102 protein-coding genes and 1 tRNA gene (2 of these 103 running past the window's edge) are annotated in these 114,645 nt (G+C 59.8%); 53 read left to right on the forward strand and 50 right to left on the reverse strand.

What is annotated here, in order from left to right; all coding sequences use genetic code 11:
* Positions 1 to 623: the 3' portion of a glycoside hydrolase family 5 protein gene (locus DX908_RS00810; protein WP_199564542.1), read on the forward strand. Its footprint begins 325 nt before the window's first position; only the last 623 of its 948 coding nucleotides appear in the window; the start codon falls outside the window, past its left edge; it ends in the stop codon at positions 621 to 623.
* A 38-nt stretch (positions 624 to 661) separates the two neighbouring features.
* Here the strand turns inward: DX908_RS00810 and DX908_RS00815 are convergent, their stop codons facing one another.
* Positions 662 to 2,110 (reverse strand): M20/M25/M40 family metallo-hydrolase, encoded by a 1,449-nt coding sequence (locus DX908_RS00815; protein WP_158548391.1) that lies wholly within the window; start codon positions 2,108 to 2,110, stop codon positions 662 to 664.
* 135 nt (positions 2,111 to 2,245) lie between these two features.
* Between DX908_RS00815 and DX908_RS00820 the strand changes: the two genes are divergently transcribed.
* The 6 genes from DX908_RS00820 to DX908_RS00845 all read left to right on the forward strand — a co-directional run bounded on the left by DX908_RS00820 (position 2,246) and on the right by DX908_RS00845 (position 7,238).
* Positions 2,246 to 2,809: a hypothetical protein gene (locus DX908_RS00820; RefSeq protein WP_116390581.1), complete on the forward strand. Its 564-nt coding sequence runs from the start codon at positions 2,246 to 2,248 to the stop codon at positions 2,807 to 2,809.
* Positions 2,810 to 2,946: 137 nt separating this feature from the next.
* Entirely contained in the window at positions 2,947 to 4,368 is a 1,422-nt protein-coding gene (lpdA, locus tag DX908_RS00825) for a dihydrolipoyl dehydrogenase (RefSeq protein ID WP_116392927.1), read from the forward strand.
* 103 nt (positions 4,369 to 4,471) lie between these two features.
* A complete protein-coding gene (locus DX908_RS00830) occupies positions 4,472 to 4,771 on the forward strand; it encodes a hypothetical protein (protein WP_116390582.1) in 300 nt (99 codons plus the stop codon).
* A 110-nt stretch (positions 4,772 to 4,881) separates the two neighbouring features.
* Positions 4,882 to 5,637: a hypothetical protein gene (locus DX908_RS00835; protein ID WP_116390583.1), complete on the forward strand. Its 756-nt coding sequence runs from the start codon at positions 4,882 to 4,884 to the stop codon at positions 5,635 to 5,637.
* Between the two features lie 38 nt (positions 5,638 to 5,675).
* Positions 5,676 to 6,680, forward strand: a complete 1,005-nt coding sequence (gene pdhA / locus DX908_RS00840; protein WP_116390584.1) for a pyruvate dehydrogenase (acetyl-transferring) E1 component subunit alpha — start codon at positions 5,676 to 5,678, stop codon at positions 6,678 to 6,680.
* Positions 6,681 to 6,695: 15 nt separating this feature from the next.
* The gene (locus tag DX908_RS00845) at positions 6,696 to 7,238 is read left to right on the forward strand and encodes an RDD family protein (protein WP_116390585.1); all 543 of its coding nucleotides are present in this window, start codon (positions 6,696 to 6,698) and stop codon (positions 7,236 to 7,238) included.
* Here the strand turns inward: DX908_RS00845 and DX908_RS00850 are convergent.
* From DX908_RS00850 to fumC, 3 genes are all read right to left on the reverse strand, one after another.
* The gene (locus DX908_RS00850) at positions 7,235 to 8,167 is read right to left on the reverse strand and encodes a M23 family metallopeptidase (RefSeq protein ID WP_158548392.1); all 933 of its coding nucleotides are present in this window, start codon (positions 8,165 to 8,167) and stop codon (positions 7,235 to 7,237) included. The two genes, DX908_RS00845 and DX908_RS00850, sit on opposite strands and share 4 nt — an antisense overlap.
* 96 nt (positions 8,168 to 8,263) lie before the next feature.
* Entirely contained in the window at positions 8,264 to 9,388 is a 1,125-nt protein-coding gene (locus tag DX908_RS00855) for a glycoside hydrolase family 5 protein (RefSeq protein WP_199564543.1), read from the reverse strand.
* A 78-nt stretch (positions 9,389 to 9,466) separates the two neighbouring features.
* Positions 9,467 to 10,858, reverse strand: a complete 1,392-nt coding sequence (fumC, locus tag DX908_RS00860; RefSeq protein WP_116390587.1) for a class II fumarate hydratase — start codon at positions 10,856 to 10,858, stop codon at positions 9,467 to 9,469.
* 154 nt (positions 10,859 to 11,012) lie between these two features.
* On the opposite strand from fumC, the gene DX908_RS00865 reads away from it, so the two are divergent.
* Both DX908_RS00865 and DX908_RS00870 read left to right on the forward strand, forming a co-directional pair.
* Positions 11,013 to 11,348: a hypothetical protein gene (locus DX908_RS00865; RefSeq protein ID WP_147303684.1), complete on the forward strand. Its 336-nt coding sequence runs from the start codon at positions 11,013 to 11,015 to the stop codon at positions 11,346 to 11,348.
* A 25-nt stretch (positions 11,349 to 11,373) separates the two neighbouring features.
* Positions 11,374 to 11,769 (forward strand): RusA family crossover junction endodeoxyribonuclease, encoded by a 396-nt coding sequence (locus tag DX908_RS00870; RefSeq protein WP_116390589.1) that lies wholly within the window; start codon positions 11,374 to 11,376, stop codon positions 11,767 to 11,769.
* A gap of 21 nt (positions 11,770 to 11,790) precedes the next feature.
* Here the strand turns inward: DX908_RS00870 and DX908_RS00875 are convergent, their stop codons facing one another.
* From DX908_RS00875 to DX908_RS00885, 3 genes are all read right to left on the reverse strand, one after another.
* The gene (locus tag DX908_RS00875; RefSeq protein WP_116390590.1) at positions 11,791 to 12,345 is read right to left on the reverse strand and encodes a hypothetical protein; all 555 of its coding nucleotides are present in this window, start codon (positions 12,343 to 12,345) and stop codon (positions 11,791 to 11,793) included.
* Between the two features lie 67 nt (positions 12,346 to 12,412).
* Positions 12,413 to 12,772, reverse strand: coding sequence for a hypothetical protein (locus DX908_RS00880; protein ID WP_116390591.1), 360 nt, complete (start codon positions 12,770 to 12,772; stop codon positions 12,413 to 12,415).
* A gap of 46 nt (positions 12,773 to 12,818) precedes the next feature.
* Positions 12,819 to 13,571, reverse strand: coding sequence for a hypothetical protein (locus DX908_RS00885; protein ID WP_116390592.1), 753 nt, complete (start codon positions 13,569 to 13,571; stop codon positions 12,819 to 12,821).
* 165 nt (positions 13,572 to 13,736) lie between these two features.
* On the opposite strand from DX908_RS00885, the gene DX908_RS00890 reads away from it, so the two are divergent.
* Positions 13,737 to 14,681 carry a cation diffusion facilitator family transporter gene (locus DX908_RS00890; RefSeq protein ID WP_116390593.1) on the forward strand — a complete coding sequence of 315 codons (945 nt, stop codon included), beginning with the start codon at positions 13,737 to 13,739 and terminating at the stop codon, positions 14,679 to 14,681.
* Between the two features lie 5 nt (positions 14,682 to 14,686).
* Here the strand turns inward: DX908_RS00890 and DX908_RS00895 are convergent, their stop codons facing one another.
* The 6 genes from DX908_RS00895 to DX908_RS00920 all read right to left on the reverse strand — a co-directional run bounded on the left by DX908_RS00895 (position 14,687) and on the right by DX908_RS00920 (position 23,106).
* Entirely contained in the window at positions 14,687 to 15,640 is a 954-nt protein-coding gene (locus DX908_RS00895) for a tyrosine recombinase XerC (RefSeq protein WP_116390594.1), read from the reverse strand.
* Between the two features lie 106 nt (positions 15,641 to 15,746).
* Positions 15,747 to 16,367 (reverse strand): hypothetical protein, encoded by a 621-nt coding sequence (locus DX908_RS00900; RefSeq protein ID WP_116390595.1) that lies wholly within the window; start codon positions 16,365 to 16,367, stop codon positions 15,747 to 15,749.
* 69 nt (positions 16,368 to 16,436) lie between these two features.
* Entirely contained in the window at positions 16,437 to 18,506 is a 2,070-nt protein-coding gene (locus tag DX908_RS00905) for a hypothetical protein (protein WP_116390596.1), read from the reverse strand.
* Positions 18,503 to 21,220: a DUF4159 domain-containing protein gene (locus DX908_RS00910; RefSeq protein ID WP_116390597.1), complete on the reverse strand. Its 2,718-nt coding sequence runs from the start codon at positions 21,218 to 21,220 to the stop codon at positions 18,503 to 18,505. Before DX908_RS00910 ends, DX908_RS00905 begins: the two co-directional genes overlap by 4 nt.
* Positions 21,220 to 22,095 (reverse strand): DUF58 domain-containing protein, encoded by an 876-nt coding sequence (locus DX908_RS00915; RefSeq protein ID WP_116390598.1) that lies wholly within the window; start codon positions 22,093 to 22,095, stop codon positions 21,220 to 21,222. The genes DX908_RS00910 and DX908_RS00915 overlap by 1 nt, the downstream gene beginning before the upstream one ends.
* A 9-nt stretch (positions 22,096 to 22,104) precedes the next feature.
* The gene (locus DX908_RS00920) at positions 22,105 to 23,106 is read right to left on the reverse strand and encodes an AAA family ATPase (RefSeq protein WP_438943308.1); all 1,002 of its coding nucleotides are present in this window, start codon (positions 23,104 to 23,106) and stop codon (positions 22,105 to 22,107) included.
* A gap of 184 nt (positions 23,107 to 23,290) precedes the next feature.
* Between DX908_RS00920 and sppA the strand changes: the two genes are divergently transcribed.
* The 4 genes from sppA (at position 23,291) to DX908_RS00940 (ending at position 27,720) form a co-directional block, all read left to right on the forward strand.
* Complete coding sequence (sppA, locus tag DX908_RS00925) at positions 23,291 to 25,195, forward strand: signal peptide peptidase SppA (RefSeq protein WP_158548393.1); 1,905 nt, start codon at positions 23,291 to 23,293, stop codon at positions 25,193 to 25,195.
* 118 nt (positions 25,196 to 25,313) lie between these two features.
* On the forward strand, positions 25,314 to 25,850 hold the full coding sequence (locus DX908_RS00930) for a DUF1285 domain-containing protein (protein ID WP_116390600.1): 537 nt from the start codon (positions 25,314 to 25,316) through the stop codon (positions 25,848 to 25,850).
* Positions 25,847 to 26,512 carry a CoA pyrophosphatase gene (locus DX908_RS00935; protein WP_116390601.1) on the forward strand — a complete coding sequence of 222 codons (666 nt, stop codon included), beginning with the start codon at positions 25,847 to 25,849 and terminating at the stop codon, positions 26,510 to 26,512. The genes DX908_RS00930 and DX908_RS00935 overlap by 4 nt, the downstream gene beginning before the upstream one ends.
* Positions 26,509 to 27,720 (forward strand): CCA tRNA nucleotidyltransferase, encoded by a 1,212-nt coding sequence (locus DX908_RS00940; RefSeq protein ID WP_147303685.1) that lies wholly within the window; start codon positions 26,509 to 26,511, stop codon positions 27,718 to 27,720. Before DX908_RS00935 ends, DX908_RS00940 begins: the two co-directional genes overlap by 4 nt.
* Here DX908_RS00940 and DX908_RS00945 read toward each other — a convergent pair.
* Entirely contained in the window at positions 27,692 to 28,702 is a 1,011-nt protein-coding gene (locus DX908_RS00945) for a glycosyltransferase family 2 protein (RefSeq protein ID WP_116390603.1), read from the reverse strand. The genes DX908_RS00940 and DX908_RS00945 overlap by 29 nt on opposite strands.
* Positions 28,703 to 28,776: 74 nt before the next feature.
* Between DX908_RS00945 and DX908_RS00950 the strand changes: the two genes are divergently transcribed.
* Positions 28,777 to 30,408, forward strand: coding sequence for a long-chain fatty acid--CoA ligase (locus DX908_RS00950; protein WP_116392930.1), 1,632 nt, complete (start codon positions 28,777 to 28,779; stop codon positions 30,406 to 30,408).
* Positions 30,409 to 30,951: 543 nt separating this feature from the next.
* Here the strand turns inward: DX908_RS00950 and DX908_RS00960 are convergent.
* Together DX908_RS00960 and DX908_RS00965 are read right to left on the reverse strand one after the other, a co-directional pair.
* On the reverse strand, positions 30,952 to 33,120 hold the full coding sequence (locus DX908_RS00960; RefSeq protein ID WP_116390605.1) for an AsmA family protein: 2,169 nt from the start codon (positions 33,118 to 33,120) through the stop codon (positions 30,952 to 30,954).
* Complete coding sequence (locus DX908_RS00965; protein ID WP_116390606.1) at positions 33,117 to 33,317, reverse strand: DUF6324 family protein; 201 nt, start codon at positions 33,315 to 33,317, stop codon at positions 33,117 to 33,119. Before DX908_RS00965 ends, DX908_RS00960 begins: the two co-directional genes overlap by 4 nt.
* Before the next feature lie 205 nt (positions 33,318 to 33,522).
* Here DX908_RS00965 and DX908_RS16390 point away from each other — a divergent pair, with 205 nt between their 5' ends.
* Positions 33,523 to 36,228: a penicillin-binding protein 1A gene (locus DX908_RS16390; RefSeq protein WP_199564544.1), complete on the forward strand. Its 2,706-nt coding sequence runs from the start codon at positions 33,523 to 33,525 to the stop codon at positions 36,226 to 36,228.
* On the opposite strand, the gene DX908_RS00980 is transcribed toward DX908_RS16390, so the two are convergent.
* The gene (locus DX908_RS00980; RefSeq protein ID WP_116390607.1) at positions 36,225 to 37,379 is read right to left on the reverse strand and encodes a redoxin domain-containing protein; all 1,155 of its coding nucleotides are present in this window, start codon (positions 37,377 to 37,379) and stop codon (positions 36,225 to 36,227) included. The genes DX908_RS16390 and DX908_RS00980 overlap by 4 nt on opposite strands.
* A 183-nt stretch (positions 37,380 to 37,562) precedes the next feature.
* Here DX908_RS00980 and prfB point away from each other — a divergent pair.
* A protein-coding gene (gene prfB, locus DX908_RS00985) for a peptide chain release factor 2 (protein ID WP_116390608.1) occupies positions 37,563 to 38,670 on the forward strand; the annotation gives its coding sequence in 2 pieces (ribosomal slippage) (positions 37,563 to 37,631 and positions 37,633 to 38,670; 1,107 coding nt in all).
* A gap of 463 nt (positions 38,671 to 39,133) precedes the next feature.
* Here the strand turns inward: prfB and DX908_RS00995 are convergent.
* Complete coding sequence (locus DX908_RS00995; RefSeq protein ID WP_116390610.1) at positions 39,134 to 39,604, reverse strand: TIGR02300 family protein; 471 nt, start codon at positions 39,602 to 39,604, stop codon at positions 39,134 to 39,136.
* 138 nt (positions 39,605 to 39,742) lie between these two features.
* On the opposite strand from DX908_RS00995, the gene aroA reads away from it, so the two are divergent.
* The 3 genes from aroA to DX908_RS01010 are packed head-to-tail and all read left to right on the forward strand — an operon-like array spanning position 39,743 to position 43,635.
* A complete protein-coding gene (gene aroA / locus DX908_RS01000; RefSeq protein WP_116390611.1) occupies positions 39,743 to 41,035 on the forward strand; it encodes a 3-phosphoshikimate 1-carboxyvinyltransferase in 1,293 nt (430 codons plus the stop codon).
* A 30-nt stretch (positions 41,036 to 41,065) separates the two neighbouring features.
* Complete coding sequence (locus DX908_RS01005; protein WP_116390612.1) at positions 41,066 to 42,838, forward strand: monovalent cation:proton antiporter-2 (CPA2) family protein; 1,773 nt, start codon at positions 41,066 to 41,068, stop codon at positions 42,836 to 42,838.
* Positions 42,838 to 43,635, forward strand: coding sequence for a sterol desaturase family protein (locus tag DX908_RS01010; RefSeq protein ID WP_116390613.1), 798 nt, complete (start codon positions 42,838 to 42,840; stop codon positions 43,633 to 43,635). The genes DX908_RS01005 and DX908_RS01010 overlap by 1 nt, the downstream gene beginning before the upstream one ends.
* On the opposite strand, the gene DX908_RS01015 is transcribed toward DX908_RS01010, so the two are convergent.
* Genes DX908_RS01015 through lgt form a run of 4 tightly spaced genes read right to left on the reverse strand, consistent with a single transcriptional unit; the run spans position 43,618 to position 47,407 of the window.
* Entirely contained in the window at positions 43,618 to 44,562 is a 945-nt protein-coding gene (locus DX908_RS01015; RefSeq protein WP_116390614.1) for a ribose-phosphate pyrophosphokinase, read from the reverse strand. The two genes, DX908_RS01010 and DX908_RS01015, sit on opposite strands and share 18 nt — an antisense overlap.
* A gap of 60 nt (positions 44,563 to 44,622) precedes the next feature.
* Positions 44,623 to 45,384, reverse strand: a complete 762-nt coding sequence (gene pgeF, locus DX908_RS01020) for a peptidoglycan editing factor PgeF (protein ID WP_199564545.1) — start codon at positions 45,382 to 45,384, stop codon at positions 44,623 to 44,625.
* Positions 45,381 to 46,505, reverse strand: a complete 1,125-nt coding sequence (locus DX908_RS01025) for a class I SAM-dependent methyltransferase (protein ID WP_116392932.1) — start codon at positions 46,503 to 46,505, stop codon at positions 45,381 to 45,383. Before DX908_RS01025 ends, pgeF begins: the two co-directional genes overlap by 4 nt.
* Positions 46,502 to 47,407 (reverse strand): prolipoprotein diacylglyceryl transferase, encoded by a 906-nt coding sequence (lgt, locus tag DX908_RS01030; protein ID WP_116390615.1) that lies wholly within the window; start codon positions 47,405 to 47,407, stop codon positions 46,502 to 46,504. Before lgt ends, DX908_RS01025 begins: the two co-directional genes overlap by 4 nt.
* A gap of 129 nt (positions 47,408 to 47,536) precedes the next feature.
* Between lgt and DX908_RS01035 the strand changes: the two genes are divergently transcribed.
* The 13 genes from DX908_RS01035 to DX908_RS01090 all read left to right on the forward strand — a co-directional run bounded on the left by DX908_RS01035 (position 47,537) and on the right by DX908_RS01090 (position 57,991).
* A complete protein-coding gene (locus tag DX908_RS01035; protein ID WP_116390616.1) occupies positions 47,537 to 47,779 on the forward strand; it encodes an accessory factor UbiK family protein in 243 nt (80 codons plus the stop codon).
* Between the two features lie 164 nt (positions 47,780 to 47,943).
* Positions 47,944 to 48,450 (forward strand): type III secretion system chaperone family protein, encoded by a 507-nt coding sequence (locus tag DX908_RS01040; protein ID WP_158548394.1) that lies wholly within the window; start codon positions 47,944 to 47,946, stop codon positions 48,448 to 48,450.
* 53 nt (positions 48,451 to 48,503) lie between these two features.
* The gene (locus DX908_RS01045) at positions 48,504 to 48,902 is read left to right on the forward strand and encodes a hypothetical protein (RefSeq protein WP_116390618.1); all 399 of its coding nucleotides are present in this window, start codon (positions 48,504 to 48,506) and stop codon (positions 48,900 to 48,902) included.
* Between the two features lie 42 nt (positions 48,903 to 48,944).
* A complete protein-coding gene (locus DX908_RS01050) occupies positions 48,945 to 50,006 on the forward strand; it encodes a transporter family protein (protein WP_116390619.1) in 1,062 nt (353 codons plus the stop codon).
* 11 nt (positions 50,007 to 50,017) lie between these two features.
* Complete coding sequence (locus tag DX908_RS01055) at positions 50,018 to 50,746, forward strand: PepSY domain-containing protein (protein WP_116390620.1); 729 nt, start codon at positions 50,018 to 50,020, stop codon at positions 50,744 to 50,746.
* Positions 50,747 to 50,944: 198 nt separating this feature from the next.
* The gene (proC, locus tag DX908_RS01060; RefSeq protein ID WP_116390621.1) at positions 50,945 to 51,775 is read left to right on the forward strand and encodes a pyrroline-5-carboxylate reductase; all 831 of its coding nucleotides are present in this window, start codon (positions 50,945 to 50,947) and stop codon (positions 51,773 to 51,775) included.
* Entirely contained in the window at positions 51,772 to 52,710 is a 939-nt protein-coding gene (locus tag DX908_RS01065) for a histone deacetylase family protein (RefSeq protein ID WP_116390622.1), read from the forward strand. Before proC ends, DX908_RS01065 begins: the two co-directional genes overlap by 4 nt.
* A gap of 10 nt (positions 52,711 to 52,720) precedes the next feature.
* Positions 52,721 to 53,341 (forward strand): histidine phosphatase family protein, encoded by a 621-nt coding sequence (locus DX908_RS01070; RefSeq protein WP_147303686.1) that lies wholly within the window; start codon positions 52,721 to 52,723, stop codon positions 53,339 to 53,341.
* Complete coding sequence (locus DX908_RS01075) at positions 53,338 to 53,577, forward strand: exodeoxyribonuclease VII small subunit (protein ID WP_116390624.1); 240 nt, start codon at positions 53,338 to 53,340, stop codon at positions 53,575 to 53,577. The genes DX908_RS01070 and DX908_RS01075 overlap by 4 nt, the downstream gene beginning before the upstream one ends.
* Before the next feature lie 119 nt (positions 53,578 to 53,696).
* Entirely contained in the window at positions 53,697 to 55,613 is a 1,917-nt protein-coding gene (dxs, locus tag DX908_RS01080; protein WP_116390625.1) for a 1-deoxy-D-xylulose-5-phosphate synthase, read from the forward strand.
* 11 nt (positions 55,614 to 55,624) lie between these two features.
* Positions 55,625 to 55,978, forward strand: coding sequence for a hypothetical protein (locus DX908_RS16200; protein WP_158548395.1), 354 nt, complete (start codon positions 55,625 to 55,627; stop codon positions 55,976 to 55,978).
* Positions 55,975 to 56,718, forward strand: coding sequence for a TlyA family RNA methyltransferase (locus DX908_RS01085; RefSeq protein ID WP_116390626.1), 744 nt, complete (start codon positions 55,975 to 55,977; stop codon positions 56,716 to 56,718). The genes DX908_RS16200 and DX908_RS01085 overlap by 4 nt, the downstream gene beginning before the upstream one ends.
* Complete coding sequence (locus DX908_RS01090) at positions 56,705 to 57,991, forward strand: class I SAM-dependent RNA methyltransferase (protein ID WP_116390627.1); 1,287 nt, start codon at positions 56,705 to 56,707, stop codon at positions 57,989 to 57,991. The genes DX908_RS01085 and DX908_RS01090 overlap by 14 nt, the downstream gene beginning before the upstream one ends.
* Here DX908_RS01090 and DX908_RS01095 read toward each other — a convergent pair.
* Genes DX908_RS01095 through purM form a run of 6 tightly spaced genes read right to left on the reverse strand, consistent with a single transcriptional unit; the run spans position 57,969 to position 62,082 of the window.
* Positions 57,969 to 58,403: a PaaI family thioesterase gene (locus DX908_RS01095; RefSeq protein ID WP_116390628.1), complete on the reverse strand. Its 435-nt coding sequence runs from the start codon at positions 58,401 to 58,403 to the stop codon at positions 57,969 to 57,971. The two genes, DX908_RS01090 and DX908_RS01095, sit on opposite strands and share 23 nt — an antisense overlap.
* A complete protein-coding gene (locus DX908_RS01100; protein ID WP_116390629.1) occupies positions 58,400 to 58,867 on the reverse strand; it encodes a PaaI family thioesterase in 468 nt (155 codons plus the stop codon). Before DX908_RS01100 ends, DX908_RS01095 begins: the two co-directional genes overlap by 4 nt.
* Positions 58,864 to 59,169: a chorismate mutase gene (locus DX908_RS01105; protein WP_116390630.1), complete on the reverse strand. Its 306-nt coding sequence runs from the start codon at positions 59,167 to 59,169 to the stop codon at positions 58,864 to 58,866. The genes DX908_RS01100 and DX908_RS01105 overlap by 4 nt, the downstream gene beginning before the upstream one ends.
* The gene (locus tag DX908_RS01110) at positions 59,166 to 60,392 is read right to left on the reverse strand and encodes a bifunctional alpha/beta hydrolase/OsmC family protein (protein WP_116390631.1); all 1,227 of its coding nucleotides are present in this window, start codon (positions 60,390 to 60,392) and stop codon (positions 59,166 to 59,168) included. Before DX908_RS01110 ends, DX908_RS01105 begins: the two co-directional genes overlap by 4 nt.
* Before the next feature lie 32 nt (positions 60,393 to 60,424).
* The gene (gene purN / locus DX908_RS01115; RefSeq protein ID WP_116390632.1) at positions 60,425 to 61,090 is read right to left on the reverse strand and encodes a phosphoribosylglycinamide formyltransferase; all 666 of its coding nucleotides are present in this window, start codon (positions 61,088 to 61,090) and stop codon (positions 60,425 to 60,427) included.
* The gene (gene purM, locus DX908_RS01120) at positions 61,087 to 62,082 is read right to left on the reverse strand and encodes a phosphoribosylformylglycinamidine cyclo-ligase (protein WP_116390633.1); all 996 of its coding nucleotides are present in this window, start codon (positions 62,080 to 62,082) and stop codon (positions 61,087 to 61,089) included. Before purM ends, purN begins: the two co-directional genes overlap by 4 nt.
* 199 nt (positions 62,083 to 62,281) lie before the next feature.
* Between purM and DX908_RS01125 the strand changes: the two genes are divergently transcribed.
* The 4 genes from DX908_RS01125 to DX908_RS01140 are packed head-to-tail and all read left to right on the forward strand — an operon-like array spanning position 62,282 to position 68,335.
* The gene (locus DX908_RS01125; RefSeq protein WP_116390634.1) at positions 62,282 to 63,922 is read left to right on the forward strand and encodes a DUF2066 domain-containing protein; all 1,641 of its coding nucleotides are present in this window, start codon (positions 62,282 to 62,284) and stop codon (positions 63,920 to 63,922) included.
* 47 nt (positions 63,923 to 63,969) lie between these two features.
* Positions 63,970 to 64,593 carry a hypothetical protein gene (locus tag DX908_RS01130; protein WP_116390635.1) on the forward strand — a complete coding sequence of 208 codons (624 nt, stop codon included), beginning with the start codon at positions 63,970 to 63,972 and terminating at the stop codon, positions 64,591 to 64,593.
* 30 nt (positions 64,594 to 64,623) lie between these two features.
* Positions 64,624 to 66,828: an RNA degradosome polyphosphate kinase gene (locus DX908_RS01135; RefSeq protein ID WP_116390636.1), complete on the forward strand. Its 2,205-nt coding sequence runs from the start codon at positions 64,624 to 64,626 to the stop codon at positions 66,826 to 66,828.
* Positions 66,821 to 68,335 carry a Ppx/GppA family phosphatase gene (locus DX908_RS01140; protein ID WP_116390637.1) on the forward strand — a complete coding sequence of 505 codons (1,515 nt, stop codon included), beginning with the start codon at positions 66,821 to 66,823 and terminating at the stop codon, positions 68,333 to 68,335. Before DX908_RS01135 ends, DX908_RS01140 begins: the two co-directional genes overlap by 8 nt.
* Here the strand turns inward: DX908_RS01140 and rnd are convergent.
* The 3 genes from rnd to DX908_RS01155 all read right to left on the reverse strand — a co-directional run bounded on the left by rnd (position 68,323) and on the right by DX908_RS01155 (position 73,536).
* On the reverse strand, positions 68,323 to 69,483 hold the full coding sequence (rnd, locus tag DX908_RS01145; RefSeq protein ID WP_116390638.1) for a ribonuclease D: 1,161 nt from the start codon (positions 69,481 to 69,483) through the stop codon (positions 68,323 to 68,325). The two genes, DX908_RS01140 and rnd, sit on opposite strands and share 13 nt — an antisense overlap.
* Before the next feature lie 57 nt (positions 69,484 to 69,540).
* Positions 69,541 to 72,183: a TonB-dependent receptor gene (locus DX908_RS01150; RefSeq protein ID WP_116390639.1), complete on the reverse strand. Its 2,643-nt coding sequence runs from the start codon at positions 72,181 to 72,183 to the stop codon at positions 69,541 to 69,543.
* Between the two features lie 99 nt (positions 72,184 to 72,282).
* Positions 72,283 to 73,536, reverse strand: coding sequence for a hydrolase (locus tag DX908_RS01155; RefSeq protein WP_116390640.1), 1,254 nt, complete (start codon positions 73,534 to 73,536; stop codon positions 72,283 to 72,285).
* Between the two features lie 55 nt (positions 73,537 to 73,591).
* Between DX908_RS01155 and DX908_RS01160 the strand changes: the two genes are divergently transcribed.
* Complete coding sequence (locus tag DX908_RS01160; protein ID WP_116390641.1) at positions 73,592 to 75,061, forward strand: protein adenylyltransferase SelO; 1,470 nt, start codon at positions 73,592 to 73,594, stop codon at positions 75,059 to 75,061.
* A gap of 58 nt (positions 75,062 to 75,119) precedes the next feature.
* Here DX908_RS01160 and DX908_RS01165 read toward each other — a convergent pair whose 3' ends face one another.
* The 6 genes from DX908_RS01165 to DX908_RS01190 form a co-directional block, all read right to left on the reverse strand.
* Positions 75,120 to 75,542 (reverse strand): hypothetical protein, encoded by a 423-nt coding sequence (locus DX908_RS01165; RefSeq protein WP_116390642.1) that lies wholly within the window; start codon positions 75,540 to 75,542, stop codon positions 75,120 to 75,122.
* A gap of 175 nt (positions 75,543 to 75,717) precedes the next feature.
* Positions 75,718 to 76,674, reverse strand: a complete 957-nt coding sequence (gene argC / locus DX908_RS01170; RefSeq protein ID WP_116390643.1) for an N-acetyl-gamma-glutamyl-phosphate reductase — start codon at positions 76,672 to 76,674, stop codon at positions 75,718 to 75,720.
* On the reverse strand, positions 76,671 to 77,993 hold the full coding sequence (locus tag DX908_RS01175) for an acetylglutamate kinase (protein WP_116390644.1): 1,323 nt from the start codon (positions 77,991 to 77,993) through the stop codon (positions 76,671 to 76,673). The genes argC and DX908_RS01175 overlap by 4 nt, the downstream gene beginning before the upstream one ends.
* Positions 77,986 to 79,044: an acetylornithine deacetylase gene (locus tag DX908_RS01180; RefSeq protein WP_116390645.1), complete on the reverse strand. Its 1,059-nt coding sequence runs from the start codon at positions 79,042 to 79,044 to the stop codon at positions 77,986 to 77,988. Before DX908_RS01180 ends, DX908_RS01175 begins: the two co-directional genes overlap by 8 nt.
* Positions 79,045 to 79,050: 6 nt before the next feature.
* On the reverse strand, positions 79,051 to 80,256 hold the full coding sequence (locus tag DX908_RS01185; protein WP_116390646.1) for an argininosuccinate synthase: 1,206 nt from the start codon (positions 80,254 to 80,256) through the stop codon (positions 79,051 to 79,053).
* Positions 80,257 to 80,267: 11 nt separating this feature from the next.
* A complete protein-coding gene (locus tag DX908_RS01190; RefSeq protein WP_116392933.1) occupies positions 80,268 to 81,269 on the reverse strand; it encodes an N-acetylornithine carbamoyltransferase in 1,002 nt (333 codons plus the stop codon).
* A gap of 244 nt (positions 81,270 to 81,513) precedes the next feature.
* Here DX908_RS01190 and argH point away from each other — a divergent pair, with 244 nt between their 5' ends.
* Positions 81,514 to 82,932, forward strand: coding sequence for an argininosuccinate lyase (gene argH, locus DX908_RS01195; RefSeq protein WP_199564547.1), 1,419 nt, complete (start codon positions 81,514 to 81,516; stop codon positions 82,930 to 82,932).
* 103 nt (positions 82,933 to 83,035) lie between these two features.
* Here argH and DX908_RS01200 read toward each other — a convergent pair whose 3' ends face one another.
* The 8 genes from DX908_RS01200 to DX908_RS01235 all read right to left on the reverse strand — a co-directional run bounded on the left by DX908_RS01200 (position 83,036) and on the right by DX908_RS01235 (position 96,752).
* Positions 83,036 to 85,453: a hypothetical protein gene (locus DX908_RS01200; protein ID WP_158548397.1), complete on the reverse strand. Its 2,418-nt coding sequence runs from the start codon at positions 85,451 to 85,453 to the stop codon at positions 83,036 to 83,038.
* A 594-nt stretch (positions 85,454 to 86,047) separates the two neighbouring features.
* Positions 86,048 to 88,447 (reverse strand): calcium-binding protein, encoded by a 2,400-nt coding sequence (locus DX908_RS01205; protein ID WP_116390648.1) that lies wholly within the window; start codon positions 88,445 to 88,447, stop codon positions 86,048 to 86,050.
* Positions 88,448 to 88,749: 302 nt separating this feature from the next.
* The gene (locus DX908_RS01210) at positions 88,750 to 91,170 is read right to left on the reverse strand and encodes a calcium-binding protein (protein WP_158548398.1); all 2,421 of its coding nucleotides are present in this window, start codon (positions 91,168 to 91,170) and stop codon (positions 88,750 to 88,752) included.
* Positions 91,171 to 91,520: 350 nt separating this feature from the next.
* On the reverse strand, positions 91,521 to 92,648 hold the full coding sequence (locus DX908_RS01215; protein ID WP_158548399.1) for a helix-turn-helix transcriptional regulator: 1,128 nt from the start codon (positions 92,646 to 92,648) through the stop codon (positions 91,521 to 91,523).
* 900 nt (positions 92,649 to 93,548) lie between these two features.
* A tRNA-Ala gene (locus DX908_RS01220) sits at positions 93,549 to 93,624 on the reverse strand.
* Between the two features lie 88 nt (positions 93,625 to 93,712).
* Complete coding sequence (locus DX908_RS01225) at positions 93,713 to 94,303, reverse strand: hypothetical protein (RefSeq protein WP_116390651.1); 591 nt, start codon at positions 94,301 to 94,303, stop codon at positions 93,713 to 93,715.
* 45 nt (positions 94,304 to 94,348) lie between these two features.
* Positions 94,349 to 94,837: a hypothetical protein gene (locus tag DX908_RS01230; protein WP_116390652.1), complete on the reverse strand. Its 489-nt coding sequence runs from the start codon at positions 94,835 to 94,837 to the stop codon at positions 94,349 to 94,351.
* Between the two features lie 67 nt (positions 94,838 to 94,904).
* On the reverse strand, positions 94,905 to 96,752 hold the full coding sequence (locus DX908_RS01235; RefSeq protein ID WP_116392935.1) for an ABC transporter ATP-binding protein: 1,848 nt from the start codon (positions 96,750 to 96,752) through the stop codon (positions 94,905 to 94,907).
* A gap of 221 nt (positions 96,753 to 96,973) precedes the next feature.
* Here DX908_RS01235 and DX908_RS01240 point away from each other — a divergent pair, with 221 nt between their 5' ends.
* The 6 genes from DX908_RS01240 to DX908_RS01265 all read left to right on the forward strand — a co-directional run bounded on the left by DX908_RS01240 (position 96,974) and on the right by DX908_RS01265 (position 101,839).
* Positions 96,974 to 97,918: a glycoside hydrolase family 75 protein gene (locus DX908_RS01240; RefSeq protein ID WP_158548400.1), complete on the forward strand. Its 945-nt coding sequence runs from the start codon at positions 96,974 to 96,976 to the stop codon at positions 97,916 to 97,918.
* A 4-nt stretch (positions 97,919 to 97,922) separates the two neighbouring features.
* The gene (locus DX908_RS01245) at positions 97,923 to 98,381 is read left to right on the forward strand and encodes a hypothetical protein (protein WP_116390653.1); all 459 of its coding nucleotides are present in this window, start codon (positions 97,923 to 97,925) and stop codon (positions 98,379 to 98,381) included.
* Positions 98,382 to 98,455: 74 nt separating this feature from the next.
* Positions 98,456 to 99,400: an ACP S-malonyltransferase gene (gene fabD / locus DX908_RS01250; RefSeq protein WP_116390654.1), complete on the forward strand. Its 945-nt coding sequence runs from the start codon at positions 98,456 to 98,458 to the stop codon at positions 99,398 to 99,400.
* Positions 99,401 to 99,532: 132 nt separating this feature from the next.
* Positions 99,533 to 100,270: a 3-oxoacyl-[acyl-carrier-protein] reductase gene (gene fabG / locus DX908_RS01255; RefSeq protein WP_116390655.1), complete on the forward strand. Its 738-nt coding sequence runs from the start codon at positions 99,533 to 99,535 to the stop codon at positions 100,268 to 100,270.
* Positions 100,271 to 100,343: 73 nt separating this feature from the next.
* Positions 100,344 to 101,282, forward strand: coding sequence for a calcium/sodium antiporter (locus DX908_RS01260; RefSeq protein WP_116390656.1), 939 nt, complete (start codon positions 100,344 to 100,346; stop codon positions 101,280 to 101,282).
* Positions 101,283 to 101,602: 320 nt separating this feature from the next.
* Complete coding sequence (locus DX908_RS01265; protein ID WP_116390657.1) at positions 101,603 to 101,839, forward strand: acyl carrier protein; 237 nt, start codon at positions 101,603 to 101,605, stop codon at positions 101,837 to 101,839.
* A gap of 78 nt (positions 101,840 to 101,917) precedes the next feature.
* On the opposite strand, the gene DX908_RS01270 is transcribed toward DX908_RS01265, so the two are convergent.
* The gene (locus tag DX908_RS01270) at positions 101,918 to 102,898 is read right to left on the reverse strand and encodes an aldo/keto reductase (RefSeq protein ID WP_116390658.1); all 981 of its coding nucleotides are present in this window, start codon (positions 102,896 to 102,898) and stop codon (positions 101,918 to 101,920) included.
* 130 nt (positions 102,899 to 103,028) lie between these two features.
* Between DX908_RS01270 and fabF the strand changes: the two genes are divergently transcribed.
* From fabF to gmk, 4 genes are read left to right on the forward strand one after another with little or no spacing between them, the layout of a single operon-like run.
* A complete protein-coding gene (gene fabF / locus DX908_RS01275) occupies positions 103,029 to 104,309 on the forward strand; it encodes a beta-ketoacyl-ACP synthase II (RefSeq protein ID WP_116392937.1) in 1,281 nt (426 codons plus the stop codon).
* Between the two features lie 18 nt (positions 104,310 to 104,327).
* The gene (gene mltG, locus DX908_RS01280) at positions 104,328 to 105,353 is read left to right on the forward strand and encodes an endolytic transglycosylase MltG (protein ID WP_116390659.1); all 1,026 of its coding nucleotides are present in this window, start codon (positions 104,328 to 104,330) and stop codon (positions 105,351 to 105,353) included.
* Positions 105,350 to 106,243 (forward strand): YicC/YloC family endoribonuclease, encoded by an 894-nt coding sequence (locus DX908_RS01285; RefSeq protein WP_158548401.1) that lies wholly within the window; start codon positions 105,350 to 105,352, stop codon positions 106,241 to 106,243. Before mltG ends, DX908_RS01285 begins: the two co-directional genes overlap by 4 nt.
* The gene (gene gmk, locus DX908_RS01290; RefSeq protein WP_116390661.1) at positions 106,240 to 106,887 is read left to right on the forward strand and encodes a guanylate kinase; all 648 of its coding nucleotides are present in this window, start codon (positions 106,240 to 106,242) and stop codon (positions 106,885 to 106,887) included. Before DX908_RS01285 ends, gmk begins: the two co-directional genes overlap by 4 nt.
* Here gmk and DX908_RS01295 read toward each other — a convergent pair whose 3' ends face one another.
* Positions 106,888 to 108,381, reverse strand: a complete 1,494-nt coding sequence (locus DX908_RS01295; RefSeq protein ID WP_116390662.1) for a helicase HerA-like domain-containing protein — start codon at positions 108,379 to 108,381, stop codon at positions 106,888 to 106,890.
* 117 nt (positions 108,382 to 108,498) lie between these two features.
* Here DX908_RS01295 and DX908_RS01300 point away from each other — a divergent pair, with 117 nt between their 5' ends.
* A complete protein-coding gene (locus DX908_RS01300; protein WP_116390663.1) occupies positions 108,499 to 108,846 on the forward strand; it encodes an Hpt domain-containing protein in 348 nt (115 codons plus the stop codon).
* Here the strand turns inward: DX908_RS01300 and fni are convergent.
* On the reverse strand, positions 108,837 to 109,868 hold the full coding sequence (gene fni, locus DX908_RS01305) for a type 2 isopentenyl-diphosphate Delta-isomerase (protein ID WP_116390664.1): 1,032 nt from the start codon (positions 109,866 to 109,868) through the stop codon (positions 108,837 to 108,839). The two genes, DX908_RS01300 and fni, sit on opposite strands and share 10 nt — an antisense overlap.
* Positions 109,869 to 109,994: 126 nt before the next feature.
* On the opposite strand from fni, the gene DX908_RS01310 reads away from it, so the two are divergent.
* Positions 109,995 to 110,912, forward strand: a complete 918-nt coding sequence (locus tag DX908_RS01310) for a polyprenyl synthetase family protein (protein WP_116390665.1) — start codon at positions 109,995 to 109,997, stop codon at positions 110,910 to 110,912.
* 12 nt (positions 110,913 to 110,924) lie between these two features.
* Here DX908_RS01310 and DX908_RS01315 read toward each other — a convergent pair whose 3' ends face one another.
* Positions 110,925 to 111,677, reverse strand: coding sequence for an endonuclease III domain-containing protein (locus tag DX908_RS01315; protein WP_116390666.1), 753 nt, complete (start codon positions 111,675 to 111,677; stop codon positions 110,925 to 110,927).
* Positions 111,678 to 111,800: 123 nt separating this feature from the next.
* Between DX908_RS01315 and DX908_RS01320 the strand changes: the two genes are divergently transcribed.
* Positions 111,801 to 112,361, forward strand: coding sequence for a cytochrome b (locus DX908_RS01320; RefSeq protein ID WP_116390667.1), 561 nt, complete (start codon positions 111,801 to 111,803; stop codon positions 112,359 to 112,361).
* 3 nt (positions 112,362 to 112,364) lie between these two features.
* On the opposite strand, the gene trmFO is transcribed toward DX908_RS01320, so the two are convergent.
* On the reverse strand, positions 112,365 to 113,747 hold the full coding sequence (trmFO, locus tag DX908_RS01325) for a methylenetetrahydrofolate--tRNA-(uracil(54)-C(5))-methyltransferase (FADH(2)-oxidizing) TrmFO (protein ID WP_116390668.1): 1,383 nt from the start codon (positions 113,745 to 113,747) through the stop codon (positions 112,365 to 112,367).
* 279 nt (positions 113,748 to 114,026) lie between these two features.
* Here trmFO and DX908_RS01330 point away from each other — a divergent pair, with 279 nt between their 5' ends.
* On the forward strand, positions 114,027 to 114,645 hold the 5' portion of the coding sequence (locus tag DX908_RS01330; RefSeq protein ID WP_158548402.1) for an alpha/beta hydrolase. The gene runs 515 nt beyond the window's last position; only the first 619 of its 1,134 coding nucleotides appear in the window; the start codon lies at positions 114,027 to 114,029; its stop codon lies off the right edge, out of view.

A 114,645-nucleotide genomic window follows, 5' to 3' on the forward strand; every position in this document is an offset into this window, starting at 1 on the left:
TTGTCGACTGGCACTCGCATTCCGCTGAAGACCACCCGGACGCGGCAGTGGTCTTTTTCACCGAGATTGCAAAAATGTACGGTGACCACCCGAACATCATCTATGAGATCTATAATGAGCCCCTGAAGGATACGGACTGGCTGACAGTTATAAAGCCGTATGCAGAGAAAGTTGTCGGCGCCATTCGGAAAGTCGATCCTGATAACCTGATAATTGTCGGCACCCAGACCTGGTCGCAGGATGTCACCAAGGCGGCGGCCAAACCCATCACAGGCTATGAGAATATTGCCTATACCCTGCATTTTTATGCAGGATCCCATGGCGAGGAGTTAAGGCAGAAAGCACGCCTCGCCATGCAATCAGGCATCGCTCTTTTTGTTACGGAGTGGGGAACGGTTGATGCCAATGGCGACGGCGACGTGGCGGGTGAAAACCTCAGCGCATGGCGCGATTTCATGAAAGAGCATCAACTCAGCCATGCAAACTGGTCGCTATCCGATAAAGATGAAGGCGCCTCTCTTCTGAAACCAGGTGCCAACTCGACCGGTCCTTGGGGCGATGAGGATCTTACGGAATCCGGCCTTTACGTGCGCGAGATGATGCGCACATGGTCAGCTGACTGACGACGGAGATCGGGCGTGGTTCGCAGGTCGGTCCGCGATTATTCTTGTTCTACCGAAGCGGTGATCTCCGCCAGCTGTTCATCCATTGCTTTTGCGAGCATCTGGATCGTCCGGGCTGAGTAGAGGAAGGTCTCGGGATTGATCTTGTCTGCCGTATCCGATGGCTGATGATAGTCGGGATGGTCTTCGACCCCAATATAAAGGGCCGGAATTCCTTTCGCGATGAACGGTCCCTGATCGGAGAGATAGGTCCAGTCATCATACCCATCCTCGGGCCGGTCATGCCCTTTGAGGAGCTCGAGCGGTGCTTTGGTAGCGACCTCATCGATCAGCGGTATCATGGCCGGGAAATGATAACTGCCCGAAGCGTAGATTTCCCCTTTGTCCGCCCGCGAGACCATGTCGAGGTTGAGGTTGAGCGCAAAATCCTGATGCGGGATCGCCTCATCAGCGAGGAGGGCCCGTGCGCCCTGAAGCCCGTGTTCTTCCGCATCCAGAATGGCGATCACAACCGAATGCTTCGGCGGGTTGGCTGTAAAATAACGGGCCAGCTCGAGCGCAACGGCGACGCCAGAGGCATTATCATCCGCGCCGTTGTAAAGCGCGTCGCTCCCGTCAGTACTGGCACCTGTGCCTAAGTGATCATAATGCGCCGTGATCACGAAATAGGGGCCGTCCGTGCCCGTTTCTTCTCCGGGGATCAGGCCGAGAATGTTGTTCCCGGCGCCTTTGTTGACTTCTCCATCTTCGGTGACGCTGCGCTGCCATTCGAAAGGATCCAAAAACCCCTCCGTGCCGAAGGGGGCAAGCCCTATCTCTTCAAACTGGCGAATGATGAACTGGCGAGCCAGCAAATTGCCTGCCGAGCCCGTTGCCCTTCCTTCATAGGCGTCACTGGAAAGCTCGGTGACGACTGCCATCAATCTCGCGCCATCAGGGGCAGGGGACACATCCTCCGCTTCCTCTTCAGCCCGTTCGGGCCGGGTGACATCCCGCGCTGGCGGCTCCGCACCCGGCAGAAAATAGAGATAGGGCGCAGGATAGGCATACGGATTATCTGACATGTTCTTGTTGAAGAGCACATCATGCATGATCCGTCCGGGCATGAAGGTGAAGAACCCGGCAATGATCAGCCCGCCAAGGAAAAGGCCAAAGAAGGGACCTGCATGCTTCTTCATGTTCGGCCCGCCCTTGAAGACATGGTAGAGCCCGCCGATCAGCCCCCAGGTCGACACCGGAATGAAGATGTAATGGATGAAGGTGAAGTGCTGGAGGAACGGCTCCCCCGGCGCACGCGGCCTGATGATGAAGATCGCTGTCAGAATGACGATGGTCATCAGGATCGCCCAGATCGGCCCGATGATCCTGTGCGGTAGCGTCCCCTTAGGAGCTGCAATCTGGATGATTCCGAGGAAAAGGGCGGTCAGCGCAGCCACAGCATGAAGCTGGATATGCCACGGCGCGGCGAGTAGCGGTTCAAAATTCATCTTGACCCCATCTGTTAAGTGAAAAACTCGCATCAACAGTCATGGCGCGCAAGATAGAGTGTGGGGGCAAGAAAATATTGTGGCCGGACTTAAATATGATAGGTGCATTTCAGGGTTAATTATGAGGGGCATATCATGACCACTTGGAATAAATTCAGAATTGCGGCCGTTCTCGGCCTCACGACGATGGCGCTTGCAGCGTGTGAGACAACATCGTCACGGCCTTACAAGGCATCCACCGCTAACATCATGGCTGCACAGACGGCCGTTCCTGAGGGGACGAAAGTCAGCATGGGGGATTTCTCCGCAGCTGCTGACATCGATGTGTCGCCGACCTGCCGCGCTATGGGCGCACTCGAAGTTGCTCCTGGTCAGACGCCAGTCGAATATATTCGTGATGCGATGCAGGAAGAGCTTTTCAATGCGGGTCTCGTGAAACCGGATGGGGCTGCCATCAACGGCGAGATCACTAAGCTTGAGTTCAGCTCCATCGGTACTGGTACCTGGGATGTCGCTCTGAAGGTGACTTCAGCGGCCTATCCGCAAGGATATGAAGTTTCCGAGACTTACAGCTTCAAGACCAGCTTCAGCGCGATCAATGCGTGCCAGAACACGATCGACGCTTTCCAGCCGACTGTCAGCAATCTGCTCAACAAGGTTGTGACGCACCCGGAATTCAGCAAACTTGCTGGTGCATGATTTCATCCTGACATTTTGATGTCAGGTTGATCAGGTGAAAATTTGGCCGAAGCCTTCGCTGTCATGCCGGGCTTCGGCTTTTTTGCGTTCATATGCAGACTTCGGTAGTTCCCACCCAGTTGATGGAGATTGAAAAGATGGCAGATCAGAAATTCGACGTTGCGGTGATCGGGGCAGGACCCGGCGGATATGTGGCGGCAATCCGCGCCAGCCAGCTTGGTCTGAAGACGGTTATCATCGAACGCGAACATCTGGGCGGGGTTTGCCTCAACTGGGGATGTATCCCGACAAAGGCGCTTCTCCGGACTGCCGAAGTCTACACAAATATGAAGCATGCGGAGGCATTTGGGCTGAAAGCGGAGAACATCGGCTTTGACCTCGATGCCGTGGTACAGCGCTCGCGCAAAATTTCAAAACAGCTCGCCGGCGGCATTGGCTATCTGATGAAGAAGCACAAGGTTACGGTGATCGATGGTGTTGCCAAATTCACCGGTGCGAATGGTAAAGGGCCGTCGCTGACGGTGACGGACAAGGACGGCAAGACGCAGACTGTGCACGCCGATCACAAGATCATCGCAACGGGGGCCCGTGCACGGACGATCCCGCAAGCAGGGCTCGAGCCGGATGGCAAATTCATCTGGACCGCTAAAGAGGCGATGGTGCCTGACACGTTCCCCAAGCGCCTTCTCGTCATTGGGTCAGGCGCAATCGGGATCGAATTTGCGAGCTTCTATAATGCGCTTGGTGCAGAGACGACTGTCGTTGAGATGATCGACCGCATCCTACCCGCTGAGGATGAGGAAATTTCCGCCTTTGCGCTCAAAGCCTTCCAGTCGCAGGGGATGAAAATCCATACTGGCGCACAGGTTGAAAAGCTCGAGAAGGGCAAGGACAGCGTCACGGCCCATCTGAAGATGAAGGACGGCAAGACCGAGAAACAGGAATTCGACCGTGTCGTCCTTGCCATTGGCATTGTGGGGAATACGGAGAATCTTGGCCTTGAGGATATCGGCGTGAAGGTCGACCGCGGCCATATCGTCGTCGATGAATATCTCTCGACCGGGGTCAAGGGCGTCTATGCCATCGGGGATGTCGTCGGCGCGCCATGGCTGGCGCACAAAGCAAGCCATGAAGGGGTCATCTGCGTTGAGAAGATCGCTGGGCTCAATAATGTCCACCCGCTCGACACCTCACTTATTCCGGGCTGTACCTATTGTTCACCGCAGGTCGCCTCGGTCGGTCTGACCGAAGCCAAGGCAAAGGCAGCAGGCTACAAGGTCAAGGTTGGCAAGTTTCCCTTCCAGGGGAACGGCAAGGCCATCGCGCTTGGCGAGCCTGAAGGGCTTATCAAGACTATTTTCGATGAGAAGACTGGCGAGCTGCTCGGCGCGCATCTGATCGGCGCGGAGGTCACCGAGCTGATCCAGGGCTTTGGCATCGCCCGAACCATGGAAGCAACTGAAGAGGATCTCTTCCACACGATCTTCCCGCACCCCACCTTGAGCGAAATGATGCACGAAAGCGTTCTCGATGCTTATGGCCGAGTCATGCATATCTGATGTGAAATGTGATCAGTAACCGCAATCAGGGGTTGGACAAGACCCACATTCATCAATACTAGACACTGTCTGGATAAATCCAGAAAACTTTTGGGAGAACTATATGTCCTTTGACGGCAAATATAACGTCACAATCCAAACGCCAATGGGCGCCCAGCAGGGCACGCTTGAGTTGAAACAGTCTGGCGATGACCTGACCGGGTCGATGATCGCAGGCAGCGGCGAAAGCGCTGAAATCAAGAACGGTAAAGTCAATGGCGATTCCGCCAGCTGGGATGTGGATATCTCCTCTCCGATGCCGATGACGCTCAGCTTCGAGGCCACCAAAGCCGGTGACAATCTCGGCGGTTCGGTCACGCTTGGCGCCTTTGGCCAGTCGACCTTTGAAGGCGTTCCCGCCTAAGTCTTTCTGCCCCGCGTAAACTTTGCGCGGGGCAACCTTTCAGGTTTACCTGAATGCAACTGGTTCTGAGATAGTCTCCTCATGGTTGTGGAGAGGGCATTCCAGGGACCATGCTGACCGTTGCACAAATAGAGCTTCCGCCGTCCATTCGTGAACGTCTTCGGGAACGGGCGGCTTTCGCGGATAGCTTTGAACGCTTCACTCGTATCAATATTCTGGGGTTCAACCAGCCGGTTGCCGCTGCCGCAGGGCTCGCCGCGCCGCTGGTGATTGGGGTTGCGTATGCCGCAGGGGATATCTGGACGACGATCCAGGTCACCGGGGTCTTCTTCTTTGCAACCGCTCTGCTGCTCTTCGGGACGTGGGTCGTAAACCGAACTGTCTTGCGCGAGGCTTATGCCGCCGCGACCGAGGCCCGCAAACACGCCAAGGCGGATCTGAAAGCCGGCAAGGGCGAGGAAATGGCGCTGACGATCAAAACGCCGGCTCTTTTCTATGAGAATGCCGACGGTGTCGTGGTCTTTGCGGATGCGGGCGAGAACCGCACTGTTTTCTTCGATATCCCGGCTGATCGCGAGGATCCGCGCTGGTTCCTCTATTTGAACGGCGATCTTCACCGCGAGCGCTGGTCGTGGGTGCGGCTCGCCAAATCCCGCGAAGTCTTCGGTTTCAGTGCTGCGGGCCATGTCTGCAGCCAGCCGGGACAGCCCCGCTATGTCGAGGCCGCAGAGGGCTGGGACGCCATCGCGCTGGCGCTCGGCGACCCGTCAGATGGCGACATCATCGACATGCCGCTGCGGGAAGTCGAGCACACGATCTCGCGGCTTCTCGGCGACCCGCAACGAGAGTTTGCGGAAGCGAGCTGACCTGCCTAAAGACCTCTGCGAACCAGTAGAGGACGCCCATGGCTGATAAATCGACGAACCTTTCCGCCACCAAGGACGAGCTGCTCGAATACTACCGGATGATGCTACTCATCCGCCGTTTCGAGGAAAAAGCCGGCCAGCTTTACGGCATGGGTCACATTGGCGGGTTCTGCCACCTCTATATCGGCCAGGAAGCGGTCGTGACGGGCCTTGAGGCGCTCCGCAAGGAAGGCGACCAGGTCATCACCGGCTATCGCGATCACGGCCATATGCTTGCCTGCGGCATGGACCCCAAAGGCGTCATGGCCGAGCTGACAGGCCGTGAGGGCGGCTATTCGAAGGGCAAGGGCGGCTCGATGCACATGTTCTCCGCCGAGAAGAAATTCTATGGCGGACACGGCATTGTTGGCGCTCAGGTGCCGCTCGGTACGGGACTTGGCTTTGCCAATAAATATCGCGGCAATGACAATGTCAGCTTCACTTATTTCGGTGACGGCGCCTCGAACCAGGGTCAGGTCTTCGAGGCAATGAACATGGCACAGCTCTGGAAGCTGCCAGTCGTCTTCGTCATCGAGAACAATCAGTATGCGATGGGCACTTCGACCAAGCGCGCCTCAGCCGACACGCATTTCTATCGCCGCGGCGCCAGCTTTGGCATTCCGGGCAAGGAAGTTGACGGCATGGATGTCGTCGCGGTCCGAGAGGAAGCGCGCGAAGCTGTTGAGCATGCACGCAATGGGGAAGGCCCCTTCGTCCTCGAGATGAAGACCTACCGCTATCGCGGCCACTCCATGTCGGACCCGGCAAAATATCGGACCCGTGAAGAGGTCGACGAAGTTCGCTCACAATCAGATCCGATCGAACGCTGCAAGGCGCGGATCTTTGACGGCAAGCATGCGTCCGAAGACGACCTCAAGGCGATCGACAAGGACATCAAGGCGATCGTCAAGGAAGCGGCCGACTTCTCGTTGGAAAGCCCTGAGCCCGATCCGAGTGAGCTTTACACGGACGTTCTGACCGGCGCGTTCGCCGCGGCTCAATAACAGGTAATCACGCTGATGGGCAGGGAGGACACAGCACCGCGGTTGAGCCGGGTGCTGGGCACCTTGGCCGTCGACTATGTCATTGTCTGGCTGTGGCTTGGCGGTTTGGCCGCCATCAATTTCTTCCTTGGCCGGATGGAGGCGGGGCCTGTCTCAGGGCTCGAGGCAAAATTTGCAGGCCATGCGACGGCGTTTCTTTTCGGTACCTTGCCAGTGGTCTCATATTTTGCGCTGCTGGAGGGCTCAAAGAGCGGCCAGACCCTCGGCAAGCGCTGGATGCGCCTCAAGGTCGTTGCCGCAAAGGACGAGAGCCGGGCAGGGTATCTTCGCGCATGGGGCCGGAACATTCTGCGCTTTCTGCCATGGGAGGCAGCGCATATCGCGATCTGGTACGTGCCCGGACGTCCTTTTATTGATCCCATGCCTTGGCTCAATCTTGCCATCTGCATTGGTGCGATGCTGCTCAGCCTTGTCTATCTGGCGTCAATGTGGAGATCAGACGGCAGGACACTCTATGACCGCATTTCGGGCACGAAGGTCATTCGCGCACAGCGCTAGTTCAGGAACAGATCATTCCGTACCGGGAAATCGCCGTCAAACACGATGGCGATGCCCTGATTATCCGAGAGCTCGCCATCGAACTCGCCATTCTCGGCATGGATATGAAGATGCGGCTCGGAGGTGTTGCCCGAATTGCCGACGAGACCGATGGGATCGCCCGGCTTGACCATGTCGCCGGTCTCCACCTCAAGGCTGTCCATCATCAGATGCGCAAGGAAGACAGTGATCGCGCCGCATTCAATCGCGACGGCATTGCCGGCAGGGGTGTCGGGATCAGATTGAGGGCCGACCGCATCAGGCAGGCCATCGCGTGACCAGGCAATCCGGCCTTCGCAGGGCGCCACGACTTCCGCGCCCCAGATTGCATATTTGTCATTGCTGACTGGACCGATGCCGGATTTGTTCCGGCCAAGGATGTTCATGGCGACGATGTCGACAGCATATTGCTGGGCTTCGCTGGCGGCATGGGCATTGACGACGATGGAGCGGCCGCCCTGACCGATCACGAAGGTCCGGTCTTTGAGCGGGAAGTGCAGATCGACCGTCGCGGGCGGCGGGATCATGCCCTTGAGCGCAAACAGGCTGATCGCCCCGAAGGCACCACCGATGACGATCAGGAGGCCCTGACCGAGTCGGGTCAGCCAGGTCCAGTCCCCGACAATCGTCGGAAACCCGCCCATGACCCATCGGCCGATCCCGACAAGAAGAAGGAGTGCAGCGAGCGGGCGCAGCCAGTAGCTGCCTGAAACCCACGGCACGAAGAGAAGCGAGAAAACGAGGATGGCGGCAATAGCCGCGACGCAGAGAATGTCCGAGATCCGGCCCGTGACCGAGAACAGCGCCCGGTACTGCCCCGTTGCCAGCCACACCCCGAAGAGGAGCGGCATCAGGACCGTCGCGGCCAGCAGCGATATTTCGTTCAACATTCCCGCCCCACATACCAATTCGTAGACGGGGAAGAGGGTAGCATCTGCCGGAAGCATGGCAAGTAAAGCCGTGGCACGCGCCGTTAATCGTCTGACCTACTGCCCGTCGAGATTTTGCTGGAGGCGTTTTTGAATTGGCTCGAATTGGGGCGTGGGCCCGCGCGGATACGCCTTTTGAGCCTCCGGTGAATCCCAGAATGTCCAGCGCACTTTTTCGCCGCCAAGCTCATAATCCATCCCGTCCCAAGAATATTCCCGGAAAGAGTAGAAGGCCCAGTGATAGCCTAGTTTTTCGGCGGCGGTTAGAACGTCTTCGAGATAGTCAGGGCACCATTCGAGCCTGCGCATGCAACCAAATTCGCCCATAACGATCCGGTTCGCAGGTATATTGTGCTCTTCGGCCCAATCCAACGGTTGTTGGATGATCGCCTTGATCCGATCAGGATCCCAATGTTCCGTGCGACCTGATATTTCCATCGTGCCCGGATAAACTAGCGGTTTATCACGCTTCAGATTCGAATTGCTGGTCGCGGCCCAGGGTTCATACATATGAAAATCATATAGGACCCGGTCATCATCAATACCTGATGGCCAGTGATTAAACCCGTTAGCCGAGCCGTAAAATCCGCCATCGACCATGATCGGTGTTGCCTCATCGACCTCACGGATCGCCGCAACCAGATAGCTGGTAAGGGCGAAAAGATCACGCGCCGTTCCGCGTTGAACCTCATGCCATTCAGCGATTTGCTCTTCGGTCATGCTGGACTCGAGGCCGGCTGGACGCTCTGGCGTGGGCTCATTGACGAGGTTGTAGGCGACAATTGCCGGGTGGCCATCAATCGCAATCACCAGATCCTGCCAAAAAGCCGCGGACTGTTCCCAATAGGCCTTATCCTGATAAATCCGGTCATCGATCTTGCCATCATTATTCTGTGTCCATCGGGAACCGGGAAGGCCTAGCGGCGTCAAGACAACCTTGATGCCCGCTTGGTCGGCAAGATCGAGTGTCTTGATGAGGATCGCCAGATCATCTTCAACCAGCTGTTCGTAGCCGTCAGCACTCCCCATCAGGAAATCGCGTTCCTGACCATCCCATTTGCTGTAACTCAGGCGAACCCATTCGCCGCCATAATTAGCCAGCGCTTGAAAATATTCGTGATCGGGCGGCGTTTCGTTGAAGGAATTGCCGCCTTCTCTTGGCTTTTCGCTCCAAAATACCATCGGATCATTCTGGGCACTGGCAGCAGTCCCCAGAACAAAAATCACAGATAGCAATCGAAGCAATGTCCGCATCATGACCTATTTCGGGGCGATCATCCGTTCGGGCCGGACGATATCGTCATAATCTTCTTCGGTGACGAAGCCGAGATTGACCGCTTCCTCGCGCAAGGTCGTGCCGTTCTTGTGCGCGACCTTGGCGATCTTGGTCGCGTTGTCATAGCCGATCGTGGGGGCGAGCGCCGTCACCAGCATTAGCGAGCGTTCCATCAGCTCCTTGATCCGGCCTTCATTGGCCTCGATGCCGACAACGCATTTCTCGGTGAAGCTGACCGAACAATCCGCAATCAGACGGATCGACTGAAGGACGTTAAGCGCGATCACCGGCTTGAAGACGTTGAGCTCGAAATGCCCCTGACTGCCGGCAAAGCTGACGGTGGCGTTGTTCCCCATGACCTGCGCGCAGACCATGGTCATGGCTTCGCACTGGGTCGGGTTGACCTTGCCCGGCATAATCGATGAGCCCGGCTCATTTTCGGGCAGGGAGATTTCGCCAAGCCCTGAGCGGGGGCCGGAGCCAAGGAGGCGGATGTCATTGGCGATCTTGAAGAGGCTGACCGCGACTTCGTTGAGCGCGCCATGCGCCTCGACCATGCCGTCATGGGTAGCCAGCGCCTCGAACTTGTTGGGTGCCGTCACAAAAGGCAGCTTGGTGTAGGTGGAGACTTCTTCAGCGAATTTCTCGGCAAAGCCCGGTTTTGCATTGATCCCCGTACCGACGGCCGTGCCGCCCTGCGCCAGCGCATAAAGCCGCGGCATGACGGCCTCGACGCGGGCAATCCCGTTCTCGACCATTGCCACGTAGCCGGAGAACTCCTGCCCCAGTGTCAACGGCGTTGCGTCCTGCAAATGGGTGCGTCCGATCTTGATGATGTCCTTGAAGGCTTCCGCCTTGTCATTGAGCGCGTTGCGAAGCTGGCCCAGCGCCGGGACTAGCCGGTGCATCATCTCCTCGGCCGCCGCGATATGCATGGCGGTCGGGAAAGTATCGTTCGAGCTTTGTGAGCGGTTCACATGGTCATTCGGGTGGACCGGATCCTTCGAGCCGATCTCACCGCCGAGGATCTCGATCGCGCGGTTCGCGACCACCTCATTGGTATTCATGTTCGATTGCGTGCCTGAGCCCGTCTGCCAGACGGACAGCGGGAAATGGTCGTTCAGCTTGCCTTCGGCGACTTCCGAGGCGGCATCGACAATGGCATCGCCGAGTTTTTCGTCGAGATTGTCGAGCGCCATATTGGCCCGTGCCGCCGAGCGCTTGACGATCCCCAGTGCGCGGATCAGCGGTGTGGGCATCGTCTCGGTGCCGATATTGAAGTTGATCAGCGAGCGCGCGGACTGCGCGCCGAAATATTTGTCGGCAGGAACCTCTAGCGGGCCGAAGCTGTCGGTTTCGGTACGGGTTTCGGTCATGGCGGGCTCCTCAAACAGGTTCATTTTGGGGGCATTTAGGCCGCTGCGGCGCCGGGGTCACGTGTTTCGTTGCCACCGTGCACAGTCGCCTCGCGAGCCAGATTTGCATTCTGAATGACGACCCCTAGTCTATCGTAAATAGCGAGGGATGATCATGAGAATTACCACCGGATTGCTTGGCCTATCACTGTTCGCACTGGCGGCCTGCGGCGAGGACCACACTGCGGAAATGGTCGAGAAATGCACGGCCGCCGTGGTCGTTGAGGCAGAAGGCCAGGAAGTCACCGAGGAGCAAATCGCTGATTTCTGTGACTGCACGATCGCGACGCTTGGTGATCTTGAAGATGCCGAACGGGCCGATGTGATGGCCTTCTTCGATCATGTCGCGTCCGATTATGAGGGAGAGGACGAAGAAGCCTATGAGCGCGGCAAAACCTTGATTGAGGCCAAATCACCGCCGGAGAAATGCCTCGACCGTCTCGGCATGTGACCGAGCAGGGCTGTGAGGTAACGAGATGGGCTCGGGCCGTGGACATGTCAGGCTGATCACGCAAGGCGATGAGGTCCTGATCCTGATCGACGGCGCGACGACCCAGACACGTACGCTGAAGAAATTCGTCTCAGCCTTCATGAAAGAGAACGCGGCTTCGATCCGTCCATGGTTCGGGCCGTTCGAGGTGCGCATCTGGACGAGCGTGATGGCTGACAAGCGCGGCCATCACGATGTCGACAATGTCGCAAAAGCCGTGCTCGATTCGCTGTCGGGCTATATCTGGCGCGATGACAGGCAGGTCGTGCGGCTGGTCTCCGAACGCTTCACGGGCTCGGCGAACAGGATTGCCGTTCGGGTGACCCCGCTAGAGGACCAGCTCCCGGAAGTTCCGCTCGATAACAGCCTGTTCTCAGCGTGAGGCATGCCGGGTCATTCCCGGCTATTGCGCGTCGGCGGCCTGCGGTTTGTTGCCGGTGTTGTAATAGGCAATGAATTTCTTCTGCTCACTGACTTCCGCTTCGACGGCCTTGCGGACATCGAGCTGGTAGACAGAGAGCCGGGCCATCGCATCGGCTGCGCGCACGGCGGAGTCCGCATTCTGACCCGAGAGGAGCGCCTGCTGGCGGCGGTCGATTGCGACCTTCACCTGCTGGATCTCGTCAAAGCGGGTCTCAAGGCAATCCTTGTAACCATCGACCCAGCCGGGGTGGACAGAATAGGAGCCGTAATTGTCACCGATCAGCGCTTCCATCTGCAGGCGGAGGGCCTGGCACTGGGTCAAGGCTTCCTCGACCTTGCCGATCGAGCGGGCGAGGGTGATTGGCCCTGCGCGTTCCAGCCGTTCGGTCGTGACGACGCGGTCGACCTTGGTGGAGCTCGGCGGCGCGAAATACTGGGCGGCAATCGCCTCAGGGCCGTCATCGGGACCTGCAGGCACAGGCTGGAGGGCCGCGCTCACAAGCGCAAAGGCGGAAATCGTCAAAGATTGCAGCATGTCATCTCCTCGCCGGGCTGTTGGGCCTCAGCATAACATAGGGAGCTGCGTCGCCCGATTCTGCCCCTTAATAGGGCACGGGCATCTTTTTATTCGATACGTTGCCGCGATGGATCAGCAGCCGCAGGTGGTAGCCCGAGGCACAAAGGACAAAAAGCCCGCCGAAACGAAGCAGATAGATGGTGGCATCGCGCGGGAAGGTCTCGACCGCATAGGCCACCGAGGCGGCAATCTCCGGCATGTCATAGCCAGCAAGCGCCATGCCTGCATAAGGCCAGATCCGGTCGATCAGGAAAATGATCGCCGTCATCCGCAAGGGCTGGAAGTTTTTCGTACAGAAAAGCGAGCCCACCAGCGCCAGCCAGAGGGCACGGGTGAGGTCGGCGCCGGAAAAGGCGACAGAAAGGACGAAGGTCAGGTCTTCCATAAGCGCTTAACGTTACCGCCGAACGCTGAACGGCGTCTTAAAACAATCAGATGCCGCGAAGCCCGCCGACAAGGCGTTTCACGCCCTCATCGATGCGCTGCCATTCGGCAAGATAAGGCTGTTTGAAGTAATACTTCACCGTCACGTCATTGGTCAGGTCAAATTCGCGGAAGCATTCGGGCGACACAGCGCCCGTCTCATCCTCGGGATAGCAGAAGAAAATCGCGGTCTCTCCGGAGCTGGCCGTGCCGGTCAGCATCATCTTGTCGGAATACCCGGACGCAGGTGTCTCGATCGTGCCCTGCCGGAAGGTGTAGCGGGTCAGGCCATGCTCATATGGGCTGCCGGCGGGGTCCACTGTCTGCGGCAGATAGAGGATGCGAAGCCTGTCCTGCTCGTTGAACGGAATGCGCTTGAGGCCGATCAGTACGTCGATGCGTCGGGCATCTGGCTCATTCTCGATGAAATCGCTGCGCCGTGAGGTCGAGAAGCCCTCCATCCGCGGCCAGGAGGCAAAGAGGGTCAGAAGCTCACGCTCGCCGGGGCGCCGGTCGCGCGGGAAAACGGTGTAATTGGACGGCACGCGCAGATCGACATCGCCGACGGCAATCTCGATTAGGTCTTCTGAAATCGTCGGGCGCGGCTTGTTCCCCTGAATCTCATCCACGTCGGGGCCGACATAGTGATAGAGGAAGATGACGCAGAGAAAGAGGGTCGCGAACAGGATGATCAGCGGATAACGCCAGGACGATTCCTGTTTTACCTCTTCACCGCCGAGTTGATAGCTCCCTTGCGCCATGGGGCCGTCCTTCGCTCGAATTTACCTTGGGGGAGTGTTACGCGGGGCCGGGCCCGAAGGGAAGCCGGATCGGGGAATATCATTGGCTTCTCTTGAGAATGCGTTTGCGTTTCAGCCGCCCCTAATTGCTTTGACCATAAGGGAAATTCAGCTTACCGCCGGAATATGACGGGGAATGCCAAAGCTGACCGCGCCAAATGGGCCCGCATCGCCACACTGTGGTCGGTGGCAACGGCGTTCATCCTCGCCACGGCCAAGGCGGTCGCCTGGCAGCAATCAGGCTCCGTCGCCATTCTAGGTTCCTTGGCAGACAGCTTTCTTGATCTTCTTGCCAGCGGTATCGCCTTTATTGGCGTCCGCATGGCGGCACAGCCGGCCGATGCGAACCACCGGTTCGGACATGACAAGGCAGAGGCGATCTCGAGCCTCGTTCAGCTCGTTCTGATCACCGGCTCGGCGGTCTTTGTGCTGGTTGAATCAATCCAGCGGCTGATGAACCCGCAACCGCTGCTCAACACGGATTTTGCCCTCGGCATCATGCTATTGTCGTTGGCGCTGACGGTCGTTCTCGTCAGTGTCCAGACCTATGCGGTGCGCAAATCGGGCTCGATGGCGACCGAAAGCGACCGGGCACACTATGTCGGCGATTTCATCGGCAATGCGGGGACGCTCTTTGCTGTGATCCTCGTCTCGCAATTCGGACTCTTATGGGCGGACGGTTTCGCGGGTCTGATCGCTGCCGGCTTCCTTTTCTGGTCGGTCTGGGAGATCAGCCGGCGGGCGCTGCCCCAGCTGATGGATGAAGAGCTTTCCGATGACGAACGCTACCGGATCGAGCGGTTGGTGCTGGAGGATGAGGAAGTCTTCGGACTCCATGCGCTCCGGACACGCAAAGCGGGGTCTACGCCCTATATCCAGTTCCATCTCGAACTCGATCCTGAGATTTCGCTGCGGCACGCCCATGAGATTGCGGCCCGTGTCGACAAACGGCTGCGGGAAGAATTCCCCGGTGCTGACCTCATCATCCATCAGGATCTGTCCGGCATGACCGAAAGCCATGACGCCTTCGGCCAGTTCGAAACAGTGATCGAGGAAGAAGAGCCCGCCTGACGGGCCTATCCTCTTGCGCGGGGATGGGCGGCGGAATGCGCGGCCAGCAGCCGGCCGGCATCAACCTCCGTATAGCGCTGGGTTGAGGTGAGCGAGGAATGCCCGAGCAGCTCCTGGATCGCGCGAAGGTCTGCCCCGGCACTCAAAAGATGCGTGGCGAAAGCGTGCCGCAAGGCATGAGGTGTCGCGCTGTCATCAAGACCGAGGGCCGCGCGTTCGAGCCGGAGCGCACGCTGGGCAACTGCCGGGGACAGCCTTTTGCCTCTCGCGCCGAGGAAGAGCGGGGCGTTGCCGGTAAAATATCCGCCGCCTGCTGCACTCGTGCTATCTTCAAGCGCTTCGCGGTATGTAGCGATCCGTTCCCGGACGATATCGAGGAGTGGGACTTCGCGGGTTTTCCCGCCCTTACCGAGAATGCGCAGCGGCTGGCCGGGTTTGGGCAGATCACCCCAGTCTAGCGACAGGGCTTCGCTGATCCGCAGCCCTGCGCCGTATAGGAGCGCGAAAAGCGCGTGATTGCGGTGGGCTTGCCAATCATCTTCGGGATCGGCGGCGCTACTCAGCGCAGTGGCGGCCTGCATCGGGATCGGGCGCGGCAGTTTTTTGGGCGCCTTGGGGCTGCGCAAGGCCGCAAGGGCCGCCGTCTTCAGCCCAGTCTCGCGAGAGAGGAATTTGAAAAAGCTGCGCAGCGCCGAAAGGTCGAGCTTGATCGTCTGGGCGCCGACACCGTCGCGGCGGCGGCTGGCCAGAAAGGCGCGGAAGTCTGCCGTCTTCCACCCATCGAGATCAGCCAGTGTTGGCGCGTGCCCGCGATGGGCCATGGCGAAGCTGTCAAACCGTTCGAGCGTCTGGCCATAATTACGCACCGTATTCGGACTATAGCGCTTCTCGGCGGCGATATAGCGCAGGAAGGCCTTTGAGAGGTGGCGATACTGGGCGGGATCGGAAGTGGGGCGCATGGCTCACGCAGTCCCGATCTGGCAGCGCGGTCCATCTCCCTGCCGGGGAAAGGCTGAAATAAAAGAAGCTATTCGGCGGCAGGGCATCGGGGCATCCTCGTCTGGATTACGAGGATACCACAGAGTCCTTCAGAAAAGCGAGTTTGCGCTCAAGAAAGGTCTTGTCCTGACTATATCGCGTGAACACCCGATCGATCTTGTCGAGTGCGCCTTCGATGGCCTTGAGGACGGCAATGACTTCGGACATTTCCGAGAAGCCGCCTGCAGGGGCGGGCAGGCCAAGCCCTTCGGGGCCGAGCGCCATCGGGAAGCGGCCGATCCGGTAGGTCAGCGCATCATCAACGGGCACGCCATATTCCTGTCCGTCCTGGTTCAAGAGCACGGCGGCAGCATCCTGCGGGCCGACGACATGGCGGGCGAGCGCGTCGCGGCGTTCATCATACTCATCGGCAAACAGCGCTCGGGTCACCGAATCGGGCTCGGCGGAGGCTGCGATCACCGGCTCGGCAAGAAGCCGCAGATCGGTCCTCACATGCTCAAGCACCGTCACGGCGTCATCGAGCATGCCCAGCGCTTCGGCGATGCCATCCATCTGCGGCGCACGGCTGTTCCCGCGCGCAGACGACGTTGCGCTGTTGATTTTCTCCAGACGGGAGAGAGCATCAATCGGCTGATGTCCAAAACCGGCACTGGTTTTCCGTTGCCGCCCCACGCGCAGCATCATCATGTTTCCACTTCTCAAGTGTCAGAAAACCCACCCAGAAGGAGACCGTACCCCTCGCGCCTTGCGTGAGGCTTAATGATTACGGCGCCATGGTTGCCCTTCCAGTAACCATGCCAGAAGGAGAAGCCCGCCCATCAGGCCAAAGCCGATCCATGGGGTGAGAATGGGGCGGATACGGACCGCTTCGATCTGCATCGTGTTGCGGCGGGGGAAGCCCATCCAGCGCGTGCCGCTGGTCTCCCGCCCCGGCGCGACACGGCGGATATTGGGCAGGGTGCCGCTCGCCGATGTCAGCGTCGTGATGCTACCGCCTGTCGCTTCAGAGAAAGGCGCAAGAATATCCGTGGTCGTCGTGACGGCGTCGATTTCGGCGATATGTTCTTCGCCGCTTGAGGCAAGGGCGAAAAGGACATCGCCATCAGGATCGAGCGTCTCCAGCCGGTAAAGGCCGGGCAGTGAGGCGTCAGCCGTGGCGGTAAATTCGCCGGGTGAGGAGGCGTTGAGGGTCACGGTTTCCTCATCGCCCTCAGGCGTGATGATGGTGACGGCGGGCACCTCATCACCAAGGCTCTGGCGCGTGATTTCGAGCACGCCTTCGGGGGTAATGTGACCGGTCAGGGCCTCTTCTTCGAGTTCAGGCTCCTGCATCAGCCAGTGAACAAGGCGGCGCAATAGCTCTCTGTGCGGACCGCCGCCGTCAAAGTCGCGGGCCCAGAGCCAGATATGATCGGAGAGCAGCATGGCGATCCGGCCATCACCAACCCGGTCGACGACCAGCAGCGGCTGGTCATTCGTGCCGGTCATCAGGACGTCGCCGCGGCGGACCTGCGCGGGCAGGAGCCGCAGCCAGCGTCCCCAGTCGCGTGACGAGCCGAGTGTGCGGGTCACGGGATGGCGGAGGCCCGTCTCACTCTGGGTTGGCAGGAAGGCATTCTCCTGCGCGGCACCAGATGGCGTTGCGGGCAGGATATAGTCAAGGTTCGGACGATTGGCGAGCGAGCCGCGTTCGGCAAATTCAGGACCGGCGGCGATCAGCACCGCGCCGCCGCGTTCGACGTAGCGGGCGATCTGCTCGAACTCGAACGCCTGCAACACGCCGCGATAAGTATAGCGGTCGAAAATAAGGACATCGAAATCGGGCAGCTTTTCAAGGAACAGCTCGACGTGCGGGAACTGGATGAGATTGAGGTCTTCCTCACGCGCCACTGGCACTTTCTCGGCCGGTTTCAGGATCGTGAAGTGGACGAGATCAACGGCGGGATCGCTTTTGAGGATATTCCGCCAGACCCGTTCCCCGGCATGGGGCTCGCCTGAGACAAGCAGCACACGGAGCCTGTCGCGCACAGCCGTCAGGGCGGTGACAGCGCGATTATTCAGCGGCGTCAGCTCACCGGGCAAGGGCTCTAGCGCCAGCTCGATCAGCCGGTCGCCGGGCCGGTGGAGCGGCACGGTCAGGGTGACATCCTCATCGATCGCCAGATCGGCGGTCGTATAAGGCTCGCCATCGACAGACAGGGTCGCGGTTAGCGTACCGGTCTCGCCGGGGGAGACGATACGGAATACAAGCTCGACTGTCTCGCCGACGACGCCGAAGCGCGGGGCACTGACGATCTCAACGCGGCGGTCGCGCTCGGCGCCCGGATTACCGGTGACGAGCGAGTGAACGGGAACATCAAGCCGGGAGGCCGCGATCTCAAGATCACCCTGCACCTGACCGTCCGAAATGACCGTGATGGCGGAAAGACGCCGCCGGGGAATATCGGCAAGCCCTTCGGTCAGCGCGTTGGCAAGGTTCGTCTCCGTCCGCGAGCCAAAGCCGATGCGCCTGACATCTAGCCCCTGATCGGTCAGCGTCTCGGCCAGCCGGTCGGCAGCACTTTGCGCTATCTCATCGCGTCCACCAAATTCAAGACTGCGGCTCTGGTCCTCAAGGATGACCGCGATGTCCTGCACATCTTCGCCCTCCGTATGCCGCCATTGCGGCGAAAGGAGGAAGGCGGCGCCTGCAAGGACGGCGAGCGTCCGGAAGATGAACCCAGCACGCGAGATGCGGATGCGGAAAGCGGCGGCCGCCAGCCCCAGAACAGTCAGGATCAGGATGAACGGGATCGGCAGAAGTGGCGAAAGCGACAATCCGGTCACGGCGCTTCTCCCAGACTGTCGAGAAGATCCTGCACGTGGACCTGATCTTCCTTGTAGTTCCCGGTCAGCGCGACCATCGCCATGTTGATGCCGGTGCGATAGGCATATTCGCGGCGCAGCTCACCGCCTTGTCCCGCCGAGCGCAGCGGACGGCCAAGCTCATCGGTTGCCCATGCGGCGGCCCATTCGCGGCCGCCAATGATCAGGGAGGGGACGCCATCGGTGCTGTCGCGCAAGGCAGAAGACGCCTCGACCCAGACCGGCCCGCCGCTGTTTCTTCCGTGCAGGTCATCAAGCCGGTAGAAGGATTTCTTCAGGATGTGATCCGCTGGCAGGGGCTCCAGCGGCGGGATGTTCATCCGGAGAAGGATGCGGCGCAGACGTTCTCCTTGCGGGGTCAGCGCTGCATCGGTCTGGCGCTCGCCATCCATCGTGTCGATGATCAGAAGCCCGCCTTCGGCCATGAAGGTTTCCAGCTGGGAGAGCGCGCCGTCCGACGGTGGCGGCGTGTTCTCGCGGATGACCCAGTAAAGAAGCGGGTAGACGGACAGATCCTCGCGCTCGATATCGACCCCAACCGGGGGCGCAGGTTCAAGGGCGGAGCGCCTTGTGGCTTCACGGGTGAGCCCGGTCAGGCCTGAGCGCACCACGCGGTCAATATCGGCGTCGCCTGTCTCGACATAGGCAAAGCGTACCGACAGGGCGGCGGCCAGCGACTGGGTGTCGATTTCCGGGCGCAGATCAGCTGTCTGGGCTTTCGCAGACGGCGCCATCGGCATGGCGACGGCAAAGACGAGCGCCGCAGCGGTCACGGCCTTGACCATCCGATTGCGGAAGAAAAGGCTGATCGCATCAAGCGCCATCAGGATCATCGCGAAGGTAATGAGCATCGGGCCGAACTCCCGGACCGCGCCGGTATCGAGCCCGCGGATCGCGGCATGGCTGGGCATCAGGCTGATGCCCAAGGGGTCAAGCGTCGGGGCATTCTCGCCATAGGTATTGACCGCAAAGGCAGAATTGGCCGTGCCGTATAGCCCTGGGGCGGCAAGCCCTTCGAGCATTTCTTCGGGGCTGGCCGGGACCGCCCGGCTGCCGGGATCCCGCAAGCCACCGAACCCGTCGAGCAGGCGCCATGGGGCGAGGGCATCGGTCGGGGCAATGGAAGGGACATCGGCTGCGGTCTGGGCGATCCGTCCAAGGAGCGACGGGAAGACACCTGAGACCGGCAGGTCCGACCATGTCGGGGTTGAGGTCACGTGAAACAGGATCAACCGTCCGTCGCCTTCGGGACGCGCAGTGATCAGGGGTGTGCCGTCCTCGAGCGCCGCCCAGACTTCATAGCCGGGCTCGGTGCTGGCCCGCGTCAGAACCTGACGCCGGATCCTGACCGGCTCGCGCAGGCTCATATCAGCAAAAGGGCTGCCTTCGGGGAAGGCGGCAACGGTCTGCGGCTCGGTCCAGCTCAAGGCGCCGCCAAAGGCACGTGCGCCGCCGCGAAGGGCGACGGGGAAGCTCTGTGAGCGCAAGGGACCAGTCGCTTCCTCCGCATTCGATGTATTCGGCCCGGCAAAGCGGACCAGCGTGCCGCCCGCGCGGACCCAGACGAGTAGGGCGTCTTCGACTGGACCCCGGATGACGCCGATATCATCAAGGATGATCAGGCTTGTGTCTTCGGTGATCAGGTCACCGAGCGCGCCTCTATTGATGACGGCGGTGTCGGCTAGCGCCTGCTCGATATAATAACCGCCTTCAAGAAGCCCGCTTGAGCCGTCCGAGACGACCCCGGCTCGCACCCGGCGAGCTCGCGGATCAACGAGCCATGTGGCGCCCGCGCTGCGCAGGCCGATAATCGTCAGCTTGCCGACTTCATTGCGCAGGGTGAGCGGCAGGGTCAGCCGGACCTCGGCGACATCTTCTTCGTTCTCGAAAGTGAATGGCGCTTCGCCAAGTGGGCGGCCATCGGCGGAAGAGGCGAGGACCGTGCCGCCATCAACATTACTGCCGATACGCTCGACCTCGACCCGCAACCCATCCGGCAGGGAATGAAGCGAGCGGATCGCCATCGTCACTTGCCCCGCTGGACGGATGACGGTCAGGCTGCCCGTCTCATCTAGCCGCCGCAGGAATTCCCGGTCGGCCCCGCGTCGTCCGATCACACCATCAGTGACCCAGGCGACATCATTGAGCGCGACGGCTTCTTCTTCGATGAGATCAAGCAAGAGGTCACGGTCGGGTAGGGCTGCTTCGGGCGTCATGCCGGAGAATTCCTCCGCGGCCTGACGCAATGTCATGGGATCGCTGAGCGCTGGCTCCCCCGCTGTTGTCAGAATGCGGACAGCCCGGCCCGAAGCGCCGGGGCTGGCGGCAAGAGCCCGCAGGACATCCTGCCGCTCGCGCCATCTGGGGGCGGCAGGCCAGCTATTATCGACGATGAGGAGAAGCGGGCCGTCGCCATCAAGATCCTTCCTTGCGCCATGCACGGGACCGGCAAGGCCAAGAATGAGCAGCGCAATAGCGGCAAGACGGATCAGGAGCAGCCACCAAGGCGTTTTGGACGGGGTTTCCTTGCGGTTCTCCAGCCCCTCAAGGAACATCATCCCGCCGAACCGTGTACGGATCGGGGCGGGCGGCATCGCGCGCAACAGCCACCAGATAAAGGGCAGGGTGATGAGGGCGCCAAGCAGCAGGGGCGCGGAGAAGCTAAGCCCTGCCATCAGCGGACCTGCCCTGCGACAGCGTTATGGATCTGCGCCAGTGCCGGGGTTGCCGGTCCATCCGTGCGGTGACGGATGAAGGTGAACCCGAAACGCCGGCAGGTATCCTCAACGACCCCGAAATGCGCGCGTCGTGCCTTAAAATAAGCATCGGCAATCGCTTTGGCGTCCCCGAACAGCCTTGCATGATGATGCTCGCGCGGCGGCTCGAAAAGAACGCGGCCGGTAAAGGGGAAAGTCTCCTCGGCGATATCGGAGATGGCGATCAGATGCGTCGGCACGCCGGTTGCGGCGATCTCCTTGAGACGTTTGACGAGATCCTCCGTCGGCGCATGAAAGTCGGAGATATAGACGGCCTGTGTCGTGCCCGGCGGGCAGAGCGGCGGCAGAGGATCCTCGCTTTCGCGATGCGGGGAGACGAGATATTCCGCGAGCGTCATGACCGCGCGCTGTCCGCCCTGTCCGGGGCCTTCAGGCGGCAGGACGCCGATCTTCTCTCCAGCCTTGGTCAGAAGAAGCGCAAGCGCAGTCGTCAGGATTTCCGCCCGCCACAGCTTGGTGACGCTGCGTGAGCCATATTCCATGCTCTCGGCCTGACTACACCACAGACGCACCGTGGCGGCGGTCTCCCATTCGGTCTCGCGGACAAAATAGCGGTTCGGCACGCGGGCCGATTGGCGCCAGTCAATTGCCGAGGCCGGGTCGTTCTGGGTATAGTCCCTGTACTGCCAGAAGGTCTCACCGGGCCCCGGCCGCCTGCGCCCATGGGCGCCAGCGGTCAGTGTCGCGGCGAGCGTTTCGGCATTGGCTAGAAGGGCGGGCAGGTTCTGCGCCGCCTCTGATGCGTGCCGTTCAAGCGTCAGGGCATTCGTCATCGGTCAGGATTATCCAATCCGGGCAGTCAGCTCACGAATGACATCATCGACCGTGTGGCCTTCGGCGCGTGCCGGGAAGGTCAGGGCGATCCGGTGACGTAACGCAGCGGGAGCCAGCGCTATCAGGTCTTCCCGGCTTGGCGCGGTCCGCCCGTCAAGAAGCGCGCGCGCCCTGACGGTCAGGCTGAGCGCCTGGCTGGCCCTCGGTCCTGGCCCCCAGAGGAGGAGGTCTTCTTTCGCACCACCCGGCCGCAGCGCATTCACGAGCGAGAGGATCTCGCCGATCAGCCCATCGCCAATCGGCATCATACGGATCAATTGCTGCGCTTCTTCAAGGTCGGCGGGGGTACAGACATTTTGCGGCGTCAGGTCCTCGGACCCAGTCGTTGCGGCGAGCATCCGGCGCTCGGCGGCCTCGTCCGGATAGCCGATCTCGGTCTGCAGGATGAAGCGGTCGAGTTGGGCCTCGGGCAGGGGATAGGTGCCTTCCTGCTCGATCGGGTTCTGGGTTGCGAGGACGAGGAAGGGGTGCGGCAAAGCGCGCTCCTCCCCGGCAATGGTCACCTGCCGCTCCTGCATCGCTTCGAGGAGAGCGCTTTGCGTCCGTGGGCTGGCCCGGTTGATCTCGTCGGCCATCAGGAGCTGCGTGAAAACGGGGCCCTTCACGAATCGGAAGGCGCGTTTGCCATTCGCATCCTCTTCGAGAATCTCGGTGCCGAGGATATCGGTCGGCATCAGGTCGGGGGTGAACTGGACCCGCCGGTGATCGAGCCCCAGAACCGTGCCCATGGCCGAAACGAGCCTTGTCTTGGCAAGGCCCGGTGCACCCACCAGCAGACTGTGCCCGCCCGCAAGAATCGCCGCGAGCACCTCATTTATGACCAATTCCTGGCCGAATATGAGCCTGTTCAGCTCGTCTTTGACGCGATGCAACGTGCTGGCATGCTTTTCGAATGCCGCTATTTGTTCCTGAGGGCTAAGCGAGCTCAAGGGAGAGATATTGTCGGACACAGGCGGGCTTTCTGTTGGAATTCCTATATTTGACCACAGCCGTAGGCGATGGCGGAGGCGGGGACAAATGGACTTTCAGCAAGCCGGGAAAGTCTCATTTTAGTGTTTACCGATAAAGATTGTATGGTATGCCGGTAAGGTTCTGTCTGGGAGGGCAAGTGTAATGGATGGCGAGCGTAATCGATTGACGGTCTGGGGTTTCCTTAAAGGCCTCTTCAAGGCGGTAATCGGCCTGTCGCTTCTGGCGCAGTCGCTCCTGTTTCTGCTGATTCTGGTCACGCTGATCAGCATCACCTCCAATGCTTCCAAAACTCTTTCCGGTGCGTCTGGTGAAGGTCCGTCGCTTGAAGTGCCGGATAATGGCGCGCTGCTGCTTAATCCGCGCGGCGTGCTGGTTGAGACCGCGCCGCCCGAAGATACGCTGGGCGATGCGCTGGCTGCGGCCTTCGGTGCCCGCTCCGAAAACCAGATTTCCGTCCACGAGCTGGTGCGCGTTCTTCGCAGCGCCGCCGAGGATGACCGGATCGATGTCCTCGTTCTCGACCTTCAGGGACTCTATGTTCCGTCCATCTATGCGTCGAAAGCTCATTATGTCGCGGCGGAAGTCGAGAAATTCCGGGCCACAGGTAAGCGGGTGATCGCCATCGGTGATTACTACAGCCAGGAGCAATATCTGATCGCTTCCGAGGCGGACACGATCCTGCTCAACGATTTCGGTGGTCTCGAGATCATCGGTTACGGCTCTTACGGCACCTTCTTCAAATCAGCTCTCGACAAGCTGAAAGTAAAGTCGAATGTCTTCCGTGTCGGGACGTTCAAGGCGGCGGTCGAGCCCTTCCTACGCGATGATATGTCTGAAGAAGCCAAGTTGGCTAACCGCGCCTATCTCGGCGTTCTCTGGGACCAGTATGCGCTGGCTGTCGATGAGAATCGCGACCTTCAGACCAGTGTGAAAACCTACGCCAACAATACCGGCGAGCTGATGCGCGAGGCAGGCAACAATGTTGCCATGGCGGCGCTGAACGCGGGTCTTGTCGACCAGCTCATGAATCGCCCCGATCAGATCGAGTTCATCGCCTCGCTCGTTGGGCGCGATGATAACAGCAAATATGGCGGCTTTCGCGGCGTCGGATATGAGACTTACAAGGTCTCTGCGAAGACCCCGGAAATCCGCAAGGACTCAGCGAAGATCGCTGTCGTCACCGCTGCCGGCACCATCGTTGATGGGGACGAGCCTTACGGTGTGGCCGCTGGCGACACGATTGCCCGCCAACTTCGCGAAGCCCGGTTCAACAATGATGTGAGAGCACTTGTCCTGCGCGTCGACAGCCCCGGCGGCTCGGCCTTCGCGTCCGAAGTCATGCGGGACGAACTCCTGAAACTGAAAGAAGCCGGCAAGCCGGTCGTCGTCTCCATGGGCTCGCTTGCAGCCTCCGGCGGCTACTGGATCAGTGCCAGCGCAGATGAGATCTGGGCTGCGCCAACCACGGTCACAGGCTCCATCGGTGTCTTCGGCTATGTCCCGACTTTCGAGGACACGCTGGCTGAAGTCGGTGTCTTCACGGATGGTGTCGGCACGACCCCGCTGGCTGCGATTTCCGCTGCCGGGATGGGCCCACTTCCGGAAGCCTATGGCGAAATCATTCAGGCCTCGATCGAAGACGTCTATCGCCGCTTCACCAGCCTCGTCGCTGAAGGCCGCGGCATGTCCGTCGAGCGTGTTGACGAGATCGGCCAGGGCCGTGTCTGGATCGGCGCGACCGCCATCGAAATCGGCCTCGTCGACAAGCTGGGCACGATTGATGACGCGATTGCTTCCGCTGCCAGCCGTGCTGGTGTCGAGGATTATGACGTCATCGGCATGACCCGTCCGAAAACGCCGTTTGAGAAATTCCTTGAGAATCTCGCTGGCGCCGAAGTCGACGCCCATGCTGATGTCGCCGCGCAAATGTTCGGGGGCACGTCTTCCCGCTCGGTCGATATGACAAAACTGGTCCGCTTTGCCCTCGAAGAAGGCCGGTTCCTTCTTGGGTTCAACGATCCGCAGGGCGTCTATGTGCGCTGTCTGCAGTGCCCGGTCGCGTACTGACCGACATCTGTTTACTCTCCTCCTGAAGAAGCCGGTCCCATTGGGGCCGGTTTTTTCTTGTCCCCATTCAATGTGGGGGGACTTGACCCTGCGGGGAGGGAGCGCACCTTGTAAGCCTATGGATATCAGCCGCATATCAGCTTCGCTGGAGGGCGTGGAGGACGCTGCCGACCTGCCGGTCGAGAAGTGGCATCCCACCCATTGCGGCAAAATGGATCTCGTCATCCGGGAGGATGGCGCGTGGATTCATGAGGGCACGCCGATCGGACGCCCGGCGCTGGTGCGGCTTCTCTCCCGTGTCCTGCGTAAAGATGAGGACGGTTATGTCCTTGTCACGCCGGTCGAGAAGATCAGCATTGAGGTTGAGGACGTGCCCTTCCTCGTGGTCGATATCGACCGGGAAGGTGAGCTTCTCCGTGCCCGCACCAATGTTGGTGACGAGGCGCTGATCGGCCCTGATCATCCTTTGGAGATGCGCGCAGGCGACGACGGCGATGACGCGCCGCGCCCCTATGTTCGCATTCGCGGTGACCTCTGGGCGCGCTTTGCGCGGCCTGCCTATTACCGTCTCATCAATGAAGAATCGTGGGAGAAAGACGGTTCGCTTTATGTGTCGAGTGCGGGTCTGGATTACGAATTGGGAGCCGTCGCATGAGGGCCGCCGTAAAGATGGAGAGCATCGAGGACAGGCTTTTGGCGCTGGGGCGGACTGCTGCCGGGCAAGCCGAACGGCCGCTCTTCCATGAGCTCAATCCTGATCGGGATTACTCACCGATCCTTAAATCGCCGCCGCAAAACCCGCGTCCCGCCTCGGTCCTGATCCCCGTCCTCAACCGTCCGCAGGGGCACACTGTCCTTTTTACGGTCCGCTCACCGACCATGCCCTCCCATGCCGGGCAGATCAGCTTTCCAGGTGGCGGCCCGAAAGACGGGGATCAGGGGCCAGTTGAGACCGCTTTGCGTGAAGCCAGCGAGGAAGTTGGCCTGCCCGCCGATGCTGTCGAAGTGGCCTCGGTCTTCGGTGAACATCATGGCGGGCTTGGCTACCGGGTGACCCCGGTCGTCGGGATCGTCCGCACTCCGCCTGAAATTAGGATTTGCACGCGCGAAGTAGATGAGGCCTTCGAGGTCCCGCTCTCCTTCCTGACCGACCTTGGCAATCACATCGTGATCGACAAGGCGTTCCGCGGCATAGATTACCGGATGTATGCCATTCCTTACGATGATGCGGGAACGGAGCGTCATATTTGGGGGCTGACGGCGGGGATCCTGCATACGCTGGCACTGGCCTGGAACGGCCAGCCCGTCGCGCCGTGAGCGCGTTTGAAGACGCCGACTTCTCCTGGATGAAGGAGGCGGCGCCCTCGCGCATCATGTATCATCTAAATAGGACGGGCACGTCGCGTTATGTCGGCGGCTGTGTCCGGGATAGCCTGCTCGGCTTTCCGCCGGGCCATCAGGGCCGGACGGATATCGATATCGCAACGACCCTTCTTCCCGAAGATGTCATGGAAGTGCTGAGCGAAGCGGATATCCGGCATATTCCGACAGGGATCGAGCATGGGACGATCACGGCGGTGATTGACCGCATCCCTTACGAGATCACGACCTTGCGGGCGGATGTCGCAACCGATGGCCGCCGCGCGGTTGTGGCGTTCACGGAGGATTGGGAGGAGGATGCCGGGCGCCGGGATTTCACGATCAATGCGCTCTATCTATCTAAGGACGGCACCATCCATGACTATCATGGCGGGCAGGATGACCTGACCGAAGGCCGGGTCCGTTTCATCGGTGATGCCGAGGCCCGCATCCGCGAGGACTATCTGCGTATCCTCCGCTTTCTGAGGTTTTCAACGCGCTTTGCCCGCGACCTCGATGAGGACGGGTGGGCGGCTTGCGTGAAACTCAAAGACGGGATCGACCATCTCTCCCGCGAGCGGATCTGGAATGAAATCTCCCGCCTGTTCCATGCCAAGCGGTCGCCATTGGCCTTGCGCAAGGCGGCGAAGGCGAGCGTTCTGTCCCATATCTGCCCATCGCGGGCGGACCCAGAAATCTATGACAGGCTGCATGAGGCGATTGGCCATCCGATGAGTTCCGCCGAAGGGCTCGCTTCGCTCTGGCCGGAGGCTGCGCGAGAGACATTCCAAACTGCCTTCAAACCGGCAAATGCGACCCTCGATGAAGTCGACATTTTACGTCGTACCGTGAAGGATGTCATCGAGGAGATCCCGCCGCAATTCCTTCTCTATCGGCATGGTCGGGAGATGTCGGAGAAAGGCTGCCACCTCGCCGGGGCCATGCAGGCACGGCCGGTCGACAAAGACTATTTCCATGAGGTGATGACGCTCCCGGTACCGCATTTCCCGCTGAAGGGGGCGGATTTCGTGGCGCATGGCGTCCCTAAAGGCCCCAAAGTCGGGGCGGCCCAGCAATATTTCGAGAAGGCCTGGATCGCTGCTGGCTTCCCTGATGATCAGGAGACCATCGATCACCTCATGGCTGCGGCGGCGAGATCGGTCTGAGGTCTGGCGCCCGGCGGAAGGGCGCAATCGGGGACCAGTTCAGGATACCGGCAATCCGGCCCAGCGCCGCCGTTCTTGTCTTCTGCACCTCGCCGCGTTTCTTCAGCATACGGGGCAAGCCTTTCACGCCTGCCGCAAAGCCGCGCATATAGGGCTTGCCGATCCCCAGCATGAAGGAACGTAACAGGAAGCCCGCGCTGAAAAAGAGATAGGCCGGCAACATGACCGGCATCAGCGCGAGGGGGGTATTCTTCACAAAGGTCCACATCCGGTTGCGGATGCCGTGAAAGACGGTGAAGTCCGAATATCGACCCGTGATCCCCGATCCCTCATGATGAACGATCGCATCATGGACCAGAACGGCGCGTCCACCTGCCAGCCGGTGGCGGAAGCCGAAATCGACATCCTCGTGATAGCAGAAGAAGTCTTCATCGAGCCCGCCGAGTGAAAGGAACCGTTCCCGATGAAGCGCCGCAGCGGCAAAGCAGGGCGCAAAAATCTCCCGGTCTTCGGTCGGGGTCAGCGCGGCGGATTTCCCGAAACCTCCGCGCCAGGCGACGCCGCTCATGTGATATACATCGCCGAGCCCGTCTAAGCGGTCCTCTTCGTCTTCGGTGAGCTGGACCGAGCCGAGCAGGGTCTCGGGGCCATATTCCATCGCGGCGGCCATCAGCTTTTCGAGCCAGTCTGATTCGGGATAGGCATCGGGGTTCAGGACGACCAGCCATTCGCCTTTCGCCATGGCCGCACCGATCATCACGCCACCTGCGAAACCGGTATTGACCGGCGACATCTTTACGGTGACAAGATGAGGATATTCTGCCGCGAGAGACGCGCTGTCATCGCTCGAAGCATTGTCGACGAGCAAGGTCTCGAAATCACGCCATGTCTGGCGGTCGAGCGCCGCGAAAACCCGGGTGAGACGTTCGCCTGAGTTGTAGTTGACGATGATGACGGATAGCGCTGGACCCTCTTGTGTCATGTGCCGGTCTCCGGCGTGCTACAGAGATGAATGAGTTCCGGCGATGACCGGAGCCGATCAGGAAGGAAATGACGATGCTGGGTTACATGATGGATACGCCGCTTTTGACGACGGATCTGTTGCGGCACGGGCTTCGAAATTCCCCTGACCAGCAAATCGTTTCGCGTCTCGTTGAAGGCGGTATCCATTCTTACAGTTTCCGTGAAGCCGGTGCCCGTATCGCACAGCTTGCCCATGCGCTGAAGGCGATGGGCATCGAAGAGGGCGATCGGGTCGGCGTCATGGCCTGGAATACCTATCGTCAGCTTGAACTTTATTATGCCGTGGCCGGAATCGGGGCCGTTTGTCACACCATTAATCCCCGTCTCGGGCCGGAGAACGCGGCCTATGTGATGAACCATGCGGGCGACAAGGTGGTCTTCTATGATGAGACCTTCAAGCCGCTGGCTGAAGGGCTCGCACCGCATCTGCCCAAGGTCGAACGCTACATTGCAATGTCGCCGGGCAATGAAGAAGTTCCAGCAGATTTCGCAGGCAAACCCGTCAGTGTGCAGGATGACCTGATGAAAGGTCTGCCTGAAGAATATGACTGGCCGAGCTTTGATGAGAACACGTCCTGCGGCATGTGCTATACGTCCGGGACGACGGGTAAGCCCAAGGGCGTAGTTTATACCCACCGTTCACAGGTGCTTCATGCGCTGGTGACATCGCTGCCTTCCGTTGTCGGATTTGCACCGGATGAACCGGTGATGGCTGTGGTGCCGATGTTCCATGTGAATGCCTGGGGTCTGCCTTTCTCGGCGCTCCTTGGCGGCACGAAGCTGGTCCTGCCGGGACCGGGTCTGGATGCGCCAAGACTTTACGATATGATCGAAGAGACGGGTACGGCCTATTCACTGGGTGTACCGACACTCTGGCTCAATCTGCTCAAGCATGTCGAGGACAATGGGTTCAAATTTTCGACCCTCAAATATGTCCTGAGTGGCGGTTCTGCGCTCTCTGAACGGATCATTCGCGGGTTCGAGAGGCTGGGCGTTCGTGTGCGTCAAGGGTGGGGCATGACGGAAATGTCGCCGGTCGGGACGACCAATTTCGAGGAAGAAGGCTTCTTCGATCTGCCCGAAGACGAGCGGATCAAGAAACAGCTCCAGCAAGGCAAGCCTGTGCCGCTGGTCGATATGCGGATCGTCTCCCCAACGGGTGAGGTCCTCCCGCATGACGGGGAAACGGACGGTCACCTTCAGGTCCGCGGGCCTTGGGTCCTCTCTGAATACTATCTGCATGACGAACCGACGCTGACGGCTGATGGCTGGTTCGATACGGGCGATGTGGCGGTGATCCACAAGGATGGCCGTATGCAGATCACCGATCGCGCAAAAGACGCCATCAAGTCTGGCGGAGAATGGCTCTCAACCATCGAGATCGAGAATGCGGCCCTGTCTCATCCGGATGTCGAGAATGCTGCCGTTATCGGCATGCCGCATCCGAAATGGCAAGAGCGTCCGTTGCTCATCGTACAAATGGATATTCACGCCAAGGCAACGCCCGAAGACGTGCTGCAATTCACCAGAGACCGTCTGCCGAAAATTTCCTGGCCGGACGATATCAAGGTCGTGAAGAATATTCCGCTGGGGGCGACAGGCAAAGTTCTCAAGACCGAGCTGCGCAAGACATTTGCCGACTACAAGCTGCCAACAGCGTCGTAGGTTTTGGACGCATAACCAGTAGCTGACGTTTGCCGTCAGGTTACGGCGTAGAAGGAAATCTTCATACGCCCGGACATGTGCTCGAGGTGTTACGGTCTTTGTGGAGACTAAATACGCTCAGGCAATGGTTTTTCGGATGAGCAATTAGCGCTTTGTCCGTCTGAGACGATTTTTAATGCCGAGAAAGACTAGTGTGATCAACACCGCTAGAACAGCCCAGGCGACCGCGATGACGACACTTAAAGGCAAGACGGTTGATAGCAGAGATGGACCCGTGCCTGTCACGAATTCCATATACAGCGTATAAAGAACCAGAGTCAGCTCCAGGGCACCAACACCCCAAAGGAATACTGACTGAAAAACTTCAGTGAACCGGCTTTCGAGATCTTGAGGTTCTTCCATAGAAATAGCGTTACCCAACCGTTCTGGTCATGGCAATAACGCCCCTCATCTTTCAGCCTACTGGCAACAATGCTTGTATATGCGCATTCCAGCTCATTTGACGTTCTATTTGAGACGTAAGGGGCCGAAGGCGATGGCAGTTTAATTGCCGCCATCATCCTCTTCAGTTTTCGGCTCAGATTTTTTCTTTGAGCCGAAAAGGGCGCCAAGACCCGTCTCGATCAGCTCTTCTTCAGCGCTTTTGGGTTTGGCTTCGGAGCTTATTTCTTCGCTCGCGCCGTCTGTTTCATCGGCGGCTTCATCCTCGTCGTCCTTACCGAAGAGACGATTACGGAGCTCTTCTTCTGCTCGTCCGCGAAGTGCATCTTCGACCGACTGGCCGGGGGCGACTTCGACACCGGCCTTGCCAAGCGCGCCGCCAAGACGGTCCTGAACGGCCCGATTGATGATGCTCTGCGCGTCGATGCCGACTTTGGGTTGGTTGAAGCTGCCGCTGACCTGGATCGGTACGGGCAGGGCACGGCGAAGCTCAGTACCTTCGGCGGAAATGACCGGCGTCAGCGAAATCCGCATGGTCTGGTTCGGCAGATTGACCTCGCCATCCCCTGAGATTTCAAAATAAGGGCCAGCAAGACTGAGGCGCTGGGCGGTGACGACACCATTCCGTGCCGTCAGCCCAAGGAGGAGGTCGGAGAAGTCGGTTTCTTCCGCCGGCCCGCGGGCCTGATTGATGATCGCATCAAAAGCGGAAAGGGCGTTTGCAGCGTTGAGCCCGCCGCCTTCGCCTGTCAGCTGGTCATAAGTCTGCACTGCTGAGCGGCCGATCTTGCCAAGATTGATCCCCTTGATGATCCCGTCATTGAGATCGAGCGAGATATCGCCATTCAGATTACGGACAAGTTCCGCCTGTGACCGGCCACTGGCTGAAAGATTGGTCAGCGAGATATCGCCGATGCCGTTGAGGCGGGTAATGCCAGCGACTTCTTTTGCCACCGTGCCGGCATTCACGCCGGAGAGTGCCATATTCATGTCGATGCGCGGTGTGCCGGCGACATTCATCCGAACGGTGCCTTTCCCCGTCCCGCCATAAAGTGAGGTCTGGTTCACGGTGACGAGCACGTCGCCATTGCGCGCACGCATGTTCAGGTCACTCTCACCGATCTCAAGCGACGGCAGGATCACCTTGTCGGTCTTCACCGAAAGATCGGTATCGACTGCACCGAGGGCGGAGAAATCCATCGGTTCTTCCGACCAGGCCGGGAAGGATTTGGCATCGCCCGATTTAACGGCGGCCAGTTCTTCGGGCTCAGGCGGCAGATAGGGGATGAGGTTCAGCGTACCGAGGTCAAGATTACCTGTGATGTTTGGGCGGGCGCCGGAGACATCGATGGTCAAATTGCCTGTGCCCTTGATGTCGTCGAATTCAAGCTCCGTCCCCTGACCAAAGGCCAGACGGCTGGTCGTGCCGCTGACGGGGCCATCAAGGCGCAGACGCTCGAACCCCTGATCGGTGCCAAGTTCTGCTCCGGCAAGCGCAAAGAGGCTGCGCAGCGCCGGGAAGTCGATATCGAGATCGCCGTTAAAGGCAAGCTCATCGGTCAACGCGAGCTTCATGTCAGCCTTGTTCTCGCCCACGGTCATGTTGAGCGCCATGTCGGCGGCGCCATACTCTGCATAACGGCGCGGGGTCGTGAAGCTGGCTTCAACGCTTGAGGGCTCGCCTTGCACAACCATCGTGCCTTTGAGGCCGAGCGGCTCGGAGAGGCTGTCGAGGGTTAGGGTCAGGTCGGCGTCGGTCGCGGTCCAGACCTTGCCGTCCGTCCCCTTATAGGTGACTTCGCCATCGGTCAGTTGAACGTCGCCCAGATGCACATCATTGAGGCCGCCCTGACCGCCGGTGGACTCCGGCGCCGGTTCAGACGAGGGCGCGCCGCCCATGACCCAGTTGCCGCCATCCGCCCCCGCTTCGAGGCGGATGATCGGTTCCTTGAGGTGGAATTTCGTGATTTCGACCCGCTTTCTGAGCAACGGGAGGAGTTTGACGCCGATATCGGCTTCGGAAACGCTAGCGAAATATTCGGCCTCATAGCCTTCGGCATTGGCGACGGTCAGGCCGGTCACCGTCACATGGGCCGGGAAGATGCTGACATTCGTTGCGCCACCGATTCGGACTTCGCGGCCCAAAGCTTCGCTCGCGGCGGCTTCGATCTTGTCCTTATAGACCGAGGCCGGGAGGAACATCGGGATTACGAGAACAGCGATGACCAACAGCGCGATCAGCGCGCCAAGGCCGATGAGGATCTTCTTCATGACTTCCCGTTTCCTTTTTGTCCGCGCACCGTTGCTGCGGCCGCCATCAACTCCTCGGCAATCGCCTCGGCGTCATCCGGATCAAAATCCATAGGTAGATCAACACCTTCACCGGTGATGTAGATGCGAACCATGCCCTGATCTGTTGGCCCGACGATGAGGTCGGCGGCGGTTTCCGAAGGTGTATTGAGCCCCATATTATCTCCCCTGGTGAGGTCAGGTGGCCCCCTTCATATAGTCTAACGCAGAAGGGGCAGGAGGCGCTGCACCCAATTTCACATCTTTTTGCAAGATTGCAGTGCGTGGCCGTCATGCATCTGCCATGATTTTCACCTTAACCGAGCTTGTCCCGAGGGCCGAAAGGCTGCGATAAAGGGGGCGACGTAGAGGGCCCGTCAGCTCATGAACCAAAGCTACAATCTCGGGGGCGTCCAACGCCCTGACCATCAGCGCGAAAAACCCAAGCGGGACAAGAAGAAAGGGCCTTGGGGGCTCATTCTCAAGATCTTCGGGGGGCTCGTTGCCGTCGGCATCGTGGCCGCACTGATTGCGTTCATCGCTGTGTTCATGTGGGTGCAGTCCTTGGTCCCGAGCCTGCCTGACGAACAGGTGTTGGCCAATTACGAGCCTAAAGTGACGACCCGCGTTCATGCCGGTGACGGCTCTCTTGTCGCTGAATTCGCACGGGAGCGGCGCCTCTTTGTGCCGGAGCCGGCCATTCCAGATGTCGTCAAACAGGCGTTCATTTCGGCAGAAGACCAGAACTTCTATGGCCATAACGGGCTCGATTATCGCGGCATCATGCGCGCGGCGATCCGTTTTATCCCTGACAAAATGGCCGGCAATTCGCTGGAGGGTGGCTCGACGATCACCCAGCAGGTGGCGAAGAACTTCCTTCTGACCGCGGACCAGAAATTCGAGCGGAAAGCGAAAGAGGCGATGATCGCCCGTCGGATGGAGAAGACCTTCTCCAAGGGCCATATCCTCGAGCTTTATCTCAACGAGATTTATCTGGGGAACCGCTCCTATGGCGTGGCCGCAGCCGCGCTCAACTATTTTGAAAAGCCGCTCGATGAGCTGGAGCCACACGAGGCGGCCTATCTTGCAACGCTCGCCAAAGCGCCGAGCCGCTATCACCCGGTCCGCAATGAGGCCCGCGCACTCGCGCGTCGTAACTGGATCCTTGGCCGGATGCATGAAGACGGTCATCTGACCAAAGAGGAACTCGAGGAAGAACGCGCCAAGCCGCTCGATGCCGTGCTCGCGCCGCCGCTCGGGGCGCGGAACTCTGAAGGCAAATATTTTGCCGAGGAAATTCGCCGGCAGGTCTCAGATCTCTATGGCGCCGAGACCTTCTATGATGCGGGCCTTTCGATCCGTACGACGCTCGACCCTGAGCTTCAGATGGTCGCGCAGGCGGCCTTCCGCAAACATCTCTCCGCCTATGATCGCCGTCACGGCTATCGCGGGGCGATTGCGACGATTGAGTTGCCCGTTGACCTTGATGCCCGTGAAGAAGAGGTCGTACCCGGTGAGGCCATGCCGCGCTATCTGTGGCAGACAACGCTTCGTCAGACATCGGACCAGCTGATCAAGGACCGCCTTGCCAGTGACGACCTTGAGCCGTGGCACCTCGTGCTCGTGCTCAGTGTCACGGATGAGGCCGCCCGGATCGGTTTCCGTGATGGGTCGATGAGCACGGTCCCGTTTGCGGGTGTCGAATGGGCCCGAGAATATGGCAGTGCCGATACACGCGGACCAGAAGTCACCACCGTCAGCGAAGTGCTCAATGCCGGGGAGATCATCTATGTCTCTGAGATCGGTGAAGACTTCATCACGGCACTGAGCAAACCGCGCGCGCCGGAGCCTGCAGACGAACTTTCCGAAGAAGAGCTGGCTGAGGGCGAGGTCGCACCACCAGCGCCGCCGCTCGCCAATCCGGATGCGCAATATGAGCTGGAACAGATTCCGGCGGCCAATGGCGGTTTCATCGCCATGGACCCGCATACGGGCCGCGTTCTCGCGATGGTCGGCGGATTCTCTTATGGCCTGTCGGAGTTCAACCGGACGACCCAAGCATGGCGTCAGCCGGGCTCGACCTTCAAGCCATTCGTTTATGCCGCAGCACTAGAGGCTGGTTACACGCCGTCTTCGATCGTGCTCGATGCGCCGTTCGTGGCGCCGTCGCTGGGCGATGACTGGTGGAAGCCTGGCAACTATGTCGCCGGCCGCTTCTATGGCGAATCAACGCTCCGTCTAGGGATTGAAAAATCCCGGAACACGATGACCGCGCGGCTGGCGCAGGATATCGGCATCGGTCGTATCATCGATATCGCCGAACGCTTCGGGGTCTCTGACAAGCTGCCGCGGGAACTTGCGATCAGCCTCGGGGCCGGGGAGACGACACTGACCCGGATCACCACCGCCTATTCGCAATTCGTGAACGGCGGCAAACGGATCCAGCCGGTGTTCATTGACCGCATCCAGAACCGTTATGGCGAGACGATCTATGCGCGCGACCAGCGGGCTTGTTTTGACTGTAACGCGCTTGACTGGCGTGGCCAGACAGAGCCGCTTCTTGCTGATGAGCGTGAAATGATCATCGATTCGCGGACGGCCTATCAGATGGTCCACATCCTCGAAGGGGTCATCGATCGGGGCACCGGTGCGGGCATAAACAACCAGATCGATTCAAGTTTCCCGCTGGCTGGCAAGACCGGGACGACCGACGACTATCACGATGCGTGGTTTGTCGGCTTCTCACCCGACCTCGCAGCAGGGGTTTATATCGGCTTTGATACGCCTGCGACGCTGGGTCAGGGGGAAGGCGGCTCGAACGTCTCCGCGCCTGTATTCGGTGAGTTCATGGGGCAGGTTCTGCCGACCCGCGAGGTCGTGCCATTCCGTGCGCCATCCGGCATCCGGCTTGTCCGGGTGAATGCCAAGACAGGGAAGCCTGCCAATCCGGGCGATCCCAATGTCATCCTCGAAGCCTTCAAGGCCGAAGATGACATTTACGGCACGCGGCGTTTCGATGTGGACGGCAATCCGTCCAATGAAGGCCGCGGCGATGAGGGGATCACGGATGATCTCGGCGGGATCTACTAGACCCCGCCAGCCTCTTCCTTGGCGGGCAGTTTCTTCATATCGGCATCAATGTCCGAGACAATGCTGCCGATATTCTGCCGTCTGATTTCGCCTGCTGCGGTATCATAGATGAAGGGCAGGAACGCAAAGCGTTCGCCGCTCGTCACACGCGACACAGTGTGCAGAAGAGAGCAAGAGAAGATGACGGCCCCACCGGCTGGCGGCTTGTAAAAGCGCTTGCCGAATTCCGGGAACCCAATCCCGCCGCCTTCAAAGTCGTTATTGAGGTTGATCGACACCGCAAAGCGGCGATGCGCCGTGCCCGGTGTAGTATTGTCCCGGTGCGGCATGAAATGCCCGCCCGTATCTGCACCGTAATGGGCAACCACGTGACGTTCGATCTTGGTCGCGTCAAACTGGTAGGCCTTTTTGATCTGCGGGACGATGCGGCGGTGAATCCGCGCATTCGCCATGCGGATGATTTCCTGATCCGTGATCCAGTGATCCTGACGGCGCTTATGGGAGTCATCAAGAACAGCGACAGTCTTGCCATCTTTCTCGACCATATAGCCTGACTCTTCGCCACCATGCTCCTTATAAAGATTGATGAGGCGCTCACAGAAAGCCGGCTCGAAAATATCCGGCAGCATCATGATCGGCGCTTCAACCCCGAGCCCGGCCGAATTCGAGGGCGGCTGGGGTAGGCTCTCAAGATAAGGGATCAGATCATCAAGATCGCGATCGTCGCGCTGGAACGGGACGACTTTCATGATCCGCAAAGCTGGATCGATGATGAACCAGGTCGGAACGTAGGGCGGATACTCGTCCTTTTCCTCTTCCGCCGGGGTCACACCAAAAATGCGGCTGATCTTGTTGTCGTAGTCGAGGAAGTAGCGATAGCCTGGATAGCGCTCGGCGATCCGGCCCTCAGAGACATCGCTCTGGTCCGAGGTCACGCCGAAGAAGCTGAATTTGTCATCGTTGAAAAGGTCCGGCCGCTTGAACAGCGCCTGAACTCTTTTGGCACAGGGCTCATGTTTGGCCGAGCCGAGGAAGGCCAGAACAACATAACGTCCGCCTGCCTGATCAAAGGCAAACTTTGGGTTCTTCATGGACGGGGCCACGAATGTTGGCACCGTGTCCCCGGGTAACAGCAGTTTCGGCTGTTTCATTGGTGCATCCCTTGTCCCGGAAAAAGCTTCATCGCTCCTTCCGATCGTCTCTCCATGCAATATCATTGCCGGATGCGGCGTAACAGAAAATCCCCTTTTAGATGAAGGGTTAATCGGAGTGCTTGCTCCGGTGAGGGAAGTTTCCTATCTCGGCACGCTCATTCCCCGCGTAACGGAGTAAACATGCGCGCAGAAATCACCCATGACGCTGAGCAGGTGCGGCAATCGCTGGCCCTGCTGAGGAGGCGTCTTTGACTGGGACGTCGCAAACGAACGTCTCAAGGAACTGAATGCCAAGGCCGAGGATCCAACCCTTTGGGATGATCCGGAGACGGCCCAGAAGCTGATGCAGGAGCGCACCCATCTGGAGAACCAGATCAACGCGCTCTCCGAAATCCAGACCGATCTCGATGATTCGCTTGAACTCGCCGAAATGGCCGAGGCCGAAGGCGATGATGCGGCGATCGACGATATTCAGGCATCGCTCTCGGCGCTGAGGGAAAAGGCCGCCCGTGCGGAACTCGAAGCGCTGCTGTCCGGTGAAGCGGACGGCAACAATGCCTTTGTCGAGATCCATGCAGGGGCTGGCGGGACCGAATCGAATGACTGGGCCAACATGCTCTACCGCATGTATGTGCGCTGGGCGCAGGCCAAGGGCCACAAGGTCGAGATCATCGAGGAGCAGGCTGGCGAGGAAGCGGGCATCAAATCCGCAACCGTCCTCGTCAAAGGCATCAATGCCTATGGCTGGCTGAAGACCGAATCAGGCGTGCACCGTCTTGTCCGGATCAGCCCTTATGATTCAAACGCCCGCCGTCACACGAGCTTTTCCTCCGTGTGGGTCTACCCCGAGATCGATGACAATATCGAGATCGAGATCAATGAGAGCGACTGCCGGATCGACACGTTCCGTGCCTCAGGTGCTGGCGGCCAGCACGTCAACACGACCGACTCGGCGGTGAGGATCACGCACGTGCCGTCCGGCATCGTCGTGCAGTGCCAGTCCGAACGCTCCCAGCACAAGAACCGCGCAACCGCTTGGAACATGCTCCGGGCCCGTCTTTATGAAGTTGAGCTTCAAAAGCGGGAAGAAGAGGCCAACGCCAAGGCGGCGACCAAGACTGAAATCGGCTGGGGCCACCAGATCCGCTCTTACGTCCTCCAGCCCTATCAGATGGTGAAGGATCTGCGGACGGGCGTTGAAAGTCCGTCCCCGGATGCTGTGCTTGATGGTGATCTTGACCAATTCATGGGCGCAGCCTTGGCCGCAAGGGTCGGCGGGGAAGAATAATTCCCCGCTGATAAATTCCTATTTTCTGATGACCGAGATAGCGAGGGCGGTAAACGCCAAAAGTATGATGATCACTGACAGTGACCACCACCTGTCTACCTCGAACGATCCGTTTCCGGTCGGACCACCCCCGGCATAAAGAACGAACCCCATCACAGCGGCGAAAAACAGGGATAAGCCCACGGCTGCCACTGAAGTCATGATAGCAAATGGCCGATAGAAAAATCCTGCAAGGGAAGTGCCGGCTAACACCCCAAAAGAAACACGTAACCATAGCAAATCAGGCGTGTAAGTAGGATCAGTATACGACGAGAAAAAGAGGTATAGCGATGGGACGAAGATCAAACCCATCAAAAGGTATCGTCTAATCATAAAGCCTCTATACCTTCGGTGCAGGATCCAGATCGAGAATCCTGAGGTGAGGCTAGCAAAAAGGGCGCCCGGAGGCGCCCTTTTTTAGTCTTTACCGCTCGTGATCGTCGTCGTGATCACCGGGAATGGCGACGCCGAGATCATCGTCTTCGTCATCATCATTGAGTAGCGTGTCATCGTCATCATCGTCGATGTCGACATCGATGTCGTCGATATCGCTGAGGTCTTCCTCATCGTCTTCATCGTCGTCATCGGTTTCTTCGTCTTCTTCGGCGAGGCCGGATTTCCGCTTGCTCTTGGGCGCGGCCATATCCTCATCGGCATCGTCGAGACTGGTCTCGACTTCGTCCTCGTCTACTGTTTCGTCCTCATCATCCTCTTCGGCTTCTGCCGCAGGCTTGGCGGTTTCGTCATCCGGCCGGGCGCGCCGCGGCTTGAGGAGGAGTTCGGGGGTGAATTCATTGCCGCATTTCGGGCAAAGGGCGGGATCTTTTTTCAGGTCGTAGAAACGGGTGCCGCATTCGGGGCAGTCGCGCTTCGTGCCAAGCTCTTCATTAGCCACTGGGTATCTTGCTCCGCTGGGGGAATATCTCTTTTAAAATGGGCTGGAATGCCCTGAAGAGGGCGGTGTTGCCAGAGCCTATGGCCACTGTCAAAAGCGCTGACGCATTTTTCTGAAGGGGGTCCTGTGCCGACACCGATGACCGCGCATCCGGGTGGGCCGCTCAAGGGCGAGGCCGTGCTGCCCGGGGACAAATCGATCTCCCACAGGGCGCTGATTTTCGGGGGTCTGGCCCGGGGGCAGACGCGGATTCGCAACCTGCTGACCGCCGATGACGTGATGCGGACAGCCGCCGCGCTGCGCGGCTTCGGCCTGAGCGTTGAGCGCGAGGGTGAGGAGATCGTGGTTGAGGGCGGGCCATGGCAGTCACCCGATCACATGATTTATTGCGGCAATTCCGGCACGGGCGTGCGCCTCCTGATGGGGGCCGCCGCCGGACAGGGCGTTGCCGTGAGTTTTGAAGGTGATGCCTCCTTGCGGGTCCGGCCGATGGAACGGGTGCTCGAGCCCTTGCGCGATATGGGCCTTGAGGGAACATCGACGGAAGGGCACCTGCCGGTTTCGCTCTCCGCCGGGAGCCTTCGCGCGATCACCTACAGGCTGCCGAAAGCCTCGGCGCAGCTCAAAACCGCGGTGCTGCTCGCGGGTCTCGGGGCCGAAGGGGACACGGTGATCGAGGAGCCGATCCTCTGCCGGGACCACACCGAACGCATGCTGCCGGCCTTTGGCGCGGAGCTCGTGATCGAGGAGATGGGCGAGGGGCGGAAGCTGACCCTGCCCGGACGCCAGCAGCTGAAGGGGGCAAAAGTGACCGTGCCGGGCGATCCGTCTTCGGCGGCGTTCCTGCTGGTCGCTGGCGCCATCCTGTCCGGATCGGAGATCACGCTGCCCGGTGTCCTGATCAATGAGACGCGGATCGGCTTTATCGAGACCCTGCGCGAGATGGGCGCGCAAGTGAGCCTAATGAATGAGCGAGAAGAAGGCGGTGAGCCGATTGCCGATCTGCATGTCCGTTCATCCGCGCTGAAAGCCATTCACCTCGGGCCGGAGCGGGCGCCGGCGCAGATCGACGAATACCCGATACTCGCGGTCGCTGCGGCCTTTGCCGAAGGGACGACAAGGTTCGAAGGGCTTGATGAGTTGCGGGTCAAGGAATCGGACCGGCTCGCCGCAACGGCGGCGCTCCTGACAGAGAATGGGGTCACCTGCCGGACAGGCGAGGACTGGCTCGAAATCGATGGCGGCACGCCGAAAGGCGGCGGGCTCGTCAAAACGCATCACGATCACCGGATCGCCATGTCGTCGCTGATCCTCGGCCTTGGCGCGGCGGAGCCAGTGACGGTCGATGATTGTGAGATGATTGCGACGTCTTTTCCGAATTTTGCCGGACTGATGGCCTCACTGGGTGCCAATATTAAGGAGCATGTCTAAGATAGCCCCAATCTGAACAAGGGGGATATCTTGGCGGCAACCGGAACTGAAAACGAATTCCTGTTTCAGGCTGCGATTTACCTCGGCGCGACGGCTGTGGCCGTGCCGCTGTTCCGTAAGCTCAAGCTTGGCACCGTACTGGGTTTTCTTGCCGCCGGTATCCTGCTTGGCCCATCCGGTTTCGGCCTCCTGCATCAGGAGGAAGGCGTCTTTCACGTCGCCGAACTTGGCGTTGTCCTCTTCCTCTTCGTGATCGGCCTAGAGCTGAGTTTCGGGCGATTATGGTCATTACGGACGACCATATTCGGGCTCGGGCTCAGCCAGATGACCGTGACCGGCCTCGTCATCGCAGGCGGGCTTCATTTCGCAGGACTGTTTGCGCCCGGCCCCTCGCTGATCATCGGTTTTGCACTCGCTTGTTCTTCGACGGCCTTTGCACTGAGCCTGCTTGAGGAACGCCGGGAGTTGAACACCGGCTATGGGGTGAAGGCCTTCTCGGTCCTCCTTTTCCAGGACATGGCCGTCATCCCGCTGCTCGCTGCGATCCCGGTCGTTGCCGCACGGATGAATGGTGATGGGGAAGGGATGGCATTCGGGTTGGAGGACATGGCGCTCGCCGTCCTCGCGTTGATCGCGGTCATCGTGATCTCGAAATATGTCGTCGATTTTGTCTTCCAGATGGTCGCCCGATCTGGCTCACGCGAAGCCTTCACCGCTGCGGCGCTTTGTACGGTCGCGGGCACGGCGCTGATCGTTGACTGGGCTGGGCTCTCTATGGCGCTCGGTGCATTTCTCGCCGGTGTCGTTCTTGCCGAGAGTACGTTCCGTCATCAGATCGAATCCGACATCGAACCCTTCCGTGAAGTCTTTCTTGGCCTCTTCTTCATCGGTGTCGGGATGCAGGTCGACCTCGATATCGTTTTTGCGAACTGGCAAATTGTTCTTGCTGCCGCTGTTGGCCTGATCGTCCTTAAATCCGCGATCCTGTTTGTGCTGGCGCTGATCTTCGGGGCCAAACTGCGGACCGCGTCGCGGGCGGCAGTGATCCTGTCGCAGGGCGGTGAATTCGGATTTGTCGTCTTCTCTCTCTCGGTCGGGCGGGAGATCCTGACCTCTGAAATGGCGACCATTCTTTCCGCCATCGTCACATTGTCGATGATCGCAACGCCGATGCTGGTGATCGCCGTCAACCGGGCGACGATGCCGAAACGCGAAGGGGTGCAGGAATCAGAAGACCTGTCCGATGTGCGCGGCCGGGTGCTGGTCGTCGGCTATGGGCGGATGGGCCAACTTGTGAACCAAATCCTGCTCTCCTCGAATGTCGAGACCATCGCGATTGATTCCGATCCAAGGCGGATCCGGGCAGCAGCGGATTTCGGCAACAAGGTCTATTTCGGAGACGGCACCAATGTGAACCTGCTGGTGCAGGCCGGCGCGCTTGATGTAGATGCGATCATCTTTACCCTGAATGCAAGGGAGCGCCTGAAACCGATTGTCGAGGCGATCCGGGAGCGCTGCCCGAATGTCCGCATTCTCGTGCGGCTGTTTGATCGCTTACATGAAATCGAGATGATGGATGTGAAAACCGATTACGGGGTGAGGGAGCTTTTCGAAAGCTCCCTGATGCTGGCGCGCCAGACCCTCCAGTTCCTCGATTTCTCCGATTCCACCATCGATGACATCATGGCTGAGTTCAGAGAGCGCGACCGAGACCGCATCCTCGCACAGAAAGCCGAAGGTATTTATGCTAAGAAGGAAGTCATGAGAAAGCCCTTCGAAGCGGTCGAAGAGGGGGAGTCCTGATGGCGGATGCCCAGAGCTGGAGCTGGGGCGGATTTGCCTTCTCCTATGTCGCCATGCTGGCGATCATCTGGGTACGTTATGTCATCGTCTCCGGCATCTTCCATGGTGCTATCTGGGGACGGCCCGAGGAAAAAGTTGCGGGCATGAGGCTGGCAAGACAACGGCCGACCATGAAGACGGTGTGGCGGGAGGCGCGGACCTCAATGGGCGTCTCGGTCATCTATGCCCTGCCGGCAGCTTACCTGATTGACGAATGGAAACGGGGCGGCACAGCCTTGTATACCTCGATCAACGGGATAGGGGATATCTTATGGATGCCGATCAGTGTCCTGATTTATCTCGTCCTGCATGACGCCTATTTCTACTGGACGCACCGGATGATGCATCACCCCGCGCTTTATGCCGCGACCCACCGGACGCATCATGTCTCCAAACAGCCGACATCCTGGGCGGCTTTTTGTTTCAGCCCGTGGGAGGCGATCCTCTCAGCCTGGTTCATCCCGGCTCTGGCCTTTGTCATCCCGATGCATATCGGGGCGTTCCTCGCCCTCCTGATGATCATGACATTCAATTCGGTCGCCAATCACACGGGCTGGGAGATCTGGCCCAAGGCGTTCCTTGATGGGCCGATTGGGCGGCATTTGATCACCGCACGGCACCACAATCTTCACCACACGCGGTTTGCCCGCAATTATGGGCTCTATTTCCGCTTCTGGGACAAGGTGATGGGGACGGACGATATGTCCGGCGATCCGATGGCGGTGCCGGTGAGGACCGGATCAGTCAAACAGGCTTGAGACCGATTCCTCATTGGCGATCCGGCGGATCGCTTCAGCGAGGAGAAGATCAACTTTAACCGTTTCGATCTTGTCCGCGCCTGCCTTGCCGGCCTCATTGCCAATCGAGTCAGTGACGACGAGCCGGGTCAAGTTCTCGGCATTCTGCACGCGAGAGATGGCATCGCCGGAGAGCACGCCATGGCTGACATAGGCCGAGACGCTTTTTGCACCCTTGGCGACTAGCGCATCGGCGGCTTTTACCAGCGTCCCACCTGAATCGACGATATCGTCGAAGAGGACGCAATGCTTGCCATCCACGTTGCCGATAATGTTCATGACTTCTGCTTCGCCCGGTGCCGGACGGCGCTTGTCGACAATGGCAAGATCGGCATTGTCGAGCCGCGAGGAAAGGGTCCGTGCCCGGACCACCCCACCGACATCCGGCGAGACGACAGTGATCTGGTCGATCTCATCCGCATGGTGACGGCGGATTGCCTCTTCCATGACCTTGACGGCATAGAGGTTGTCGGTCGGGATATCGAAAAAGCCCTGAACCTGTCCGGCGTGAAGGTCGATCGTCAGCACGCGGTCGGCCCCGGCGGTGGTGATCAGGTTGGCGATCAGCTTGGCCGAAATCGGCGTGCGGGGACCGGCTTTGCGGTCCTGACGGGCATAACCGAAATAGGGGATGACGGCGGTGATCCGGCTGGCCGACGCGCGGGAGAGCGCATCGATCATGATCAGCAGTTCCATCAGATAGTCATTCGCCGGATGCGAGGTCGACTGGATGACAAAGACATCCTCACCACGGACATTCTCGGAAATCTCGACGCGGACTTCGCTGTCAGCAAAACGCTGGACCAGCGCTTTGGCGAGCGGGGTGTCGAGACGCTGGCCGATGGCCTCGGCGAGCTTGGGGTTCGCGTTACCGGCTAGGAGTTTCATGGCGCAGGGGTCCTCTGGCAGGGGGCGACGGCGTCTCTGTGAAGATAGTATGACAGAATTTCAACCTGTAGATAGCGCTATCACTGAGATGTTCCGGCCATAATCTGCATCGCCATTGGCACGCGATGCCCGGTAGCTGAACCAGTCCTCTGGCGTCGTCAGCGTGCATCCGCCCGTGTCCCCGATTCGGGCTTCGTCGATGCCTGATTCGGTGAGCCGCCAGCGTACGAAGCTGACATGATCATAGATCGATTTGCCGGGGCGCTCCCCGGGGGAGAAGAAACGTTCCGCTACCGGATATTTACCAGTCACCTCGTCGATAAGGTCGTCGCCGACTTCGAAAGCAGGCGCCCGCAGACAGGGACCGATGGCGGCCGAGAGGCTATCGGCCCCCGCGCCTTTCTCGGCCATGAGGGCGATGGTCGCCTCAAGGATGCCGTCGAGGCTGCCGCGCCATCCGGCATGGGCTGCACCGATGAGACAGTCTCCGGCGAAAAGGACTGGCACGCAATCGGCGGCAAGAACGCCGATGGCAAGGCCCGGCGTGGCGGTGACCAGTGCGTCGGCGCGGACCTGTTCAGTAGGCGGCTCATCTAGGAAGGCAGCGATAGTGGAATGCGTCTGATAGCCCGTGACCAGATGCTCCGCTCCAAGATGGTCGCGAATGCGGTTCCGGTTCTCGGCCACGGCGGCAGGATCATCACCGGAGCCGGGCCCGGCATTCAGACCTGCATAAATGCCTTCACTGACGCCGCCCGCCCGGCCGTAAAAACCATGCGGGATCTGGCCGAGTAGAGGGGAGGTGCGGGCCGGCAGGCTCACGAAAATCCGGCAGGCTCAGCCATGCCCGGCGAGGAGAGGCAGAGCACTTTGAAGAGCTCGCCCATCTCTTCGGGATGGATCAGGCGGCGGGCGCCAGTCACGAGGTTTTCAGCCTCATCTCCTGCGGCGCGTGCAAGGACATCAAGCCGGTTGGTGAAGCCGAGCCGATTGAGAAAATCTCCCTGCCGCACGGGGCCATCAACGCGCGCGCCTGCGCTGCGTCCAGCTCGGGCAAGGGCGGCAAAATCGACATGAGCGGTGATATCGACCTCACCCGGCGTCTCCAGCGGGTGGCAATATTCATGGCGTTTGACGGCCTGGAACGTATCGCCAAAGCCTGAGCGGCCATGGCCGTAATCAATGATCAGGACCCGTCCCTTGTTCTGGAAAAGACGATCGCTGAGGTCTTCGACCAGCCGCCGGGAGATGTCCGAGCTTTCAAAGATCGCTTCGACGGGGGCCGGAGAGGGTACGCCAGCCGGATCGGGATAGGCAGCTTCTGAGAGTTCAAAGGCAAAGCCGCTCTCATCTTCGTTCTTGCCGACCAGGCGCTCCCGCCACGGATGATCGCCCTCAAGGTCGACTTTGACGAATTGCCGGATCGGCAGGCAGTCAAAGAATTCATTGGCGACCACGAGGAGCGGGCCGTTGGGGATGTCATCGAGGCTGGTCCGCCAGACGATATGCGGATGGGCTTCGGCCAGCGCGCGCTGCTGGGCATGGCGCAGGCGGCCTGAATTTTCGATCATGGTGATGCGGGCGGCCTCGAGGAATTTCGGGCGAAGCTGGCCGACCCGGAGGATGTCCTTCATCAGCGTGCCGCGGCCGGGGCCGAACTCGACAAGCTGGAAAATCGAGGGCGCGCCGATTGCCTCCCATGACTCGATCAGCCATGCGCCGATCAGCTCCCCGAAAATCTGGCTGATCTCCGGCGCGGTCGTGAAATCGCCCTGCGTGCCGAAGGGATCGCGCGTCGAGTAATACCCGTGCTGGGGATGGCTAAGCGCATCGGCGAGGAAGTCCCCGACCGTGATGGGCCCGTGATCGGAGATCAACTGGAGGAGCCGCTCGGCGAGGGGAGTCGGGGAAGGCGGAGTTTTCGGTTCGGTCTGACTGGTCATGCGGCGGCCAGCTTGCGCTGATTCCATGCCCGCCAGACGAGCCAGGTGCCAAGCGCCACCATCGGCAGGGACAGCATCATGCCGCGGGTGAGAAAGCCCAAGGGTCCTGCGAATTTATAATCATCCGGCTCGCGGAAGAATTCGACGAAAAACCGGGCGAGACCATAGCCTGCCACAAAAAGGCCGGTCGCCATGCCTGGCAGGCGTAAGACCGCAAAACGGGTGACCGCAATCCGTATCAGGATGAAGAGGACAACCCCTTCTAGGAACGCCTCATAAAGCTGGCTGGGGTGCCGGGGCACCGCGTCCTGCGAGTAGACCCAAGAATCCGTCTGATCGTCATAATAGGAAGGGAATTTGACTGCCCAAGGACCATCCCATGGGCGGCCATAAAGCTCACCATTGATGAAGTTCGCGATCCGCCCAAAGAACAGCCCGATCGGTGCTGCGCAGGCAAAAAGATCGCCGAGGGCGAACGGATTGATCTTGTGTTTGCGGGAGAAATAGAGCGTGGCGAGCGCCACCCCGATCAACCCGCCGTGAAAGGACATGCCTCCAGTCCAGATCGCCAGCGGCTCCCACACCGGAATGCTGCCAAAGACGCGCGGCCATTCGGCAAACGGCTTCCACATCATTTCCGGCCGGTAGAAGAGGACGAACCCCAATCTGCCGCCCAGAATGATCCCGAGGGTGACGAAGAAGAGAACATCATCAAGCTGGGTCTTGTTGATCGGCGGTTTGGTCTGGACCGCGCCCGGTCCCTTCCAGCGCTCAGGCTGTTGCAGAAGGCGCGTCAAATAGTACCAGCCTAGAACGATGCCGGCGATATAGGCCAGCGCATACCAGCGGATCTGGAAAGGCCCCAGGCCAATGAAGACGGGATCAATCTCGGGATAGGGCATTGGCGGCCTTGGTTGATGACTGTCGCGTAGCCCCGCCCCTTTACCGTGCAGCGCTGAAAGAGCAAAAGGTGTGATCCATTCCCATGATACTTATTTCATGAGGGGTGTGAGTAAGTTTGGAGCCTTCCCATGCAGACAAAAAATCCTGTTCTCGACGGTTTTGCCCGTGCGGTCTCTGAAGCGGCCGGCATGGCGGATGGCGTCCGTAAAGAGGCGGAAACCGTGATGCATTCGGGGATGCAGCGCTTCCTCGCCGATCAGGACCTTGTCCCTCGCGAGGAATTCGAGGTGGTTCGCGAGATGGCGATCAGGGCGCTTGATGAGGTCGAGGCACTGCGTGCCGAGTTGGACGCTCTCAAGAAGAACGCCTAGAACCGTTATCGGATACTATAACGCCCGGAAGTTGGGAGCCGGGCTAAAGCCCCGTAATGCCTGTGAACTTTTTCACATGAGCGATGAGCGCTTGGCCCGGGGCCCGAGTCAATTCTGTATGATGTAGTGCAGGGCGCCCCCCTGCGATGTGTGGAGCCAGACCGATGGCAGCAAGTGCGACGACAATCGAAGAATTTACCGCGATCGACCCGCTTGAAACCCTCGAGGTCTTTGCGCGGCGGGCTGATATGGATGCCCAGCGGATCGATGAGACTGAGCTGCATGTGAACCTCAATGGCTCTTGGCGGGATGTCGGGATCTGGTTTGCCTGGCGCACCGAAGCGCAGGTTTTGCAGATTGGCGCGCCGCTCGAAATGCGCGTGCCGAAAGCCCGTGCGGCTGAAGTCTATAAGCTCCTCGCGCTTGTCAATGAGCGGCTGTGGTTCGGCCATTTCGACCTCAATGTCGAAGAGGGCGGCATCGTCTATCGCAACAGCGCGGTTCTGCCGGTCGGTCAGTCGATTGATGACTGTCAGGCGGAGATCCTTCTGCGCGGCGCGATGGATGCGTTCGAGCGCTTCTACCCTGCGTTCAATTTCGCAATCTGGGGCGGCATGGCTGCCGAAGAAGCGCTCGATGCGGCGGTCTCGGATACGGCAGGCACTGCCTGAGCGGACATTTTGCCGATTGAACCGCTGAGGGAGCTGTCTTAGGGCTGCTCCCCGTGACCAATCTGTCATCTCATCTGATGCGTCCAAAGGCGCTGCTCCTTGTCCTGACCATGCTTGCGCTGGTTCTGGCGGGGAATGCGCGCGCCTCCATGCCTGTCATGCCGCCTGCCGGCAGTTTCGAACAGGCGATCGCGGCGGCGGATGATCCGATCGAATTCCTCCTCCTGCTGACATCCGGCTATTGTGACAATTCCGGCGAGGACGGGGAGAATTCCGGCGGGCCGCATTGCGCCTTCTGCGTTGTCACTGCCGCCATGCCCGATGAGATAAGGTCCCTGCCGCAACAACCGCGGGCGCCGCCGCTGCGCGTTGTCTCCATCGACGCCCAGCACCAGCCTGCCTCCCGCGCCGTTCATATCCACGGCCTCCGGGCACCGCCTCTGTCTGCCTGAAACAACTTTCTTCGTTTCAGTCGCAGTACAGAGGATTTTTCCATGCGCAAACTCAGTCTTGCCGCGCTTTGCGTGGCCCCGCTCGCCATTTCGTCCGCCCTTGCCGACGATATCGCCTCCGCCCTTGATCATGGCCCCATCGGTGTGATGGGCGACCACCTCCACAATAAGGGAGAGTGGATGCTGTCCTATCGCGCTATGCGCATGGACATGGAAGGCAACCGAATCGGCACGGACAGTATCTCTCCGGCCCGGATCGCGACCACCATCCCCAACCGTTTCGGCATGCCGCCGACGCTTCGCGTCGTGCCGCTGGAGATGCAGATGACCATGCATATGGTCGGGGCGATGTATGCGCCCACGGACAATATCACGCTCATGGTGATGGGGAATTATGTCACCAAAGAGATGGACCACCTGACCTTCCAGGGCGGGATGGGCACCAATGAGCTGGGCGAATTCACGACCGAGGCCAGCGACTTTGGCGACACCTCCGTCACGGCACTGTTCCGCATCTGGAAAGAAGAACACGCCCAGATCCATGGTGGGATCGGGCTGTCCCTGCCGACCGGTTCGACCGATGAGACGGACACGGTGCTCTCACCGATGAACACGATGCCGGAGCTGCGCCTGCCATATCCGATGCAGCTTGGCTCGGGAACTTATGATCTCCTGCCGTCCCTGACCTTCACCAACAAGACGCATGATGCGCGTTTCGGCGGCGGGGTGCAGTATTCGGGCGTCATCCGCCTTGATGAGAATGATGAGGGCTATGCGCTCGGTGACAAGCATCAACTGACTGCCTGGGGGGCATGGTCGCCCGATCCGCGCGTCTCTTTCTCCCTTCGTGGTACGGCGATGAGTATCGGTGAAGTTGACGGCATCGATGCGATGATCGCGGCGCCTGTCCAGACGGCGAACCCTGATTTTCAGGGCGGCGAGACCGTCGAGGTTGGCCCCGGCATCAATCTTTACGCCGTGGACGGACCGCTCAAAGGTCACCGGTTGGCTTTTGAAGTCATGTTCCCGGTCTCCCGCGATCTCAATGGCCCCCAGCTTGAGACCGACTGGACGGCCACGCTTGGCTGGCAGAAATCCTTCTGAGACCGTTTCTGATGAAGCGGATAATCACACGCATTCACCTGTGGGCCGGACTGTTGCTTGGCCTGCAGGTCGCCATCTGGATGGCGTCCGGCGTCATCATGAGCTGGTTTCCTATCGAAGAGGTGAGGGGGGAGACGCGGGCGGTGCCTGCCATCCCCGACCGGATAAGCCTTGCGGATGCAAGGATCGACCTTGCCCCGGTGCTGGCAGAGCACCAGCCGGAAGTCATCCGTCTGAAGATGTTCCGGGGGAGCCCGGTTTTTCATCTTGAGGCAGGAGCGGCTACGCTGCTTCTCGATGCGACAAGCCTTGAGCCTGTCGTGATTGATGAACGCCTTGCTTTGGCAATTGCGCGGGATGATTACATGGGCGAGGCCCCTGATGCCGCCGTGCGCCTGATCGAAACGGACCCGCCGCTTGATTATGCGGGGAGCCTGCCCGTCTGGCAGGTGAAGCTCCATGATCGGCACGGCACGCGGATCTATATCTCGCCGGAGGATGGCCGGATCACGGCGCGGCGCAACAATGTCTGGCGGCTCTATGATACGTTCTGGATGCTGCATATCATGGATTATGGCGAGCGGCATGATTTCAACAATCCGCTGGTCAAGACGGCGTCTCTCACGGGGCTGATCTTTGCGCTGTCGGGGCTTTTTCTCGTGATCTTCCGCCTGCGCTCGGGGCGCTACGAAGCGGAGATAAAGCGTATGCGGAGTAGAATTTTCAAGTCTGAGAATTAACTGAAAATCCTCCCTCCGCACATCCCCGCGCAGGCGGGGATCCGGTCCTGGGTGGGATAGTCAGAGTTCATCTTCTTCAATTTTGAAATGACAGAGCGGTGCCTCAGAGGCAGATCCCCGCCTGCGCGGGGATGAGCGGGCGGAGAGATCAAGAGACCCCCCGTTGAGGTCAGGGTCCAACCTGCCTAAGTCCCCCGGATGACAGACAAACTTTCCGTGATCCTGATCGGTGCCGGCAATATGGGCGGCGCCATGTTCCAATCCTGGGTGAGAGCGGGGATCCTCGATCCGGCCCGGTCGGCGGTGATTACCCCGAACCCTAAACCATGGCTGCTCGATCTGTCTGATGAGACCGGCATTCCGATCAATCCGGTCGATGATGGCGAGGGCTATGACATCGCGGTTCTCGCGGTGAAGCCGCAAATGTTCGCTGATGTCCTGCCGGGGCTTTCATGGCCGAACATGGAAAAGACGGTCTTCGTCTCGGTGGCCGCAGGTCTGCCGATCGGGGAGATTGAGAACATTCTCAAATCCAATATTGCCGAGCCGCATGTCGTGCGCGGCATGCCGAACCTGCCGGTCTCAGTGGGTGAGGGGTTGACGCTGATGGCCTCCGGTCAGGCGGTCAGCGACGCTGAACAGTCAAATGTCAAACGCCTGCTCGCTTGCGCCGGGGATGTCATCGTTATGGACGATGAAGACGGGCTCGACCGCTATGTCGGCACGTCGGGGTCCGGCACGGCGCTGGCGCTGCTGCTGGTCGAAGCCATGGAAGATGCCGCCATGTCGTTGGGTGCCGATGAGGCCGCCGCGCGGCGGATGGCCGAGCAGGTCTTTGTCGGCGCTGCCGCGCTGCTTAAATCCGATGATCGTCCGGCCTCGGAACTTCGGGCGGCGGTCACCTCGAAAGGCGGGACGACGGCGGCGGGGCTTGCCGTTCTAGATGATGAGAAAAATGGCCTCCGCCCCCTGATGAAACGCGCTGTCGATGCAGCCTATGCGCGTGCAAGGGAGCTTGCGGGGAAATGACCGCGCTGTTCGTCCACGACGTTTTCGGCGAGCATGAGACCCCGCCCGGCCATGTGGAACAGCAGGGCCGCTACTGGGCCGTCGATCGCGAACTGGTAGGCGAAGAATATTCAGATCTAAAGCGCGAAATCCCGCCGCTGGCCGATTGGGACGATCTCACCCGCGCGCATGAGGCGGTCTATGTCGATGCGATTCGCGGGGCCGCGCCGCAGGACGGTATGGTCCAGCTTGATCCCGATACCTTCATGGGCCCGCATTCGCTGGAAGCCGCGCGACGCGGCGCAGGCGGCGCGATGGCAGCGGTCGATCTTGTGATGACAGGCAAGGCCGGCAACGCCTTTGTCGCAGCGAGGCCTCCGGGCCATCATACTGTGCCCGGCCGGGCAATGGGGTTCTGCCTTTTCAATAATGCCGCGCTCGCTGGCCTTCATGCGAGGGCCGTGCATGGCGCGAACCGAATCGCGGTCGTCGATTTTGATGTCCATCACGGCAATGGCACGCAGGATATCCTCGAAGCCGACGAAAACGCCTTTTTCGCTTCCAGCCATGAATGGCCACAATATCCGGGCACGGGCCGAGAGGCTGAGCGCGGGATTGCCGGGAATTGCCACAATGCACCCCTGTCGAGCGGGGAGGGATCCCACGCCTTTCGCCGTGTCTGGGGTGACCGGCTGTTACCAGCGCTCAGTGACTTTGCCCCTGATATTATTGTGATTTCCGCAGGCTTCGATGCCCACCGGGCCGATCCTGTCGGTGGGCTCGAACTGGTCGAGGATGATTTTGCCTGGATCACAGATCAGATCGCACAAATTGCCGCCGAGACCTGTCAGGGCCGCATCGTCTCGGTGCTCGAGGGCGGCTATGACCTTGAGGCGCTTGCCTCTTCGACAGGCGCGCATGTGAAAGCCCTCGCCAGAGCGGACGGTCGCCGCTAGAGGCCCTTTGATGATCGGCAGGATAGTCACCGTTCGGCATGGCCGCCCGGATATGGACCGGAATGTGCGCATTACCGCCAAGGAGTATGGCGAGTGGTGGGCGCAATATGACCTGTCGGGGCTCGCCCCCGGACAGGAGCCTTCAGAAGAGCTCAAGACCATTGCGGCGGAGTGCGATGTCATCATCTGCTCGACCATGCCGCGGGCGATCGAGACCGCCGCGAAAATCGTCGGGGATGCCACCCGCATCGTGCCGCGCGATGCGATCTTTGTCGAAGCGCCGCTACCGGCGCCGCCCATCCCCTTCCTCAAGCTCAATCCGACCATGTGGGGCCGCGTTTCGCGCGTCTTCTGGTTCCTCGGCTTTGCCCCCAACGGCATGGAGAGCCATCTGGCCGCCCGCCGCCGGGTCAAGCGCGTCATCGGGCGGCTTGTCGAATATGCCGAGCGGGGAGAGGATGTGCTGCTCGCTGCGCATGGCTATCTGAACTGGATGATCGACGGCGAGATCCGCCGCATGGGCTGGCAACGCGTCCAGCATCATGGCGGCAATGATTTCTGGTCCTTCCGCGCCTATCGTATGCCCGCGCGGCGCACCCAATCGACAAAAGAGGCCCTGACCGCAGAATGACTGACAAGGATATCAAATCGCTCGCTTTTGAAGAGGCGATGACCGAACTCGAAGGCATCATTGACCGGCTGGAGAATGGCGATGTGCCGCTCGAGGAGTCGATTGCGCTTTATGAGCGCGGCGCGGCCCTCAAAGCCCATTGCGAGACCAAGCTGCGCGCGGCGAAAGAGAAGATCGAGAAGATCGTGCTCGACCCTGATGGCCAGCCCAAGGCGGAACCCGCCCAGTTCGACTAATCGAACATCGGCCGCCCGAATGCCCGATATCTGCCGCATAAGCGCGCAACACTGGGCTCATGGCTTGCCAGCCAACCGAAGAGGCACGCATACTGCCTTGATTGGAACGGAAGAATTCTATGCCCATCGAAACTCCCCTGCTCGACAAAGTGACAACGCCGGAAGAGCTGCGAAAGTTGGACCGGTCAGAGCTGCGCCAACTGGCAGATGAGCTGCGGGATGAAGTGATCGATGCGGTCTCGGTGACGGGCGGGCATCTGGGGGCCGGGCTCGGCGTCGTCGAGCTGACGACCGCCATCCACTATGTCTTCAACACGCCGGACGACAAGCTGATCTGGGATGTCGGACATCAATGCTATCCGCACAAGATCCTGACCGGGCGTCGTGACCGTATACGGACATTGCGTCAGAAGGATGGGCTCTCCGGGTTCACCAAGCGGTCTGAAAGCGAATATGATCCGTTTGGCGCGGCCCATGCCGCAACCTCGATCTCAGCGGCGCTCGGCATGGCCGTCGCGCGGGATCTGAAGGGCGAAGACAACCGCGTCGTTGCTGTGATCGGCGATGGGTCGATGTCGGCGGGCATGGCCTATGAGGCGATGAACAATGCCGGCGACCGGGGCGGGCAGCTCACCGTCATCCTCAACGATAATGACATGTCGATTGCGCCGCCCGTCGGGGCGATGAGCGCGTATCTCGCGCGTGTGGCGTCTTCGGATAAATATCACGCCTTCCGGAATCTGGCGAAACAACTCGCCAAGAAGCTGCCAAAGCGGCTTTATCGGGGCGCGGAGAAAGTCGAGGAATTCTCTCGCAGTTTCGTCACAGGCGGAACGATGTTCGAGGAGCTCGGCTTCTACTATGTCGGCCCGATTGACGGGCACAATATGGAGCATCTCGTGCCGGTGCTTGAGAATGTCCGTGAGCTGACCGATGCGCCAGTGCTCGTCCATGTCGTCACGCAAAAAGGCAAGGGCTATGAGCCTGCCGAGAATGCCGCCGACAAATATCACGGCGTTTCGAAATTCGACGTCATTTCCGGCGAGCAGAAGAAATCAAAATCCAATGCGCCGAGCTACACCTCCGTCTTTGCCAAGCAACTCGTCGAGGAAGCACGCCGCGATGAACGCATCATCGGCGTGACCGCAGCCATGCCGGCGGGGACTGGGCTCGATAAGTTCATGACTGAATTCCCCGACCGCTGTTTCGATGTGGGCATTGCGGAGCAACATGCCGTGACCTTCGCGGCGGGGCTTGCCGCCGAGGGTCTGGTGCCGTTTGCTGCGATCTATTCGACTTTCCTGCAGCGGGCATATGATTCTGTCGTTCACGACGTCGCGTTACAGGGCCTGCCGGTGCGCTTTGCGCTCGACCGGGCGGGGCTTGTCGGTGCCGATGGCGCGACCCATGCGGGCGCGTTCGATACGGCCTATCTGGGGTGCCTGCCGGGGATCGTTCTTATGGCGGCAGGGGATGAGGCCGAACTCGTCCATATGACGCATACGGCCGCGATGTTTGATGAAGGCCCGATCGCCTTCCGCTTCCCTCGCGGGGAAGGCCTCGGCGTTGAAATGCCGGAAGCGGCGCAATTCCTAGAGATCGGCAAGGGCCGGATCCTGCAGGAAGGCACTAGCGTTGCGCTTCTCTCCTTTGGCGGACGATTGGGTGAGTGCCTGAAAGCCGCGGATCAGCTTGCCGCGCGTGGCCTTTCAACCACGGTGGCTGATGCACGCTTTGCCAAGCCGCTCGATGAAGATTTGATCCGGCGCCTTGCATCCGAGCATGAAGTCCTGCTGACAGTCGAAGAAGGCAGTGTCGGGGGCTTTGGCGCCTTCGTTCTTCATTTCCTGTCACGCGAGGGGATGCTGGATACGGGCCTGAAAGTCCGTACCCTGACCCTGCCGGATATCTATCAGGATCAGGGCTCGCCTGCTGAAATGTATGAAGAGGCGCAGTTGCAAGCCGCCAATATCGTCGATGCGGTAACGCGGCTTTTTAGCGATGCGGCCGTGTCGGCCGGCGATCTGCGCGCCTGAAAGCAGGAAGGGTGAGATATTTCCGGCTCCGACAATTCGGTGATCCGATAGATAAATCCATTCCTGAGACTTTCTTCTACCAAGTCGACGATGACGGACGTGTGCTCCGGCTGATTGAAATAAGCCATGATGGGCAAATTCTGTGGGATTCAGTTGAGGCCCGTGAATGTCCCGGAGATGTCGTCGGCGTTTCCAGTTGCATTGAGGGAAGCTGGGATGATGCTCGATTGAAGTGGGATAATCCTGAAGCGGATGAAACAGGCGTTTCCTGCACCGCTATCGGCAGAGAAGAATTTGAATCGCAATGGTTCAAAGCCCAATCCATGGGGTCTGGCCTTCGTAGTTCAGGTTCCAGTTCATCATGACCCGTCTTGACGCTTACCTTGTCGAAACCGGCGCAGTGCGCAGCCGCGAGCGGGCGAAAGATGCCATCAAGGCCGGGCTCGTCCGTGTCGATGGAGAGGTCGTCCGCAAAGCATCACTTGTGATCCGTCCCGAACAGGATGTGACCTGCGAAGGCGAAACACATTCCTATGTCTCGCGCGCAGCGCTGAAACTGGTCCATGGGCTTGAGCATTTCTGCCTGTCGCCAAAGGGCAGGATCTGTCTTGACCTCGGCGCCTCGACCGGCGGGTTCTGCGAAGTCCTGCTCGAAGGAGGGGCAGCGAGGATCTATGCCGTCGATGTGGGACACGGACAATTGCATGAGAGCCTGCTCAATGACCCCCGAATTATGAATATGGAGGGGGTCCATGCGAAGGCCCTCTCATCTGAGACCGTTCCCGATCCCATCGAATTTCTCACCTGCGATGTCAGTTTCATCAGCCTCCTGAAAGCCCTGCCGCCTGCGATGGCGCTGTGTACGCCGAGCGCGGAGATGGTCGTTCTCATCAAGCCGCAATTCGAAGTCGGCCCGGACAATATCGGCAAAGGCGGACTTGTCTCTCTCAGTGCCGAGGAACAGCGGGCATTTGCCGAGACCCATATCCTGCCGGAGATTGAAGCTCTGGGATGGGAGATCCTTGGCCTGACCGAAAGCCCGATTAAGGGCGGGGACGGCAACACCGAATTCCTGCTGGGGGCGCGGCGTCATGGCGAGGCGTAGAAGCAGCGGAAGGCCCAAACCTTCCGCTCACGAAGAAGTCCTGACTATCGATCGGCTCGCTGTATCCGGGGCCGGAATGGCGGGCGATATTTCCGTGCCCTTCACTTTGCCGGGGGAAAAGGTGCAGGCCGCCGTCAAACAGCGCGCCGCCGAACCACTTGAGATTCTGACTACGAGCGCCCAGCGTGAGGCGCCACTTTGCCAGCATTTCGGGATGCCGGGTGAGGGTTGCGGCGGCTGTTTCCATCAGCATTTAGGGCTTGCCAATTCTCTGGTGCTGAAACGCGACAATCTGATCGCAGCAGTCAAAGCCGCCGGGCTGACCCCACCAGAAATCACGGTTCATCAGTCTCCGCTGAAAAGCCGTCGCAGGGCGTCCCTGACCATGATCCGTACCGGGAAGGGCTGGCAGTTCGGGTTCAATCGCTGGCACAGCCATCAGCTCGTGCCGATGCTCGAATGCCATATCCTTGCGCCGGAACTGTTCGCCTTCGCGCAAGGGATGAGTAAGGCGGCGAATACCTTCTTTCCCAATTCGGCGAAGAAAGCAGGGTTGTCCCTGACCCTGACGGATGAAGGGATTGATGCCGAGATCACCCATATTGCGGAGGACGAGTTCGATCTTTCAGCAAGGGAGGGGCTGGCGGCGCTGGCCGCCGAGCATGGAATTGCGCGCCTCGCGATTGCCGGTGTGCCGCAATATCAGTCGCGCCCGGCGGTGATGCATCTCGACGGGGTGCCGGTGGCCCTCCCGCCCTCGAATTTCCTTCAGGCGACAAAGGACGGGCAGACATTTCTGACCGATGAGGTCATCAAGGGGGCGGGCGATGCGCCGCGCGTGGCGGATCTTTTCTCCGGGCTCGGCACATTCGCCTTGCCGCTCAGCCGCAGGGCCGGCGTGCTCGCCGTCGACAGTGACGGTCCGGCCATGGCGTCGCTGACAACCGCCGTCAGAACCCATGGTCGTCGGGTCGATACCATGACGCGCGATCTCTTCGACCTGCCGCTCACCCCGGCAGAGCTTGAAGGTTTTGACGCTGTCGTGATGGACCCGCCGCGTGCCGGGGCTGAAGCGCAGGCGCGAGAGCTGGCGCGCTCGAATGTTCCGGTCGTCGTGTCGGTCTCTTGCCTGACGAAATCCTTCGCGCGAGATGCGGCGATCCTGTCGGGCGCCTACGAACTGGTCTCGCTCGCATTGCTCGATCAGTTCGTCTTCTCCAGCCATATGGAGATGGCCGGCATCTTCCGTCTTAAAACAGGCGGACTGCGATAGCCGCCTTGCCAACGGGTTTGGCCGGGTCATTGTGCCAGCCCGTGACGTCTAGAAAAGCAATGCGACGGCCACGCTGGATGACGCGGGCTTCGCCCTGCATGTCCATGTCGCGGGCGGGGCGCAGGAAATCGCAATGCACACTGACCGTCTTGAGATTATCCGTCTCGCGGCCTCGGCCAATCAGCTCCGCCGTGGCGCAGGTCTGAAGGAAGCTGGAGACGACCCCGCCATGCAGGGCCCGGATGAATTCATTGCCGATATGGCGTTCAGCAAAGGCGAGCCTGAAGCGCAGCGCGCCATCCTCAAGCGTTGCCGAGAAATCGAGCCATTGCAGCATGTTCGAGCGTGCCGCCCATTCCGAAATGCGCGCGATGCTGTCCTCATTCGGGGCGGGGAAGAAATCATCACTCACAAGCGTGATCCTTTCACTGCCGGGGATTTCGTGCCGACCATGAAGGTACCGTCAGCCTGCGCGATGGGGCTGTTATTTGCGGTGTAGATCGTGCCCTGACAGGAGGCGACATCATCGGCGATCGAATCGCAGGTCGCCTTGATCCGCATTTCGCTGCCCGGTGCAGCGCCCTCGAAAAAATCCGTCTTCAGATTGATGGTGGCCATCGGCTCGAATGTATCCATCCGGCTCCAGGCGGCAACGGCCAGTACCGTGTCGAGCAGGATCGTGAAAAAGCCGCCATGCATCACCTTGCCATCGGCGAAATGGTCCGGGAAGCGGCCCTCGAATTCAACAACGCCCCGGCCCACCATGGTCGGCTTCATCGGGATCGTTTTGAACAGCTCATGCTGGGTCTGGGCGTGATGGTGGAAGGCGTCGAGCGCCTTGCGGGTCGCCTCTGTCAGATCACCGCCATTGGTCATGATTTGTCGGCACCGCCGAGTTTTTCTTCTTCATACTGAATGCCCCAGCCAATGATCTGGCGCCACAGCGCCTCGGCCAGCGCCTGAGGCAGGCCTTGCGCCTCTGCCTTGTCGCGGACACGGTCGATCACCTGCTGGATGCGCCATGGCACGGTTGCCTCGGCGGGAGAGGATTTGAGCTGCCACGCCCGGTCGACATAGCCCCAGCGCTCAACGAGCAGGCCGACCAGCGCATCGTCGATACGGTCGATTTCCTTGCGGACAGCGTCCATGTCGGGGCAATCTTGGGGGCTGGTCGTCATGGGCTCTCTCTTTCGGTCAGAACGGTGGCGCCGCGATGTAGCGTTTTGTGCACCGGGCATTTGTCGGCAATTTCATAGAGCCGCTGTCGTACCGTGTCATCCATGTCGCCTTCAAGCGTCAGGGTCCGGGTGAAGATATCGGGCTTCATCTCGCCTTCTTCCATCTCGGCGACCTGCTTGGCGTGGGTTTTCTCGTGCCGGACAGAACAGGAAGCCTTCGCCAGCGGGATCTTCTTATGATCCGCATACATGCGCAGGGTCATGACGGTGCAGGCGCCGAGCGCGGCGGAGAGAAGGTCATAGGGGCTGGGGCCGGAGCCGAGGCCGCCGACCTCTTTGGGCTCATCGCCGATGATCGCATGATCGCCCGATTTGATGAGAACCTGATATTTGCCCTGCGCGGTTTCGGTGACGCAGACGGCGTCTTCGGTTTCGGCTTCGGGTTCGTTAGAGGCCGGCAGGTCGAGATAGCGTTCGGCCCAGGCGGCGATGACGCTCGCGGCATAGGCGGCATCGCGCGGCTTTGAGAGAAGGTGATCGGCTGTGTCGAGCGAGACATAGCTTTTGGGATGGCGGGCGGCGAGGAACAGCTCTGATGCGTTCTCGATGCCCACTGTCTCATCCGTAGGCGCATGAAGGATCAGCAGCGCCTTATCGAGCGTCTTGACACTCTGCTTGATGTCGTGGCGCTCAAGGTCGTCGATGAACTGTTTCTGGATACAGAAATCGCGCTGACCGAGCTGGACCTGCGCGACGCCTTCGGCGCGTATTTCGGGCAGTATTTCTGCAAAATGCCCGGTGATGTGATGGACATCGGCGGGGGCGTTGATCGTGGCGACAGCTTTCACGCTGCTCATTGAGGCCGCAGCGGCAGTGACAGCAGCTCCGCCAAGCGAATGACCGATCAGAAGGGACGGCGCCTCGTAATGCTCACCGAGATAATCTGCCGCGCGGCGCAGATCGCCGAGATTCATCGAGAAATTCGAGGAGGCAAAATCGCCGCCCGAATGGCCGAGCCCGGTAAAATCGAACCGCATCACCCCGATGCCGGATTTCGTCAGGGCACTGGCAATGACGCGGGCCGCCGCGATGTCTTTCGAACAGGTGAAGCAGTGCGCGAACAGCGCGAAGGCTTTGACGGGGCCGGTCGGAAGGTCGATGCGCGCGGCGAGCTTTGCGCCATTGCCGCCGTCAAACGCCGCCTTGATGGGATGGGCTGACATATGAGCCTCCTTTTTTGACGGCAGCGGCGGTGTCAGGGGCGAGCACCTGCCGCGGCCGAACCGAATGTCACATTCGGATTGTTCGAGAAGAGCATGCCTTTGGTGACAGGCAATTCTGCGGCGGCACCGAGAAAGGTCCGCACCGCAAGAGGGTAGAGGAGCTGTTCGGCGTCACGCACACGGGCCGAGAGAGCAGGCAGATCATCCTCTGGCAGGCGCGGCACGGCGCCCTGCGCGATGATCGGCCCGGCATCAAGCTCGGGGATCACCGCATGGACCGTCGAGCCGGTGATGGTGACATCGCTTGCCAGCACCTGCTCATGCGCCCGGTTGCCGCGAAAGGCCGGCAGGAGGGCGGGGTGGATATTCAGCATACGTCCCAGCCAGTGCTCGGTGAAGCCGGTGGTCAAAATGCGCATGAAGCCGGCAAGACAGACAAGCTCGATCCCGGCTTCGGTCAAGGCATCAAGGATCGCGGCATCAAACGCCTCGCGACTGTCATAATCGCGATGCGGAATGACAAGGGTCGGGATGTCTGCCTTTTCTGCGCGTTCCAGCCCCTTCACGCCGGGCTTGTTCGAGATGACCAGCGCGATGTCAGCGGGGAAGTCTTCGTCTTCAGCCGCATCGATCAGGGATTGCAGGGTCGTGCCGCTGCCCGAAATCAGGACGGCTGTTTTCTTCCGGGCACTGCTCATGCGCCGCGCAGCTCGCCGATGACGCGGGCTTCGGGCAGGGCTGCAAGGATGTCGCCAGCTAGCTCAGGGCTCGAGATCAGCACCATGCCGATCCCGGCATTGAAGGTGCGGCGGATTTCTTCATCCGTCAGCTTCCCTTCGGATTTCAGCCATTCAAAGAGCGGCGGCAGGTCGAGGGCGGTGGGGTCGAAGGCAGGCTTGAGCTGGTCAGGCAGCGCGCGCGGCACATTGTCGGTGAGACCGCCGCCGGTGATATGGGCGAGGCCCTTGATCTGGCCGGATTTGGCGAGCGGCATCACTTCCGAAACATAGATTTTCGTCGGTGTCAGGAGCGCTTCGCCTAGCGTCAGGTTGGAGAAGGGCGCCGTGTCATCCCAGCCAAGGCCGCTATCGGCAGCGACTTTGCGGATCAGCGAATAGCCGTTCGAATGCGCGCCGCTCGAGGGAAGGCCGATCATCAGATCGCCTGCCGCCATGGTCTCTGGCCGCGGCAGGATCGCTTCACGCTCAACCGCGCCGACACAGAATCCGGCAAGATCATAATGCCCATCGGGATACATGCCAGGCATCTCGGCGGTCTCCCCGCCGATGAGGGCCGCGCCCGCCTGACGGCAGCCTTCAGCGATCCCGCGCACCACATCCTCGGCAACGCCTTCATCGAGACGGCCGGTCGCAAAATAGTCGAGGAAGAAGAGGGGCTCTGCGCCCTGCGCCAGCACATCGTTCACGCACATGGCGACAAGGTCGATGCCGATCGTGTCATGACGGCCTGTCGCAAAAGCGAGCATCAGCTTGGTGCCGACGCCATCGGTCCCGGAGACCAGCACGGGGTCGTTGAATCCTGCCGCCTTGAGGTCGAACAGCCCGCCAAATCCGCCGAGTGACGCTTCGGTCCCCGGACGCCGGGTCGCTGCCGCGAGTGGGCCGATGGCTTTGACCAGCCGGTCACCGGCATCGATATCGACTCCGGCCTTCTTATAGGCGTCTGACATGAGGCGGATTTTCCTCCTTGGATAAGTAGGGGGCGGTACCTACGCCGTTTCCTTTGAATGTCGAGCCGCAGCAAGCTACAGCGCGTCATGAGCTTGCCCCAATTCTTTGGGCATATTCATCTACGGGCAGTCAGCAGCGGTGGTGACCGGTGCGTCATGCCCTGCTAGTCTCTGGACAGGTTTAACGGGAATCCCGCTGATGCACCTCCGCCGCCTTCTTACCGTTTTTGCGCTTCTTCTGACGTGGGCAAGTGCCGCTCATGCGCAGAATTCCAACCGGCAGGTCTTTATCGTGCCTGAAGTGCCGGTCTTTGCCGAGGCCGATACGGCTGCTGCCGCACAAGCCATTGCGCAGGCGCAAGGTCGCCGGGTGGCCATGGACATCCTGTTGCGGCGCCTGACGGCGGAAGAGGACTGGGAATATCTGCCGGCGCTTGCCTCCGGGCAGCCCGCGATTTCCGGGCCGATTGAGGATGATCCGGTGCTTGACCCGGCGATTGAGGCACAGTTCGGTCAGGACATGGCGCTCGATATCAAGCAGCCAGTCTATATCACGCCCGAAACGCTGGCCTCGTTTGAGGAAGGCTTCTCGATCTTTGACGAGAAGACCTCAAGCACGACCTATCGCGCGCGCATCACCTATCGTTTCAAGCCGGATGCAGTGCGTCAGGCGCTCGAAGATGCAGGGCTGCCCTACAGTGAGGCACAGGCCCGCCGGGCGCTCGTCCTGCCGGTCCTTGTCACCGAGAATGACACCTATCTGTGGGAGACGCGCAATCCATGGGCCCGGGCCTGGCTGTCGCGGCCGCTTGTCAATGAGCTCACCCCGTTGATCCTGCCCCGCGGTGATCGTCAGGACATGGCCAATGTCACAATTACAGAGGCGGCCAATCTTAATCAGGCAGCTCTTGGCGAGATGGCGAACCGCTATCAGACACCGCAGGTCATTCTGGCTCGGGGCAGATTGCAGCACACGGCGGATGAGTATCTGCTCAGCGTACAGCTCATCGATGCCTATCTTGATGGCCGTAGTGGGAACCGCCAGCGGATCGAATCAGAAACCGATGATCCTGCAGCGCGTCTTTATGACAGTGAAGACGGTTATGGTACGGACGGCGTCGGAGGTGGCAGTTCTCAGTCTTCTGGGCAGGTCCTTGCTGAAGCCTTCTTCCGTGGTCCCGATGACGATTTCCCGGCACTTGCCCAGCGTGCTGTCGAGGCGACTGTTGCCCGTTATGCAGATGGCTGGAAGGCGCAGACACTCGTCGACCATTCTGATGTGCGGTCGTTGACTTTGACCGCTTGGTTCGGCGGCCTTGATGAGTGGGCGGATATCCGTATCGCGCTAGAGAGCACCCCACTCGTGCGCAAGATGGAAGTCGGGGTCTTCACTAATCAGAGCGCCGTCATCGACCTGCTCGTCATCGGCCAGCAGGAGCAGTTTAATCTCGCGCTCAAGCAGGAAAACCTGACCGTCTGGCAGTCGCCCGATGGCCGCTGGAACATCGCGGACAATGCGCGTGCAGCAGAGCTGCAGGGCCAGATGCAGGACGTCGTTTATAACCCGGATGAATTCTCCAACGGCAGCCGCCAGAACCGGAACGGTCTGGGTGTGAACCAGCCGGGTCTCAACGGCCCGATCAATGCGCAGGCCGCACCGGGTACGGATGTTTCGATGACCGGCATGAATGGCGCGCCGGTCGAGCTGGAGCTGCCTGACGAGCTGTTCGGCGAAGATGAAGAGCCTGCCGGGCCGCCCGCAGGCGCGCCTGTCGCGCTTGAACCTGCCGATGCGGAAGATGCCAGCGATAATGTCGACAATGATGGGGCGTTGCGCTGACCTCTGTCGTCCAGCCCCCACTACCGTTTCCAGAGCCGGATATTGCCTTGCCCTTTGTTGATGGCGAGGCACGAGATGATGCTTGGGCTGCCCTTGAGGCATGGCTTGCGTCAGTCCGCCGCTGGCAAGACGAAGAGGGCAAGAGTGAAGTCTCTGGCAGTCCCAATATTGTCGCGCTGACGGGAGCAGAAGGTGTTGGCAAAACACGGCTTGCCGAAAGCTGGCAGGCGTCTTTGGCCGATTACCCAATTAAAATTGTCGATGACGCCGATGCTTATGCGCCGCTCGATCTCTTTGCGATCATCAATGAGGCGATCACAAGCCGTCAGCCGCTGGTCCTGATCGGCCGCGCGCGCCCCGTGACATGGGTTCGTGACGAGACCGCACCGGGCGCGCCGGACCTCATCAGCCGTCTGGCCTCCCTGACCCGAATTGAACTTGAGGGACCAGATCAGGAGTCGATACAAAAAGCCTTACAGGCCGGGCTCTTACAGGTAGGTCTTGATCTTCCCGAAGCGCAGGTCAGGCAGGCCGCGCATCGGCTCTGCCGCCGGTTCTCGGCCGTTCGGGATGTCGTCTTGAGCGCCGCCCGGTTGAGTGGCTCGATTGCTGCAGCCAAGCCCTTGTTGGAGGCAGCAATCGCGGATAACCCCCGGCACTGCCTGTCCTGACTGCTTTTTGAGCCCGGAGCCTGTCCCGTCATGTCTGACGCCCCCGTCACGAAGATCGAAGATGACCTCGTCTCCAAGGCGGAAAATCGTCCGGTGCCGCCCTCCATCCCGATGGACAGCCCCGAGCGCTTCATCAATCGCGAGCTGAGCTGGCTCGATTTCAATATCCGCGTGCTAGAAGAGGCGGATAACCCCAATCACCCGGTGCTCGAACGCCTGCGGTTCCTGTCGATCTCGGCAAGCAATCTCGATGAGTTCTTCATGGTCCGTGTGGCGGGACTGATCGGTCAGGTGCGCGCAGGGATCTCCCAGCGCAGCCAGGACGGGCTCAACCCCACCGACCAATTGGCCGCGATCAATGACCGCTCCTCAGAGCTGATGTCGCGCCAGCAGCGGACATGGAACACGCTGCTGCCGGAACTGGCTGAAGCAGGCGTCGAAGTCGTCACCGCCGATGAGCTGACCCTGAATGAGCGTGAATGGCTCGAAGAAGAATTTCTCTCCAATATCTTCCCGGTCCTGACGCCGCTGGCGCTCGATCCTGCGCACCCTTTCCCCTTCATCCCCAATCTGGGGTTTGTTCTGTGCTTCACAGTGGAAGGTGGGGGGCCGGCGCCGGTCAAATTCCTCCCCGTACCGAGCATGATCCGGCGATTCCTGCGCCTGCCCGATGATCCGGGGGCGGGCGGCGGCATGGCCAAGGCCCGCTACATCACGCTTGAGCGGGTGATCCTCAATTTCCTCCATCATCTTTTCCCGGAATCCAAGATCACCGCCATGGGCGCCTTCCGGGTAATCCGGGATTCGGATGTCGAGATCGATGATGAGGCCGAAGACCTCGTCCAGCAGTTCGAAACCATGCTGCGCCGCCGCCGCCGGGGCGAGGTGATCCGCCTGAAGATGCATGCGGATACGCCTGACCAGTTGCGGGCGCTTGTCATCGAAAAACTGCATGTGCACCCCAATGATGTCGTCTTTGTCGATGGGCTTCTGGGTCTTGCGCAGACCTCGGAGCTGATCCCCAAGGATCTTCCTGATCTTGTTTTTGAGCCCTTCGAAGCTCGGTTCCCGGAGCGGATTCGCGAGCATGGCGGGGACTGTTTCTCTGCGATTTCTGAGAAAGATATTCTGGTCCACCATCCGTATGAGGAATTCGATGTTGTCGTGCAGTTCCTCAAACAGGCGGCGACAGACCCGGATGTCATTGCGATCAAGCAGACGCTTTACCGGACCTCTCGCCAGTCCCCGATTGTCGAGGCGCTGATCGAGGCGGCCGAGAACGGCAAGAATGTTACCGCACTGGTCGAACTGAAAGCCCGCTTTGACGAAGAAGCCAATATCCGCTGGGCGAGGGCGCTCGAGCGGGCAGGCGTCAATGTCGTCTACGGATTTGTTGACTACAAGACCCACGCCAAACTGTCTTATGTTGTCCGCCGTGAGGGCAAGGACACGCGCGCTTATTGCCATGTCGGCACCGGCAATTACCATCAGGTGACGGCCAAGATCTATACGGACCTTTCGCTGTTCACAACGGATGAGGCGATTGCCCGCGATGTCGCCAAGATCTTCAACTATGTGACGGGCTATGCACCGCCACAGGATTTCGAGCAGATCTCGATTGCGCCGCTCAATCTCCGTGAGCGGATTTATGGCTGTATCGAGAAGGAAATCGAGAACGCACAAGCAGGAAAGCCGGCGTCGATCTGGGCGAAGATGAATTCGCTCGTCGATGGCGAGATGATCGACCGGCTTTATGCGGCCAGCCAAGCCGGGGTGCAGATTGATCTGGTTATTCGCGGCATCTGCTGTCTGCGACCGGGCATTCCGGGCCTGTCCGAGAATATCCGGGTCAAGAGTATTGTTGGTCGTTATCTTGAGCACTCAAGGATTTGCTGTTTCGGCAATGGCTCTCCGCTGCCGTCTGATCAGGCCAAGGTGTTCATCTCGTCAGCGGACTGGATGCCGCGCAATCTCACACGGCGGGTCGAGGTTCTTTGCCCGGTCCTCAATGAGACGACCCATAACCAGGTGCTCGATCAGATCATGGTCGCAAACCTGAAGGATGAGGCGCAAAGCTGGCGCCTCCAGCCGGATGGGTCATGGAGCCGGGTCCGGACACCCAAAGGCGAAGATGCGTTCAACGTACATAAATATTTCATGACCAATCCCAGCCTTTCGGGGCGCGGCAGAGCCCTTCGTGAACAGCCGCCGCGGACCCTTTCTGTCGATGACTGACCGCAAGTCGACGGCGGCCGATGTGGCCCGCGGGGCCGTCATCGATATCGGCTCGAATTCCGTCCGTCTCGTGATTTATGAGGGGCCGTCACGCTGCCCGATTCAGGTCTTCAACGAGAAGACCTTATGCGGTCTGGGCGAGCGTGACCGTGACACGGGGCGCCTTCAGGAAGAGAACATGGCCGATGCGCTCTTCACGCTGGAACGCTTCCGGTTGCTACTCGACGCAGCGGACCCCGACGTCCTTCATGTCTTTGCGACTTCCGCTGTGCGGGAGGCGCCCAACGGGCAGGATTTCCTCGCTGAGGTGGAAGCGCTCGGCTATTCGCCGCTGCTGGTCAGTGGGGAAGAAGAGGCAAAACTTGCCGCCTACGGCATTCTTTCCGGTGTGCCGGATATTCTGCATATGGAGCATGGCGCACTTGCCGGTGACATCGGCGGGGGGAGCTTAGAGCTTTCGCATATCCATAAAGATATCGATGGCTGGGTCGGTGAGAGGACCAGCCTGCCGCTTGGCGCGCTCCGGCTTTATGTCGATTTCGAAGAAGACCGCGCCGCCGCGCGTAAGCATATCGAGAGCGAGATCAGCAAGGTCGACTGGCTCGGCCAGACCGGCAGTGACACACTTTATGTTGTTGGCGGGGCATGGCGGAGCCTCGCAAAGATCGCGCAGGCCCAGGCGCAATATCCGATCGAAATTCTCGACCGGTATGTCCTGACCCGGAAGGATGCGGCGCGGCTTTGTCAGGTTGTCAGCAAACAGCATGCAGAATCGCTTTCTTCCATGCCGGTCGTGCAGCGCCGCCGCGCGCCGACACTGCCATACGCGGCGATGGTGCTTGAAGCGGTGCTTGATGCGGCGAAGGTCGACCGGCTCGAAGTCGTCTCCAGCGGGGTGCGTGAAGGCGTTCTGTTTGCGGGCCTGCCACAAGAAGTTCAGCGGCTTGATCCCCTGATCGAGATTGCCCGGCATCTTGCCACACGCTTCGGTTCGCATCTTCGTCCGCCAGCGGAGGAGCTCAATCAGATCATCCAGCCGCTCTTTTCATCGGCCGGCCCGACCCAGAAAAGATGGCTGCGCGCGTCCTGCGAGTTGAGCAATTTCTCTGCTGGGCTTGAGCCAGATGAACGGGCCTCTCATGCGGCAAAAGCCATCATGGCGCTGCCGCTCAAAGGTCTGAGCCACCATGGCCGAATCTTCCTGTCCGCTGCGCTCGCCGGACGGCATGGCGCGAGTGAGGATGAGCTTCTTGAGTGGCTGCCCTTCCAAGTACTGCCCGATGAGATGCGACGGGATGCGCAACTCCTTGGACTGACCTTGCGGTTCCTGTCCTCGCTGGCACCCGCAGGCGGGCCAGCGCTGAAGGAGGGTGCCTTCGTGCCGGAACGCGGCAGCCTTGGTTTCACCCTGCCGGCATCATTGCTGCCGCTCTGGGGGGCGGGGCCAGCTAAGCGGTTCGAGCGCATTGCCGCTTTCCTCGAATTAGAGGCGGTTCACCCCAGCTGATCGGTTTCGATCAGGATGACTTTCTTGCCTTTTAGGGCGAGCGCCAGTTCGCCATGTTTGAGGCGCAGGGCGATGTTGCCGAAAACCTCGCGCCGCCAGCCTTTCATGGCGGGCACATCGGCATTGTCTTCAAGCGCAATGGCTTCAAGGTCTGCCGCAGAGGCCAGCATTTTTGGGGCGATGCCGTTCTGCTCACTCTGGCGTTTCAGCAGTACACGGAGGAGATCGAGCACGTCCACCGGAGCAGGCTGGCGATGGGTACGCTTCTCTCGCTGGCTGCGTTCTTCCTCAGGCAAGGCTTTCGCCGCCTTGATCGCTTCGAGCAGGCTTGCGGCCGCGCGGGAGCGTTCAAAGCCCGACGGAATGGCGCGGAGCTGGCCCAGCGCCTGCGGCGTGTCGGGCGCGGCCCGTGCGACTTCGAAGAGGCCGTCATCTTTGAGGATGCGCGAGCGCGGCTGGTTGCGTGAAATTGCCTCGCGCTCCCGCCATGCGGCGACATGTTTGAGCGTGTCGAGTTCCCGCGGGCGCAAATTCCGCGTCTTCAGCCTTTGCCACGCTGTCTCGGGCGCGGTGAAGTAAAGCGTCGGCTCGTCGAGGACTTTCATCTCCTCTTCGATCCACGCCATGCGGCCCGCGTCTTTGAGCTCCTTGACCAGCGCCTCATAGGCATCAACGAGGTGGGTCACATCGCCGAGGGCGTAGGTCAGCTGTTTGTCCGAGAGCGGACGTTTTGACCAGTCTGTGAAACGCGAGCCCTTGTCAACCTGCTCGCCGGTCACTTCACGGATGAGGCTTTCATAGCCGACCTGATCGCCGTGACCGCAGGCCATGGCCGCGATCTGGGTATCGAAGAGAGGGCCGGGGACTTCCTTCATCAGCTCATAGAAGATTTCGAGGTCCTGCCGGGCGGCATGGAAGACCTTGAGGATCGAGCGATCCGCCATGATCTCGAGAAGCGGCGCAAGGTCGAGCTCATCCGACAGAGGGTCGATGATGGCCGCTTCGTCCTTGCTCGCCACCTGGATCAGGCAAAGCATTGAATAATAGGTCTTCTCCCGCATGAACTCGGTGTCGACCGTGATGAATTCGTGCTGGCGGAGGCGCGCGCAGAACTCAGAAAGCGCGGCTGTCTTGGTAATCACTTGCATAAGCCCAGCCGTCTAGCAGGTTTTCAGGGCCAGCAAAGAGGAGTTTCAAGACACGCCTCAGAAGCTTTTGCGAACGAAAACACCCACGGTTCGGCCGACCGGATCGATAAGATCGGGCTGATACTGACCCGGCGTCTCGCCATTACCGTCCCGGACCTCGCGTTTTTCATCAAAGATGTTCTGCGAGAACAGGCTGACATGGGTGTCTTTCAGGAGCGGATATTTCTCGATCAGCTTGGTGCGTTGGTTGAGGTCGAGGAAGATCCGCAGGTTGACCGTCGTCAGAGCGGAGAAGCTGAGATCGCCGCTCGGATCGCCATTGATGTCGATGACCTCGGTGCCTTCTTCCCAGTTTGCGTTGAGCGAGACGCCCACGCCCTTGTTGAAGACATTGGTGCGCAGATTGAGCTGGTTCCGCGACTGGCCGCCGCCGCTGCCGATGGCTGAGCCCTCGAGGAGGTCGAATTCGTCGAGCCCTTCGCGGATCAGGATGCGGTCTTCGAGTGCGTAAGTGTGGAAGAGCGAGATCCGGACGCGGCCCGGGATTTCCCGGCGCATACCGCCCCCGCCCCCGGGCGGACGCCCGCCTGCGCGCGGTCCTCTGCCGCCACCGCCGCTTGGGCGATTGCCGCCCTGTGCTCCGCCCTGCTGGCTGGCGCCGAGACGCTTTGACCAGGTGAGGCCGGTGCGGATGTCACGGCGCTGGCTTTCGGCAAAATTGAATGGCGTTGCATCAACGAAGATGAGGTCGCCCATATCATTGCGGATGAAGCGTTCGGGAAGGGCGGCCTGAATTTCGGCGGAGGCCGCGCCGATCGAATTGATCGGGTCCTCAATCAGATTGTCCGTATAGTCCGAACGAATTGAGAATTCGCTTTCCTCGAACGGCTTGAAGTTCAGGCCGATCTTCATCACCCGGCGGTGATCAGCCTGCAGGTCAGGGTTCCCGCCCGTCGCAACGGTTGCGAATACCGTCTCGCCACTGACATAATCATAGGTCCGGGAGTTCTCGGTGATCTGACGCGGATCGCCAAGCTGGGCGATGCTTGGTGCGCCTTCTTCCTCAGTAACAGAGGCGATAACGCGAAGCTGCTTTCGCGGCTGCCATGTCAGGCCATAGCCATAAGTGTAGAGCGTGCCAAAATCAGAGTAATCATCAATCGCGCCATTGAGGTTGATGTTGAAATTGCCAAATCCCCAATTCTCTTCGTCCTCGACATAGAAGATCGGGAAATCGAGGCTGGAGCGAAGGCTATAGGTCTGGCGCGAAAGATCCGTATCCGACTTAACGCCTGAGACCGTATCGCTTGAGTCAAGATTGCGGGAGGTAACTTCCCCCGTCAGGGTCGTGCGCACCTCGCCTGCATCTAGATCCAGAACCGGCCCGGTCATGACGATCGTCGCGTCGTAGCTTGTCGTATTGGTTTCGGCGCGGTCGGTCTGAAGCTCGGTCAAGCTGACCGTATAGGGATTAGTCGCCGCATCACTGCTATCGAGCAGGGCCTGAATAGAGGACGTATCGACCCGGCGGTCGGTCTCCGTCTCTTGCGTCGAAAAATTGGCATTCGCCGTGATCGTCGTGTCCCAACGGTTTCTGCGGCCATTCGCTGTCAGGCCGAGCTTGCCAGTGAACTGATCCGTCTCGCGCATCAGGGCGCCCAGCTCATTGGCATAGCGATAGACGGAAATATCATCCGAAAACGGATTGAATGGTGAGGCGGAAGGGACGGTCAAATTGACCCCAGCCAATCCTTGAAGGCTTTGGCTCTGATTATATTCAAAGCCGCCCGACAGGGTGACGCCCCAGACATCGTTGAGGTCGCGGGCGATACTGGCTTCGACTTCGAGTTTTTCACTCTCGCCGCGAAGGGAACGGAAGTCCGACACATCGGTCTCGTTTGGCTGGTTGGCACCAGCGGCAAAGTCCGAGACGCCCGGCATCGTCACCCCTGTAGGGACGGCGGCGACAGTGACGGTCTCGCCCGCCATGGCGCTCAATGCGGGATCGATCTCCGCGCCCAGCATGGCGGCGGTGATGTTGCCCGTTGCATCATAGGGCTGGGCGGAATCGGTCCGCGTCACGCTGCGCTCTGATTCGAGCAGCGGCGGAGTGACTTCGTACTCACCGGAAATGTTCCAGCGCTGGGTGCCGTCAATCACGAAGCGGCCAAGGTCATATTCGGTCTCGACACTGCCGCCGGCCGTCGGGCCACGCATCTCGAAATCTGCCGTCTTGGTACTGAAATCTTTCTTCAGGATAACATTGATGACCCGCTGGTCGGCACGATAGCCATATTGAAGGGCTGCTTCCTCGGGCAGGATCTCGATTCTCTCGACCGCGTTGGGCGGATAACGGCCAATCTCGCGGAAGCCGGAGATGCGCCGACCATTGAGCAGGACCACAGGCCCGCCACCGCCGCTCCGTCCGCGGCTGGATCCGGTCTCGGCTTCGATCTCGGCGAGAAGCTCGGCAAGGCTGCTGACACCGTAGGAGGCGATGTCTGATTCATCGAGCACCGTGTCGGGGACAATGTTGCCGATCGTCACGCCTCGCTCTCGCGTGCCCTGCACGACGATCGTGTCGCTGCTGACGGTTGGCAGCTCTTCGGTCGGCCCGGTCGTCTGGGCCGCAGCGGGGAGAGAAAAGCCAAGCCCGAGGGACGAGGCTATTGCCAGGCAGGAAACACTGGAGAGACGCATTCAACTAAACCCCAAACTGGAGACTGGTGGATGCGTCTCCTATGGGTCCGCTTTGTATCGGGTTTGTGTCAGCCGCAATGTGCTATTGGGACGCGAGCGTTACATCATGGCCTTGATCGCGGCGGCATCAATTCGTCCATCGGCAAGCCTGTTCAGGAGAAGAGCGGAAAGCCCTGCTCGCTCTGCGAAACTCTCTGCCATGATGAATTCTTCGTGAGAATGGATCCGGCCACCCCGAATGCCGAGCGTGTCGACATTAGGCACCCCCGCCGCGAAGATATTATTCCCCTCGCAGACACCGCCCGTATCAACGAAACCAAGCTCCAGCCCGAGGGCGCGGCCGGTATCGCGGACAGCATCGAATAGCGCCTGCTGGGCGTCATTGCGGGGCTTGGGCGGGCGGTAAAAGCCGCCATGCATCTCGCCTGAAATGCCGTCGCGGGCGATGGCTTTCTCATAGAGCGCCGTGACAGCCTTGGTGCACCACTCGGCAGCTTCTGCATCCGGTGCCCGAGCGCCGAGCCGGACGATGGCAAGGTCGGGGACGATATTCACAGCTCCGCCGCCATCAATCGAGCCGACATTGACGGTCACGCCCTCGCGCTGGCCGTTGAGCTCTTCAAGCCCGACGACGAGTTCCGCCGCCGCATGAAGCGCCGAGCGGCCCTCTTCCTTGGCGCGGCCCGCATGGGCGGACTTGCCGCGAAGGACGATGTCGAAGATCGAGCTGCCCTTGCGCCCGCCGGCAAGATCACCGGTCTCAAGGCAGGGCTCGTAGGTCATGCCGATATGGGCGCCCGATTGCGCTGCCTCGGTCAGGGCTCTTGAGCTCGCAAAATTGCCGATCTCCTCATCCGGGGTGACGACAATCTGATAGCCGAGCCGGTCCTTCATCGGACCTGCTTCGAAGGTTTTGAGTGCCTCCAACATGACGACGAGGCCGCCCTTCATGTCGCAAAGGCCGGGGCCGTTCCAGCGACCATCCCCGAGCTCGCGGATCTCCTCGAACGTGCCCGGTGGGAAGACGGTGTCGTAATGCCCGGAGAGGACGACCTGTACCGGCGCCTTTGGCCGGGCCGTCACGCGAAGGACGGGGGAGGTCTCGATTGAGACCTCGACACCGTCATCACCGACCAGCGGGATCGGATCGCCGGGCTCGGCGCGGACTTCTGCGTCGAGTTCCTCGAAGGCGGCTTTCAGCATCGGGAAGAAGGCTTTCAGTCCTTCAATGTTGTGGCTGCCGGTATTGATACGCGCCCACTCAATCGTGCGGGCCAGCATGGCGTCATTCTCGGCGCGCAACCGGGTGAGGGCGGCATCGTCTTCGGGGGTCAAGGTACTGAGATCGGTCATGGAAAGCGCATGTGCCACAGTCGCGCGAGCGATGCGAGACGGCTAGGCTGCGCAGATGACCCTGCCGCGCGATGACACGCTATTCCCCCAAGAGGCCCTGCGCCCGCAATTCCGGCAATTGCCGAACGTCTTCTACAGCGATGTGGCACCCGAGGCGGTGGGGGAGGATCCGATCCTGGTCCATGTGAATCGGGCGATCCTACCCCGGATCGGCCTGTCGCCTGAGGCAGCGGACACGGTAAGCTTCATCGAGGTGATGGCCGGGCATCGGCTGGTGGCGGGCGCTGAGCCTTATGCCGCCGTTTATGCAGGGCACCAGTTTGGCCATTTCGTTCCCCAGCTTGGCGATGGCCGGGCGGTGACGATTGCCGAGGGCGAGACGGATGGCCAGCCTTGGGAGCTACAGCTCAAAGGAGCGGGGCGCACACCCTATTCAAGATTTGGCGACGGGCGGGCCGTCTTGCGTTCTGTCTTGCGGGAATATCTGTGCAGTGAGCATATGGCCGCGCTCGGCATTCCGACGACGCGGGCGCTCAGCGTGATCGCTTCGCGCGAAGGGGTGCATCGTGAGACGCTGGAGCCCGGCGCCGTCATGGGACGGCTCGCGCCCAGCCATATCCGTTTTGGGCATTTCGAATATTTCCATCACCGGGGCGAGACCGGGCGCGTGCGGGAACTCGCCGATCATGTGCTGGCGCATCATTATCCGGCGCTTAAAGATCGGAAGAACCCTTATGCCGCGCTGTTCGAGGAAGTGACGGCGAGGACCGCCAAGCTGATCGCACAATGGCAGGCGGCGGGGTTCGCCCATGGCGTGATGAATACGGACAATATGTCGATCCTTGGCCTGACGATCGATTACGGGCCGTTCGGTTTCCTTGATCTCTATGATCCGTCCTTCATCTGCAATCATTCGGACGAGATGGGGCGCTATACCTTCTCTCACCAGCCGGGCATTGCTTTCTGGAACCTCAAGGCGCTGGCCGTGGCCTTCACCTCGCTCGTACCGATGGAGGAACTGAGCGCGGCGCTCGAAAGCTATGGTCCGGCCTTTGATGCCGCTTGGATCGGCGAGATACGGCGCAAACTGGGGCTAGAGGTCGAGGAAGAGGGTGATTTCGAACTGGCTGCCAGTTTCCTCAAAATACTTGAAGAGACGAAAGCGGATTACACAAATAGCTGGCGGAGCCTTGGGTATTTCTTGCGCGGTGAAGAGGGCGCACCGTCGGCTGCGCCTCTTGAAGGAAGCGAATGGGTGGCGGCATGGCAGGCGCGGCTGGAACGGGAAGAGGCAGGCCGGGATGAGATCGCCGCGCGCCTAGATGTGGCCAATCCCCGTTATGTCCTGCGGAACTGGGTCGCGGAAACAGCGATAAGGGCGGTGGAGGATGACTTCAATCTGGGCCGACTCGATGAGATATTCCGTATCATAACGAGTCCCTTTGATCCGCATGAAGGGAATGAGGATCTGGCCGCGCCGCCGTCAGCGGAGATGTGCGGGCTGTCTGTGTCCTGCTCCTCCTGAAAAGCGAAAAGGCGGCGCTCGGAAGAGGCCGCCTTCTCCATCACAGAAATGTCAGCAATTAGCCGTCGATGTCGGTGTCACCTTCGACTTCGCCATCTGCTTCGATCTCGGCTTCCGCCTCAAGCATCGGCTTGTCTTCATCATCGCCTTCTTCGTCATCAGCCGCCGCCATGACGTCGGTCTCGCTCTCTACGTCGAGATCGGCATCATCATCGCCAATGGCATCATCCGCATCGCCAAGCTTGACTTCGGCATCCGTCGTCACCGACGCATCGTCATCATCCGTTGTCATATCGACTTCGCCTTCGACATCGACGTCGAGGGTCTCTTCAGCGGCTTCGACCGTCTCTTCGATACTGGTCTCGACCTCGGTTTCGGTCTTGGTGGTGGTTTCCTGTGCCAGTGCCGCAGAGGCAGCAAGGCCGCCGATCACGAGCGACGAGGTGGCGAGAAGGGCTTTGATCTGAGGGGAAGTGGTCATGGGTTCAATCTCCAGATAAGTGTTGCACGACCGGCCGACGCGCAAAACTCAACCGTATGCTGACGTGGTGGCCGCCAGCATGCCTTGCGCCGATGATCGTGCATGGTTAACGGAGTGCCTCCCGAGGCGTTCCGCCCAAAAGGCGAATGCCACAGAATGACCTTATTTCAGGTAGCTAGCGAGCGGGGGTGAGGCCCGTTTTCTCATCGAAACCGAGGACGAGATTGAGGTTCTGGATCGCCTGGGAGGCCGCGCCCTTCAGGAGATTGTCGAGCGCCGAGGTGACAACAATACCGCGCCCATCGGCCCGTAATTGCGGACGGCCGATCTGACAGAGATGGGTGCCCGCTACGGCCACGGGTTCGGCCGGTTCATCCAGAAGAGTGGCAAAGGGTTCGTTCTGATAAGTCTCGGCAAACAGATTTCTGATCTGTTCCTCATCTGCTGCGCCCGCCAACTGCGCGGAGACAGTGACGATCAGCCCTCTGAAGAAAGACGTAACGCATGGCATGAAACGGACATCCTCGCCGGAATGAACGGCGATTTCCTTTTCATGGCCGTGCCCGACAAGCCCGTAGGGGATCACATTATCGTGGAGCGCCTCAGGGTCGTTCTTGCGTGACGGGGTCGTTCCGGCACCGGACCAGCCCGAGAGCCCGAAGACATGGGCCTGACCTTCGAGCAGCCCCTGCAGAGGCAGAAGAGCAAGCTGCGCAGCAGTGGCGTAGCAGCCCGGATTGGCGATCCGGGTTGCGCCCTTGATCTGCGCCCGGTTGCGTTCCGGCAGACCATAGATCCAGCCGCTGTCATGGCGGTAATCCGCTGACAGATCGATCAGCACGCTCTCGGATGCTGTATTGCTTAAGGCTTCAACAAAAGGCGCAGCCTTGCCATTGGGCAGACCGAGAATGACGACATCCGCCTGGCGGTCTGCGGCAGCCTCAGGCCCAAGGGCTTCGAAGACCTGCCCGTCAAAATGGACGTCGCCGTCCAGCATATCGGCAATCGGCTTGCCGTCCCATTCCCGCGAAGAGGCATAGGCGAGCGACAGTTCAGGATGCCGCGCGATCAGCTCCAACATCTCCCGGCCGACATAGCCGCGGGCCCCAATGAGGCCGACATTGATCGTCATGACGCATCCTCGATGAAGCTCGGGGTCCGGGCGACGACATCTTCGATGATGGAAGCTGCCTCGCCGAGGCCGGGGCGGCCGGTCCAGAAGATATTCCAGATGCCGCGCCGGACGAAACCATCCGCATGCGACATGTAAAAGCCGTTGAACCCGTTAGTCTGACGCGAACGCCAGTAAACGACGGGCTCGTCCTCAATCATTAATCGCCAGAGGCCGTGGGTCAGGCCCTCGCCGCGCGCATCTGGATCGACCACGAATTTGTCGAGCAGGACTGCATCACCGAGTTTGATCAGCACCGCAGCCGTCCGGTAGCCTTCCGAGACATAGATCCGGTGGATCGGCAGGCTCTCAAGATATCCCGCCGGCAGGGTCTTGCCGAAAGCGCGCTCGATGAGGCGTTTGAGGCGAGGCACATCGACATCCTCGATCGTCTCATGGCGCTCATATTGCTCACCGAGCCGGACCAGCGTGCCCTGTCCACCATGGGTGAACAGTTCACGGACGATCCCGTCGGGTGAGGTAATCGAGACGGAGGTGGAGGGCGGCAGTTCAGACAGGAGCTTGCCGATCTCTTCAAGTTTGAGCTGCATGCCGGAATGGACCGTGCCATCTTTGATCATCTGCTCAAGCTCGGCATTGAGGTTGATCGAGGTGATCAGATCACCTTCATTATCGAGAAGCCCGCCGGTGCCGGTGACGAAAACGATCTTCAACGGCTCGAAGGCCAGCGCGAGCGCGCGCGCGACGGCATCGGCATTGATATTGACGAGGCGTCCCGCCTCATCGACGCCGATATTGCTGATCAGCGGAATGCTGCCTGAATCCGTGATGGCGGAGATGGTTTCGAGATCGACTGCCAGCGGATCACCGACGCGGCCATATTTTTCTTCATCGACAATCCGGGCCCGGATGGCTGCAGGCGGCACGGCGGCGGTGTGTCCGCCCTGTTGGCCGATGGCGGATGAAAGGGCGATGGTCGTCCGCATAGCAATCGTACTGACGACGTCCATCACTTCCGGGGTGGAGACACGCAGGCCATCTTTCTTGCCGGCATCAACCCCGGCGGCGGCGATGGCTTCATCAAGCTGGGGGCCGGCGCCGTGAACAACGATGGGGGTCAGCCCGACCGTGTTGAGGAGAGCAAGACCCGCCGCCACGGTCTCAAGATCATCACGCAGGACCGCGCCGCCGAGCTTGAAAATCGCAAAGCTGGTGCCGCCCGCCGCGCCGAAACGGTCAAGATAGGTGCGGATTTCTTTGCCGTCCCGGATCTGGCCGAGAAGCTCCGTGAGGGCTGTTTTGACTGGTCCGTCAGCCATGCGTCATGATCCTCATATAGGCATTGAAGGCGGCCTCGAGGTCCGCATAAAGAACGAATTCATCCGCCGCATGGGCCTGGGCGATATCGCCGGGACCAAGAACGAGGGCGGGATATCCGGCAGCGGCAAAGAGCGACGCCTCGGTCCAGAAATCGACTGGATCACCAAGGTCGAGACCGATCCCGGCGGCCCAATCCATCAGGGCTTTTTGTCCAGCCTGTGCCTTGTCATCTGCGATGGGGAGGGGCGGACCCTCAAAGCGTTTTCCTAAAGAGACCAGTTCATCGCCTGCCAGTGCGCGGATCTCGTCTAAGCGCGAGGCGGTATCGGCGCCGGGCAGCCCCCGGAAGCCGAAGCGGACGAGACAGTCCGCCGCCACCATATTAGGTTTCACGCCGCCTTCGATACGCCCGAAATTGAGCCGATAGTCCGCGGCCCACGGCAGAGCGAGGGCGTCTGTCACGAATTTTGCCGCCGCATGGATGGCCGAGACGCCGCCCTTTGAGGCGTGGCCGGACATTCCCTTGAAATTGGCTTCCGCCGACAGGATGCCGCGATGCTGCGGCGTTGCCTTCGCCTTCGTCGGTTCGGAGACAATGACGCGGTCGTAGGGATGGGATTCTTTCAAAAATCCGTGCACTGCATCGCTCTGGCCGGCTTCTTCATCGGTCGTGAAGAGGAGCGCCATGGGGCCGTCAGTTTTGGCGGCAACATTGAGAAGGCAGGCTGCTGCCCCCTTGATATCGCAGGTGCCAAGGCCGATGGCGCGGTCATCTGCCCGCGTCATTTTGTGCGGATCTTGCGTCCAGCCGGGCGCAATCGGCACGGTGTCGAGATGGACATTGAAGAGTGTCCTTGCCTCGCCACGCTTTGCATACCAGCCAAGGCAGCCATCACCATAGTCGAGCACGGATGTCTCAAACCCCGGCGCGTGGGTATCAAGCCAGCCGAAAAGCTCCGCCTGCGGCGTTAGCGCCCGCGGCGGGTTCTGGCTGTCAAATCCGACAAGGGCTTCGAGGTGATCAAGGACCGTATCAAGAGAAAACGTCACGAAAAATCAGTCCTTGTCGCCGACAAGCGTCCATAGGGCCGCCGACTGACCGACCAGCTTGATGAAGCCGGTCGCTTCCTCCGCCGTCCAGTCTGCCGCCTGCGCATAGGTCGCCCCATCTCGGCGAAGGAGGTAGTCGGAGGTAATCTCGACCGCATCGACCCTTCCGCCGCTGGTCATCAGCGTAACGTTGCCGGTGACCCTTTCCTGCGTTGAGGTGATGAAATCTTCGATCTGTGAACGGAGGGGGTCGAAATAGCCGCCATCATAGACCAGGTCTGCCCATTTGCGGGCCACCATGGGTTTGAAATCGTTCTGCGCCATGGTGAAGACACCCTGTTCGAGCGCCCGGTGCGCGGCTTCGAGCGCGATGAGGCCTGGGGCCTCGAACGCAATCCGGCCTTTCAGCCCGACCAGCGTGTCGCCCGTATAGGTGCCGTAACCGACGCCGTAAGCCCCGAATTCACGGTTGAGGCGGCTTAGAAGATCCGGACCCGGTACAGGCTGACCATCGATTGCAACAGCGACACCGTTTTCGAACTGGATTGTCAGCTCCAGCGGATGGCTCGGCCAGTCGCCGGCAGGCTTGGTCAGCGAGCGTGCCTTGTCGGACGGGGTCTTCCAGTCATCGATCTCCCGGCCGGAAAAGGTCGTGCCCAGAAGGTTCTGGTTGATCGTATAGAGTTTCTGCGAGGCAGGGACTTCAAAACCGCGATCTTCGAGATATTTACGCTCATATTCCCGGACATTGCCCGCATCGCGCGGCACTTCGCGGATCGGCGCGAGCGATTTGAACCCACCGAGCGCGGCAATCGACCGGTCAAAACGCACCTGGTCATTGCCCATGCCGGTGCAGCCATGCGCAATCGCATCGGCGCCGGTCTTTTTCGCAATCTCAACGCCGAGTTTGACGATCAGATAACGGTCCGCACAAAGAAGGGGATAGCGCCCCTGGCGCCATTCGCCCGCCCGGATCAGCGGGGTGACGATCTCATCCCACAGACGGCCTGCGGCTTCCACCGAATGGTGCTCAACCGCGCCGAGTTCTTTCGCGCGCGCTTCGACCTCTTCGGGGGAGGCTTCCGCACTGCCGGGGCCGGCCGTATCGACAAAATAGGTGACGACGTCCCAGCCCTGTTCCTTCAGCCAGACGACGCAATAACTGGTATCAAGACCGCCCGAGAAGGCGAGAACAACTTTACCCTTGGACATTTGAAAACTCCTTATTCGCCGCCGAGCAGGGTTTTGAGCACTGCTTTCTGGACGGGCAGGCGGTTCGCCGCCTCTTCGATAAAGACCGCATTCGGACTGTCGGCGACGGCATCCGTCACCTTGATATTGCGGCGCATGGGCAGGCAATGGCTGAAGAGGCCATTATTTGTGAGGGCCATTTTCTTTTCATCGACGATGAAATGCTGATGGGCATCGCGGATCGGTTTTTCGTCTTCCCAGCGGCCAAAATAAGGGAGTGCACCCCAGCTTTTTGCATACACGACATCGGCGCCATCATAGGCCTCTTCGGGATCATGGCTGATGGTCAACGACCCGCCATATTCCTTCGCGAAATTCTCCGCCGCTGTCATATAGCGTTCATCGAGAAGATATTCCGGTGTCGGACAGAGGAGGGTCACATCCATCCCGAATTTTGACGAGATCAGCAGCGCGGAGTTAGCGACCGCCGTATTCAGCGGCTTGGGGTGATAGGTCCATGTGAGGACGAATTTCTTCTTCTTCACCTCACCCAGCCGGTCCTGAAGCGTGCGCATCAACGCCAGTTCCTGACAGGGATGAACGATCGTCTCCATATTCACGACCGGCACGGTCGCGTGCTCGGCAAAGGCGCGGATCAGCATGTCCTGACGGTCAACCTGCCAGTCTTGGAATTTCGGGAAGGCGCGGATGCAGATCACATCGACATAGGTCGAAAGGACGCGCGCTGCCTCACGGACATGTTCTTCTGCCGTACCGTCCATGACGACGCCGTCTTCGATTTCGAGCGGCCATGTCCCGGCGGCATCAAGCACGATGGCATCGCCGCCCTGTTCCAGCATCGCCACCTGAAAGGAGGTCCGTGTACGCAATGACGGGTTATAGAAGATCAGCGCCGCTTTCTTGCCGGCAAGACCTTCATCGCGCTTGCCGCGAAGCTGTGCGGCACTATCGAGCAGGCCCTGCAGTTCGGCCTGCGACCAGTCGGCGGTCGATAAGAAATGACGGTGTGTAATCGGTCTGATCCTTTTCATTGAGGCATAAAAAAACCCGGCAACTAGGCCGGGCGCGTGCGGGGAACGTCGCTGCGGTCAGCCGCAACGGCGCGCGCACGCGTTTCGGCGGCGTCGCGACAGTCCCATATCGAAGTTGGTCACAAATGTCTTCACGGAGACACTCCTTGACAGATTGCGGCAAGCTACACACGCACGCAACAAAGGTGCAAGTCCAAAATGTATCGGCACCGAGATGGAGAAGAGCATGACCGGCAGAAAAGACGAGACGGGCAAATCCGGTGTGAATGCCATGTGGGGCGGGCGGTTCAGCGAGGCGCCGTCCGATGTGATGCAGCGCTTCAATGCCTCGATCGGTTTTGACCAGCGCCTTGCCGCAGAGGACATTGCTGGCTCGCGAGCTCACGCGACGATGCTGGCGAGCCAGGGGATCATCTCCGAAGCTGATCGCGACGCAATCCTCTCTGGGCTCGAACAGGTCGAGACGGAAATCGCCGAAGGGCGTTTTAAATTCTCCGAAGCTCTTGAAGACATCCATATGAATGTCGAAGGGCGGCTGGCCGAGTTGATCGGCGATGCGGCGGGTCGGCTGCATACCGGCCGTTCACGGAATGATCAAGTCGCAACCGATTTCAAACTCTGGGTGCGCGGCACGCTCGATGGACTGATCGAGGCGACCCGCGACTGGCAGAAAGCGCTGGTGACGCTGGCCGCGGATCATGTCGGTACGGTCATGCCGGGCTTCACCCATTTGCAGCCGGCAACACCGGTGACCTTTGCCCATCACCTGCTCGCTTATGCTGAAATGGCCGAACGCGACCTAAGCCGCTATGCCGATGCAAGAGCGCGGCTCAATGAATGCCCGCTGGGGGCAGCGGCCCTTGCGGGCACGTCCCATCCGATCGATCGGGAGATGACGGCGAAAGCGCTGGGCTTTTATCGGCCAACGGCGAACTCACTTGATTCCGTCAGCTCACGGGATTTTGCGCTGGAAGCATTGTCTGCCGCCTCGCTTGGGGCGATCACCCTGTCGCGCTTTGCCGAAGAGGTGATCATCTGGTCGACGGCGGCCTTCGGGTTTGTCAAATGCTCGGATGCGTTTTCGACCGGCTCTTCGATCATGCCGCAAAAGCGTAATCCCGATGCGGCGGAGCTATTGCGCGGTAAGACGGGGAGGGTGATCGGCGCCTTCAACACGCTGGCCGTGACCATGAAGGGCCTGCCGCTCGCCTATTCAAAGGACATGCAAGAAGACAAGGAACCGGTCTTCGATGCGCTCGATACGCTGGGCGCGTGCCTGACGATTGCCGCTGGTGTCACCGGCAGCCTGATCGTCAACAAAGACACCATGAAGGCCGCTGCCGGTGTCGGCTATACAACGGCGGTGGATCTAGCTGACTGGCTTGTCCGGGAGCTGAATATTCCCTTTCGTGAAGCCCATCACGTTGTCGGGCGGCTGGTCGCAACAGCCGAAAAGACTGGCACCGACCTTCATGAGCTGTCCGATGAAGCCCTGAAGGCGGCGCACCCCGAACTCACCGGCAAGGTGAGGGAGGCGGTGACGGTCGAAGCCTCTGTCGCTGCGCGGAAACATATTGGTGGTCCGGCACCTGATGCGGTGAACCGAGAGCTTGTCAAATGGCAGGCGCGGCTTGCATTGAAATAAGCCGATAGTCCAACGACGTTCAACCTACGGCGTTATTCCGATTACCAGCCAAAAGAAAAGGGCCGCCCGAGGGCGGCCCTTCCCGTAGAATGTATCGTCCAGCTTATGACACGTCGCCGTGGTCGTGAACGAATGCTTCGAAGATATCCATGAGTTCCGTCTTCGTGAAGTCGTCGGAAGGAACTTCGAACGGACCAACTTCCATGACCGGACGGTCCATGTCCATGATCACTTTGTCGACGCCAGGCACGAAGGGCTCTTCGTACTTGTCGAAGCCAAAGGTGAGGACTTCTTCGTCCGTCTGCCAGAAGCCTTGGAAGTTCTTCGGTGTATCCGCGAACGGATTAAGCGACTGAACTTCGCCGAGCTCGAAGATGGTGTTCGGGCTAACGTCACGGATGTAGATGAACGAGCCATTTTCGAATTCGATGACAAGGTCATTATCCGTGAAGGCGAAGCCACCTTCTTCGTAATCGCGCTCTGGCACGTAGGTGAAGAGATCGGCGCTGGAGAGCGACGTCGCGTCATCGAGAGCTTCGAAGAACTCACGAGCCGTGAAGCCACCAACAGAACCGTCAGCCAGCGTCAGATTGAAGCACAGCTGATCTTCCTGGTTGCCATCGAAGTCAAAGATGTAGGTCCCGAAGAGACCATTCGCATCGATGTCAGTGATGTTGCCAGCAGCGTCCGTGGTGACGACGAGGTCGACGATGAAATCGTCGGCGCCTTCTTCACCGTGCAGGACGTTTACACCCTGACGACCAACGAGCGTGTCGTCATGCTCACCACCGAAGAGGTAGTCGAGGCCAGAGAAGAGACCGAACTGGTCATCACCACCGATGATGAGGTCGTCATCTTCTTCGCCGTCCATGAAGTAGTCGCCCGAGCCGCTCGTGAAGAGCGTGTCGTTGCCCGTGCCACCAAGGACAGTGTCGCCACCAACGAACTCCGGCAGGAAGTCGATGAGGATCGTAGCCGAGTTGCCAGCGTCGATCAGGTCATCGCCAGAACCGCCATCGGCATAGTCGTTGCCGTTGCCGCCCTGGATCTCGTCATTGCCTTCTTCGCCGTAAAGCGCGTCCCAGCCGTCCGAGCCGTCGATGGTGTCGTCGCCGTAGCCACCAACGACAACGTCGTCGTGGTTTTCGCCGTCGAGGCAGTCATCGCCACCGTTGCCTTCGATGTAGTCATCGCCGTTGCCGCCGAGAACCGTATCGAGACCTTCGCCGCCGATCAGGTAATCCCAGCCATTGCCGCCGTCGATGGCGTCATTGCCGCTATCACCGTAAGCAACGTCCCAGCCGTCTTCGCCGCGAATGACGTCGTCGCCATTGCCGCCAGACATCAGGTCGTTATCGTCGCCACCGTCGATGAAGTCGTTGCCGTTAACGCCTTGCAGGACGTCATCGCCATTTTCACCGAAGATTTTGTCGTCGCCGTCGTCGCCGAAGAAGCCCGGCTCAACGTCAAAGGCATCCGAACCCGTGATGGAGTCGTTGCCGTCGCCACCAAGCATGGTGTCGTTGCCGTGACCACCGCGGAGATCGTCGGCGCCGTCTTCACCTTCCATGAAGTCGTCGTCGTCGTTACCGTTCAGGCTGTCGTCGCCGTCGCCACCGAAGAGTTTGTCGTCGCCAGCGCCGCCGTCAACGTCGTCATGGCCTTCTTCGCCAAGCAGAACGTCTTCGTCTTTGCCGCCGTCGATGTCGTCAGCGCCGATGCCGCCCAGGATCGTGTCCTGACCGTCAGAACCCTGAAGGTTGTCTTCGCCAGCTTCACCAAAGATGAGGTCATCGCCGTCATTACCGGTGATGTCGTCACCGCGACCTTTTTCGTCGCCGCCAACGAGCGTGTCGTTGCCTTCATCGCCCTTCATGGAGTCGATGCCAGCGCCGCCGAACATGAGGTCATCATCTTCGCCACCGCGCATGGTGTCACGGCCGTTGCCGCCGAGCATGGTGTCATCACCAGCTTCGCCGAGCAGACGGTCAGCACCGTTGCCACCGAAAACGAGGTCCATGCCGAAGCCAGCACGGATGATGTCGTCGCCGCCATCGCCGCAAAGCTCGTCATCGCCAGCGTTGCCGTAGATACGGTCACGATCAGCACCACCAGAAACGAGGTCGTCGCCAGCGCCACCACGGATGGTGTCGGTGCCGTCATTACCTTGCAGCTCGTCGTTGCCGTCATTGCCTTCGATCGAGTCGTCGCCCGACTGACCAGCAACTTTGTCGTCACCAGCGTTTCCGTAAAGGGTGTCATTACCCCAGTTCGGGTTCGGGTCTTTTTCAACGTTTGCATCACCAATGATGATGTCGTCGCCGTTCTGACCTTTTACTTCGTCATCACCAGCGCCACCGGAAATGGTGTCATCCTGGGACCCGCCTTTGACAGTGTCGTCGCCGGTTTGGGCATAGATGAGGTCGTTACCGCCGCGGCCGTCGATAAAATCGTCGCCTGAGACGTCCTCCCCGAGACCCGGGAAGAGTTCTGACGTGTCGTCGCCATAAATGTTTGCCATGTCGCTCTCTCCTAAAAGCACTACTGGAACTGAGAGGGACCGATGTTCCCAACCGGTTCTGCCCCCTAAAATCATCCCCGCCGATACATGACGGGTCAGACCCTTATCGGGTTAATTGACAAAAGCGTGGAACGTCCCCCCCCGTTTGTGGGGGGAATTGGCCTAAGTGGCGACAATTACGTCGTTTTTCGGGGTTTGATTGCAATTTTACATGAGCACAATTGGTTAACGGATTGATCTTTTCCCGTCTCAGGAAACGTCACGAATAGGTGTGTCCCGTCATAGGTGTACTCATTAGGTTCTCATCGAAATTGATGTCAAAAACTGTCTCAAACGGGGCAAATCAGTTCTGGAGACGAGGAGAAATCCGGAGAACCAGAGGAGTTTGGTCGCCAAGATGAGGAGATCTCTAAAGCTGCACAATCAGCTCGCAGAGCCTGACAGGCACGCTCTCATGGGTACTTTCAGTAAGGTGAGAAGCACCCTGTTTGAATAGAAAGCCGTTCACGAAAAAGGCCGCTCGTAAGAGCGGCCTTTCCCAATTCGAGTGAGGGATCCCTTTGGGAGACCCCTCTGGACCCGAAACCTGAGTGCTTAGTGCACGAAGGCTTCGAAGATATCCATGAGCTCGGTTTTGACGAAGTCGTCGGAAGGAACTTCGAACGGACCAACTTCCATGACCGGACGATCCATATCCATGACCGTCTTGTCGACGCCAGGCACGAAGGGCTCTTCGTACTTGTCGAAGCCATAGGTGAGGACTTCTTCGTCCGTCTGCCAGAAGCCTTGGAAGTTCTTCGGCGTATCCGCGAACGGATTGAGCGACTGAACTTCGCCGAGCTCGAAGATGGTGTTCGGGCTAACGTCACGGATGTAGATGAACGAGCCATTGTCGAATTCGATGACAAGGTCGTTATCCGTGAAGATCAGGCCGCCTTCTTCGTAGTCACGCTCAGGCGTGTAGGTGAAGAGGTCGGAGCTGGAGAGCGTCGTCGCGTCATCAAGAGCTTCGAAGAACTCCTGAGCCGTGAAGCCGCCAACAGACCCGTCAGCCAGCGTGATGTTGAAGCACAGCTGATCTTCCTGGTTGCCATCGAAGTCAAAGATGTAGGTCCCGAAGATACCATTGGCATCAATGCCCGTGATGTCACCAGAAGCGTCCGTCGTGACGACGATGTCGACGATAAAGTCGTCAGCACCTTCTTCACCGAAGAGGACGTTCAGACCCTGACGACCAACGAGCGTGTCGTCATGCTCACCACCGAAGAGGTAGTCGAGGCCAGAGAAGAGACCGAACTGGTCATCACCACCGATGATGAGGTCGTCATCTTCTTCACCGTCCATGAAGTAGTCGCCCGAGCCGCTCGTGAAGAGCGTGTCGTTGCCCGTGCCACCAAGGACAGTGTCGCCACCAACGAATTCCGGCAGGAGGTCGAAGAGAATCGTAGCCGAGTTACCAGCGTCGATCAGGTCGTCACCTGCTGAACCCATGGAGACGTCGTCGCCGTTGCCAGCCTGGATCTCGTCATTGCCGTCCTCGCCGTCAATGATGTCAGAACCGGCGCCGCCGTCGATGGTGTCATCGCCGGTAAAGCCCCAGAGGCTGTCTGCGCCAGCTTCGCCGTCGATGCAGTCATCGCCAGTCCAGCCGTCGATTGTGTCGTTGCCGTTGCCACCAAGGATGGTGTCATCGTCTTCGCCGCCGTCGAGGACGTCAGCTGCGTTACCACCGTCGATCTGGTCGAAGCCAGCACCGCCGAGAACAAAGTCAGCACCGTTTTCACCACGGAGGATGTCGTCGCCATTGCCACCAGAGATGGAGTCATTGTCGTCGCCACCGTCGATGAAGTCGTCGCCGTTGACGCCTTCGAGGACGTCATCGCCAGCTTCGCCGAAGATCTTGTCGTTGCCGTCGTCGCCGAAGAAGCCCGGCTCAACGTCAAAGGCATCCGAACCCGAGATCGAGTCATTGCCGTCGCCACCAAGCATGGTGTCGTTGCCGTGACCGCCGCGGAGATCGTCGGCGCCGTCTTCACCTTCCATGAAGTCGTCATCGTCGTTACCGCTCATGCTGTCATCGCCAGCACCGCCGTACATCTTGTCGTCGCCAGCGCCGCCGTCAACGTCATCATTGCCGTCTTCGCCGAGAAGGACGTCTTCGTCCTTGCCGCCGTCGATGTCGTCAGCGCCGATGCCGCCTAGGATCGTGTCCTGACCGTCAGAACCCTGAAGGTTGTCTTCGCCAGCTTCACCAAAGATGAGGTCATCGCCGTCATTACCGGTGATGTCGTCACCACGGCCACGCTCGTCACCACCTACGATGACATCGTCGCCTTCGTCACCTTTGATGGAGTCAATGCCAGCGCCGCCGAAGATAAGGTCTTCGCCTGTACCGCCACGGATGGTGTCACGGCCATTTTCACCCAGCAGGGTGTCATTGCCATCTTCACCAACGATGCGGTCAGCACCGTTGCCACCGAAAACGAGGTCCCAGCCAAGGCCGGCACGGATGATGTCGTCGCCGCCATCGCCGCAGATTTCGTCATCGCCAGCGTTGCCGAAGAGACGGTCACGATCAGCACCACCAGAGATCAGGTCGTCGCCAGCGCCACCACGGATAATGTCTACGCCGTCATTACCTTGCAGCTCGTCGTTGCCGTCATTGCCTTCGATCGAGTCATCGCCCGACTGACCAGCAACTTTGTCGTCACCTTCGTTACCGCGAAGCGTGTCGTTGCCCCAGTTCGGGTTCGGGTCTTTTTCAACGCCTGCATCACCAATGATGATGTCGTCGCCGTTCTGACCTTTAACTTCGTCATCGCCGGCACCGCCGGAAATGGTGTCGTCCTGAGCGCCGCCTTTGACAGTGTCATCACCGTCTTGAGCGTAGATCAGGTCATTACCGCCGCGGCCGTCGATAAAATCGTCGCCAGAGACGTCTTCCCCGAGACCCGGGAAAAGTTCTGACGTGTCATCGCCAAAAATGTTAGCCATCTAACTCTCTCCTAGATTTAGCACTAAAGGGGACCATTGATCCCTACGGCTCAATCCCCCTGCGCCCCCGCACAATATGGAGGCGACTCATATCGGTTAATTCACACGTCTTGGATGTGCCCCCCACGAATGGGGGGGGTATATAAAGTCTTATAGGCACACCCCAGCAAATACGGGGTTTTTGGCAGTTTTCCCCAGTGTAAATTTTTAATAAAAAAGGGCCGCTTTTGGCGGCCCTTCTCTTAAATTCTGCGATTTGTTGCCGAAAGAGAGATTCGGCTTCGCATTCATGCATTCAAAGATCAGTGGATGAAGGCCTCGAAAATATCCATCAGGGCCGTCTTGTCGAAGGAATCTGAAGGGATATCGAACGGCCCGACCTCCATGACAGGGCGTTCCATCCCTGCGACTGTCTTGTCGATGCCCGGCACGAACGGCTCAGCATATTTGTCAAAGCCAAAGGTGATGAGCTGTTCATCGGACTGCCAGAAGCCTTGGAAGGATTTCGGGCTGGACGTGAACGGGTTGAGCGTCTGCACATCACCGATTTCGAAAATCGTGCCCTGGCTGACGTCACGGATCCAGACAAAGCTGCCATTCCCGAAGGTCACGAGCAGGTCGTTATCCGTGAAGGTGAAACCGGCTTCCTCATATTCAGGGGCCGGGGTGTCGACCGCAAGGTTCACACTCGAGAGGGTGACGAAGCTGTCGAGAGCCTGGAACAGTTTCAGACTGACATTACCATTCAGTGCCGTGCTGCCCGGTGCGTAATGAACGTTGAAGCAGATCTGGTCTTCCTGGTTGCCGTCATAGTCCATGAGGTAGGTGCTGAAGCTGCCCAGCGCATCAAGGCCAGTGACCACAACACTTCCGCCCACCACGGCTGTGGAGACAACGATGTCGATGACGAAGTCATCCGCGCCTTCTTCGCCGAAGAGGGCGTTGGTGCCCTGACGGCCGATCAGCGTGTCGTCATGCTCGCCGCCGAAGAGGAAATCGAGCCCGGCTGTCCCAGTGAAGACAGTGTCCCCACCGAAGATCAGGTCGTCATCTTCTTGGCCGTCGAGAATGTAGTCGCCAACGCCGCTGGCGAAGATCGTGTCATCGCCGTCACCGCCGAGGACCGTATCGCCACCGATGAACTGGGCAACCGAAATCCCGAAACCAAGAATGGTGCTCGCGCTGCCTGCATCAATGAGGTCGTTTCCGGTGCCGCCATCAACATAGTCGTCACCTGAGCCGCCCTGGATCACGTCATTGCCGTCTTCGCCGCCAATCGTGTCACTGCCAGCGGAGCCATCAATCGTGTCGTTCCCGGTAAAGCCCCAGAGGAAGTCGTTACCGTCTTCGCCATCGATGCAGTCATCGCCTGTCCAGCCGTCAATGCTGTCATTGCCAGCACCGCCAAGCAGGGTGTCGTCGCCACTGTCACCGAAGAGAGTGTCAGCAGCTGCACCGCCTGATGCCTGATCCGCGCCCGCACCGGCAAGGATCGTGTCCGCACCGGCCTGGCCGAGCAGGGTGTCATTGCCATTGCCGCCATCGATCAGGTCATTCTCCGTACCGCCATCAATGAAGTCATTGCCATTGACGCCGTAGAGCGTGTCATTGCCTGCATCACCGAAGATCTTGTCATTGCCGTCATCGCCGAAGAAACCCGGTTCAACGTCAAAGGCATCCGAGCCTGAAATGATGTCGTTGCCTGCACCACCGAGCAGGGTGTCGTGACCATGACCCCCGCGGATGTCGTCAATGCCGTCTTCGCCTTCGATATAGTCATTGTCGTCATTGCCGGAGAGGCTGTCATTGCCCGCGCCACCAAAGATCTTGTCATTGCCGGCGCCGCCATCAACATCGTCATTGCCGTCTTCGCCGAGAAGGACGTCTTCGTCCTTACCACCATCGATATCGTCCGAGCCGATGCCGCCCAGGATCGTGTCCTGACCATCCGAGCCCTGAAGGTTATCTTCACCGCCCATGCCGAAGATCAGGTCATTGCCGGAGTTGCCGGTGATGTCATCACCGCGGCCGGTTTCATTGCCGCCGACCAGCGTGTCATTGCCTTCGTCGCCCTGCATGGAGTCGATCCCGGCACCGCCAAACATCAGATCGTCGCCCGTGCCGCCCAGCATAGTGTCCTTGCCGTTCTCACCGAGCAGGGTGTCATTACCGTCTTCACCGAAGATCCGGTCTGCACCGTCGCCGCCGAAAATCAGGTCCCAGCCAAGACCCGCACGGATGATGTCGTCACCTCCGTCACCGGAGATCTCGTCATTACCATCATTGCCAAAGAGCCGGTCGCGGTCTGCGCCACCAGAGATCAGGTCATGACCTGCGCCGCCCAGAATGGTGTCGACGCCGTCATTGCCCTGCAGTTGGTCGTTGCCGTTATTGCCTTCGATAAAGTCATCGCCAGACTGGCCGGCGACCTTGTCGTCGCCGTCATTGCCGTAAAGTGTGTCATTGCCCCAGTTCGGGTTTGTGTCTTTCGGCACACCGGCGTCGCCGATGATGATATCGTTTCCGTTCTGACCTTTGATCTCGTCATCGCCAGCGCCGCCGGAAATGGTGTCATTGCCTGTGCCGCCCTTGACCGTGTCGTTCCCGGTAAGGGCATAGATCAGGTCATTGCCGCCGCGGCCGTCAACGAAGTCATTGCCGGTCAGGTTCTCTCCAAGACCTGGAAACAGCTCCGACGTATCGTCGCCATAAATATTCGCCATTCTCAATTTTCCTAGAAAAGTTGGATGAAACGTCTTTGGGGCCGAGAAATGCCAGCCTTGTTCCATTCCCCCAATATGGTTCCCGTCCTGATGGACGGTGCGGCAATTTTACGAGGGGTCATTCGCCGACTTCTCCCCCCATTTGGAGGGGGAGATGATTTATTGTTTCCATGCTGATCGATGGGTCCACGTTTTCAGGATGCGGGAGCCTGTATTTGCCCGTCCCGGTGGCGAGCCAGAGATTCAGGATGGCGTCTTTGCGCCATGCTGGCTGGGAGCAATCAGTCCGCCTGTTTAAGGGCAGCACAGATTAAATTTCGGATATCAGGTGAAGGAGGTGACGACTTCGCTCAGGAAGCTGCGATTGCCTGGTCGCCAATGCGTCCGGCAAGGATCGACTCGATCTTCGGCGGCAGAGGCGCCGCCATGGTGAGGGGGCCTGCAGCCAGAATACGAACGAGATCCGGTTTACGCCGCACATCAAGCTTGGCGAAGACGTCCTTGCAGTAGGATTTAACCGTCGTCTCTGAAAGCCCGAGCTGTTCGGCGACTTCTGACACGTTGAGCCCGCCTGCGAGCAGCGCACTGACTTCTGCCTCACGCTTGGTCATGTTGTAGACCTCCCGCAGCCATTCAGCCGGCGGGGAGGGGTATTCGGGATCATCTACATAGATCGCCAGAACTTTGCGGCCCTTGAGCGAAATCCGTTTAGCAACGATCGGTGAGACAGAGCCGTCATCGGCTTCGATCGCAAGTGCACCCATTTCCGACAGCCCGCTGAGGCAATCACGGAACGGCGCATGTTCACCCGAACAGCGGCCCGTCAGGCGGTTGTCCGAAATCCGGATGCCGCGCCCTGCCTCCATGAAACGTTGGGCGGCGCCATTCGAGAAGAGGACGCGGCCGCTCATGTCGGCGATGAACAGGCCCAGGCGCGCATTGTCTGTCGCATAGGACAATGCCGAATTGACGACGCGCGTATAGGCGGATTCAAGTTCTGCTTCGGCAAGACGAGCGGCGTCCTGAAGGGCCATCGCATCTGCCTTGGAAAATTTCCCACGAGTCGAACGGCGTGAAGCCATCAGATAAATCCCGTGTTCCTTACAGACAGGTACCCGGACAGTTCTGGCCCGAGCCATCCAGCGCGCGAGAACAGACGCTGCGCGGTTCTTGCGCTGCTCAGTATCATCCGGGCTGAACAGACGTGAGGCTTCGACCGAGCCAGAGGATGACCGCCGGCGGCTGGCCCAGAGGACGATTGAGTCCCGGGCGGCAAGACACGTCACATCCGCATCGGCGGCCCGAAGCGCAAGACGCAAGGCGCTGTGGAGACGTGAGAGGGCAGGGTCTGTGGTGGGGGTTTCTTGCGTTTTGGTTCGTGCACGGATATTTTGATCCACGCCGTTACTCGGAACGGTGTCGACGTTCAGACTATCGGCATTGGCCGACAGTACCGTTTCGTCTACGAACTCTGACATCATCCCCCCAGGACCCGCTGCATACACGGCAACGGCAAAACGCCACAAATCTGAGGAGTGATAAGGTTTTCAGGCGTCTGGACCTTGTCGCGGTCATGGTGCCTGAACTGTTCTCTCCCCAGTCCCTGCCGGCAGTACGCCGACAAAACTCACCAACAACAAGTTAACCGGCGCTATCATTGATTGGCAAGGCCCAATCCGCACAACTGGCCTGCCAAATCTTTGATTTTTACACATATTCGGGTGACACTGAGCAATCTGCGCAGCCTTGGGGCGAGTGGGTGGGCAGCTTTTCCCCGAAAGCGGACCATCGGTTTGAGCGTTCTGGAAATCGGACACTTATCTGGGGCAATCTTGATCCTGATTTTCCCGTATTTGGTGTGCTTTCGTGCAATCTGGCCAAGCTGATTCTTTTAGCTGATCCGCACGGACCCAAAACGATTGAGCAAGTCTGTCAGTGGGTATGATTTAGCATCAGGGTGTAACCTTGAGGGCTGCATCTCTATGCAATGAATGCCTCGGATTTCATGAATGCTAGCCCATGGCAGGAATTCTGGAACGCCTTACCCGACTGCTCGAGGTGTCATGAAACGCAAACCATGCGCCCAGACGGACATAAATGCGAATACGGAATTATATCTTATTATACATGAAGGCCGCGAAACTGAAATATTGCGCCGTAGGGGAATTAAGTGTGCTGAACCATATTGCACCTCCAGTACGGAATGCAATTTCTACATTATCCAGCAAAAAGCAGGACTTAACCCGAATTCTTATCCGTCTTTGTAAAGAATGACCGGATGTTGATGTGAAGGGTAATGGTGAGCTTACGCCAGCAATGTGGTTCAGCCCGCCAGCAGTCACTTTAGAACATATGTTAAGAAAGCGTCGTCTGGCGACTGGTGGAGCTAGGCGGAATCGAACCGCCGACCTCTTGCATGCCATGCAAGCGCTCTACCAATTGAGCTATAGCCCCGACTTCAGTCGAGCGGGCGGTCTAATGAGCGTGCCGCCGCTTTGCAAGCCGAAATTTCGGGGCCATGGGAGAACTTTTCCCGTTGGCCTCAGACCGCATATTTCTCGAAGATTTCCGCGGGGATATCGCGCGCAAGGTTGAAGTTAAAGACACAGCGATGCGTGCTATCGACCGGAGCGGAGGAGGCATGTTCCATCATGCCGTCAAAGATAAGCCCTCGTCCTCGCTTGGACTTGATCCGGTGCGCCACTTCCTCTCCGTCAAAGATGCAGGTGTCTCCATCGGCATCATTCACATAATAGATAAAGACCCAGTGCGGGTTCTCATCGTCCACATGCTTGGGGTGGATGAAGGACGCCTTCTCCCGGCTCATCAAATTGCATTTCGCCCGGATGATCTTTTCATCGGCAATGCCCAGGCGGGCCGTGATTGCGCGCGGCACGGTATGCCATTGCGTGATGTTCTTATAATTCTGGATGAAACCATGCACGAATTGGGGAGACTCGCCGGCCTGCGTGTAGTCATCAGTCGAATTTGTATTGGGGTAATAGAACCAGGGGAATCTCATCCCCATGATGACGCGTTCGAGCTCATCCTGCATTCCTTCGGGCAGGAAGTTCTCGATGATGATCGGCGATGATGTGACGGTCGTGCTCATGCCCGGAAGATTATGCAGCATCGTCCGGGCTGGCAAACAGGAACCATCACAATTGAGAGGCGCAGGTTACGGTGCGGCGGCGAACATGCCTTCGACCAGCGGCGCAACGCTCTCAGCATAATAGAGTGCCTCAGGCGTGTCCTTGCGAACGGCTGCACGAACGCGGGTAAAAGCGGTGATAGTCTCCGATTTGGACGTCGGCTCGCCAAATTCAGCGATGAAAGCCTCTTCAAGGCCATCAAGCTCGCTCTCTTCGACAAGGATCCAGACGACGACCAGCGCATCATCCTGGAAGACGAATTCGGCAAGGCGCGGCGCGCCGAAATAGTCAAACCCCTGACAATCGATCTGAGAATGGGTCTCGGCGCCGGGGATTTCCGGTGGATTGAATTCGCGCTCATCTATCGAAGTGCAGAGCCCATCAAGGGCCGTGACCATCTGGGCCCGTGACGCATCGAAGCTGATCACGGCCGGTTTCTCAACACTCGGCGCATTTGAGCAGGCCGCAAGAAGGGAGATGAGGGAGAGGGCGGCGAGGGTAGTCAGGCGTTTCATCCGGTCTTTCCTATTTTATCTTCAGGAGACCCTACACGATTACATCTGTGGTTCACCTGATCATTTCCTATTCGGCGGCTGCTTCTCCACCTTCGGCGAGGAATCCGCCGGATTGACGCGCCCAGAGCTGGGCATAGAGCCCGCCCGCCTCAACGAGATCGGCATGGCGACCCTGTTCAATGATCTGGCCCTGATCGAGCACGATCAGCCGGTCCATCGCGGCAATGGTCGAAAGCCGGTGCGCGATGGCGAGGACGGTTTTGCCGGCCATTAGTTCGTCGAGACGCGACTGGATCGCCGCCTCCACCTCTGAATCAAGTGCGGAGGTCGCCTCATCGAGAAGAAGAATCGGCGCGTCCTTGAGGAGCACGCGCGCAATCGCGACCCGCTGGCGCTGGCCGCCCGAGAGCTTGACCCCGCGCTCGCCGACATGGGCATCAAGGCCAAACCGGCCCTGTTGGTCCTCCAGCTCCTGAATGAAGTCCCAGGCCTCCGCCCGTTTGGCCGCCGCGATGATTTCGTCTTCGCTGGCCGAGGGCCTGCCATAGGCGATATTCTCGCGGATCGAGCGATGGAGGAGGGAGGTGTCCTGGCTGACGATCCCGACATGCTGGCGCAGGCTTTCCTGCGTCACCGCCGAGATATCCTGCCCATCAATCAGGATACGGCCTTTTTCAACGTCATAGAGGCGTAAGAGCAGGTTCACGAGGGTCGACTTGCCTGCGCCCGACCGGCCGACAAGCCCGACCCGCTCGCCCGGCGCAATGTCGAGCGTAAGGTCATGGATGACGGCCGTATCCTTGCCGTAAGTGAAGCGCACATCCTCAAAGGCAATCTCGCCCTTGCTAACGGCGAGCGTCTTTGCGTCCCCCCGGTCGGTCACATCGATGTCGCGCGACAGGGTTTTCATGCCGTCATCGGCGGCGCCCAGATGCTCGAACAGGAAGGCCGCTTCCCAGAGGAAATAAGTCGCCTGTCCCTGAATCCTGAGCGCCATGGTCGACGCAAACGCAAAGGCGCCAATGGTCATCTGGCCCTGCGACCAGAACCACGCGCCCATCATGATCGTCGAGGCGATGAAAAAGCCGTTCAGCGTATGCAGGCAGAGCGACATCGAGGTTGAGACCCGCATCGAGCCATAGACCTTATCCAGCATGTTCTGCATGCCGTTGCGGGTATAGTCTTCTTCCGCCTTGACCGAGCCGAAGGTCTTCACGGTCTGGATATTCGTATACGCATCGACCATCCGGCCCGTCAGGTTCGAGCGGGCATCGGCCTGCTGTTCTGCCCATTTCTTCTGACGCGGCAGGAAGATCCGCATGGTCACGGCATAGGCTGCCACCCAGATGACAAGCGGGATTGCCAGCCGCCAGTCATTGCCGGCGAACAGAAACAGCGTCGCAAAGAAATAGACGCCCATATAGACAAAGAGGTTCGTCAGCTTGACGCAGACATCACGCACGCCGAGGGCCGACTGCATCAGCTTGGTCGATATCCGCCCGGCAAAATCATCCGCAAAGAAATTGTTAGATTGCCGCAAAAGATAGCGGTGACCGCGCCAGCGGATCTGCATCGCCATATTGCCTAAGATGCCTTGCAGCAGGATCAGCTCATCCAGAAGGCTCGCGATCGGCCAGACAATGGCGATCAGCCCACAGATCAGAAATATCTTCCATCCGTGCTGCGGCCAGAAAGTGTCCGTGCCTTGCGTAGTGGCCCAATCGACAATGTTGCCGACGAGTTCGAACGCGAAAACCTCGATCAGCGCGATCCCGGCTGAGAAGATGATCGAGGCCAGGAACAGCCATTTGAAAGGCTTCGCGTAATGCCAGATAAATGCCCACAGGGAGCTGGGCGGTTTTGCCAGCGCCTCGTCCGGATAGGGATCGACCATCCGCTCGAAAGTGCGGAACAGCATGGGGCCTCCTTGCTGCACTCTCTCGCGGGCAGCCGGTCAGAATAGGGATGTGGCAACAAATAGCCAGTGACGTTTTCATGAAGCCGCAGATGCGACATGCTTTCGCAGGAATGCGTGATATAGTGGTCACAGAGCGGCGGAGAACCCCTATGAAGTGGCAATTATGGGCAGTGAGTGGAGCAAGCGCGATTGTTGCGGCGTGCTCAACACCAACACCAGTGGATAATTCCCGGACCGTCACCGAGGTAGAAACCGAAGCGACCACGGCTCCGGTCGACCTGACCGAGAATAGCGGCGTGCGCTCCTGCCGAGGTGAGGAAGTGATCCGTGGACGTCAGCGTCTTGCTGAACTTTCCGATGGCTCGCTTGTGACCATGGCGCCGATGCAGGTGAATGCCGATGGCGCCCCCCATGCCTATCACCCCGATAATGCCGAGGGCGGGGCGATCCTCCATCTCTGCAATGCGGGCAAGGTCTATCTGCCGGACGGGTCTAGCTATCACGGCTCTGAATCCAATGAGACCTGCACGGGCAAGTTCATGGATGACGTCGCAAAGATCAGGGAAGCGGGCTGGGACGATCCGGAAGTCGGGGCCGTCAACTGGTACGGCATCTATGCGACCGGCCGCGTGCGGATCGGCACGCAATTCGTTCAGAATGTCAAACCGCCTTTGACCGAAGAGGGGTTTTATATCTCCCCGACGGCGCTGGAGGATCGCGGCTTCGCGCCCGATGACCAGCGCCGCTACGTCAACGCGATCACTGTGCCCCATGCCGTTGTGCGCCGGGACAGCGGGGTAGAGCTTGGCACCTTCGGAGTCGCATGGAGAACAAAGGACTGCCCCGGCGGCCGGGTCTGCGATCCCGTGCCGTTCATCGTGGCCGATATCGGCCCGAAGATCGGGGAAGGCTCGATTGCCCTGACCCGGCTCGTCAACGGGCTGGAGGTCACCGAGGACATCACCCGGGAGAACCGCTTCCAAGGCGCCGTCAGCGATGAGGATGACGTGATGTGGGTGTTCTTTGGCGGACGCCGTGCGCCAACGCCTTACACGCCGGGCAGTGTTGAGCGTCACGCGGAAGCTGCCTTTGAGGCCTGGGGCGGTGAGGACCGCCTCGCCCAATGCCTGCGGGTCGAACAGCCGGTGGCGAATGGGGACTGATGGAATGAAATTCGCCGAGCTAAAAACGATTGGCCACAATCTGGGCCATTCATTAAGCAGCGGCGTTTGCTTATTGGTCGGCTACAGTAACGTGGATATTTATCAGGAGGCCAACAAAACCGCAGACGGCTATATTGAGGTTGATTTTCTGACAGGCCAGACAAACGGCGCAACTATTTCCCGGCAACTCGCAAGAACCATAGAGTCATATCGAGATATCGTACCGCAGTTTTGCAAGACACACGGATATCCGTTCGAGAATATCGCTAAGCTCTCTGTGACGTACTATCCCGTGGCGGGGCAATACTGGGGCAGGTTCAGGGTCGTGGTGGAGGACACCTCGGGCAGAGGCGCAATCGACGAGTATTCAGGTTTCGCTGGAAAGCGGCCTGTGATTCTGGACGAACTCGGCAGAGCCCGTAAGCAACCGTCGAGAAACTATAACGCTTCAGATGCCTTTTGATCCGCTTGTCACTCTGGACGTGAGTATCGATACCCCCCTATGAGCGGCGCCCTATAAGAAGAGTAGGAGCGCCCATGTCCCCCAGCGATCAGAAACTGAGCCTTATCTTCCCCGGACAGGGGTCACAGGCCGTCGGCATGGGGGTGGCGCTGGCGGAAGCCTATCCGGCGGCAAAAGCCGTCTTTGACGAAGTCGACGAGGCGCTCGGCCAGAACCTCTTTGCCCTGATGAAAGACGGGCCGATGGAGGAGCTGACGCTGACGGCCAACACCCAGCCCGCCCTGATGGCGGTATCCGTTGCCGCGTTCCGCGTGCTGCAAGGCGAAGGGCTTTCGCTTTCCGCCATCAAATCCATGGCCGGGCATTCACTGGGCGAATATTCCGCCTACTGCGCGGCAGGCGCGATCTCTCTGACCGATACGGCAAAGCTGCTGCGAATTCGCGGTGATGCCATGCAGGCCGCCGTGCCTGTGGGCGAGGGCGCAATGGCAGCGATCATCGGGCTCGACATGGACAAGCTCGGCGCGATTACTTCCGAAACCGGCGCCGAGATTGCCAATGACAATGCGCCGGGCCAGATCGTTATCTCTGGCGCCAAGGCGGCTGTCGATGCGGCCTGCGTTGCCGCCAAAGAAGCCGGCGCCAAGCGCGCTTTGCCGCTGCCGGTCTCCGCGCCCTTCCACTCAACCCTGATGGGTCCTGCCGCCGAGCGCATGGCCGAGGCGCTGGCCGCCGCGGATATCAAACCGCCCGCCGTGCCGGTTTTCTCCAACGTGCTGGTGGAACCTGTCACCGAGCCCGATGTAATACGCGGTACCCTGACTGAACAGGTAACGGGCCGAGTCCGCTGGACCGAAAGTATTGCCACGATGGAAGCGGACGGCACGACCCTCTTCCTCGAGGTCGGCGCCGGCAAAGTGCTCTCCGGCCTCGTCAAACGCATCGCCAGCGACGCGAAGGCTATCAATTTCGCGGGGCCCGATGACCTCGACGCCGTGCGGGATGTGCTGAGCCATTAGGGCTGTCATCCCGGGGCGCTCATAGAGCGAACCCGGGATCCAAAATCGGGATGTGTGGATCCTGGATATCTGCCGATGCCGGTTCTTGGATGACAACGACAAAGAGACGTATAGAGATTTAAGGAGACTTCCATGTTCGATCTTACCGGCAAGACAGCCCTCGTCACCGGCGCCACGGGCGGCATTGGCGGCGCCATCGCCAAGGCCCTTCATGCGCAGGGCGCAACCGTTGCCATCTCAGGCACGCGCGAAGAAAAGCTCAACGAGGTTGCCGCCGAGATGGGCGACCGGGTTCACGTCCTGCCCTGTAATCTGGGCGATGCCGATGCTGTCGATGCGCTGCCCGGTCAGGCCTCCGACGCCATGGGCGGGCTTTCGATCCTTGTCGCCAATGCGGGCATCACCAAAGACAACCTCATGATGCGGATGAAGGCGGAGGATTTCGATAGCGTCATCGCCATCAACCTTAAATCCTACTGGCATCTCTCCAAAGCCTGCCTGCGGGGCATGATGAAAGCCAAATTCGGCCGCATCATCGGCGTGACGTCCGTTGTCGGTGTCACCGGCAATCCGGGCCAGACCAATTACGCGGCCTCGAAAGCGGGCATGATCGGCATGACGAAATCCCTCGCCGCTGAGATCGCCAGCCGCGGCGTTACCGCCAACTGCATCGCGCCTGGCTTTATCGCGACCGCGATGACAGATGTCCTGACCGATGAGCAGAAGGCACAGATCGACGCGACGATCCCGGCGGGCCGTATGGGCAGCCCGGAAGATATCGCGGCCGCAGCCGTCTATCTTGCGTCAGAAGAGGCCGCTTACATGACGGGCCAGACCCTGCATGTAAATGGCGGCATGGCGCGCATCTGATCCCCTTGCGGAAGGAAGAGCGTCATCCCATTTCCTGCCCCACAGCCGGTAAGCGGCTGTTTCGGGGACAGGCATGCTGATCGATTTTCTTCTGGTGGGGGCAGGGCTCATCGGCCTTGTTCTGGGTGGTGACATTCTCGTGCGAGGCAGTCTTGATCTGTCTCGCCGCTTTGGTCTTTCGCCTGCGGTAATCGGGATCGTGGTCATAGGCTTTGGCACGTCAATGCCGGAGCTGGTGACCAGCCTGACGGCAGCATTTCAGGGGGCGGAAGGTGTCGCGATCGGCAATGTAGCGGGCTCGAATATTGCCAATATCCTGCTGATCCTAGGCGTCACGGCGCTCCTCTTCCCCGTCGCTTGCGATGTGAAAACCGTCCGACGTGATGGGGCGGCGATGATGCTGATGAGCCTGGTGCTCGCCGCTGGCATTCTCTGGTGGGGCTTCCCGCGTGTGATGTCGCTGGGCCTGCTCGCCGGGATGGCGGGTTATCTTCTATTTGTCCTGCTCAATGACGGTGGTTCAGTCGAATCTGACGAGGAGGCGGGCTCGCCGCCTCATCTGGGCCGTGCCCTGATCTTTGCGGGTGCTGGCCTCGCTGCTCTCATTCTCGGTGCCAAATCGCTGGTGACGGGCGCTGTAGGGCTCGCGACTGCCTTCGGGATCAGCGAGGCGTTGATCGGCCTCACCATCGTTGCGGTTGGTACCTCCGTGCCGGAGCTGGCCGCCTCGATCTCAGCCGCGCTCAAGAAACAAGGCAGCATGGCCTTCGGCAATGTGATCGGCTCGAACATCTTCAATATTGGCGCGATCATGGGGGTAACAGGGGTGGTTCATCCACTCGCACCTCCGACGAATATTGGCGTGATCGATGTCACCGCATTACTTGGGGCAGCGATCCTCGCCATCCTGTTCGGGGCGACGGGGCTCAAGATCAATCGCTGGGAAGGCGCCGTCCTGATCGGGGGCTATTTAAGCTATATCACCGTCATCACGGTCATGGCGGTGAGCTGAAAAAGTCGAGGTGAGGGGCAATTTCGCTCAGAATCGGGGCCAGATCGCTGGCGTCCGGCGATCTATGAACACAAATTCAATTCCAGAATTATCGTTCAAAAGTCCGGAAACTGGCCATTTATCCAGTTGAAAACTGGACAAATTCATCATTTCACCTCTGGAAATGCCTGCCAGTGTAGATCAAGGCTTGCGCCGTCGGCCAACCCCGACTACCGGGCCTTCTTGCGCATATTGCAGGCTTGCCCTATGCGCCTCTCTCAAATCACAGGGCCGCGCAGCTCAGGCGCCGTCCGATAACTCTTAGAATTCAGGAGCTCTTCATGTCCGATATTGCCGAGCGCGTTAAGAAAATCACGGTCGAGCACCTCGATGTGGACGCCGCCAAGGTTGTCCCAGAGGCCAGCTTCATCGACGATCTCGGCGCCGACAGCCTCGATATCGTCGAGCTTGTCATGGCGTTCGAAGAAGAATTCGACATCGAGATCCCCGATGATGCCGCCGAGACGATCCAGTCCGTTGGTGACGCGATCAAATTCATCGAAGAGCGCAGCGCGTAAGCGTTTTTCTTCGGGTACAAAGTTTTCAAAACCGTCCGGGCCATCGTCCGGGCGGTTTTTGTTTTGTCTGACAGATAATCAGATCGGGCACCGGATCGTCTCTCGCACCTGATGGAGATAGAAATCGCTCAGCGCACGATGCAGCTCACCGGATAAAGCGGGCAGGGCGGAAGCACGCGCATTGGCGGTCACCTGATCAGGCCGTGAGCAGCCTGCGATTACCGTGCTGACGGCCTCGTGATCGAGGATCCAGCGCAAGGCAAAATCCGCCAGCGTCATGCCCTCCGGCACAAAGGTTTTGAGCTCCTCGACTAGCTCGACACCTTTTTTGAGCGGGATGCCATTAAAGGTCTCTCCGACCGAAAACGCTGCGCCATCCGCATTATAGTTGCGATGATCCGTCTCCGGAAAGCTCTCATCCGCTGAGAACTTGCCGGTGAGGAGGCCACTGGCGAGCGGCAGGCGGACGATGATGCCGACCCCGGCCTTTGATGCAGCCGGTAGCAGATCCCGGACGGCATCCTGCCGGAAGAGATTGAAGATGATCTGGAGTGTCGAACAGCCCTCATGCGCAAGGCACATATGGGCTTCTTCGATGGTCTCAACGCTTGCGCCCCAGTTCCGGCAGACCCCTTCGGAAGTGAGCTCTTCCATGATGTCAAAGACATCGCCGTCCTTGAGGTGAACGGGCGGGATGCAGTGGAGCTGGACGAGATCGAGCGTCTCGACCCCCAGCCGCTCGGCGGAGCGCAAAAGATGCTCGCGTATCGAGGCCTTGTCGTAGGTGTCAGGATAGAGCCGGGCCGAACGGCCGACTTTGGTGGCGATTACGGGCCGGTCTGGCCGGTCTTTCGTATAAGCGCCGATCAGGCTTTCCGAGCGCCCATCGCCGTAAACATCCGCCGTATCGAAGAAATTGACGCCCGCATCCTCTGCCGCTGTCATCGTGTCGGCGGCCCGGTCATCCTCCATGGGGCCGAAATCACCCCCAAATTGCCAGCATCCAAGGCCGATTTCCGAGACATCGAGGCCGGTTTTTCCCAATTTTCTGGTTTTCATGCTGATCCTGACTGACTTATTGCTGCCTGAGGCGGCATAACGGCAGTCAGGGTTGAAGGGCAAAGGTGGTTCCCATTCCTTCTGCAACTTTGCTATCGCCTTCTGAACATTGCCAAAGGAGTTTGCCATGTTGCGTCGCGTCGTCGTCACCGGGATGGGCCTCGTCACGCCATTGGGCGCCGGGACACGTGAGAAACCGGTCGATGGACCCTGGCAGCGTATCCTCAAAGGGGAGTCGGGCGCCGGTCAGATTACTCGCTTTGATGCAACTGATTATGCCTGCCGGATCGCTGCAGAAGTGCCGATGGCCGGGGCGACCGATGATCCCGATGCTTTCAACGCCGATGACTGGGTTGAGCCCAAGGAACAGCGGCGCATGGAGGCGTTCATCATTTTTGGCATGGCGGCCGCGGAAATGGCGCTTGTTGATGCCGGCCTGCCGCTGGAAACACAGGAGCAGCAAGAGCGCACGGGCGTCCTTATCGGCTCCGGCATTGGCGGGCTCGACGGCATCGCCCGGACGACCCGTCTGATGGACGAAAAAGGCATTCGCCGCGTCTCGCCGTTCTTTATCCCGAGCTGCCTGATCAACCTCGTCTCCGGCCAGGTCTCGATCAAGCATGGCCTCAAGGGTCCGAACCATTCGGTCGTCACGGCCTGCGCGACAGGCGTTCACGCCATCGGCGATGCCGCGCGTCTCATCATGCTCGGCGATGCGGATGCGATGGTCGCAGGCGGCGCGGAAGCCTCGATCTGCGATATCGGTTTTGCCGGGTTCATCGCCTGTAAGGCGCTGACGACAGGCTTTAACGACAATCCGACCGCCGCCAGCCGCCCTTGGGACAAGGATCGTGACGGCTTCCTGATGGGCGAAGGCTCTGGCGTTGTCGTCCTCGAGGAATATGAGCGAGCGAAAGCGCGTGGCGCGACGATCTATGGCGAAATCGTCGGCTATGGCCTTTCGGGCGATGCCTATCACATCACGGCGCCCGCCGAGGATGGCGATGGTGGTTATCGCGCGATGAAAGCCGCCCTTGCCCGGGCGGAGATGAACCCGGGCGACATCGATTACGTCAACGCCCACGGCACCTCGACCCCGCGCGGGGATGAGGTGGAGCTGGGCGCGATTGAGCGACTGTGGGGGGCGGATGCCAGCGGGCTCGTCATGTCCTCGACCAAATCTGCCGTCGGTCACCTTCTGGGGGCGGCAGGGGCCATTGAGGCGGTCTATTCGCTGCTCGCCATGCGGGACAATGTCTGCCCGCCGACCATCAATCTCGACAATCCTTCGGTCGATACCGCGATCAATCTTGCGGCCAAGGAACCGGTCGAAAAACAGATCAACGCCGTGCTATCTAACAGCTTCGGTTTCGGCGGCACCAATGCGTCGCTGGTGATAAAGCGCGTCTGACGAAACGGGGTAGCGTAGATGAGGAAACACCAGGCCCAGAGGGGAGGCGCGGCAGCGGTCTTCCTGCGTCTCGTTGTTATGGGGCTGTTCGTCGCCGTCATCGGTGCTGGCGTCATCACCTTCGAGCTCAACCGACGCGTGGCCGAACCCGGACCGCTTGAGGAGCCCTCGATCCTGTGGATCGAACGCGGCAATGGCGTGACGACGGTTGCGGGCAAGCTCGAAGAAATGGGCGCGATTGAGGATGACCGGCTGTTCCGGCTGGCGGGACGACTGAACAAGCTGGCGCCAGATTTGAGAGCCGGCGAGTTCGAAATCCCCGCTGGAGCCAGCGTGCGCGACATCATCCTTCTGCTGAAGGAAGGCGAGCCGCTCTTACGCTTTGTGACCATCCCGGAGGGGCGGACCTCCAAACAGGTTCTCTCGATCATCAATGAGACCGCGCTACTCGAAGGCACGCTCGAATTACCGCCCGCTGAAGGCAGCCTCCTGCCGGAGACCTATTCCTTCCAGCGCGGCGATACCCGCACATCGATCCTGACCCGGATGGAATCCGCGCACAATGAAGTGCTCGAGGAGCTCTGGCCGGGCCGGGCCGAGGGCCTGCCATTCGAGACAATGGAAGAAGCGGTGATCCTTGCCTCAATCGTCGAGAAGGAAACAGGCATTGCCGCCGAGCGTCCGCGCGTGGCGGCTGTCTTCGTCAATCGCCTGAAGAAAGGGATGCGGCTGCAATCCGATCCGACAATCATTTACGGGCTGACCGGCGGTGAGCCGCTGGGTCGCGGGATCCGACAATCGGAGCTGAAACGCGAGACGCCCTATAATACCTACATCATTCGTGGCCTGCCGCCGACGCCGATTGCCAATCCCGGACGGGACGCTATCGCCGCTGTTCTTAACCCGGCGGATACGGATGACCTTTATTTCGTGGCCGACGGAACGGGTGGGCATGTCTTTGCCACAACCCTCCGTGACCATAATGAGAATGTACGCAAATGGCGCCAGGTCGAGGCCGAGCGCAGACGGACGGAGAACCAGTGACCACCAGCATGACCGGATTTGGTGCCGCCGAAGGGGCGGTGCCGTTAAGTGACGGCAAGACGGCTGGCTGGCGCTGGGAGCTGAAAGGCGTCAATGGCAAGAGCCTCGACGTCAAGATGCGCATGCCTTCGGGTCTGGAGACGATCGAGCCGACTTTCCGTGCCATGATCACCACCAGCGTTGGCCGGGGCACGATCCATACATCGCTGCAGCTCGACCGCGCGCAGGACGAGGCGCAGCTCGTCGTCGATGAGACTGCGCTCGGCACGGTCCTCAATGCGATCAACCAGATCAGCGACAAAATCCCCTGCGATCCGCCGCGGCCCGATACGATCCTTGGTCTGAAAGGCATCCTGACCGCTGCCGAGAAAGCCCAGAGCGAAGAAGACAAAGCGGCGCTCGAAGCGGGTCTTCTGGCCGGGCTCAGCGACGCCATCGAGGCATTTAGTCTGTCGAGGAAAGCGGAAGGCAGCCAGCTTGCTGCTGTGCTTGACGATCAACTCGCCAAGATGACGGCGCTGACGGAAAAGGCAAAATCCCTTGCCGGGACGGCGCTCACGCATCACCTCGAACAGATCAGAGGGAAGATCCGTGACCTGATCGGTGACGGCATCCCCGACGAGCGGACCGAGCAGGAAGCCGTCATGATGGCCGTGAAATCCGACATCCGCGAGGAGCTCGACCGGCTCGATGGACATCTGGCTCAGGCCCGCGAATATCTCTCCGCAGGCGGTGTGATTGGCCGCCAGCTCGATTTCCTTGCGCAGGAGCTGGGCCGGGAGGTCAATACCCTGACCTCGAAAGCCTGGACGCTGGAGATCAAGCGGATCGGCCTTGACCTCAAACTCCTGGTGGACCAGTTCCGCGAGCAGGTACAGAATATCGAATGACTTCTTCCGTTTCCATCGCCCGTCGCGGCATGCTCTTCGTTGTTTCCAGTCCTTCCGGGGCAGGAAAGACGACCCTCTCACGACGCCTTCTTGAAGCGGACAAGGATATCGATATCTCGATTTCCTTCACGACCCGCCCGATGCGACCGGGCGAGAAGGACGGCGTTGATTATTCCTTTGTTGGCGAGAACACATTCCTTCGTATGCAGAAGGATGGCGAATTCCTTGAATCAGCTAAGGTCTTTGACAACTGGTACGGCACGCCAAAGGGCCCCGTCATGACCGCGATAGAGGAGGGCCGCGATGTCCTCTTTGATATTGACTGGCAGGGCGCCCAGCAGCTTGCCGAAGTCGTGCGCGGCGATCTCGTCACCGTCTTCATCCTGCCGCCGTCCCGTCAGGCGCTGTTCGAGCGTCTGAAAAACCGGGCGCAGGATTCAGATGAAGTTGTTGCCAAACGCATGTCGCAGGCTGACCACGAAATCTCTCACTATGCGGAATATGGCTATGTGATCGTCAATCACGATCTGGAACTGGCGAGCCGCCAGCTACTAGCCATCCTCCATGCCGAGCGCCTGCGCCGCCGCCGCCAAACGGGTTTGCGGGATTTCGTTCAGTCGATGATCGGTGAAGACGGCGCCTGATCAGCGCCGTTTCAGCCCGCCAAGCACGCCCCGGATAAGCTCTCTTATCAGCGTACTCGTACCAGTCCTGACGGCCTGATTAACCGCCTTTTCCGTCGAGCTCATACGGCGGGAGCGGCTGCGGCTGGACGTTGTCTTCGTCTTCCTGCTGCGCTCCTTCTCCTTTGCGGCCCGTTTCTCTGCCGCTTCGGCTTCTTCCGCTGCGCGTTCTGCTCGTTCAGCCAAGATGTCAGCAGCGGAGTGTCGGTCGATGGCCTCATCATAGATTCGCCCGAGTCCGTCCTCTTTCATGATCGCAGCGCGCTCAGCATTCGTTGCCGGGCCGAGCCGTGAGGAGGGCGGGCGAATTAGGGTGCGTTCCACCTCTGCCGGGACCCCTTTTTTAAGGAGTGTACTGACGAGTGCTTCACCGATCCCGAGTTCGGTGATCACATCGACACTGTTAAAATCGGGATTGGGGCGGAAGGTCTCCGCCGCCGCCCGGACAGCACGGCGTTCTTTGGGCGTATAGGCGCGCAAGGCATGCTGGACGCGGTTGCCGAGCTGCCGCGAGACGCTGTCGGGCACATCGAGCGGGCTTTGCGTTGAGAAGTAGACCCCGACACCTTTTGAGCGGATCAGCCGGACGACCTGTTCGATCCGATCAAGAAGGGCAGGCGGGGCATCGTCGAACAGAAGGTGCGCTTCATCAAAGAAGAAAACGAGGATCGGTTTTTCCGGGTCACCGATCTCGGGCAGCTCTTCGAACAACTCGGAAAGAAGCCATAAAAGGAAGGTCGCATAGAGTTTCGGCGTCATCATCAGTCGGTCGGCGGCGAGGATATTCACATGCCCACGGCCATCGCGCGTGGTACGGAAGAAATCATTGAGGTCGAGCCGGGGCTCGCCGAAAAAATGCTTTGCACCCTGATCCTCAAGCTGGAGGAGGCGCCGCTGGATGGCGGCGACGGATGCTGCCGACACATTGCCATATCTCGCGGACAGCTCGGCCCGCCGTTCAGCTACATTGGTGAGGAGGGCGCGAAGGTCTTCAAGATCGAGAAGCGGCAGGCCTTCTTCATCGGCAACGCGGAAGGTGACGGCAAGCACACCTTCCTGTGTCGGGTTCAGCTCCAGCATCTGAGAGAGAAGGAGCGGCCCCATCTCCGTGACGGTTGCGCGAACCGGATGGCCTTTCTCCCCGAAGAGATCCCAGAAGACGACCGGCATGGCAGCCGGGCCATATCCGTCGAGGCCGATTTGCTCCGCGCGGGAATAAAGGAATTCCTTCTCAGTCTCGGCACCTTCGACCGCCAGACCGGAGAGGTCACCTTTCACATCGGCAACGAAGACCGGCACCCCGGCATTCGAGAATCCTTCCGTCATGATCTGTAAGGTGACGGTTTTCCCGGTGCCCGTCGCGCCGGAGATCAGCCCATGCCGGTTGGCATATTTCAGGGCCAGTTCGACATCCTGATCACTGGCGCCGAGAAAGATTTTCCCATCTTCGCTCATCTGTCTGCCTTTTTATGTCCTCTATTGGGACTTTATTCCCGTCGTCAGCCCAGCATGCAACGGCTTCTTAAGACTCCTCGGCGAACATGACGAACAAATGGCAAAGGCAGGAATGGTATGGGCCAGCTCTCGATGATCGATGTAAAACACCTCGACCGTTATGTTGCGGGTGATCGGGCATTGCGCGATGAAATTCTCGCGATCTACGAGGAGCAGGTTGAAACCTGGGTCAGCATGCTGGACCCGACCGCCGGTGATGATGCCTGGCGGGATGCCGCACATGCCCTTAAAGGCGCCAGCCGTGGAGTGGGGGCATGGGAGCTTGGCGATCTCTGTGCCAGCGCCGAAGAAATGATTGGCGGCGCAGCGGATGTCACCAAGCGGTCTGAAGTCGTTACGCGCCTTCGCGAAATCCTGACCGCCACGATTGACGATGTGCGCCGTCTGCGGACGGTTCAAGTCTGAGCTTCGAGCTTAGCCTGTCTGAGGGCTGCAAGGCCCGATGACCCCGTCACAAAACAGGTCACTTTCAACGTTTCAATGAGCCGGGTGAAATGCCCGATCACTTCGTCTGTGCTGTTGACGGCTGCGCCGAGTGTGGCGGCCGCTTGACCGACTATGTCAGCTCCCAGACGAATGGCTTTTGCCGCCTCGACCCCATCACGAATGCCGCCTGAGGCGATCAGCGTCGCCTTGGGGGCCATAAGCCGCGCGTCGTGAATGGCTTTCGCGGTCGGGATGCCCCATTCGGTGAAGGCGGCAGCCAGCGCTTCGTCCGCCTTGCCGCGATAACCCTCGACCCGTGCCCAGTTGGTGCCGCCGGCGCCGGCGACATCGATCGTGCAAACGCCCGCCCCGACGAGGCGATTTACGACCTGTGCGGAGAGACCAAAGCCGACTTCCTTCACCGCAATAGGCAAGCCCGCACGGCAGAGCCGCTCAATCCCCTTGAGAACGCCACGCCAGTCTCGATCGCCGCCCGGCTGAATCGCTTCCTGGAGCGGGTTAAGATGGATGAAGAGCCCATCCGCCTCAATCATGTCGATTGCGCGGCGGGCAAGATCGACGCCTTCCTCGCTCCGGATCTGGGCCGCGCCGAGATTGCCAATCAGCGGCACGGACGGCGCAAGTTTCCGTAACTCCCGCGTCATGCCGGCCGAACCCTGTTCTTCCAGCGCGATCCGCTGGGAGCCAATGGCGAAAGCAAGGCCGAGTTCCTCGGCGGCTTCGGCGAGATGACGATTGATGCCCTCGGCATGATGCGGCCCGCCGGTCATCGAGCTGATCAGGACGGGCGCTTTTATCGCGCGACCGAACAGCTTCGCTGAGAGATCGATCTCATCGAGCGAGAGTTCGGGCAGCGCGTTGTGAATGAAGCGGATGCGCTCAAATTCGGTCGTCAGTTTCGCAAAACCGACATCCTGGCCGAGCACGATGTCGATATGATCCGATTTGCGCCGGGCGATATCCGGGGATTTGTCACTCATGCGCCTAGTCTTAGCGCGGTGCGGGGGGCGGCGTTAAGAGGCTGTGCGGCTTTGCCTTTATGTCCGCTTCGCGGCATATTGGGGACTGGCGAGGAGAGCCGCCATCTGGCGGGAAAGACCTGATTGATGAGTGTTTCCATCATGGTTGGGAAAAGCGGGGACAATCCGGCGACGCCGGATTTCCAGCAGATGCGCGATGCCGTGGAGACGCGGCTTGGCGACATGGTGCCGCCCGGCACGGGTCCAGCAGAAGCCGCGCGCCACAGCCTGCTTGCGCCCGGCAAGAGGTTGCGCGCGATTCTGACCATGATTGCCGCCGAGGAATGCGGCGGTGACGCCCGATCCGCGCTCGATGCGGCTTGCGCTGTTGAAATGGTGCATACGGCCAGTCTCGTTTTCGATGATCTGCCCGCGATGGATGATGCCGAGCTGCGCCGGGGGGTGAAGACCCCGCATGTGCTTTACGGGGTAGACGTTGCAATTCTGGCCGGGATCGGTCTTCTCAATGGCGCTTTCGGCGCGATTGCGGGGTCGGTCAGCCTGAATGATGCCCAGAAGACAAAGATGACGCGGATCCTTTCCGATGCGGTTGGATGGTCGGGTCTTGTTGGTGGGCAGGCACTCGATCTCACCTCAGGGCAGAATGCCGCCAGCCTTGAAGAAATCCATGACGGCAAGACAGGTGTTCTTTTCGAGGCGGCCGTTCTTTGCGGGGCCGTCGTTGGAGATGTATTCGAAAAAATGGAGCCCGGATTTCGGGCTTATGCGACGTCACTTGGGCGGGCCTATCAGGCCTTTGACGATATTCTCGATCAGGTGGCTGATGACCGGCTGGCTGGCAAAAGCACGGCACGCGACGACGGCAAGCTGACCGCCCTGACTGGCAAAGAGGGGCTTGAGGACGCGCTGGGGAGTGCTGCCCAGCATCTTGATGCGGCAAAACTGGCCCTGCCGGTGCCTGCAAATCAGGCCTCGCCGCTGCGTCTCTTTGCAGACAGCATTTACGAGCATTTCAAGACGACCTTCGCCAAAGCCGCAGGTTGAACCGATAAGTCCTTAAGCGGAGCGTTTAGCCGCCCATGCCTGCCGGGCTTCGGCGCTGGGAAAGGCGAGGACTTCGGCGACGTGACCGCTCGACGGACAAAGTGTCATCAGCGGGCAGCGCTGACAGGCAGGCTTGCCGCGCTGGCAGACAGTGGCTGCGAGACGCCCCAGTCCATGAGAGAGGCTGGCCATCTGGGCACCGGACCAGTCAGCCGGGGCACCTTCCATGACTTCACGCGGGACCGCTGAAAGAGGGGTGCCCTGCGGGCAGAGCCCGAGCCGCCGCATCGGGCGCACATTCTCGCGGTCAACAGCGAGTGACGGACGCTCCAAGGTTGAGAATGCAAGAACGGCGGACGCCACCGACAGGCTGACACCGGGCAGGGCGGCAAGCCAGATGCGCGCCGCGTCGGTCGACATCTCCGCCAGATGGTCGAGATCGAGCTCGCCATGCTCGGCTTCGATCGCTTTGAGAATTTCGGGGATGGCCCGCGCCTTTTTCTCCCGGTCCGGCAGGCCGATAAATAGCGCCTCTAGGTCGCGCGGCTCGGCATCGCGCAAGCGCGCCCAGCTGGGATAGACCGCCTGAAGCCGGTCAAAGACAGCCAGCCCCACCGAGGGAGCTGCGCCCTGCGCCACCACCATGAAGATGAGTTGCCGCATGGCATCGCGTTTGTGCCGGGTCGCCCGTCCATAGGACCGCTCGAGGCGGTCGAGGATGACGGGCAGGTCCGCATTCTGGGTAAATGTGAGCGACGTTTGCATGAGTCCATCATAGTGAACAGAAAAAGAACACGCAAGATGTTTCTTTAATGTTCTCCTCTTGCCTTGCGGATGAGGGCTCAGTAGGTCTCGTTCTGATAATAGCTCGCAACAAACCGGACGCCGATGCTCAAGAATTCTCGCGCCGCCTATGGCTGGATCGCCATCGGACTTCACTGGATCTCCGCGGTCGGGGTGATCACGATGTATGTGCTCGGCGAGAGGATCGAGCATGCGAAAGAGGACGGCGCGGCACGCGAGGTCATTCTCTCCGCGATCCGGCTTCACCAGTCGATCGGCGTCCTGTTCCTGTTCTTCCTCGCCGCCTTCGTCATCCAGTTTTTCCTGCAGAAAAGACCGTCCGAATACGAACAGCATCCCTATCTGGTGCTGTTGTCAAAATGGGTGAAGCGGCTCTGGATCCTGATGATCTGCTGTCAGATCCTGACGGGGCCGTTCCTTGCCTGGACGGGCGGGCGGCCTTTGCGGGTCTTTGACTGGTTTGTGCTGGAAAGCCCGATGGAGCGGATCGGCTGGCTGCATGAAGGGCTTGAGACGATTCACGCCTATGCGCCGAACCTGTTCTGGCCACTGATCGTTCTGCATGTCGTCGGGGCGCTCAAGCACCTCGTCATCGACAAGGATGGCACGATGAAGCGAATGATCTGGCCGCAGAAAGAGGCGTAGCGGTCAGGCTGCCTTTGCCTGACCGAGCCATTGGGCAAGGTCTTCGAGGGCTCGCGCGCTCATCAGCCTCTTCTTGGCACGGCCTTTTTCCTTGCCGCGCAGGCGCTTGCCCTCAGCGTCACGGGACGGCGCGGTCATTTCCGGGAAGAGGCCGAAATTGACATTCATCGGCTGAAAGCTGCCCTTGCCGCCATCGATATGGCCTTCGGTGATATGGAAGTGGAGGGCCCCGAGCGCGGTCGTGCGCGGCGGAAGGGACGGGGTGCCGCCCTTGGCTTCGGCCGCCGCAAAACGCCCCGTCAGCAGCCCGATAGCAGCGCTTTCAAGATAGCCCTCAACGCCCGTGATCTGCCCGGCAAAGCGCAGGCCCGGCCGTGATTTGACGGCAAGGTCAGTCCCGAGAATCTTCGGCGAATTGAGGAAGGTGTTCCGGTGAATGCCGCCGAGACGGGCGAATTGCGCATTCTCAAGCCCCGGTATCATCCGGAAGACCTCCGACTGCGCCCCATATTTCAGCTTCGTCTGGAAGCCCACCATATTATAGAGCGTGCCGAGGGCATTATCCTGCCGCAGCTGGACGACCGCGTGAGGTTTCACGTCCTTATGCGGATTGGTGAGGCCGACCGGCTTCATCGGCCCGAAGCGTAAGGTCTCTCGGCCCCGTTCGGCCATCACCTCGACCGGCAGGCAGCCCTCGAAATAGGGTGTGTCTTTTTCCCAGTCCTTGAACTCGGTTTTCTCGCCCGCGATCAGCGCATCGAGAAAGGCGTTATACTCACCCTCGTCCATGGCGAGGTTGATATAGTCTTTGCCCGTCCCGCCGGGGCCCGGCTTGTCATAGCGGGACTGGAACCATGCCTTGTCGAAGTCGATCGATTCCTTATGGATGATCGGCGCGATGGCATCGAAGAAGGCGAGGTCATCGTCTCCGGCAACTTCCTTGATCGCATCGGCGAGCGCGCCGGAGGTGAGGGGGCCGGTCGCGATGATGGCATTGCTCCCGGGCTCGGGCAAGGCGGTGATCTCCTCACGGAGGATCGTGATGTTCGGATGCGCCTCAAGCGCGTCGGTCACGGCCTGGGAGAATCCGTCCCGGTCAACGGCGAGGGCTCCGCCGGCGGGCACCTGATGGGCGTCCGCGCATTTGAGGATCAGCGAACCACAACGCCGCATCTCTTCATGAAGGAGGCCGACTGCGTTGGTTTCGGCATCATCCGAGCGGAAGGAGTTCGAGCAGACAAGTTCCGCGCAGAGCCCAGTCTGGTGCGCGTCGGTGCCTTTGACGGGCCGCATTTCGTGAAGGGTGACGGTCGCGCCAGCTTCGGCGGCCTGCCAGGCGGCCTCTGACCCTGCAAGCCCGGCGCCAATGATCGTGATATCTGTCATGGCGCCTCAATAAGGGCGGCAGGCCTCCGGTTTCAATGGGGTCAATCGCGTGACAGTCATTGCAGGCCATTCTTGGCGAAAGAACCGAAATGACCGAGAAGGGCGACACTCAGGATCATCCCGGAGGGGTTCATGCGGATTTCACGATTGTCACGCTTGCTCGTGTTGGCCTTTCTGGCTGTCCTTGCCGCCTGTCAGACAACTGGAGACATGGCGCCACCACCCCCACCGCCGCCTCCACCGATGGCACCACCCCCGCCACCGGAGCCTGAACCCGACATGATGCCGGCGCCAGAAGATATCGAGCCATCTGTTTCGGCCTGCCTTGTGGATGAGAGCTGTCAGGCCGTGAACATCCTTTTCGGCTCCAACCGGCAGATCATTTTCGGCAAGGAGCTTGAGAGCTTCAACCGTTTCGGCAGCACGCCGGAGACACCCTTCACCATGCTGAATGGCCGCCGCCTACTGCTTGGCGATATCACAGTTACGGTGCCGAAAAAGCGCGAGATCGGCACGATCAGCCGGCCGCCCGAGATCGCCGGCAAGCGCCTTGGCTTTGCGCTCGATCCCAAGAAACACTTCGTCTTTGTCGACTATGGCTATCTTTCCGAAGAGGAGTTCATGGCGACGCTGGCCGATAAGGACAGCGCCTTCATCTTCGTGCACGGATTTAACGTCAGTTTCAAAAGCGCCGCGATGCGTGCCGCACAGCTCAAGGTCGATGGCGAGTTTGACGGACAGGCGATGATCTATAGCTGGCCTACCCAGCAGCATAGCGGGGTCAATGCCGCGCCCGCCTATCGCGCCTCCCGCGAGGAAGCAGAGGCCGCAAGGCGCTATTTCCGGCAGTTCCTCGACATGGTCCGTCAGGATACGGACAGCCAGAACATCCATATCA

The sequence above is a fragment of the Parvularcula marina genome, assembly GCF_003399445.1.
GTDB classification, from domain to species: Bacteria; Pseudomonadota; Alphaproteobacteria; order Caulobacterales; family Parvularculaceae; genus Parvularcula; species Parvularcula marina.

What these genes read in the sequence shown, in the direction of transcription:
- DX908_RS01010 (WP_116390613.1), top strand. Translation starts at nt 42,838, where the DNA reads ATGGCGGATGCCCAGAGCTGGAGCTGGGGCGGATTTGCCTTCTCCTAT.
- DX908_RS01055 (WP_116390620.1), top strand. Translation starts at nt 50,018, where the DNA reads ATGAAGCGGATAATCACACGCATTCACCTGTGGGCCGGACTGTTGCTT.
- DX908_RS16390 (WP_199564544.1), top strand. Translation starts at nt 33,523, where the DNA reads ATGAACCAAAGCTACAATCTCGGGGGCGTCCAACGCCCTGACCATCAG.
- gmk (WP_116390661.1), top strand. Translation starts at nt 106,240, where the DNA reads ATGACTTCTTCCGTTTCCATCGCCCGTCGCGGCATGCTCTTCGTTGTT.
- lpdA (WP_116392927.1), top strand. Translation starts at nt 2,947, where the DNA reads ATGGCAGATCAGAAATTCGACGTTGCGGTGATCGGGGCAGGACCCGGC.
- lgt (WP_116390615.1), bottom strand. Translation starts at nt 47,407, where the DNA reads ATGCCCTATCCCGAGATTGATCCCGTCTTCATTGGCCTGGGGCCTTTC.
- DX908_RS01175 (WP_116390644.1), bottom strand. Translation starts at nt 77,993, where the DNA reads ATGGCTGACGGACCAGTCAAAACAGCCCTCACGGAGCTTCTCGGCCAG.
- DX908_RS00900 (WP_116390595.1), bottom strand. Translation starts at nt 16,367, where the DNA reads ATGATGATGCTGCGCGTGGGGCGGCAACGGAAAACCAGTGCCGGTTTT.
- DX908_RS01310 (WP_116390665.1), top strand. Translation starts at nt 109,995, where the DNA reads ATGAGTGTTTCCATCATGGTTGGGAAAAGCGGGGACAATCCGGCGACG.
- DX908_RS01210 (WP_158548398.1), bottom strand. Translation starts at nt 91,170, where the DNA reads ATGGCGAATATTTATGGCGACGATACGTCGGAGCTGTTTCCAGGTCTT.
- fabG (WP_116390655.1), top strand. Translation starts at nt 99,533, where the DNA reads ATGTTCGATCTTACCGGCAAGACAGCCCTCGTCACCGGCGCCACGGGC.
- DX908_RS00965 (WP_116390606.1), bottom strand. Translation starts at nt 33,317, where the DNA reads ATGGGGCTCAATACACCTTCGGAAACCGCCGCCGACCTCATCGTCGGG.
- argH (WP_199564547.1), top strand. Translation starts at nt 81,514, where the DNA reads ATGACCGGCAGAAAAGACGAGACGGGCAAATCCGGTGTGAATGCCATG.
- purN (WP_116390632.1), bottom strand. Translation starts at nt 61,090, where the DNA reads ATGAGCAGTGCCCGGAAGAAAACAGCCGTCCTGATTTCGGGCAGCGGC.
- dxs (WP_116390625.1), top strand. Translation starts at nt 53,697, where the DNA reads ATGCCCATCGAAACTCCCCTGCTCGACAAAGTGACAACGCCGGAAGAG.
- DX908_RS01165 (WP_116390642.1), bottom strand. Translation starts at nt 75,542, where the DNA reads ATGACCACTTCCCCTCAGATCAAAGCCCTTCTCGCCACCTCGTCGCTC.
- fni (WP_116390664.1), bottom strand. Translation starts at nt 109,868, where the DNA reads ATGAGTGACAAATCCCCGGATATCGCCCGGCGCAAATCGGATCATATC.
- DX908_RS00930 (WP_116390600.1), top strand. Translation starts at nt 25,314, where the DNA reads ATGGATATCAGCCGCATATCAGCTTCGCTGGAGGGCGTGGAGGACGCT.
- DX908_RS01065 (WP_116390622.1), top strand. Translation starts at nt 51,772, where the DNA reads ATGACCGCGCTGTTCGTCCACGACGTTTTCGGCGAGCATGAGACCCCG.
- pdhA (WP_116390584.1), top strand. Translation starts at nt 5,676, where the DNA reads ATGGCTGATAAATCGACGAACCTTTCCGCCACCAAGGACGAGCTGCTC.
- DX908_RS01070 (WP_147303686.1), top strand. Translation starts at nt 52,721, where the DNA reads ATGATCGGCAGGATAGTCACCGTTCGGCATGGCCGCCCGGATATGGAC.
- DX908_RS00830 (WP_116390582.1), top strand. Translation starts at nt 4,472, where the DNA reads ATGTCCTTTGACGGCAAATATAACGTCACAATCCAAACGCCAATGGGC.
- DX908_RS01090 (WP_116390627.1), top strand. Translation starts at nt 56,705, where the DNA reads ATGGCGAGGCGTAGAAGCAGCGGAAGGCCCAAACCTTCCGCTCACGAA.
- DX908_RS01215 (WP_158548399.1), bottom strand. Translation starts at nt 92,648, where the DNA reads ATGTCAGAGTTCGTAGACGAAACGGTACTGTCGGCCAATGCCGATAGT.
- proC (WP_116390621.1), top strand. Translation starts at nt 50,945, where the DNA reads ATGACAGACAAACTTTCCGTGATCCTGATCGGTGCCGGCAATATGGGC.
- DX908_RS01230 (WP_116390652.1), bottom strand. Translation starts at nt 94,837, where the DNA reads ATGAAACGCCTGACTACCCTCGCCGCCCTCTCCCTCATCTCCCTTCTT.
- DX908_RS00890 (WP_116390593.1), top strand. Translation starts at nt 13,737, where the DNA reads ATGACGGGGAATGCCAAAGCTGACCGCGCCAAATGGGCCCGCATCGCC.
- DX908_RS00845 (WP_116390585.1), top strand. Translation starts at nt 6,696, where the DNA reads ATGGGCAGGGAGGACACAGCACCGCGGTTGAGCCGGGTGCTGGGCACC.
- DX908_RS01160 (WP_116390641.1), top strand. Translation starts at nt 73,592, where the DNA reads ATGACCCTGCCGCGCGATGACACGCTATTCCCCCAAGAGGCCCTGCGC.
- DX908_RS00855 (WP_199564543.1), bottom strand. Translation starts at nt 9,388, where the DNA reads ATGGTATTTTGGAGCGAAAAGCCAAGAGAAGGCGGCAATTCCTTCAAC.
- DX908_RS00865 (WP_147303684.1), top strand. Translation starts at nt 11,013, where the DNA reads ATGAGAATTACCACCGGATTGCTTGGCCTATCACTGTTCGCACTGGCG.
- DX908_RS01300 (WP_116390663.1), top strand. Translation starts at nt 108,499, where the DNA reads ATGGGCCAGCTCTCGATGATCGATGTAAAACACCTCGACCGTTATGTT.
- DX908_RS01040 (WP_158548394.1), top strand. Translation starts at nt 47,944, where the DNA reads ATGGCAGCAAGTGCGACGACAATCGAAGAATTTACCGCGATCGACCCG.
- DX908_RS00815 (WP_158548391.1), bottom strand. Translation starts at nt 2,110, where the DNA reads ATGAATTTTGAACCGCTACTCGCCGCGCCGTGGCATATCCAGCTTCAT.
- DX908_RS01270 (WP_116390658.1), bottom strand. Translation starts at nt 102,898, where the DNA reads ATGAAAACCAGAAAATTGGGAAAAACCGGCCTCGATGTCTCGGAAATC.
- DX908_RS01035 (WP_116390616.1), top strand. Translation starts at nt 47,537, where the DNA reads ATGCAGACAAAAAATCCTGTTCTCGACGGTTTTGCCCGTGCGGTCTCT.
- DX908_RS01200 (WP_158548397.1), bottom strand. Translation starts at nt 85,453, where the DNA reads ATGGCAAACATTTATGGCGACGACACGTCAGAACTCTTCCCGGGTCTC.
- DX908_RS01135 (WP_116390636.1), top strand. Translation starts at nt 64,624, where the DNA reads ATGTCTGACGCCCCCGTCACGAAGATCGAAGATGACCTCGTCTCCAAG.
- DX908_RS01205 (WP_116390648.1), bottom strand. Translation starts at nt 88,447, where the DNA reads ATGGCTAACATTTTTGGCGATGACACGTCAGAACTTTTCCCGGGTCTC.
- DX908_RS01295 (WP_116390662.1), bottom strand. Translation starts at nt 108,381, where the DNA reads ATGAGCGAAGATGGGAAAATCTTTCTCGGCGCCAGTGATCAGGATGTC.
- DX908_RS01105 (WP_116390630.1), bottom strand. Translation starts at nt 59,169, where the DNA reads ATGACGACCAGCCCCCAAGATTGCCCCGACATGGACGCTGTCCGCAAG.
- DX908_RS01185 (WP_116390646.1), bottom strand. Translation starts at nt 80,256, where the DNA reads ATGTCCAAGGGTAAAGTTGTTCTCGCCTTCTCGGGCGGTCTTGATACC.
- DX908_RS01050 (WP_116390619.1), top strand. Translation starts at nt 48,945, where the DNA reads ATGCGCAAACTCAGTCTTGCCGCGCTTTGCGTGGCCCCGCTCGCCATT.
- DX908_RS00945 (WP_116390603.1), bottom strand. Translation starts at nt 28,702, where the DNA reads ATGACACAAGAGGGTCCAGCGCTATCCGTCATCATCGTCAACTACAAC.
- DX908_RS01225 (WP_116390651.1), bottom strand. Translation starts at nt 94,303, where the DNA reads ATGCTGCATAATCTTCCGGGCATGAGCACGACCGTCACATCATCGCCG.
- DX908_RS01265 (WP_116390657.1), top strand. Translation starts at nt 101,603, where the DNA reads ATGTCCGATATTGCCGAGCGCGTTAAGAAAATCACGGTCGAGCACCTC.
- DX908_RS00935 (WP_116390601.1), top strand. Translation starts at nt 25,847, where the DNA reads ATGAGGGCCGCCGTAAAGATGGAGAGCATCGAGGACAGGCTTTTGGCG.
- fumC (WP_116390587.1), bottom strand. Translation starts at nt 10,858, where the DNA reads ATGACCGAAACCCGTACCGAAACCGACAGCTTCGGCCCGCTAGAGGTT.
- DX908_RS00950 (WP_116392930.1), top strand. Translation starts at nt 28,777, where the DNA reads ATGCTGGGTTACATGATGGATACGCCGCTTTTGACGACGGATCTGTTG.
- DX908_RS01140 (WP_116390637.1), top strand. Translation starts at nt 66,821, where the DNA reads ATGACTGACCGCAAGTCGACGGCGGCCGATGTGGCCCGCGGGGCCGTC.
- trmFO (WP_116390668.1), bottom strand. Translation starts at nt 113,747, where the DNA reads ATGACAGATATCACGATCATTGGCGCCGGGCTTGCAGGGTCAGAGGCC.
- DX908_RS00875 (WP_116390590.1), bottom strand. Translation starts at nt 12,345, where the DNA reads ATGCTGCAATCTTTGACGATTTCCGCCTTTGCGCTTGTGAGCGCGGCC.
- DX908_RS01125 (WP_116390634.1), top strand. Translation starts at nt 62,282, where the DNA reads ATGCACCTCCGCCGCCTTCTTACCGTTTTTGCGCTTCTTCTGACGTGG.
- mltG (WP_116390659.1), top strand. Translation starts at nt 104,328, where the DNA reads ATGAGGAAACACCAGGCCCAGAGGGGAGGCGCGGCAGCGGTCTTCCTG.
- DX908_RS01085 (WP_116390626.1), top strand. Translation starts at nt 55,975, where the DNA reads ATGACCCGTCTTGACGCTTACCTTGTCGAAACCGGCGCAGTGCGCAGC.
- DX908_RS00910 (WP_116390597.1), bottom strand. Translation starts at nt 21,220, where the DNA reads ATGGCAGGGCTTAGCTTCTCCGCGCCCCTGCTGCTTGGCGCCCTCATC.
- DX908_RS00980 (WP_116390607.1), bottom strand. Translation starts at nt 37,379, where the DNA reads ATGAAACAGCCGAAACTGCTGTTACCCGGGGACACGGTGCCAACATTC.
- DX908_RS01315 (WP_116390666.1), bottom strand. Translation starts at nt 111,677, where the DNA reads ATGCAAACGTCGCTCACATTTACCCAGAATGCGGACCTGCCCGTCATC.
- DX908_RS01015 (WP_116390614.1), bottom strand. Translation starts at nt 44,562, where the DNA reads ATGAAACTCCTAGCCGGTAACGCGAACCCCAAGCTCGCCGAGGCCATC.
- DX908_RS01155 (WP_116390640.1), bottom strand. Translation starts at nt 73,536, where the DNA reads ATGACCGATCTCAGTACCTTGACCCCCGAAGACGATGCCGCCCTCACC.
- DX908_RS00895 (WP_116390594.1), bottom strand. Translation starts at nt 15,640, where the DNA reads ATGCGCCCCACTTCCGATCCCGCCCAGTATCGCCACCTCTCAAAGGCC.
- DX908_RS01320 (WP_116390667.1), top strand. Translation starts at nt 111,801, where the DNA reads ATGCTCAAGAATTCTCGCGCCGCCTATGGCTGGATCGCCATCGGACTT.
- DX908_RS01025 (WP_116392932.1), bottom strand. Translation starts at nt 46,505, where the DNA reads ATGACCAGTCAGACCGAACCGAAAACTCCGCCTTCCCCGACTCCCCTC.
- rnd (WP_116390638.1), bottom strand. Translation starts at nt 69,483, where the DNA reads ATGCAAGTGATTACCAAGACAGCCGCGCTTTCTGAGTTCTGCGCGCGC.
- DX908_RS01245 (WP_116390653.1), top strand. Translation starts at nt 97,923, where the DNA reads ATGAAATTCGCCGAGCTAAAAACGATTGGCCACAATCTGGGCCATTCA.
- DX908_RS00960 (WP_116390605.1), bottom strand. Translation starts at nt 33,120, where the DNA reads ATGAAGAAGATCCTCATCGGCCTTGGCGCGCTGATCGCGCTGTTGGTC.
- DX908_RS00835 (WP_116390583.1), top strand. Translation starts at nt 4,882, where the DNA reads ATGCTGACCGTTGCACAAATAGAGCTTCCGCCGTCCATTCGTGAACGT.
- DX908_RS01075 (WP_116390624.1), top strand. Translation starts at nt 53,338, where the DNA reads ATGACTGACAAGGATATCAAATCGCTCGCTTTTGAAGAGGCGATGACC.
- DX908_RS00915 (WP_116390598.1), bottom strand. Translation starts at nt 22,095, where the DNA reads ATGACGAATGCCCTGACGCTTGAACGGCACGCATCAGAGGCGGCGCAG.
- DX908_RS00820 (WP_116390581.1), top strand. Translation starts at nt 2,246, where the DNA reads ATGACCACTTGGAATAAATTCAGAATTGCGGCCGTTCTCGGCCTCACG.
- DX908_RS00880 (WP_116390591.1), bottom strand. Translation starts at nt 12,772, where the DNA reads ATGGAAGACCTGACCTTCGTCCTTTCTGTCGCCTTTTCCGGCGCCGAC.
- DX908_RS00870 (WP_116390589.1), top strand. Translation starts at nt 11,374, where the DNA reads ATGGGCTCGGGCCGTGGACATGTCAGGCTGATCACGCAAGGCGATGAG.
- purM (WP_116390633.1), bottom strand. Translation starts at nt 62,082, where the DNA reads ATGTCAGACGCCTATAAGAAGGCCGGAGTCGATATCGATGCCGGTGAC.
- argC (WP_116390643.1), bottom strand. Translation starts at nt 76,674, where the DNA reads ATGACGATCAATGTCGGCCTCATTGGGGCCCGCGGCTATGTCGGCCGG.
- fabD (WP_116390654.1), top strand. Translation starts at nt 98,456, where the DNA reads ATGTCCCCCAGCGATCAGAAACTGAGCCTTATCTTCCCCGGACAGGGG.
- DX908_RS01260 (WP_116390656.1), top strand. Translation starts at nt 100,344, where the DNA reads ATGCTGATCGATTTTCTTCTGGTGGGGGCAGGGCTCATCGGCCTTGTT.
- DX908_RS00850 (WP_158548392.1), bottom strand. Translation starts at nt 8,167, where the DNA reads ATGTTGAACGAAATATCGCTGCTGGCCGCGACGGTCCTGATGCCGCTC.
- aroA (WP_116390611.1), top strand. Translation starts at nt 39,743, where the DNA reads ATGACCGCGCATCCGGGTGGGCCGCTCAAGGGCGAGGCCGTGCTGCCC.
- DX908_RS01110 (WP_116390631.1), bottom strand. Translation starts at nt 60,392, where the DNA reads ATGTCAGCCCATCCCATCAAGGCGGCGTTTGACGGCGGCAATGGCGCA.
- DX908_RS01150 (WP_116390639.1), bottom strand. Translation starts at nt 72,183, where the DNA reads ATGCGTCTCTCCAGTGTTTCCTGCCTGGCAATAGCCTCGTCCCTCGGG.
- DX908_RS01100 (WP_116390629.1), bottom strand. Translation starts at nt 58,867, where the DNA reads ATGACCAATGGCGGTGATCTGACAGAGGCGACCCGCAAGGCGCTCGAC.
- DX908_RS00885 (WP_116390592.1), bottom strand. Translation starts at nt 13,571, where the DNA reads ATGGCGCAAGGGAGCTATCAACTCGGCGGTGAAGAGGTAAAACAGGAA.